Source organism: Blastococcus capsensis, from assembly GCF_030165005.1.
Taxonomy (GTDB): domain Bacteria; phylum Actinomycetota; class Actinomycetes; order Mycobacteriales; family Geodermatophilaceae; genus Blastococcus; species Blastococcus capsensis.
The window spans coordinates 167,431-280,371 of record NZ_JASNNW010000002.1; the positions used below are offsets into that span (position 1 = coordinate 167,431).

A 112,941-nucleotide genomic window follows, 5' to 3' on the forward strand; every position below is an offset into this window, starting at 1 on the left:
GCCTGCCGCTCGGCGCGGCTGCGTCGGACCGGTGCCGAGCTGTCGTCGGCGGGAGCGAGATCCAGGGCGGCGGTCACGTCAGCGAGGATGCACCAGGCCCGTGACGGAGCAGTTCACGGCACGCCGACGTGGTTGCTCTGGGTGACGAGAGGCAGCCGGGAGGGGGGTGGTAGGGGGGAGCGGTGGGATCGCTGTGGCAACCCGTGGTGACGTGTCGGAGCGGCCTTCTGCAGGGTCCGCCGCGAGCTTGCGAGCGGTGGGGGCAGGAGGCCCTTCTTCAGTCGCGGCGGGTGCGGCGCGGGTTGGCCAGCAGCCGGGCGACGGCGCGGACCGCGGCCTCGGCGGTGGGCTCCTCGCGGGACCCGTTGGACGACTCGTCGGTGGCCTGGCGCTGCTTCCCGGTCTCCTCCATGTGCCGCATCGTGCCCGATGGAGCACCCGGGGAAACGGCGCATCGCTCGCCCGGGTGAGAGGCCGATCACCTGTGGCGGCCCGGTGCGGCTCAGACGTCGGGAGCGTCCGCGCCGCCTCCGGCGGCGTCGTCCCGTCCCTCGGCCGGCTCCTCGGGGTGCGGCGTCCGGCCACTGCCGGCCTCATCGCCGGCCGGGTCGCCCTCCGCACGCTCGGCGCTGCGGGGGGTGCGGTGGGCTTCGCTCATGTCGGCTCCTCCTCGGGATGCGGGTCTCAGGCCCTGTGCCCGATCCTCCGGCCGGTGAACCGCAGCTCAGCCCACCGGGGTGGCGGCCGGGACCCGCGGCAGCAGCGCGCGGACGGCGTCGTCGTCCGGCAGTGCCCCGCGCGCCCCGGGCCCGGTGGTGGACAGCGCCGCGGCGGCGACGGCGTACCGGACGGCGTCCGTGAGCGCGGCTCCGGCGGCCAGCGCCTGACCCAGCGCACCGCTGAAGCAGTCACCCGCTCCCGTCGTGTCGACGGCGGCCACCGGCGGCGGCGGCTGCAGCAGGGCCGCGCCCCCGTCCGCCGGGACCACCAGCGCGCCGCGGGCGCCCAGCGTCACGACGACGGCTCCCCGGGTCACCCGGCGGGCCAGGTCGGTGAGCGCGGCGGGGGAGCGGTCGCCGGCGTCGGCCCCCGCCAACTGCACGAGCTCGTGCTCGTTCGGCAGCAGCACGTCCACCCGCTCGAGCAGTGCAGCCGGGAGGTCCTGGGGCGGGGCGGGGGTGAGGACGACGGTGCCGGTGGCGGCCCGTGCGGCCGCCGCCACGGAGTCGAGGGGCACCTCCAGCTGGAGGAGCACCACCTGGGCCTCGCGGACCGACGGCACGTCGACGTCGGCAGCCGTCAGCAGGGCATTGGCGCCCGGTACGACGACGATGAGGTTCTCCCCGCTGCCCTCCTCCACCGGGATCGTCGCGCTGCCCGTGGGCGCGCCTACCGTGCGGAGCACCCGGCCCACGTTCACGCGGGACGCGGCCAACGCGGCCAGCTGGCGGGCCCCCGCCGGATCCTCGCCCACCCGGCCGACCATGTGCACCCCCGGCCCCAGCAGTCCCGCGGCCGCGGCCTGGTTCGCCCCCTTCCCGCCGGGCGTGAGCGTGGCGGCGCGGCCGACGACCGTCTCCCCGCGCCCGGGCAGCCGGTCGACCGCGACCAGCACGTCCTCGTTCAGGCTGCCGACGACGGTGACGGACACGGAGACCTCCGGTGTGTGCGACGGGGCACCAGCAGTACCAGACCTGCGGTTTCCGCCGGCCGGTGCGGCGGTACGGGAGGACGACGACCGAGCGGAGGAACGATGGCGACCGATGACCCCGGCACGATCCGGCAGGAGTTCGGCGAGGCGGTGAACATGACCGCCGGCGAGCTCGAGAAGTGGCTGGAGAGCGAGGAGTCGCAGTCCGTCGGCCAGAAGGACGGGGACGCCGAATCCACCGGGCACGCCTCCGGACGGCGGATCGTCGAGCTGCTGCGCACGAAGAAGGACGACCTGACCGACGACGACCTCGCGCACATGCGCAAGGTCCACGGCTACGTCCAGCGGCACCTGGCCCAGGAGCCGAAGCAGGAGGACGTGGCGACGTCGCGGTGGCGGTACTCGCTGATGAACTGGGGCCACGACCCGTTGAAGAAGGGCTAGCCGCCGTGACCGCGACGTCCCTGGCCCGCAACGACCCGGCGCAGTACGACCAGCTGGCCGACCAGTGGTGGGAGGCGTCCGGAGGCTTCGCCGCCCTGCACTGGCTGGCCGCCTCCCGCGCCGAGCACATCCCGCCCGCGGCCACGTCGGGGGCTCTCCTGGTCGACCTCGCCTGCGGCGGCGGGCTGATGGCCCCGCACGCGGCCGGGCTCGGGTACCGGCACGTCGGCGTCGACCTCGGCATGGAAGGCCTGCGGATGGCGCGCGGGCACGGGCTCCTGCCGGTGCGAGGATCGGTGCTCGCCGTGCCGCTGGCCGACGGCTGCGCCGACGTGGTCGTGGCCGGGGAGATACTCGAGCACGTCGAGGACGACGTCGCCGTGCTCGCCGAGTGCGCCCGGCTGCTGCGGCCGGGCGGCACGCTGGTGATCGACGCGCTGGCCGCGACGCGGATCAGCCGTTTCCTCATGGTGACCGTCGCCGAGAAGCTGCCGGGCGGGCCGCCGCCGGGCATCCACGACCCGGCCCTGTTCGTCGACCGCGAGCGGCTGCTGGCCGCCGCCGACCGGCTGGGGCTGGAGCTGCGGCTGGTCGGCCTGCGGCCTTCGCTGCGGCAGGCGGTCGCCTGGGCCCTGGGGCGGCGCGAGTCGGTCCGGATGAAACCGATCCGCTCCACCGCCGTCGTGTTCGCCGGCTACGGGCGGAAAAGGTGAGCGAGCAACCCCGTCGCGGCCGACGTACCGTCGGAGGATGACCCCGACCAGGCGTTCCGTGGAGCGGCGCAGGTGAGCGCCGCCGTCGTCACCGGTGCCGGATCGGCCCTACCCGCGACGCTGGAGCAGCAGGCCGCCTGGGACGGATTCTTCGCCCGCCACTACGAGGGTGTCCGCGCGGCCGAGCGGATCTTCCTGGGCGCGGGCGTGCGCCGACGGCACGCCGTGGCCAACCCCATGGACGAGGACCTCAGCGGCTGGGGCACCGGCGCGCGGATGGTCCGCTACATCCAGGAGGCCCTGCCGCTGGGCAAGCAGGCGGTGGCCGGCGCGCTCGACGCGGCGGGGCTCGCGCCCGGCGACGTCGGGCTGTTCGCCGTCGCCACCTGCACCGGGTACGCCACCCCGGGGCTGGACATCCGGCTGGCCAGCGACCTGGGCATGCCGCCGGGGCTGCAGCGGCTGCTCGTCGGCCACATGGGCTGCTACGCGGCGATCCCCGGGCTGGCCGCCGTCGGCGACTTCGTCACGGCGCGGTCGCGCCCGGCCGTGCTGCTCTGCTGCGAGCTGACCAGCCTGCACGTGCAACCGGCCCAGTCCGACCTCGAGCAGGTCGTCGCACACGCGCTGTTCTCCGACGCGGCGGCGGCCGTCGTCGTCGAGCCCGGGGCGGCCCGCGGCCACCGGCTGGCCGGGATCGTCGCCCGCACCGACGCCTCCACCGCCGACCACATGACGTGGGACGTCACCGACCTGGGGTTCCGCATGGGGCTGTCCCCCCGGGTGCCCGACGTGCTGTCCCGGCACGTCGGCGAGGTCGTCGACGAGCTGCTCGCCGAGGCAGGGCTGCGCGTGGAGGACGTCGCCGGCTGGGCCGTGCACCCGGGTGGCCCCCGGATCATCGACGTGGTGCGCGACGAGCTCGGCCTGGCCGAGGAGCAGGTGGGCGCCTCGCGCCGGGTGCTGGCCGAGCACGGCAACTGCTCGTCGGCCACCGTGCTGCTCGTACTGCAGGAGCTCGCCGACGTCGACGGTCCGATCGTGGCCATGGCGTTCGGTCCCGGCCTGACGCTGTACGCCGCGCTGCTGCTGCCCGCCTGACTGTCGGGCCACCGCCCGCCGCCCTACGCTGAGTGACGAACGTCACAGTGCGTCAGGAGGTGGGCCCGTGGATCCCGCGCCCGCGCCCGTTCGCGTGTTCCTCGTCGACGACCACGAGGTGGTGCGCCGGGGTGTCGCCGAGGTGCTCGAGGACGATCCGGGCATCACCGTGGTCGGGGAGGCCGGGACGGTCGCCGAGGCGCGGGCGCGCGTTCCCGCCGTGCGCCCCGACGTCGTCGTCCTGGACATGCGGCTGCCGGACGGGGACGGCGCCTCGCTCTGTCGTGACCTGCGTGCGCGAGTGCCCCGACTGCGCTGCCTGGTGCTCACCAGCTACGCCGACCTGGACGCGCGGGAGGCGGCGCTGCGCGCCGGGGCGGCCGGTTTCCTGCTCAAGCAGGTGCGCGGCCCAGCGCTGGTGTCCGCGGTCCGCACCGTGGCGGCGGGGGGCGTGCTGCTGGCCGAGGGCGCACCGCCGGGGCGGGCCGTGGACGACCGGCTCTCGGTCCTCACCGACCAGGAGCGCTCCGTCCTGCGGCTGATCGGGGAAGGGCTGACCAACCGGCAGATCGGGGAGCGCATGGGACTGGCCGAGAAGACGGTCAAGAACTACACCAGCCACCTGCTGGCCAAGCTGGGCTTCGAACGCCGCACCCAGGCCGCGATCCTCGCGACGGAACTGCGCGATTCCCGGCCGCCCGGTCGCTGAGGGTCAGCTGGTTAGCGGGACCACCCATTCGACCTCGGTCCCCGACGGGCCGGCGGCGAGCGTGAGCCGGCCCCCCTGCCGCTCCGCCCGGTCGGCCAGGTTCGTCAGGCCGCTCCGGACGGTCACGGCGGGGAGGCCACGGCCGTCGTCGGTGACGACGGCGCGCAGCACGTCGGTGACGGACACGGCCACCGTCACGCGGGTGGCGCCGGCATGCCGGACCACGTTGGTCACCAGCTCGCGGACGACGGCGACCAGGTCGGCGGCCACGTCGGCGGGCAGCTCGTCGATCTCGCCGCGCACCCGCAGCGCCGGGCTCAGTCCGTGCCCTTCGGTGACCGACCGCACGACCTCGGCCAGCCGGCTGCGGACCGCGGCCGGGGAGGAACCGCCCGCCGCGTGCAGCTCGAAGATCGACGCCCGGATGCGGGCGATCGTGCCGTCCAGCTCGTCGACCCGCCGCGCGATCTGGCCGGCCGCCTCGGGCGACGTCGTCTCCAGCGAGCGGCCGACGCGGTCCAGGGCGAGCGCGGTGGCGAAGATCCGCTGCACCACGTGGTCGTGCAGGTCGCGCGCGATGCGGTCGCGGTCGGTCTGGACCTGCAGGCGCTGCTCCCGCTGCTGGCTGCGCACGAGCTCCATCGCCACCGCCGCCTGCGTGGCGAAGGCCGACGCCGGCTCCAGCACCCCGCGGTCGAAGGGCGGCCGGTCGCGGGCACGCAGCGCGACCAGCGTGCCGAGCCGGTTCGAGCCGCCGAGCGGGACCAGCAGGGTGGGCCCGTAGTCGCCGACGAGCTCGCCGATCACCGCGGCGCCGCTGGCGTTGCTGGGGACCTCGGTGGCGTCGGCCACGACCCGGGGGACGCCGGAGCGGTGCGCGGCGCCGAGGCGGGTGTCGGCCAGCGGGATCCGGACGCCCTCGACGTCGGCGGCCAGCGGTCCGACGGCCGCGGTGATCGTCAGCGTCTCCTCGTCACCGGGGACGGACGCCAGCACGGCCACGGCATCGGCGCCGGAGAGCTCCGCAACCCGTGCGGCGGCGGTGCGCAGCACCTCGTCGGCGGGCGCGCCGGACAGCAGCGCCGTGGCGATCTCGGTACCCGCCTGCGACCAGGAGAGGAGTAGCACGGCGCGCTCGAGCAGGAGGGCGTTCTCGATGGCCAGGCCGGCTCCGGACGCCAGTGCCCGGACGACCTCGGCATCGGCCGCGGTGAACTCCGCGCCGGCGCGCTTGCCGGTCAGGGAGAGGGTGCCGAACGCGGCGTCGCGCACCCGCACCGGCACGGCGATCGACGACTGCGGCGACGGCTGCCCCGTCGTGGTGTCCACCGGGTGCGGCCCGACGGTGACGAACCGGTCCACCCCGCGCCCGTCCGCGGTCAGCACGCTCAGGACGCCGGAGCTCGCGGCCACGTGGCGGACGGCCGCCGTGACCACCTCGTGGAGCGTCGTCTCCAGTGGAGCACCCCGGGCGGCCGCCGACCGCGCAGCGGCGTCGGTCACCCGGGGCGCCGTCGATCGGGCGGGGGCACGGCCTGACCGTAGGAGCGACACCTCCCCGGAGGAAGGGCTGCGCTCATCGTCGTGTGCCCGGTGACGGCGCCCCAGGGGCGAAAGGCCCGGACGCCAGCGAGGCCCCGGTCGGTGGACCGGGGCCTCGCTGGCGGATGTTCGCGTGGAGCGGGTGACGAGAATCGAACTCGCACTGTCAGCTTGGGAAGCTGATGTTCTACCATTGAACTACACCCGCGAACGGCGACGAGACTACCTGGTAGACCCGCGTCCGCGGCAGCCACCCCCGCTCAGCGGTGCATCTCCGCGAGGAGCCGGTGGCCTCCGAGCACAGGGTTCCCGGGCATCTGCGACATCCGGGTCACGCCGCCGGGTCCAGCGTTCAGCGTCGCCGCGTCGCAGGCGGTGGTCAGCTGTCGCACGAACTCGCGGCAGACCGCCGGCCCCTGGGTGTCGGTGCGCCGCCCGGCGTCGCCGCAGGGATCGCCGCGCCATCGCAGCTCTCCTCGCCGTCGATGACGCGGCGTACGTGGCCGCCGTGTTCCCGGCGGGCGCCGGGGCCACGGTGGGCGACACCGCGCCCCGTCCGTATGGGGAAGCCGGACGGGGCGCGGTGGCTCAGGGGATGCGCCAGGGCGGCGCGCTACGGCGTCAGATCGCGACGCCGGTGCAGCTGGCGGAGCAGTTCACCGACCAGATCGAGCCGAGCGGGCGGAACCGGTCGGATCGGACGAGACGCTCGCCGGCCGGGCCGGTCCGCACCACCGGCGCAGCGGCCGGCGGCGTGCCACCGCCGGAGCCGACCTCGTCGGGGGTGGATCCGTCGGGGGTGGATCCGGCCGGCGTCCCCTCCGGACCCGGGCCCACGGCGCCGGCGTGGGTGAGCGCGTTGCTCAGCACCGAGCCGCGGCCGTCGCGTGCGGAGACGGTGACGTCGTAGCTACCCGCGATCCGGGCGGGGACCCGCACGACCAGCTCCTCGGCGCTGCTGCGGACCACGGTGGCCGTCGCACTGCTGCCGATGCGCACCGTCGGATCCGCGGGCAGGGTCCGCCCGGTGATGGTCACCAGCGTGCCACTGCCTGCTGGACACGCCCGGGACCTCGTCCAGCGCCGTCAGCAGGTCGGCGGAGGCGGAGTGGGCGGTGAGCACGTACCGGGTGAGCCCGTCGCCGTCGCCGAAGCCGGTGGCCTCCTCGACGGGGGGCATCCCCCACGCCGACCAGACCGCCGCACCGGAGTACCCGGCCACGACGGCCGAGGTGAGGGCGATTCCCAGAACGCGCTTGCTCGTCATCCGCACGTCCTTCCGGCGCGGCCCGCCCGGCCGGTCCGGGAAGGGCCGGCGACCGGTCGGACCGGACGCCGGCAGGCGCTCTCCCGGCTCCCTTCGGCAGCGCGGCCGGCGCGGTTGAGGCCCGGTGCCCGCATTCACCCGGAGGGATGGCAGGCGCGTTCCCTAGACTCCGCGCCATGCTGCTGAGCGACCGGGACATCACGGCTGCGATCGCGGAGGGCCGCCTCGGCGTCGAGCCCTACGACAAGGCCCTCGTGCAGCCGTCGAGCATCGACGTCCGCCTCGACCGGTACTTCCGGGTGTTCAACAACGCGCGGTACACCCACATCGACCCGGCGGAGCAGCAGGACGACCTCACCACGCTGGTCGAGCCCGAGGGCGACGAGCCGTTCGTGCTGCACCCCGGGGAGTTCGTGCTGGGCTCCACCCTCGAAGTCGTGCGCATCCCCGACGACCTGGCAGCCAGGCTCGAGGGCAAGAGCTCGTTGGGGCGGCTAGGACTGCTCACCCACTCCACCGCCGGCTTCGTCGACCCGGGCTTCTCCGGGCACATCACGCTGGAGCTGTCCAACGTGGCGAACCTGCCGATCACGCTCTGGCCGGGCATGAAGATCGGCCAACTCTGCCTGTTCCAGCTCAGCAGTCCGGCGGAGCACCCGTACGGGTCGGCCATCTACGGCTCCCGGTACCAGGACCAGCGGGGGCCGACGCCGTCGCGGTCGTTCCGCAACTTCACCCGGGCGGAGACCCGCCGTCCCGACCGGCCGGAGAGCTGACCGGCGGCTCCGCGCCGGCGACCTCGAGGACGTCCTCGCGGGGCTGCACCGGTGACCAGCCCGGCACCTCATCGTCGACGTACCGCTGCCGGGTGACCACCCAACCGGTCACGGCCAGCCCGGCGACACTGGCGAGCGCGAGGACGAACATCCCGGTGTAGTCGCCGGTGGCGCCGCGGAGCACCCCGACCAGCAGCGGGCCGGCCGCGGAGAACAGGTACCCCCAGCTCTGGGTCACGGTGGACAGCGCGGCGGTGGTCTCCGGCGTCCGGGCGCGCAGCCCCATCAGGGTGAGCACCATCGCGAAGGTGCCCATGCCGAGGGCCAGCAGGGTCATCCACAGCCACGGCGCGGCCAGCGGGGTGAGCCAGAGCCCGAGCCAGCCGACGACGTAGCACGCCACGAACCCGCAGAGCAGCGGGCGCTGGATCCGGGGCCGGACGGTGAGCGCAGGCACGACGGCACTGAGCGGGATGCCGACGACCGAGTTGAGCCCGAGCAGCAGCCCGGCCGCCGCCGCGGAGAGTCCCGTGTCCCGCAGGTACTGCGCCGACCACCCGATGATCACGTAGGCCTGCATGGACTGGAGCCCGAAGAAGACGGCCATCGCGATGGCGAGCCGGCTGTGCACCAGCTCGCGCATCCGGACGGAGACGTGCGTCTGACGCGAGGTGCCGCCCGTCGCCCGGACCGCCAGCCAGGGCGTCGCGGCTACCAGCGCGAGCACCGCCCAGATGCCGAGGGCCCACCGCCAGCCGTTCGGTCCGGTGGCCGCCGCGATGGGGGCGGTCGACACCGCCGCGACCGCGGCGCCGACCGACATCGCGGTGCTGTAGGCGCCCACCAGCAGACCGGTCCGCCCGGGGAAGTGCCGCTTGACCAGGCTGGGCAGCAGCACGTTGCCCAGCGCTCCACCCACCATCGCCAGCGCGGTGCCGACGAGGAACAGCACGAACGCCCCGGCGGTGCTGCGCAGGACGAGCCCGGCCGACATGGCCAGCAGCGCCCCCGCCAGCACGTGTGAGTCCCGGAAGCGGGCGGACAGGGACGGGCCGGTGAAGCCGATGAGGGCGAAGCAGAGCACCGGCATGGTCGTCACCAGACCCAGCAGGCCGCTGGAGATGCCCAGCCCCTTCTGGATCTCCTCGAGGACAGGGCCGACGCTGGTGACTGCCGTCCGCAGGTTCAGCCCGGTCAGCACGATGGCGACCGCGATGAGACCGACGCCGCGCCGGGACGGTTCGTCGGCCGGCGGTGCGGGGGCGGACCGGGCGGTGCGGCTCACTCGAGAAGCGTCCTCCATGACCCGGCGCACATCCCTCCCGGGTGGGTGCGGGACGCAACCATCGAGATCAGGGCGTCCCGGGAACGGCGACGGCGCGCCTCCCGGAGGGATGCGCGCCGTCGTCGTCGTCGGACCCCGTCCCGAGGAGGGCGGGGTCCTCCTGCTACTTCGGGTCGTGGTCCGTGGCGGCGGAGTCGAGGCCGACGACGTCGTCGCCCTTCGTGCCGACGTCGGCACCCTGCTCGGCGCCCTGCGCGCCGACGGCGACCGGCTGCATCGAGCGCAGCAGGATCTGGCTGACGTCGAGCACCTCGACGTGCTCGCCGGCCTCACCGTTCTGCTTCTTGCTGGTCAGCGCGTCGCTGAGCATCGTGATGCAGAACGGGCAGGCGGTGGAGATGACGTCGGGATCGAGCTCGAGCGCCTCCTCGGTGCGCTCCATGTTGATCCGCTTGCCGATCTTCTCCTCCATCCACATGCGGGCGCCGCCGGCGCCGCAGCAGAAGCCGCGGTCCTTGCAGCGGTGCATCTCCTGCGTGGAGAGGCCCTGGACGGAGTCGAGGATCTCCCGCGGGGGCGTGTAGACCTTGTTGTGCCGGCCCAGGAAGCACGGGTCGTGGTAGGTGACCTTGCGGTCGACCGGCGTCACCGGGGTGAGCCGGCCCTCCTCCACCAGCTTGCCGAGCAACTGGGTGTGGTGCACGACCTCGTACTCCCCGCCGACCTGGGGGTACTCCCGGCCCAGCGAGTTGAAGCAGTGCGGGCAGGTCGCCACGATCTTGCGGGTGCCGGGCACCCGGCCCTCGAAGACGCCGTTGAGGGTCTCGACGTTCTCCATGGCCAGCTGCTGGAACAGGAACTCGTTGCCCATGCGGCGGGCCGGGTCGCCCGAGCAGGTCTCCCCGTTGCCGAGGACGGCGAACTCGACGCCGGCCGTGTGCAGCAGCTCGGCGACGGCCTTGGTGACCTTCTTGGCGCGGTCGTCGACGGCGCCGGCGCAGCCGACCCAGAACAGGTACTCGACCTCGTGCGACAGCGGGCCGTCGGCCACGCGGACGTCGAAGTCCAGCTCCTTGATCCAGTCCTCGCGGACGTTGCCGCCCATGCCCCACGGGTTCCCGCGCTTCTCGAGGTTGGTCATCATGACCCCGGCCTCGGACGGGAAGCTGGACTCGATCAGCACCTGGTACCGGCGCATGTCCTCGATGTGGTCGACGTGCTCGATGTCCACCGGGCACTGCTCGACGCAGGCACCGCAGTTGGTGCAGCTCCACAGGACGTCGGGGTCGATGACCCCGCCCTCCTCGAGGGTGCCGACCAGGGGGCGGTGCGCCTGCGCGTCGTTGGTGCCCTCGATGCGGGCGTAGCCCGACGCCCAGACCTGCTCGTCGCTGGGCTTGAGCACGTCGTAGTCGGGGGCGGTCTCGCTCGCGGTCTTCTCGCCCAGCAGGTACGGAGCCTTCGCGTAGAGGTGGTCGCGGAGGTCCATGATCACCATCTTCGGGCTGAGCGGCTTGCCCGTGTTCCACGCCGGGCACTGGCTCTGGCACCGCCCGCACTCGGTGCAGGTGGTGAAGTCCAGCATCCCCTTCCAGGTGAAGTCCTCGATCTTGCCGCGGCCGAAGACGTCGTCCTCGCCCGGGTCCTCGAAGTCGATGGGCTTGCCGCCGCTGGTCATGGCCAGCAGCGGGCCGAGCGCCTGGCGGCCGTCGGCCTCGCGCTTGAAGTAGATGTTGAAGAAGGCGCTGAACCGGTGCCAGGCCACGCCCATGTTCAGGATCCGGCTGATCACGACCAGCCAGGTCAGCGAGACCACGATCTTGACGAATGCGACGACGGTGAGCAGGTCGGGGCTGTCGGGGAGCACGGTGGCCAGCGCCCCGGAGACCGGGTGCGACCAGGCCGGGGCGTCGGTCAGGTCGGAGGAGACCTTGAGCGACCGGATCAGCAGGATGGCGACCCCGACGGTGAGGACGACGGCCTCGACGAAGTAGCCGCGGCCCTCGTTCGTACCGGCGAAGCGGCTCTTGCGGCCCTGCCGGCGCGGGTGGTCCTTCTGGCGCCGGTAGATCAGGTACAGGATCCCGAGGATCGTGCCGGTGCCGATGATGTCGGCGAACAGGTTCCACAGCGCCCACTCGCCGATCAGCGGCAGGTGGAACGCCGGGTTCCAGACCTCGCCGAAGGCCTCGACCAGCGTCAGGAACAGGCCGTAGAACCCGACGAACACGAACCAGTGGGCGACACCGATGCTCGACCACTTGAGCATCCGGGTGTGGCCGAGCGACTCGACCAGCAGCGTCTTCAGCCGGCTCTTGACCGGGCCGAAGCGGGTGCCGTCGGGCTGTCCGGTGCGGATGATCCGAATCATCGCGCGCACGGCCCGGTAGGCCATCACGCTCGCCACGATCAGGAACAGGATGCTGATCGTCCCCAGGACGATCTGCAGCGGGCCCGTCATCTCTTCCCCTCCCGTACGCCTGGCGGCGTCGGCTGTCCCCGGTCCGCCACGGAGGGGACCGGAGCTGTGTGTGGTGCGCGCGCCGACGGCGCCGGCCCAGGAGCCGGCGCCCGGATCGCGTGCGGGCAGGCTCGCCGCACTGTGTCGCACGATAGCTGGCGCACCAGGAGGCTACTCGTGGGTAACAGGGGCGCCGTGCCTCGATGTCGACCGGTCCGGTCGTGCGCCGCGCCCACCTGCGGATGTGTGCGGTGGCGAGGTCTCTCCTCGGTCCCGTGTGACACCGCTGTCATTTCTCGATCGCGGGGCCGCGGGGCCGAGGTCGGCTCCGGGTTCGGAGACACGCCGGTTCCACCGTCGGACACGCCGGGTAGAGGATCCGGGGCCGATGACGATAGGCGGGCACTCCACGTTGCAGCATCCCGGAGTCGTGGCTCGTCACGGGATCGTCATCCGGTGGATTGCGGACGTGACAGATCGGCGTCCTGCCGAGTTGCACCCCGGTGAGCGGGGCAGACGTCGGGGGACCGACGCTCGACCGGAGCTCGGCACTCGAGAAGAGGATGTCACTCGATGCGCACGAGATACCTGTCCGCCGCCGCACTCGCCGTTCCTTTCGCACTCTTCACGGCCGGCCCCGCCGCCGCGGCCGAGTCCGCCACCGTCCAGCTCGACCCGCTGAACGACAGCGGCGCCTCGGGTACCGCAGAACTCGTCCTCGACGAGGAGGCCAACACGCTCACCGTCAACGTCGACACCATGGGTGTCGTCCCCGGCCTGCCGCACGCCCAGCACATCCACATCGGGGGCCAGAACATCTGCCCGCCCATGTCCGCCGCGGGTGACGACGGCATCGTGAGCACCGTCGACGGTCAGCCGTCCTACGGCGCCATCCAGCTCTCGCTCACCACCGAGGGCGACTTCGGGCCGAGCAGCGCCCTGGCCGTGGACCGCTTCCCGGTCGGCAGCGAGAGTGGTGAGGTCAGCTACGAGCGCACGTTCGACCTCTCCCAGATCGACGGCGACATCAACCTCGATGAGGTCGTCGTGGTGCAGCACGGCATCGACACGATCAGCCCGAACGGCGAGTACGGCCCGATGCCGCCGGCCAGTGAGCTGGACCCGGCCCTCCCGCTCGAGGCAACCGCGCCGGCGCTGTGCGGCGCCACTGACCAGATGGGTCAGATGCCGTCCGGTGGCGTGGACGCCGGTGGCGGTGCCACCGACGGCATCGAGAACGAGGCGCTCTTCGCCCTCGGTGCGGCCGGTCTCGCCGGCGCCGGCGCGCTGGCCTACCGCCGTCGTACCGCCCGCGGGGACGTCTGACCTCCACGCATGGGACGACACGTACGCACTGATGGCCGCCCTCGCCTCGCGAGGGCGGCCATCGCCGCGCTCTCCGTCGGCGGAGCCGGGCTGATCGTCCTCGGGGTGGCCACCCAGGAGTCGATGGCCACCGTGCCGTCGTCGGCCGCCGTGTCCACGCCGTCGACCGCCGTGCCGCCCGCTGCTGCGCCGTCGCCCTCCGCACCGCCGGAAGAGTCCCCCGGGGCTGCGGTGCACGCGCCGGCCGTCGTGGGTCCGGTGCTCCCGGAGGCGGAGCCGGTCTCGGTGACCGTCCCCTCCGTGGGCATGGTGACGCCGCCGTTGGTGTCCCTCGGCCTGAATCCCGACGGTTCCCTGGAGGTGCCCGAGGACTACGACGTGGCGGGCTGGTACCGCGGCGGCCCGACCCCCGGCGAGCTGGGCCCGGCGGTCATCGCCGGACACGTGGACTCGGCGGCCGGCGGACCGGCGGTCTTCTTCCGGCTGGCCGAGCTGCAGCCGGGCGCCGAGATCCTCGTCGAGCGCGCGGACGGCACCACGGCGGTCTTCGCCGTGGACCGCGTCGCGCGGTACCCGAAGGACGCCTTCCCGACCACCGAGGTCTACGGCGACACCGACCACGCGGCGCTGCGGCTGATCACCTGTGGCGGCTCCTTCGACCGCGCCAGCGGCAGCTACCGGGACAACGTCGTCGTCTACGCGCGGCTCGCCGACGTGCGCTGAGCCCGGTGCGTCACCCGCGGCCGCCGCCACCGGCGTGCCGACGCCACCCCGTCGCCGTCGGTACCGCGCTGTGCCGAGGTGCCGACCTCCGTGCGGCGGTGTTCAGCTCGCCTGGACCCGGCCTCGTACCCGTGGGGTGGCGGTGAAGCGGCGGGCGGCCGTTCCCGGGCCGGCGATCAGTCGGCGCAGGTCCGCCTCGGTGCGCTGCCACGTATCGCCCAGGTCGGTGTCGGCGATCCGCACCACGCGGATGTCCAGCGCGCGCAATCGGTCCTCCCGACGCTTCTCCTCCCACAGCACCCGATCGGGGTCTCGCTCCCGCCATGGGTCGGTGTACTTCACCTGTCCGTCGAACTCCACGGCCACCGCGGGGCCGTCGAACCAGGCGTCGACGACGGCGACCAGCCGCCCGCTGCTGCGGATCTCCACCTGCAGCTCGGGCCGGGGCAACCCGGCACCCACGATGCGCAGCCGCCCGCGGGTCTCCAGGGGTGACTCCGCCCGTCCGTCGGCGAGCAGGAGGGCACGGTTCGCACGGCGAGCACCCGGCCAGTCGAGGACCCGCGCGACGGCGTCCCGCAGCTGCTCCGGTGACACCCGGCGAGCCAGGAGGGCCGCATCCATGGCGATCACCGCGTCCTCCAGCGGCCACTCGCGGGCGCAGTCGACCAGGGTCCGCGCCGCGCTCGTGAGGCGGAACGGACCTGAGCGGCGGATCTCCGCGTCGTCCAGCGGTGCGCGGGTCATGCGGAACCCCCGCCCGGTGCGGTTGTGCTGCGGATCGGTCAGCCGCACCGTGGGCGGCGTCGAGCGCGCACGCGGGAAGCCCCACAGCCGCGCGGCGGTCGCGTGGCTCAGGACGGCGGTGGGGCGATCCAGGGCCAGGAGCACCGCGAGGCATTCGAGCTGGTGCCGACGTCCGCGCTCGTCGGCGCGGCCGAGGTCGTCGGCCGTGATGTACACGCCCCGTCGCACACGCTGCCACTGCCCGGAGCTCAGCAGGTGCCGGATCTCCGGGTGCCCGTAGCCGGCGTGACGGGCGTCAGAGGCGGTGAACAACCCCAGCCGGCGTTCGGCCGCGGCCTTCAGCAGTGGATGCACCGCGCGAGTGTCGGGCAACCGGACCGCAGGCGGGGGTGGGCGGTGAAGAACTGTGGACGGGCTCCGCGCCGGTACCGCGGTGTCGTCGCTCTGGCCGGGGTGCAGGACGGTACTCGTGGCTGCGCGGCGGTCCCGGTCGGCCGAGGCCGGACAACCTGCGCACCCCGGGAACACGACCGGCCGGACTGCCGTTAGGGTGGGCAGGAAACTTGAGCGCACCCCGCGCAAGGCGCACGAGCACCCGCGGGTCCTCGACTCCCCACACGGACCAGTACCACCCCAGCACACGGAAGAGAGGCCATCTCCATGGCTCGAGCGGTCGGTATCGACCTCGGCACCACCAACTCCGTCGTCACCGTCCTGGAGGGCGGCGAGCCGACGGTCATCGCCAACTCCGAGGGCTCCCGCACGACTCCCTCGGTCGTCGCGTTCGCCAAGAACGGCGAGGTCCTCGTCGGCCAGTCGGCCAAGAACCAGGCGGTCACGAACGTCGACCGCACCATCCGCTCCGTCAAGCGCGAGATGGGTACGAACTGGAACTCCGACGACATCGACGGCAAGCGGTACACGCCGCAGGAGATCTCCGCCCGCGTCCTGCAGAAGCTGAAGCGGGACGCCGAGACCTACCTGGGCGAGCCGGTCACCGACGCCGTCATCACCGTCCCCGCCTACTTCGAGGACGCGCAGCGCCAGGCCACCAAGGAGGCCGGTGAGATCGCGGGCCTCAACGTCCTCCGCATCGTCAACGAGCCCACCGCGGCCGCGCTGGCCTACGGCTTGGACAAGGGCGAGACCGAGCAGACGATCCTCGTCTTCGACCTGGGTGGCGGCACCTTCGACGTCTCCCTGCTCGAGATCGGGGACGGCGTCATCGAGGTGAAGGCCACCGCCGGCGACAACCACCTCGGTGGTGACGACTGGGACGAGCGCGTGGTCAAGCACCTGGTGCAGACCTTCAACGCCTCCAACGGCATCGACCTGTCCAAGGACAAGCTGGCCATGCAGCGCCTCCGCGAGGCCGCCGAGAAGGCCAAGATCGAGCTGTCGGGCGCGCAGTCGACCAACATCAACCTGCCCTACATCACCGCCGGCGCCGACGGCCCGCTGCACCTCGACGTCACGATCACCCGTGCCGAGTTCCAGCGGCTGACCCAGGACCTGCTCGACCGCGCCCGCGCGCCGTTCAACCAGGCGATCCGGGACGCCGGCATCTCGGTGGGCCAGATCGACCACGTCGTCCTCGTCGGTGGCTCGACCCGCATGCCCGCCGTCTCCGACCTGGTCCGGGAGCTCACCGGCGGCAAGGAGCCCAACAAGGGCGTCAACCCCGACGAGGTCGTCGCCATCGGTGCGGCGCTGCAGGCCGGTGTCCTCCGTGGCGAGGTCAAGGACGTGCTGCTCCTCGACGTCACCCCGCTCTCCCTGGGGATCGAGACCAAGGGCGGGATCATGACCAAGCTGATCGAGCGCAACACCACGATCCCGACCAAGCGCTCGGAGATCTTCACGACGGCCGACGACAACCAGCCGTCCGTGCAGATCCAGGTCTTCCAGGGCGAGCGCGAGATGGCGATGTACAACAAGAAGCTCGGCATGTTCGAGCTGACCGGGCTGCCCCCGGCGCCCCGCGGCGTCCCGCAGATCGAGGTCGCCTTCGACATCGACGCCAACGGCATCGTCCACGTCCACGCCAAGGACCTCGGGACGGGCAAGGAGCAGTCGATGACCATCACCGGCGGCTCGGCCCTCCCGAAGGACGACATCGAGCGGATGATGAAGGACGCCGAGGCGCACGCCGAGGAGGACAAGCGCCGCCGCGACGAGGCCGAGACCCGCAACCTCGCCGAGTCGCTGCAGTACCAGACCGAGAAGTTCCTGGCCGAGAACGGGGACAAGATCCCGGCCGAGAAGAAGGACGAGCTCGGCGAGGCGCTGACCGAGCTCCGCTCGGCCCTCGGCGGCTCCGACATCGAGGCCATCAAGTCCGCGCAGGAGAAGGTCGCCCGCGTGTCGCAAGAGGTCGGCGGGGCGCTCTACGCCCAGCAGGCCGAGGCGGCCGGTGGCGCGCCCGGCGCGGAGACGGCCGGTGACGGCGCGACCCAGGGCGCGACGACGAACGACGACGACGTCGTGGACGCCGAGATCGTCGACGAGGACGACAACCGCCGATGACGTCGACCGACGCTTGCGGAGGACGACCATGACGCAAGCCGGGGACGAGCAGTCGCGGGTCGTCATCCGTGACAAGCGGCGGATCGACCCCATCACTGGTGCAGTACGGACGCCGGCCGGCGAGCAGCCGGCCGGCGTCCGGCCCGGTACCGAACTCCCAGGGGAGCAGATGAGCGAGCACGAGACGCCGGTGGCCGACCAGCCGGCGACGGAACCGTCCGCGGACGGCGCCGCAGAGGGCGACCTCGCCCGCCAGCTGGCCGAGCGCACCGAGGACCTGCAGCGGGTCACCGCCGAGTACGCCAACTACCGGCGGCGCATCGACCGCGACCGGTCGCTGGTCGTCGACCAGGCGGCCGAGCGGTTCGCCACGCAGCTGTTCCCGATCGTCGACGACATCGAGCGGGCGCGGGACCACGGCGACCTGACCGGGGCCTTCAAGCTCGTCGCCGACCGGATCCTGGGCCTGCTCGACGGCCTGGGCGTGGCGGCGTTCGGCGTGGCGGGCGACCCGTTCGACCCGTCGCTGCACGAGGCCGTCATGCACGACACCTCCGCCGACGTGGAGGTGCCGACGGCCACGACGGTGCTGCGCCAGGGCTATCGGCGGGGAGACCGGGTGCTGCGGACGGCGATGGTGGCCGTCACCGAGCCGGAGTCCGCGGCGCCGGCCCAGCCGCCGGCCGAGTCCACCGACCCGGCCGCCGGCTGACCGGACCGAGTGCGAGAGGGGGCGCAATGAACGCACCGAAGGTGTCGAGTTCCCCTGCGGAGCAGCGTTGTCGTGTCGGTGAGACGTCGGAGGCGTCCGGTTCCCCACCGGAGGTGTGTCGTTGAGCACCCGTGACTTCATCGAGAAGGACTACTACGGCGCGCTCGGCGTCCCGCAGGACGCCGACGCCGCGGCGATCAAGAAGGCCTACCGCAAGCTGGCCACCGAGCTGCACCCGGACAAGAACCCGGGCAACTCCGCCGCCGAGGCCCGGTTCAAGGAGGTCTCCGAGGCCTACGACGTGCTCTCCGATCCCAAGCGGCGCGGCGAGTACGACGACGCGCGGCGGCTGTTCGGCTCCGGTGGGGCCGGCGCCCGGGCCGGGTTCCCCGGTGGCTTTCCCGGCGCGGGCCCGGGCGGTCAGCCCTTCGACCTCGGCGATCTGTTCGGGGCGGCCGGGGGTGGAGCGGCCGGCCGCGGGCCCGGCGGTCTGGGGGACATCCTGGGCGGTCTGTTCGGCGGCGCGGCGGGCGGCGGCGCGCGGGCCCGCAGCCAGGCGGCCTCGGGGCCGGCACGCGGCCAGGACGTGGAGACCGAGGCGACGCTCTCCTTCGAGGAGGCGGTCCTCGGGGTGACGGTGCCGCTGCGCATGCAGAGCCCGGGCAGCTGCCCGACGTGCGCCGGTAGCGGCGCCCGCCCGGGCACCTCGCCGCACACCTGCCCGGTGTGCCAGGGGGCCGGGGTCACCAGCCGCAGCCAGGGGGCGTTCGCCTTCTCCGAGCCTTGCCGCAACTGCCGCGGCAGCGGCCAGGTGGTCGACGACCCGTGCCCCACCTGTACCGGCAGTGGCGTCACGACGCAGGCCCGCACGATCACCGTCCGGATCCCGGCCGGGGTCAGGGACGGCCAGCGCATCAGGTTGACCGGCAAGGGCGCGCCCGGACGGCGCGGCGGCCCGGCCGGCGACCTGTTCGTCGTCGTCCACGTCTCCGAGCACCCACTGCTCGGCCGCAAGGGCGACGACCTGACGCTCACCGTGCCGATCACCTTCGTCGAGGCGGCGCTGGGCACCACCCTGACGGTGCCCACGCTGGACGGCACCGTCTCGCTCAAGGTGCCCGCCGGTACCGCGAGCGGGCGCACCCTGCGGGTGCGCGGGCGCGGGGTGCCGGGCAAGGGGCGCTCGGGTGACCTGCTGGTCACCGTCGAGATCGCCGTCCCCGTCCGGCTGACCCCCGGCCAGCGGAAGGTGATCGAGACGCTGGCGGAGGAGATGGACGAGGACCCGCGTCCGCAGATCACCGCTGCTGTGCGCGGCGGAGATGAGGGGTGAACGTGCGAGCAGGAGGGCCCCTCGGTGCCGCGGGGCGGGCGGTGGCGGAGGACGCGCCGGTCTTCGTGATCTCCGTGGCGGCCGAGCTGGCCGGCATGCACGCGCAGACGCTGCGGCAGTACGACCGGCTCGGCCTGGTGAGCCCGGGCCGGACGGCGGGCGGTGGACGGCGGTACAGCCCGCGCGACGTCGCGCTGCTGCGCGAGGTGCAGCGGCTCTCGCAGGAGGACGGCGTCAACCTCGCCGGCATCAAGCGGATCATCGACCTGGAGTCCCAGGTGGAGGCGCTGCAGGCGCGGGTGCACGAGCTGCTCGAGGAGCTACAGCACTCCGAGAACCGGCGGATGGCGGCGGAGGCCGCCGTCCCGGCCGCCTACCGCGCCGATCTGGTGCTGCACCGCCGACCGAGCTCGGCGCTGGTGGTCTGGCGACCCGGGGGTGGCCGGTGACGGACGCGGGCACCGACGCGCACCCGGCCTTCGTCGCGCTCGAGCGGGAGATCGGGCTGCTGCTGCGCAGGTCGCGGGCGATATCCGCCCGGCTGGCCCGTGAGCTGCACCCAGATCTCGACGGCGCTGCGTACGGCCTGCTGGCGCTGCTCGAGGACACCGGCCCCTTGCGGGCCAGCGACCTGGTGCTCCGGCTGGGCCTGGACAAGAGCACGGTCAGCCGGCAGGTCGCCAGCCTGGTCGAGCTCGGGCTGGTCGACCGCGCCGCCGACCCCGACGACGGGCGCGCGCAGGTGCTGACGCCCTCGGCCGAGGGCTCGGCCCGGCTGTCGCGCATCCGCGCGGCCCGCCGCGCCCGGTGGGCGAGCGACCTGGCCGGATGGCCGGCCGACGACGTGGCGACGCTGGCGATCCTGCTCGAGCGGCTCAACCGCATCGGTGAGGCGCGCGAGGCCGAGGTCGGCGGCGCCGTGCCGCCTACCGAGGGCTGACTCACGCCGCTGCAGGCTGACGTGCCGCGCGTTGCGCGTTGCAACTTTTCGCGGGTATGGTTGCGGTCTGCAAGTACGTGATCGCCACAAGGACGTCGTCATGCCCCTCAGCTCCGCGACCCGTGACCGCCTGGCGGCCAGTGCCCCCGGTGCCGGCGGAGAGCTGCTGAGATCGCTCGCCGCCGTCTCGCCGTCCGGTCGTCCGGCGGCTCCCCGGTGAGCGCGGCCCCTCCGCCTGCTCCCGCCGCCGCACGGCGACCGCGCCGGCGTCCCGTGCAGGCATCCGCACCGCCGACGCCCGTCGCGCAGCCGGGGAGGATGACGCACCGCCAGGTTCTGGAGGCCATGTCCGGCCTGATGCTGGCGATGTTCGTGGCGTTCCTGTCCTCCACCGTCGTGTCCAACGCCCTGCCGACGATCATCACCGACCTCCGGGGCAGCCAGAACCAGTACACCTGGGTGGTGACGGCGACGCTGCTGTCGTCGACGGCCTCCACGCCCGTCTGGGGAAAGCTCGCCGATCTGTTCAGCAAGAAGCTGCTGATCCAGCTGTCGATCGTGGTGTTCATCGCCGGGTCGATGCTGGCCGGGCTGGCGCAGTCGGTCGAGACCCTCATCGCCTGGCGGGCGCTGCAGGGCCTGGGCCTGGGTGGCCTGCAGGCGCTGGTGCAGATCGCGATCGCGGCGATGATCAGCCCGCGCGAACGCGGGCGGTACGCCGGCCTCATGGGCTCGGTCTTCGCTGCGGCGACGGTCGGCGGTCCGCTGATCGGCGGGGTGCTCGTGGACACCAGCTGGCTCGGCTGGCGCTGGTGCTTCTACGTGGGTGTGCCCTTCGCCGCCGTCGCGCTGGTGCTGCTGCAGCGCACCCTGCACCTTCCGGTGATCCGGCGGGACGTGACCATCGACTACCTGGGGGCGGGGTTCCTCGCCGCGGGGGTCTCGGCGCTGCTCATCTGGGTCACCCTCGCCGGCCACGGATTCCCGTGGGCCTCGGTGCAGAGCGCCCTCTTCCTCGGCGGCGCCGTCCTCGCGGTCGTGGCGTTCCTCGTCACCGAGTCGCGGGCGGTCGAGCCGATCGTGCCGCTCCGGCTCTTCCGGGACCGCACCACCACCCTCGCGATCATCGCCAGCATCGCGGTGGGCGTAGCGATGTTCGGGTCCACCGTCTTCCTCGGCCAGTACCTGCAGATCTCGCGCGGCTACTCGCCCACGGAGGCCGGGCTGCTGACCATCCCGATGGTGGGTGGCCTGGTCCTGTCCTCGACGGTCTCGGGGCTGCTGATCACCCGCTTCGGCCGGTGGAAGGCTTACCTCACGGCCGGCTCGGCGCTGGTGATGGCCGGCTTCGGGCTGCTGGCCACCATCGACCACGAGACGGACATGGTGCTGCTCTGCACCAACCTGTTCATCCTGGGTGCGGGCATCGGCATGAGCATGCAGAACCTGGTGCTCGCCGTGCAGAACACGGTGGCGGCCGCCGACCTGGGCGCGGCCAGCTCCGCGGTGACCTTCTTCCGCAGCCTCGGCGGCACCGTCGGCGTCGCGGTGCTGGGGGCGGTGCTGAGCAACCACGTGGGCGACCTCATCGAGGACCGCCTGACCGGCATGCCCGGCGCTGCCCAGGCGGCCGGAGGCGGTGGCGCGGTCGGGCTGGCCGACCTGGCCGACGCGCCGGCGCCCGTCGAGGCGCTCATCCGGATGTCCTACGGCGACGCGACCGGGCGGATCTTCCTCGTCTCCGCCGTCGTGTCGGTGGTCGCCGTCCTCGCGGTCCTCTTCATCCGGGAGGTCGCGTTGCGGACCGAGTCCGGGGACGAGCGCCAGTGGGCCGAGCGCTCGGACGCCGTGCGCATCGACACCGATCGCATCGAGGGCCGGGACGCCGCCGGCGAGCGCACCGACGAGGTCGGCCACTCGCTGCAGCAGTCGGTGGTCCGCTGACCGGTGCTGCGAACACGACGGCGACCCGTCTCCCCGGGGATACGGGCCGCCGTCGCATCAGACGAGGCGGCTCCTGCAGGGTCCCGCCGGGAGCCTGTGAGCGGTGGGGGGCAGGAGGGCCCTTCTACTGCTCTAGGGCGGCGTCAAGGGTGATCTCGGTACCCGTGAGGGCCTTGCTGACGGGGCAGCCGGTCTTGGCCGCCTGTGCCGCCTTCTCGAAGCCCGCGGCATCCAGGCCGTCGACCTCGCCGCGGACCGTCAGCGCGATCCCGGTGATCGCCGGGGCGCCGTCCTGCTGGCCGAGCGTGACGTCGGCGGAGACCTCCAGCGACTGCGGCGTGCCGCCGGCCTTGCCGATCTCGTTCGAGAGGGCCATCGCGAAGCACGCCGAGTGGGCGGCGGCGATGAGCTCTTCGGGGCTGGTCGTCCCTCCGGCCTCCTCAGCGGCGCGCTTGGGGAAGGACACCTCGTAGGTGCCGACCTTGGAGCTACTGAGCTCGACCTGGCCGGAGCCCTCCTGCAGGGTGCCGTTCCAGGCGGTACGAGCGGTACGAGTGGGCATGCTGCCCCTTCCGGGCCGTGGCCGCCTCTGGCTCGGGCGGCGCCGTGAGCGCCCCCTACCCGGAGAAGGTTGTGCCCTACCGTCCGGCGGCCGGCCGGTCCCCGGCCTCGGCGGGGCCGTTGACCCGGTCGGTGAGCGTCCGCAGCCGGCTCTTGAGGTCGTCGAACTCGCGGGTGTCGAAGCCGATGGCCCCGATCATCTCCTCGGAGATGGCGGTGGCCTTGTCCTGCAGGGCGCGCCCCGCGTCGGTGAGCGCGATGGACACCGAGCGCTCGTCCTCGACCCGCCGGTTCCGGGTCACCAGGCCGGCGTTGGTCAACCGCTTGAGCAACGGGGAGAGGGTGCCGCTGTCCAGAGCGAGCCGCGAGCCGAGCTGGCCCACCGTCTGGTCGTCCGACTCCCAGAGCAGGAGCATCACCAGGTACTGCGGGTAGGTCAGGCCGATGGCGTCGAGCATGGGCCGGTACCGCGCGGTCACCGCACGCGACGCGGCGTACAGGGCGAAGCACAGCTGGTCGTCGAGCGCCACGCTCGGCGCCGGCAGGGCGGTCATGGCGACAGTCTAGGCCGATGTTGCTGTGACGCCGGGACACCGCGGTCCCTTCTCGTCCGGTCGGGTCAGGTGGCTCGCCCTCGCCACCTGCTGTGCTGCCGGCCACGGTCGTGGCAGAGTTGAGCGGAACAGACTCAACCCGTGGGTCGTTGCAGCCGGCAGATCGCGCCCCTCCACGGAGGGCGCCGGAGACCACGGAGACGAAAGGACGTGCACCCGAGCATGGAGAGCAAGCTCACGACCCGTTCGCAGGAGGCCGTCGCCGGCGCCCAGCGCCTCGCCGTCGGTCGGGGTCAGGCGGCGCTGGAGCCGCTGCACCTGCTCGCCGCCCTGCTGGAGCAGACCGACGGCATCGCCGGTCCGTTGCTGACCGCGGTCGGGGCCGACCCGGTGGACGTCCGGAGCAAGGCCGACGCCGCGCTGCGCCGCCTGCCCAGCGTCAGCGGCGCCACCGTGTCGGCGCCCTCCCCGTCCCGGGAGTTCCTCCGGGTGATCAACGCCGCCGGCGAGCAGGCCGGCGCCCTCGGGGACGAGTACGTCTCCACCGAGCACCTGCTGGTGGGCCTCGCCGGATCCGAGGGCGAGGCCGGCGCCGTCCTGACCAGCGCCGGGGCCACCCGTGACGCGCTGCTCGCCGCCTTCCGCACCGTGCGCGGCAACCGCAAGGTGACGACGGCGGACCCCGAGGGCACCTTCCAGGCGCTGGAGAAGTACGCCGTCGACCTCACCGAGCGCGCCCGCGACGGCAAGATCGACCCGGTCATCGGCCGGGACACCGAGATCCGCCGGGTGGTGCAGGTGCTCTCCCGGCGCACCAAGAACAACCCCGTCCTCATCGGTGAGCCCGGCGTCGGCAAGACGGCGATCGTCGAGGGCCTGGCCCAGCGCATCGTCGCCGGCGACGTCCCGGAGAGCCTCAAGGGCAAGCGCCTCATGGCGCTCGACCTCGGCGCGATGGTGGCCGGGGCCAAGTACCGCGGTGAGTTCGAGGAACGGCTGAAGGCCGTCCTCCAGGAGATCACCGAGGCCGAGGGGCAGGTCGTCACCTTCATCGACGAGCTGCACACCATCGTCGGTGCCGGCGCCACCGGCGACTCCGCGATGGACGCCGGGAACATGATCAAGCCGATGCTCGCCCGCGGCGAGCTGCGGATGGTCGGCGCGACCACGCTGGACGAGTACCGCGAGCACATCGAGAAGGACGCGGCGCTGGAGCGCCGCTTCCAGCAGGTCTTCGTGGGGGAGCCCTCGGTCGAGGACACGATCGGCATCCTGCGCGGGCTCAAGGAGCGCTACGAGGTGCACCACGGTGTCCGGATCACCGACACCGCGATCGTGGCGGCCGCGACGTTGTCCGACCGGTACGTCACGTCCCGGTTCCTGCCGGACAAGGCGATCGACCTGGTCGACGAGGCCGCCAGCCGGCTCCGCATGGAGATCGACAGCCGGCCGGTCGAGGTGGACGAGGTGGAGCGGGCGGTGCGCCGGCTCGAGATCGAGGAGATGGCGCTGGCCAAGGAGGACGACCCGTCGTCCGAAGAGCGACTGGTGGCTGTCCAGAAGAACCTGGCCGAGAAGCGCGAAACCCTCGACGAGCTGACGGCCCGGTGGCAGCAGGACAAGAGTGCCATCGTCCGCATCCAGCAGATCAAGGAGGAGCTGGAGCGGGCGCGCCTGGAGGCCGAGCGGGCCGAGCGGGACGGCCGGCTCGCCCAGGCCGCCGAGCTCCGCTACGGCCGGCTGCCGCAGCTGGAGAAGGCGCTCGCCGAGGCCGAGTCCTCGGTCGAGACCGGCGACTCCATGCTCAAGGAGGAGGTCGGCCCCGACGACATCGCCGAGGTCGTCCAGGCCTGGACCGGCATCCCGGCCGGCCGGCTCCTCGAGGGCGAGACGCAGAAGCTGCTGCGGATGGAGGACGGTCTCGGCGCACGGGTCGTCGGGCAACCGGATGCGGTCCGAGCTGTTTCGGATGCCGTGCGTCGTGCGCGCTCCGGCGTGGCCGACCCCGACCGTCCGACCGGCTCCTTCCTGTTCCTCGGGCCCACGGGTGTCGGCAAGACGGAGCTGGCCAAGGCGCTGGCGGAGTTCCTGTTCGACGACGAGCGCGCCATGGTGCGTATCGACATGAGCGAGTACTCCGAGAAGCACTCGGTGGCCCGGCTGGTCGGTGCTCCTCCGGGCTACGTCGGCTACGAGGCCGGCGGCCAGCTCACCGAGGCGGTCCGGCGGCGCCCGTACACGGTCGTGCTGCTCGACGAGGTGGAGAAGGCGCACCCCGACGTCTTCGACGTCCTGCTCCAGGTGCTCGACGACGGCCGGCTGACCGACGGCCAGGGGCGGACGGTGGACTTCCGGAACACCATCCTCATCCTGACGTCGAACCTGGGCTCGCAGATCATCGCCGACCAGTCGGTGCCGGAGCAGCGGCGGCGCGACGCCGTCCTGGAGGTCGTCCGGACGCACTTCAAGCCGGAGTTCCTCAACCGGCTGGACGACGTCGTGGTCTTCCGGGCGCTGGGCAGCGACGAGCTGACCGGGATCGTCGACATCCAGGTCGGCGTGCTGGCCCGCCGGCTGGCCGCCCGGCGGCTCTCGCTGACGGTGACCGACGCCGCGAAGGAGTGGCTGGCCCTGAACGGGTTCGACCCGGTCTACGGCGCCCGGCCGCTGCGCCGGCTGGTGCAGTCGGCGATCGGGGACCAGCTGGCGAAGGCGCTGCTCTCCGGCGAGATCCGGGACGGCGACGAGGTGCTCGTCGACTGGACGGCCGCCGTCGCCGGCGAGGGCGACGCGGGGCTGAGCGTCACCCGCGGCTGAGGCCGTGGACGCCCGCCGGGTCCGGTGGGCGTCCCGCCTGATCGGGTGGCGCCGCGTGCCGTGCTGGTTCCCGTCGGTGCCGTCGGTCATGATCGCGGCGACGGGGAGCGACGAGCGGAGGCGTGATGACGGCGGGTCAGGACGACCAGCACGGCCAGCAGGGGCAGCCGGACGGACAGGGCGGACAGCATCCGGACCGGCCACCGGCGTCGTCCGCGCAGGGGCAGCCCCAGTACGGGCAGCCGCCGTACGGGCAGCCGCAGTACGGTCAGCCGCCGTACGGGCAGCCGCAGTACGGGCAGCCGCCGCAGGGGCAGCCGCCGCAGGGGCAGCCCCAGTACGGGCAGCCGCAGTACGGGCAGTCCCAGCCGGGCCAGCCGCCCTACGGCCAGCCCCAGCCGGGCCAGCCGCCCTACGGCCAGCCCCAGCCGGGCCAGCCGCCCTACGGCTACGCGCCGGCGCCGAGCGCGCCCAGCGGCTGGGGGCCCGACGCCCCGGCGCCCATGGAGCGGCCGGTCACCGTCCGCGCCGGCATCGGTGCCTTCCTGGCCTCGCTGGTGCTCAGCGCCGTGGGCACGCTCGCGCTGGTGCTCAACTGGGAGCAGTTCCGCGACTGGACGCTGTCCGAGGCCGGTGCGCAGCTCGGCGAGTCGGAGCTCGAGGGGATCGACGCGGAGGCCTTCGCCGAGCTCACCCTCCAGTTGGGCGTGGCGTTCAGCGTCCTGGTCCTGCTCCTGCAGCTGCTCTTCATCTGGTTCGCCTGGAAGGGCCGCAACTGGGCCCGGATCGTCCTGTGGGTGCTCGGCGGGCTCGCTCTCCTGGCCACCCCGTTCGCGGGCACCTCCAGCGGTCCGCTGCCGTTCGTCACGGCCCTGACCTGGTTCCAGATCGCGCTCACCGCGGTCGGCGTCGTGCTCCTGGCACTGAAGCCCTCCAACGACTGGTACCGCTTCCGCAAGTGGCAGCGGGCCACCGGCCAGGGCTGACCCGGGTCCCGCCCGGGCCTCCGGGCGGGGCTCAGCCGCCGCTCGCCGCGGCCAGCCAGTCCCGCGTGGTGCCGGCCAGCAGACTGGCCGCGGCCGCGACCGACAGCACCAGCAGCAGCAGCGAGATGACCGTGACGCCTCCGGCGGTCAGCATCGTGGAGATCACCAGCAGCGCCAGCACGACGCTCCCGGCCACCCCGGTCCAGCGGGCCCACGAGCGGTGGGAGGACAACCCCCAGGCCGAGACGGCGTAGAGCAGGCCGAGGACGAGCGGCGCGGTCGAGTTGACGAGCAGGAACTGCTCGGCCTCCGCCCGGGACAGCCCCGACTCGGTCAGCGCCTCGGTCAGGCCGTCCCGGCCCAGCCACGTGATCGCCACGTAGAGCAGCAACAGCGCGGCGAGGGTTCCCAGCAGGGCGACGGCGACCCGCACCGACGGGGGTGGCTGCGGAGTCGCGCCTTCGCCGGCGTCGGTGGGGAAGGGGGAGGACGGCACCCGCCCAGCCTGGCAGACGTGGCTCGTCCCCCCGCTGCACCGCCGTCCGGGCGGTGCGCAGGAAGTTCCGTCCGGGATGAATCCGGATCGGGCCCCGGTCGCGAACACCCACCGTGACGATGACCGTGCAGGGCTCGCGGCCCACCTCCGGGGCGCCGGCGACGGCCGGGCGCCGGGGCCGCCGCCCGCTGGCCGCACTTGCCGGTCTGCTCGCGGCCGCGGTCGCCCTCGGCGTGGGCGAGCTGGTGGCCGCCACCATCGGCCCGTCCTCCTCGCCGGTGGTCGCGGTCGGCGACTCGGCCATCACGCTCACCCCCGAGGCGGTCAAGAGCTTCGCCATCAGCACCTTCGGCGAGGACGACAAGATCGCACTCGTCGTCGGCATGCTGGTCGTCATCGCCCTCTATGCCCTGGTCATCGGGCTGGTCGGGCTGCGCAGCCGCCGTCTTGGTGCGGCGGGCATCGCCCTGTTCGGCGTCGTGGGCGTGCTCGCGGCGGTGACCCGACCGACGGGCGGGATCGTCGACGGCCTGCCGTCGCTGGTCGGTGTGTTCGCCGGCATCGTCGCCCTGCTCGCGCTCCTCGCCCCGCTGCAGACGACGCCCCCGGCCCCGGCGGCTGCGCCGGCCGCCCGGCCGGCCACGCCGTCCGGCGAGGGCGCCGCCACGCGGTTGCGCGACGCGCTCGCAGCCGGTGACCGCAAGGGCGCCGGTATGGACCGCCGGCGCTTCTTCCTCACCAGCGGCGCAGCCGTCGGCGTGGCCGCAGTGGCCGGTGGCGGAGGCCGGCTGCTCCAGCAGCGCTTCGACGTCGCCGGCGACCGGCAGGACCTGGTGCTGCCCCGGCCGGCGTCACCGGCACCGGTGCTGCCCGCCGGCGCCGACCTCTCCGGCGAGGTCGAGGGTCTGACGCCGCTGTTCACACCCAACCGCGAGTTCTACCGGGTCGACACCGCGATCACCGTCCCGCAGATCCGCCCGACGGACTACCGGCTGGCGCTCACCGGCATGTTCGACTCCCCGCGGTCCTACACGCTGGCCGACCTCTTCGGCCGGGACGACCTGGTCGAGCGGGACATCACGCTCAGCTGCGTCTCCAACGAGGTCGGCGGCCGCCTCGCCGGCACCGCCCGCTGGCTGGGCGTGCCCCTGGGCGCCCTCCTCCGCGAGAACGGCGTGCGCGCCGGCAGCACCCAGCTGGTGTGCCGGTCGAAGGACGGCATGACGATCGGTGCGCCGACGCGCTCCGCGCTCGAGGTCCAGGACGCCATGCTCGCCCTCGGGATGAACGGCGAGCCGCTGCCCGTGGAGCACGGGTTCCCGGTGCGGATGCTCATCCCCGGGCTCTACGGGTACGTCTCGGCCTGCAAGTGGATCACCGGCATCGAGGCCACCACGTTCGAGGCGTTCGATCCCTACTGGGTCGAGCGCGACTGGGCCGCCGAGGCGCCGATCAAGGTCTTCTCCCGCGTCGACACCCCTGCCCCGCTGCGGGCGTTCCCCGCGGGCCGGCGGCCCATCGCCGGGGTCGCGTGGGCGCAGACCCGCGGCATCGCCCGCGTCGAGGTTCGGGTCGACGACGCCGACTGGGTCGACGCCGAGCTCTCGACGCAGGTGGACGCCGACCTGTGGCGGCAGTGGGTGCTGCCCTACGACTTCACGCCCGGTCGGCACGCGGTCACCGTCCGCGCCACCGACGGCGAGGGCCGGACCCAGACCGAGGAGCGGGCCCGCCCCTTCCCCAGCGGCGCCACCGGCTGGCACACCGTCCAGGTGGTCGCCCGGTGACGCCATCGCCCGGTCGCGGTACCGGGCCCCCCAGACCCGTCCCGGCAGCTGCCGACGACGCACCCACCGGCCGCTCCCGCGGCCGGCGCACCACCCCGACCGAACGCGACACCGTCGTCGCGCAGGACTTGACAGGAGCACACCGATCATGAAGCGCACCCTCACCCGCGGCGTCCTCCTCACCGCCGTCTCCACGCTGGCCATCACGCTCAGCGCCTGCGGCTCGGACGACGCCGCCGAGGCCCCCGCCGCCTCGGAGACGAGCACCGGCACCAGCAGCACGTCCGCAGCGCCCGAGAGCTCGGCCGTGCCGGTGTCCGACGAGCCGTTCGGCGAGGGCTGCGCGGCCGTCCCGACCGAGGGCGCCGGCAGCTTCGAGGGGATGAGCGCCGACCCCGTCGCCACCGCCGCCAGCAACAACCCGGCGCTGTCGACGCTGGTCACGGCCGTCCAGGCCGCCGGCCTGGTCGACACCCTCAACACCACCGAGGACATCACCGTGCTGGCCCCGGCCAACCCGGCGTTCGAGGCGGTGCCGGCCGACGCGCTCAACGCCCTGCTGGCCGACACCCCGCAGCTCACCGCGGTGCTCACCCACCACGTCATCCCCGGCCGCCTGGCCCCGGACGAGCTGGCCGGCACGCACACCACGCTGAACAACGACGAGGTGACCATCGAGGGCTCCGGCGAGGACTTCAGCATCGGCGCCGACGCGACCGTCCTGGGTCAGATGGAGGCCTCGGTGATCTGCGGGAACGTGCAGACCGCCAACGCCACCGTCTACATCATCGACCAGGTGCTCGCCCCCGCCGCCTGAGCAAGGATCCTGTCCTCCTCACCTCTCGCGGGTGAGGGGACCGGACGTCGCTACGCAGGGCCGCCGCCGGACACCCGTCCGACGGCGGCCCTGGGTCGGATCTAGGGTCGGGCGCATGGAAAAGGACCCGGTCCCCCCCCACTCCTCGTCCCTCGGGGCGGGCCCCTGGGACGGGGCCTCCCTGCCCGACCGTGACCGGCTGCTCCAGCTGGTCCTCGACCTGGCCGTGGTGCACGGGAAGGTCACGCTCTCCTCCGGGCGGGAGGCCGACTGGTACATCGACCTGCGCCGGCTGACGCTCCACCACGAGGGCGCGCCGCTGGTGGGCCGGGTGATGCGCCAGCTCACCGGCGACCTGCGCTACGACGTCGTCGGGGGGCTCACCCTGGGCGCCGACCCGGTGGCCACGGCCATGCTGCACGCGGCCGCCGCGGGCGAGGGGTTTCTCGACGCCTGCGTGGTCCGCAAGGCGGACAAGGCGCACGGCCTGCAGCGGCGGATCGAGGGTCCGGACGTCGCCGGCCGCGCCGTCCTGGTCGTCGAGGACGTCTCCACGACCGGCGGCAGCCCGCTCACCGCCGCGCAGGCGCTGCAGGAGGCCGGTGCCGAGGTGGTGGCGGTCGCGGTGATCGTCGACCGTGGTGGCCGTCCGGCGGTGGAAGAGGCCGGATTCGAGTACCGGGCCGCCTTCACCCTCGCCGACCTCGGCCTGGCGTGACCGCAGCGATGATCAGACGCACCTGATCGTCGAGCGTCCTCCCTCACCGTGGGACATGAGGGAGGACGCTCCACGGTCAGGGTCCCTGATCGTGGCCGCGGCGGGGTCGTACGGTGTGACGGTGACCACGACGACGGCGACGTGGCTCGCCGAGCTGACCGACGCACTGGGCGCTGACTCCGTCCTCACCGACCCGGACGTCACGGTCGGCTATGCCCGCGACCAGGCGATGCTGGCGCCCGCCGGCACGCCCGCCGCCGTGGTCTTCCCCCGGTACACCGACGACGTCGTCGCCGTGCTGCGGGTCGCGGCCCGGCACGGGCTCCCGGTGGTGCCGCGCGGCGCCGGCTCGGGGCTGGCCGGGGCCAGCAACGCCGTCGACGGCGGGATCACCGTGGTCATGACCCGGATGGACGCCGTCCTGGAGATCTCCCCGGCCGACCGGCTGGCCGTCGTCCAGCCCGGGGTGGTGAACAAGCAGCTGCGGGACGCCGTCGCCGGTGCGGGGCTGTTCTACCCACCGGACCCCTCCAGCTACGACTGGTGCACGATCGGCGGCAACCTCTCCACCAACTCCGGCGGCCTGTGCTGCGTCAAGTACGGGGTGACCACCGACTACGTCCTGGGCCTGGAGGTGGTGCTGGCCGACGGCCGGGTGCTGCGCACCGGGCGCCGCACGGTCAAGGGCGTGGCGGGCTACGACCTGGCCCGGCTGTTCGTCGGCTCGGAGGGGACGCTGGGCATCATCACCGAGGCGACCCTCGCCCTGCGGCCGGCGCCGAAGAAGCCGGTGACGCTGGCCGCCACGTTCGCGACGACCGCGCAGACCGGCCAGGTCGTCGAACGGGTGGTGACCACCGGGCTCGTGCCGAGCCTGCTGGAAGTCATGGACAACACCTGCATCCGCGCGGTCGACGACCTGCTCAAGGCCGACCTGGACCGGGAGGCGCGGGCCCTGCTGGTCGCGCAGTCCGACGCCGGGGGAGAGGCGGCTGCCCGGGAGGTCGCGGCGCTGGAGGAGCTGTGCCGGGAGGCCGGTGCGGAGTTCGTCCACTCCACCGACGACCCGGCCGACGGGGACCTGCTGCTCGCCGCCCGCCGGATGGCGCTGCCGGCGCTGGAGCAGCTGGGCAGCACGCTGATCGACGACGTCGCCGTGCCCCGTTCCCGCATCGCGCAGTTCCTCGACGGCTGCGACGCCATCGCTGCGGCCCGTGCACTCACCATCGGCGTCGTCGGGCACGCCGGCGACGGCAACATGCACCCCACCATCTGCTTCGACCCGACCGACGACGACCAGCGGGTCCGTGCCTTCGCCGCCTTCGACGACATCCTGGAGCTCGGGCTGGCCCTCGGGGGCACCATCACCGGCGAGCACGGGGTGGGGGTGCTCAAGGTGGACTGGCTGGAGCGGGAGATCGGACCGGTGGCGCTGGACGTGCACCGCTCGATCAAGTCCGCGCTCGACCCGGCCGGGCTGCTCAACCCGGGCACGGTGTTCCGCTCCGCCGCCCGGGCTGCCACGCTGGGGAGATGAGCAGGGAGCAGTTGGTCGTCGTCGGTGGTGACGCCGCCGGACTCTCGGCGGCCGCCCAGGCCCGCCGGCTGCGCGGTGCCTCCGAGCTGGAGATCGTCGTGCTCGAGCAGGGCCCGGAGATCTCCTACTCCGCCTGCGGCATCCCGTACTGGATCGGGGACCTGGTCAGCGACCGGGACAGCCTGCTGGCGCGCACCCCGCGCCAGTTCGAGGCCGAGGACATCACCGTCCACACGCACACCCGGGCCGAGGAGATCGACCTCGATGCAGGGGAGGTGCGCACCGGCGACGGACGCCGGCTGGGCTACGACACCCTCGTGGTGGCCACCGGCGGCAGGCCGCTCCGGCCACCGATCCCGGGCCTGGATGCGGTCGGCGTGCACGGGGTCCACCGGCTGGCCGACGGCGCGGATATCCGTTCCGCGATCGCCGCGGGCGCGCGGCGCGCCGTCGTCCTCGGCGGCGGTTACATCGGGCTGGAGATGGCCGAGGTGCTGCAGACCCGAGGGCTGTCGGTGACCGTGGTCCTCGCGGACCCGTTGCCCATGGGGCAACTGGACGCCGACATGGGCGAGCGGGTCTGCAAGGCCATGGGGGACATGGGCATCGACGTGCAGCCCGAGCAGCCGGTGCGTGCGATCGAGACCGATGCCGACGGCGTGGTCCGGGCGGTGCGCACCGACGCCGGCAGCTACGCGTGCGACCTCGTCGTCCTCGGGCTGGGCATGGGCCCGGAGGTGTCGCTGGCCCGGGAGGCCGGGTTGCAGACCGGCGTCACCGGGGCGATCGACGTCACCCGGAACCAGCGCAGCCGGTCGCACCCCGAGGTGTTCGCCGCCGGCGACTGCGCGGAGACCTTCCACCGGATCACCGGCGAACCGATCCACATCGCGCTGGGCACCCACGCGAACAAGCAGGGGCGGGTGGCCGGGTCGGTGATCGGCGGCCGCGCGGCCCGCTTCCCCGGTGTGCTGGGCACGGCGGTGACCAAGGTCGGCGAGCTGGAGATCGGGCGGACCGGGCTGTGCAGCACGCAGGCCGAGCAGGCCGGTTTCGACGCCCGGGTGGAGATGATCGAGGCGACGACGCGGGCCGGCTACTACCCCGGAGCCGATCCGATCGCGGTGAAGCTGGTCAGCGAGCGCGGTTCGGGGCTGCTGCTGGGCGCCCAGGTGGTCGGCGGGCCGGGCAGCGCCAAGCGCATCGACGTGCTGGCCACCGCCATCTGGGCGGGGATGACCGCCGAGGAGCTGGCCGGCACCGACCTGTCGTACGCGCCACCGTTCTCGCCCACCTACGACCCGGTCAGCGTCGTCGCGCGGATCGCGAGCCGGCTCGAGCAGGGCTGAGGCCGGTGGCTGCGCCCGGCGCACCGGCGCCCGACACCTACCTCCGGGACGCGGACTGGTACGGCGAGGACCTCTCCGGTCAGGAGCACACCGACGTGGCGTTCAGCGGGGTGGACCTGACCGAGGCCACCGGCACCGGCGTCGTCTTCACCGGCTGCAGCTTCCACGACTGCCGGTTCAACCTCGCCGGGTTCACCGGCACCGCCTTCGTGAACTGCACGTTCACCGGCTGCTCCTTCTTCTCCGCGAGCCTCGCCGACTGCAAGCTCGTCGGCGCCACGTTCGACCGCTGCTCGTTCGACCAGCTCACCGTCGACGGCGGGGACTGGTCGTTCGCGATCCTGCCCGGCGCGGACCTGGGCCGGGCGGCGTTCCGGGGCACCCGGCTGCGCGAGGCCGACCTCACCCGGGTGCGCGCCGCCGGGGCGACCCTGCGCGACGTCGACCTCTCCGGAGCGGAGTTGCACGAGGCCGACCTCACCGGCGCCGACCTGCGCGGTAGCGACCTCTCCGCGCTCGATCCCCGCGAGGCCCGGCTGGCCGGTGCCCGGATCGACCTCGCGCAGGCGGTGCAGCTCGCCGCAGCGCTGGGACTGCGGGTCGACGGAGGGGCCTAGCGGCCCGGGCGACGGAGGGGACCGGGTGGAGCGACGACGCGCAGGGCTGCTCGCCGTGCTCTGCCGCGGAACGCCGGCTGCCCGGCGGGTCGAGCGAGGGGACGTCGTCGCGGCGTTGCCGCTGCTCGTGGCGGAGCCCGCCGACTGACCGCGCTGTCGCCCGGTCGGGGGCACCGGCAACCCGTGGTGTCGCGGCCGGGGGGCGCGGCGGGATACTGAGCGCCGACGTCAGCCGTACCGCGCCGTACAGCCGTAACCGATGCGAGGAGTGCACGCTCATGCCCATCGCGACCCCTGAGGTCTACGCCGACATGATCAACCGGGCCAAGGAGGGCGGCTTCGCCTACCCGGCGATCAACTGCACCTCCTCGGAGACGGTCAACGCGGCGCTGCGCGGCTTCGCCGACGCCGGCAGCGACGGGATCATCCAGTTCTCCACCGGGGGGGCGGAGTTCGGCTCGGGCACCCGGGTCAAGGACATGGTCACCGGTGCGGTGGCGCTCGCCGAGTTCACCCACGTCGTCGCCGAGAAGTACCCGGTCAACGTCGCCCTGCACACCGACCACTGCCCCAAGGACAAGCTCGACTCCTACGTCCGCCCGCTGATCGCGCTGTCGAAGGACCGGGTCGACGCCGGTCAGGAGCCGCTGTTCCAGTCGCACATGTGGGACGGCTCGGCCATCGAGCTCACGGAGAACCTCGACATCGCCGAGGAGCTCATGGAGAAGTCCGCCGCGGCCAAGATCGTGCTCGAGCTGGAGATCGGCATCGTCGGCGGCGAGGAGGACGGCGTCGTCGCCGAGATCAACGAGAAGCTCTACACCGCCGACGGCGACTTCCTGCGCACCGCCCAGCAGCTGGGGCTGGGGGAGCGGGGGGTCTACCTGCTCGCTGCCACCTTCGGCAACGTGCACGGCGTCTACAAGCCGGGCAACGTGAAGCTCCGCCCCGACGTGCTGCAGCGCGGTCAGGCGCTGGTGGCCGAGGAATTCGACCTGGGCGAGGGCGCCAAGCCGTTCAACCTGGTCTTCCACGGCGGGTCCGGCTCGGCGGAGTCGGAGATCCGCGAGGCGCTGTCCTACGGCGTCGTGAAGATGAACGTCGACACCGACACCCAGTACGCCTTCACCCGGCCGATCGCCGGCCACATGTTGAGCAACTACGACGGCGTGCTGAAGATCGACGGCGAGGTCGGCAACAAGAAGGCCTACGACCCGCGCAGCTACCTCAAGGCCGCCGAGACGAACATGGCCGCCCGCGTCGTCGAGGCCTGCGAACACCTGCTGTCCGCCGGCCAGTCCCAGGGCGCGTGAGCGTGACCGAGCTCGCGAGGTCATCAATGAGCACAGCCCGCTGCGGAGCAGGACCGACGAGCGCCAGCGAGGAGGTCGAGTGACGCACTCCCACGGCAACCTGCTGGGCGAGCCGCCGGCCACCCTGCTGCCCCCGACGCCCGAGGCCGACGCCGAACTCGCCGAGGGCGCCACGCTGGCCGAGGCCGCCGCGCACCACCCGACGGTGAGCGCGGTCTGGGCCGGCCTGGCCGAGGAGGCGCTGAACCGCACCGAGCGGGCCCTCGGCGACACCGTCCAGGCCTACGCCTACGCGCGCACCGGCTACCACCGAGGGCTGGACGCGCTGCGTCGCAACGGCTGGAAGGGCTACGGCCCGGTGCCGTGGTCGCACGAGCCCAACCGGGGGTTCCTGCGCTGCGTCACCGTGCTGGCGACGGCGGCCGAGGCGATCGGTGAGACCGCGGAGGCCGAGCGCTGCCGGCAGCTGCTCCGGGACTGCGACCCGGCACTGGGAGCCTGACCTCACCTACGGTAACCAGGCGTCCGCTCCGAAACCTTCGCTCACCCGTATGAGCGGGGGATCGGCCGAGCAGGTTTGTCATCGGATCGTCATGGTCACCACTCTCCGTACTCGGTGCCGCTGGGCGCCTGGAACAGAGAGGGAGTCACATGGCCACGCTGCTCTGGATCCTCGCCGTCGTCCTGGTGGTCGCCGGCATCGTCGCGCTCGTCCGCAAGCAGATCGTGCCGGGGATCGTGCTGATCGTGCTCGGCCTCCTGGTCGGCCCCGGCGGCGTCAGCCTCTTCACCTGAGGCCCTGCACCCCGAGCTCCGTGACCGCCTCAGCGCTCGCCGAGTTCGGGGTGCAGGGCGGTCAGGGCGTCGGTCAGGGCGTTCAGCCGTTCGCCGCCGGCCATCAGGGCGGTGAGGACGTCGGCGTCGACGTCGTCCCGGGTGAGGTTGCCGGCCACGTGCCCGTGCGCGAGCAGCAGGAACCGGTCACCGATGAGGTGGGCGTAGCGCGGGTTGTTCGTGACGACCACGACCGCCAGCCCCTGCGCCCGTGCGGCGAGGATCGCCTGCCCGAACAGCGTCTGCCGCGCGACCGTGATGGGGGTCTCCGGCTCGTCGATGATCAGCGCCCGCGCGCCGAAGTGCAGTGCGCGGGCCACGGCCAGGCTCTGCCGCTCCCCGGCCTGCAGCGCACTCGCCGGCTGATCGGGGTCCAGCCCGGTGACGCCGACCCGGGCCATCGCGCGCACGGTGGTCTCGCGGGCCGCGTCCATGTCCAGCCGGCGCAGCGGCCACACCCCGCGGGTCGGCTCCGCGCCGAGGAAGAAGTTCCGCCAGACCGAGAGCAGCGGGGCGACCGCCAGGTCCGGCCAGACGGTGGCGATGCCGACGTCCCGCGCCTGCCGGGGCGAGCGGAACCGCACCGGCTGCCCACCGACCAGCAGTTCACCCTCGTCGTGCCGGCGCAGCCCCGAGAGCACCGAGACCACGGTGGACTTCCCCGACCCGTTCTCGCCGAGGATGCAGGTGATCTCACCCGCCATCAGGGTCGCGCTGACCCGCGCCAGGGCGGGCACGTTCCCGTGCCGGACGGTGAGCCCGCGCATCTCCAGCCCCGGGGTGGGGACGGCCGGCTCCGGTGCCGACGAGGCGGTGCTCACGACCGGGGTACCGCCTTCAGCCGGCGGCGCACCACGCCGTTGGCCACCAGTGCGATCAGGAGCAGCGCGCCCAGCAGCGCCTGGAACCACCGCGGATCCCAGCCGGCGAGCGTGATCCCCTGCCGGGCGACGGCGTACAGCAGGGCGCCGACGGCGGCGCCGATCGTCGAGCCGTAGCCACCGGTGAGCAGGCACCCCCCGATCACCGCCACGACGATGAAGTCGATGCCGCTCAGGATGCCCACCGTCCCGCCTGCCTGCACGCTCCCGAACCGCACGAGGGTGATGGTGCCGAGCAGCCAGCCCGCGGAGGCGGTGAGGCAGAACAGCGCGACGGTCGTCCGGCGCACCGGCACGCCCAGCTCGTGCGCGGCCTGACGGGCGCCGCCGCACGCGAACACCGCGTTGCCGAACTTGGTGCGCCACAGCCCCCACGCGGCCAGTGCGGTCAGCGCCAGCCACCACAGGACGGACACGCTGAACCGGCCGTTGCCCACCTGCATCGACCCGTCGAAGAGGGTGACCACCGACGACCAGCCCCGCGCCTGGTCGAGGCCGCCGACCCGGGTGGCGCCCGCGACCGCCTGCGACCCGGCCTGGGAGGTGCCCTGGAGGATCAGGAAGGTCGCCAGGGTGACCAGGAAGCTGGGCAGACCGGTGTTCACCACGAGCACGCCGTTGACCACCCCGACCGAGAGGGCGGCGAGCAGGGAGACGGCCAGCGCCGGGACGGTGCTCCAGCCGGCGACCTCGATGAGCAGCGCGGTGAGCAGCGAGCTGGCGACGGCGATCACCCCGACCGAGAGGTCGAACTGGCCGGCGACGAGCAGCAGCGCGACCGCGACCCCGCCGATCCCGAGCAGCGCGGCGGTGTCCAGCACCGTGGCCAGGCCGAACGGGCTCACCAGGCCCGGCGCGGCGAACGCGAAGAATAGGACGACCACCACCAGGCCGACCACGGCGGGCAGGCTCGGCCGAGCCAGGGCACGGGCCAGGAACGACCGTCGCTGGGGCGCCCGGGCCGGGAGGTGGCCGAACGCGGGCAGGCGGTCGCCGATCACCGGTACGGCGACCCGACGGGATGGCAGGGCGTCGGCAGCTGGTCCTCCTCGGCGGTCGGATGGCCTTCCAGTGTCCACGACGCGCCCGGCCGGCTGCAGGGCCTCACCGGGATCCGCGAGCGGTACCGGTGAGGCCGCTCCGCTCAAGGCTGCAGCCGCCACCGCACCCGGTCGTCGGCGTACCAGGTCCACCGGTGGACCGGCCGCACGTAGGGCACCCCGTCCCGCACGATCCGGGCCGGGTCGGAGGCGACCTGCAGCGCGCGCCCGCTGGTGTGCCGGGTCGGGCGGAGCGGCAGCGTCATCACGGTCACGCCGATCGTGTCGACCGCGGTCCAGTCGGGGCGGACGTCGACCCGGGTGATCTCGCCGTCGGCCACCCTGATGTCGTCGTGGTGCGCCTGGAGGCCCAGCCGCCGCGACAGCGACCGGCGGCCCTGGCCGGCGGCCTCGATGCGGCCGTGGTGCAGCAGGACTCCGCCGTGGTCGTCGCGGACGAGGGTGAGGTCCCGCGGCGCACCGCTGCCGATGCCCAGCTCACGGGCCAGGGTCACCGAGGCCCTGTCCGCGCCCGGCTCCCAGGTCACCGGCACCTCCGCCGTGCGACCGGCCTTGAGCAGGGCCGCGAGCGCCGCGGACAGCCCGGCGACCGGTCCCCGCACCACCAGCGACGCGGCGGTGGGCACCGTCTCCAGCTGGCTCGCGCGGGGCGCCTCCCCTGGCTCCAGACGGCGGAGGTCCAGCTCGACCGACGACATGCCGATACCCTGCCACCTGGCCCACCGGAAACCCCCGGGGTGGCGGGCCAGCGACCCGCGTCACCGGCACGCAACCGACCCACCCCGCAACCGACCCATCCACCACCCCGAGCACGAAGGAGAACCAGGACCCGATGCCCGCTGTCGTGCTGATCGGTGCCCAGTGGGGCGACGAAGGCAAGGGCAAGGCCACCGACCTGCTCGGCGGCCGTGTGCCCTACGTCGTCCGCTACCAGGGCGGCAACAACGCCGGCCACACGGTGATCACTCCGGACGGGGAGAAGTACGCCCTGCACCTGATCCCGTCCGGGATCCTGACCCCCGGGTGCACCCCGGTCATCGGCAACGGCGTCGTCATCGACCCCGAGGTGCTGATCGGCGAGCTGGCCGGGCTGGAGGCGCGGGGAGTGGACACCTCGCGGCTGGTCATCTCCTCCGACGCGCACTTGATCATGCCGCACCACCGGGCCCTCGACAAGGTCACCGAGCGCTTCCTGGGCAAGCGCAAGATCGGCACCACCGGCCGCGGCATCGGGCCCGCCTACGGCGACAAGGTCGCCCGCGCCGGCATCCGGGTGCAGGACCTGCTGGACCTGTCGATCCTCCGCCAGAAGCTCGAGGGGACGCTCCAGGAGAAGAACCAGATCCTGGTCAAGGTCTACAACCGGAAGGCGATCGACGTCGACGAGGTCGTCGAGGAGTACACCGGCTACGCCGAGGCGCTCAAGCACCGCATCGTCGACACCCGGCTGCTGCTGGGCAAGGCCCTCGACGCCGGCGAGTGGGTGCTGCTCGAGGGCTCCCAGGGCACGCTGCTCGACGTCGACCACGGGACCTATCCCTTCGTGACGTCGTCCAACCCGACGGCCGGCGGCGCCGCCGTCGGCGCGGGTGTGGGCCCGACCCGCATCGAGCGCGTGGTCGGGATCCTCAAGGCCTACACCACGCGGGTGGGGTCGGGGCCGTTCCCGACCGAGCTGCACGACGCCCACGGCGAGTACCTGCGCACGCAGGGCGGGGAGGTCGGCGTGACCACCGGCCGCGACCGCCGCTGCGGGTGGTTCGACGCCGTCGTCGCGCGGTACGCCGGCCGGGTCAACGGGATCACCGACTACTTCCTCACCAAGCTCGACGTGCTGTCGGGTCTGGACACGGTGCCGATCTGCGTGGCCTACGAGGTCGACGGCGTCCGGCACGAGGAGATGCCCATGACGCAGACCGACTTCCACCACGCGAAGCCGGTGTACGAGGAGATGCCAGGCTGGTTCGAGGACATCCGGCACTGCCGCACCTTCGACGAGCTGCCGGCCAACGCGCAGGCCTACGTGCGGCGGCTCGAGGAGCTCTCCGGCGCCCGGATCAGCGTCATCGGTGTAGGTCCCGGTCGCGACGAGAACGTGGTGATCCACGATTTGATCGGCTAGGTCTCTGTCGTCCTCCGGACGACACCGCGGCCATGCTGTCTGTCGTCCTGCCGGACGACACCGCGGCCAGGTGCCGTCCTTGTTGAGCTGAGCCGTTGCCGGCCCTCCTCAGGGAGGCCTTCGGCCGCCCTTCGTCAGGACCGCCTCGCGGGGCGGCCTCCGTCACGTCCCGCGACTTGGTGCCGTCCCTGCTGTTCCGCGCGGCTCCTCGCCCCTCCTCTGGAGACCCTGCGGGCCCCCGTCGTCGGGGCGATCAGACCAGCTGGGCGCTGATGGCGGTGCGGGCCCGGACGGCGTGGTCCGGGGAGTCGGTGATCAGGCCGTCGACGCCGAGGTTGAGCAGCTGCAGCGCGTCCCCGACGGCGTCGCCGAGAGCGTTCGGGGCGTCCCCGCGGCGCAGGTGAGCCGGCAGGAAGGCGTTCTCCGCCCGCAGCGTCCAGCAGAACACCGCCAGTTCGGCTGCGTGCGCCTGGTGCACGAGGTGCGGCGTGCCGGTGAGCGCGTGCTCGGCGGCGCTGGCCAGGACCCGGTCCCGGCTCGGGGCGACCGCCTGGGCGTAGGTGGAGATCTCGCGCAGGCCGGAGGGGGACACCAGGGCATCGCTCGCCGGGGCGTCGCCCACGAGCTGGGCCATCTGCGGTCCGCCGTCGCCGAGCCGGGCGCGCAGCTCGCGCAGCACCGACGCGTCGAACGCCTGGATCAGCACCGTGCCGTCGGCGGTGTCGGCGCCGAGGCGCCGCAGGTCGCCGGCGACCAGTTCGCCCATCGGCAGGCCGAGATCGGCCGCCCACTGCGGGTGCTTGAGCTCGGCGAGCACCCGCACCTGCCGCTCGGCGGTGGAGCGGCAGCGGGCCAGCTCGACGACATCGGCGAGGGTGAGGATGCCGAACCTGCCGTCGTACGCGGTGTTCGTGGGGCGCAGCGCCGGCATCCGCTCGACGGCGCGGAGGATGCGCAGCTCGGCGTAGGTGAAGTCCTCGGTGAACCAGCCGGTGCACAGCTCGCCGTCGATGACCTTGGTGGTGCGGCGGTCGGCGAACTCAGGGTGCTCGGCGACGTCCGTGGACAGCGAGAGCTCGTTCTCGTGTCGGACGACGAGCACGCCGTCGCGGCTGACCACCACGTCGGGCTCGATCAGGTCGGCTCCGAGGTCGATGGCCAGCTCGAAGCTGGCCGCGGTGTGCTCCGGCCGGTAGGCCGGGGCTCCGCGGTGTCCGATGACGACGGGCCGGGGAAGGCGTGTCACTGGCTTGCTCGCCAACGACTCGGTCGCGCGCATGACTCCCACAACACAGGAATCGGATGAATCAGGGGCGAACTGGAGGCAACCGGTCGCGCACTTTTCCGGCGGCCCCGGGGCTGACCAGCGAGCATGGGTGCCGGATGTGGTCGAAATCACCTGGTGTGTCTGTGGCTGATGGGGCGGACCGCCGGGACAGCACTTCTCCGGCGGCGGTCGGTAGGGTCGCCGCTCGTGCGCGTGCTGGTGATCGGCTCCGGTGCCCGGGAGCACGCCCTGTGCGTGGCTCTGCAGTCCGACCCTGCGGTGGGTGCGCTCGCCTGCGCGCCCGGGAACGCCGGGACGCGGGGGGTGGCTCCGCCACCGCCCGGCGGGGAGACGCTCGTGGTGGCCGACCCGGTGGCGGTGGCCGACGTCGCCCGCGGCTGGTCCGCCGATCTGGTGGTCATCGGGCCGGAGGTCCCGCTGGTGGCCGGTGCGGCCGACGCGGTCCGGGAGGCGGGCATCGCCTGCTTCGGGCCGTCGGCGCAGGCCGCGCAGCTGGAGGGCAGCAAGTCCTTCGCCAAGCACGTGATGACGGCGGCCGGCGTCCCGACGGCCCGGTCGTGGGCCGTGGGCGGGGCCCCCGAGCTGGAGACCGCTCTCGACGAGGTCGCGGCCCTCACCGGGGGCGCCCCCTACGTCGTCAAGGACGACGGGCTGGCCGCCGGAAAGGGCGTCGTCGTCACCCCCGACCGGGCGGCGGCCGCCGCCCACGGCCGCCGGGTGCTGGACGCCGGCGGCTCGGTGCTGGTGGAGGAGTACCTCGACGGGCCGGAGGTGTCGCTGTTCGCCGTCACCGACGGGACGACGGTGCTGCCGCTGCTCCCGGCCCAGGACCACAAGCGCCGCGACGACGGCGACGCCGGCCCGAACACCGGTGGCATGGGGGCGTACGCGCCCCTGCCATGGGCGCCGGCCGGCCTGGTCGAGGAGGTGTTGGCCACCGTCCTGCAGCCGACCGTCGACGAGATGGCCCGGCGTGGGGAGCCGTTCTCCGGCCTGCTCTACGCCGGGCTGGCGCTGACCTCGCGCGGCGTGCGCGTGGTGGAGTTCAACGCGCGGTTCGGCGACCCGGAGACGCAGGTCGTGCTGCCGCTGCTGGAGAACCCGCTGGCCGGGCTGCTGCACGCCGCCGCGACCGGGGAGCTCGCCGGGCACCCGCCACTGCGCTGGCGGAACGGGGCGGCGGTGACCGTCGTCGTCGCCGCGCCGGGATACCCGGAGGCGCCGCGGACCGGCGACCCGATCACCGGCGCGGACGGCGACGGCGTGCTGCACGCCGGGACCACGGTGAACCCGGAGGGCACGGTGCTCTCCGCCGGCGGCCGCGTCCTGGCGGTCACCGCGGTGGGCGCGGACCTGGCCGCGGCCCGGCAGGCCGCCTACGAACGGGTCGCCGGGGTGCGGCTCGCCGACGCGCACTGGCGCACCGACATCGCGCTGGCCGCCGTCGAGGGCCGGGTCGCCGTCGGCTGACAGCCGCGTGAGCATCGCAGGGAGCGCCAGCGACCGAGGAGCGGAGGGCGGCGCGGAAGCCGACGAATGTCACCCTGCCGACCGACCGCCGTCCCGGGGCTGTCCGGCGCCTCGTCAGCCGGCGCTGACCACCGGGCGGGCGCGTCCGGGACGAGGCTCGGGTGGGCGCGGCCCCTCGTGGCGGCGGCTCAGGTAGGTGCCGGCCACGTTTCCGCAGGCGACCACCGGCACCGCGATGAGGGCACCGAAGATGCCGGCGACCAGCAGCCCCGCAGCGATGGCGAGCACGACCGCCAGCGGGTGCACGTGCACGGCGCGCCCGAGCAGCAGCGGCTGCAGGACGTGCCCCTCCAGCTGCATCACCAGGACGACGACGGCCAGCGCGATGAGCGCCTTGATCGGGCCGACGGCGACCAGCGCCACCAGCACCGCGACCGTGCCGGCGAGGAACGACCCGATGATGGGGATGAACGCGCCGAGGAACACCAGCGCGGACAGCGGGATGACCAGCGGCACCCCGAGCACCGCCAGCCCGATGCCGATGCCGACGGCGTCGACCAGGGCCACCACCGCCGTCGCGCGCACGTAGGAGATCAACGTGCGCCACGAGCGCCGGGCCGCCTCGTCGAGGTAGGCGCGCGACCCGCCGGGGAACAGGCCCACCATCCACAGCCAGATGGTGCGGCCGTCCTTGAGGAAGAAGAAGAGGGTGAACAGCGCCAGGACGATGCCGGTGAAGACCTCGCCGACCGTCGTCGCGGTGGTGATCGCCCCGGTGGCCAGTTCCTCCTCGTTGCTGACGAGGAACTCCTGCGCCTGGCCGACCGCCTCCTCGAGCTGGTTCGCCGTGATCGGGAAGCTGCGGACCACGAAGCTCTCGACCTGCTCGAGCCCCTCGCTGACCTGGTTGGCCAGGTCGGCGAACCCCGCGATGACCCGGTTGACCACCAGCGTGATGATTCCGGCGACGACGCCCAGGCCGACGAGCAGCATCGCGAAGGCGGCCAGCGAGCTCGGCCAGCCGTGCCGCACCAGCGCCGCCGCGCCCGGTTGCAGGAGGGCGGCGAGCAGCAGCGCCACGATCACCGGCACGACGACGACGGCGACGTAGGCCATCGCGTAGAGCAGCGCGTACAGGCCGGCCAGCACGATCAGCACCCGCCACGACCACGCGGCCGCCGTGCGCAGCGCCGTCGGCACGCCGTCCTCGACGTGCCCGCGCCGGTGGGTCGGGACCAGGCCGCGGTCCCGGTCGCCGCGGCGGCGCGGCGGCCCGCCCCCGGGCGGGCCGCTGACCCCGCCGGGGCCCAGCGGGCCGTCCAGATCGGGGGCCCCCGGCTCTGGGCTGCCCAGGCGGATCCGGTCCTCGCCGTCGGCCTCGGAACCGTCGCCGGGCGGGACGTCGGTCGCCGGCCCGTCGTCGTGGTGCGGAAAGGTGTGGTCGTGGGCGAACCGGTCGTACCACGCGTGCGGATCGTGCTCCCGGGCGGCGCGGATGCGTTCCCGCGCCCGCGCGGTCAGGTCGTTGGCGCGGCGCAGCATCGCGCACCTCCGGGGCGGGCAGTAGGGACCTGGACGATCATCGAAGCCCCACAGCGGGGTCCCCGCCAGCCCTGCGGGACAATGCCCCCGTGGTGCGACGAGCTGAGCAGTGGCAGGCGGTACCCGCATGATCGAGCGCTACACGCTCCCGGAGATGGGGCGCGTCTGGAGCGACCAGCACAAGTACGAGCTGTGGTGCCGGGTCGAGACCCTGGTCCTCGAGGCCCACGCGGCAGCCGGACGGGTCCCCGCCGACGTCGTCGAACCGGTGCGCAACGCCCCGCCGCCGGCCCCGGAGCGGGTCGCGGAGATCGAGGAGACGACGCAGCACGACGTCATCGCCTTCCTCACGGCGTGGGCCGACAACACCGAACCGCGCTCGGCGGCCGCGTACGTCCACCACGGCATGACGTCGTCGGACCTGCTGGACACGGCGCTCGCGGTGCAGCTCACCGACGCCACCGACGTGCTGCTGGCCAAGGCCGACCGGCTGGTGGCGGTGCTGCGGGACCACGGGCTGGCGCACCGGGACACGATCAAGGTGGGCCGCACCCACGGCGTGCACGCCGAGCCGGACGTGTGGGGGCACCGGGTCGCCGACCTCGCCTTCGCCGCGGCTCGCTCGCGGGACCGGCTGCGGGCGGCGCGCGAGCGTGTCGGCGTCGTCGCCATCTCCGGCGCCGTCGGCACGTACTCGCTGATCGATCCGTCGGTGGAGGTCGTCGTGGCCGAGGCCCTCGGCCTGCGGCCGGCCGAGGCCTCGACCCAGGTGGTGCTGCGCGACTCGATCAGCGAGTGGGTCTCCGCGCTGGCGATCATCGCGACGGTCTGCGAGGCCGTCGCCCTGGAGGTGCGGCACGGCCAGCGCACCGAGGTGCGCGAGCTGTCGGAGGCGTTCGGGTCGGGCCAGAAGGGCTCGAGCGCGATGCCGCACAAGAAGAACCCGATCCGCTCCGAACGCATCGCCGGGCTGGCCCGCGTGGTGCGGGCGGCGATCGTGCCGGTGATGGAGGGCATCCCGCTGTGGCACGAGCGCGACATCTCGCACTCGTCCACCGAGCGGGTCTTCCTGCCCGACGCCGCGATCACCACCGACTACCTGCTGCACCTGACCACCGGGCTGGTGGAGAACCTGGTGGTGGACGACGAGCGCATGCGCGCCAACCTGGAGTCGACCGGCGGGCTGATCTACACCTCGTCGGTGCTGCTGGAGCTGGTGGAGAGCGGGTCGTCCCGCGAGGACGCCTACGCACTCGTGCAGTCAGCCGCGATGGAGACCTGGAAGAGCGGGACGCCGTTCCGCGAGACGCTGCGGGAGCGCGCCTCGTCGTCCGGCCTGACGCTGGACGAGGCGCGGCTGGACGAGATCTGCCGGCCGGAGCAGTACGTGGCCAACCTCGGTCCGCTGTTCGACCGGCTGGCCGCACTGTCGTGAGCGGTTCTGTGATCGACCGGCTCCGCCGGGCGAGGAGCGAGCCGGTGACCTCGTGATGGACCTGCCCCTCGTCGCCCGCGGCAAGGTGCGGGAGATCTACGACGCCGGATCCGACCGGCTGCTGCTCGTGGCGTCGGACCGGATCTCGGCCTACGACCACGTGCTGCCCACGCAGATCCCCGACAAGGGGCGGGTGCTCACCCAGCTGTCGGTGTGGTGGTTCGAGCAGCTGGCCCCGGTGCTGTCGTCGTTCGGGGCGTCCCACCACCTGGTGTCGGCGGCTCCGGGGGCGGACGACGGGGTGCCGACGTCGGTGGCCGGGCGGGCGATGCTCGTGCGGCGGCTGGAGATGCTGCCCGTGGAATGCGTGACCCGCGGCTACCTGTCGGGGTCGGGGACGGTGGAGTACCAGCGCACCGGATCCATCCGCGACGTGGCGCTGCCGTCCGGTCTGGTCGAGGGCTCCCGGCTGCCGTCGCCGGTGTTCACGCCGTCGACCAAGGCAGAGGTGGGGGAGCACGACGAGGCGATCGACTTCGCGGCCGTGGAGGCCGCCGTCGGCGCGGCCCGGGCCGCCGAGCTGCGCGAGCTGACGCTGGCGCTCTACCGGCGGGGTGCTGAGATCGCGGCCGGCGCGGGCATCGTGCTGGCCGACACCAAGTTCGAGTTCGGGCTGGCCCCGGACTCCGCGGACGGAAGGCAGGGCCTGGTGCTCGGCGACGAGGTGCTCACCCCCGACTCGTCGCGCTTCTGGCCGGCCGGCACGTGGGCTCCGGGCTCGGTGCAGCCCTCGTACGACAAACAGTTCGTGCGCGACTGGCTGACGTCGTCCGGCTGGGACCGCGTCTCGCCGCCGCCGGAGCTCCCCGCCGACGTCGTCGCCGCGACCCGCGAGCGCTACGTGACGGCCTACGAGCAGCTGACCGGCCGCCGCTTCGCTTGACCCGGCCCGCCGGTGCGCACGTCCCCCGCCGAGTGCGACGAACTCGTGGCCGTCAGCCGCTGATCGCCACGACTCCGTCGCACTCGCTGGGCCTGTGGACGAGCCCAGCGGGCGACGGCCGCCGCCCGGCAGGCTGCGCCCGTGCCGACCCCGCCCGTCCCGCCGCGCGTGCTGGTGCCGACCAACCGCGCCGGGGCCCGCTCGGCCGGCATCAGCGACTGGCAGCTGCGGCACGCGGGGATCGTCCGGATGTCGCGGGACACCTACCTGCCGCGAGCTGCCAGCGACGTGCTGCGGCAGCGCATCGACGCCGTCCTCCTGGGCGCACCTCCCGAGGCGGTCCTCAGCCACCTGACGGCTGCAGCGCTGTGGGGCTATGAGGTGCCGCTGGTGGCCGACGACCGGCGAGTGCACCTGTCCGTGCCCGTGGAGCGTCGCGTGCGGTCCCGCGCCGATCGCGTCGTCCACGCCGCCGCTGTGCCGGCTCCGGAGACGCGTCGCCTCAGCGGTCTCCTGGTCACCTCGCCCAGCCGGACCTGGATCGATCTCGCGGCGGTGCTGCCGCCGGGGGCGCTGCTCGCGGTGACCGACCAGATGCTGGCCGGGGGATTCCCAGCGGACGAGTTCCCGAACATCGTCCGACGGTCCCGCGGACGCCGAGGTGCCGCCCGGGCCCGGGCAGTCATGTCCATCGGCGACCCGCTGGCCGGTTCGCCGATGGAGTCGGTCCTCCGGTGGCTGATCCATGAGGCGGGGCTGCCGCGCCCGGTGCTCCAGCACGTCGTCCGGGACGACTCCGGCCGGTTCGTGGCGAGCGTGGACATGGCGTGGCCGGAGCGGCGGGTCCTCGTGGAGTTCGACGGGGACGTCCACCGCGAGCGGCGGGTCTTCGTGAACGATCTCCGCAGGCAGAACGGAATCGTGCTGGCCGGGTGGCGGGTCCTGCGGTTCAGCTCGGCCGACGTCCTCGGTCGTCAGGCCGCGGTGGTCGGGCTGCTCGCCGGCGCCCTGTCCGGCAGCTGACGGACGAGTGCGACGTACTGGTGGTCATCGAGGCCGTGATGGCCACGAGTTCGTCGCAGTCGAAGGGTGGTGCTTCTCCCGGGCCGCGCGTGCCGAGGGCCGGCCACGGCCCGGTACCCTCGTCGGCGTGTCCCGGGTGGTCGTCGACGTGGTCCTCAAGCCGGAGATCTCCGACCCGCAGGGGCAGGCGGTGCTCGGAGCGCTGGGCCGGCTCGGCCACGACAGCATCACGAGCGTCCGCCAGGGCAAGCACTTCGTGCTCGAGGTCGACGGCACCCCTGACGAGGCGGAGCTGAAGCAGATCGCCGAGACACTGCTGGCGAACCCGGTCATCGAGGACGTCGAGCTGCACCTCCCCACCGACTGAGAGAGACCGCTGTGCGCATCGGTGTCATCACCTTCCCGGGTTCCCTGGACGACGTCGACGCCGCGCGCGCGGTGCGCCTGGCCGGCGGTGACCCGATCAGCCTGTGGCATGCCGACCACGACCTGAAGGACGTCGACGCCGTCGTCCTCCCGGGCGGGTTCTCCTACGGCGACTACCTGCGCGCCGGAGCCATCGCGGCGCGCGCGCCCCTGATGCAGGACGTCGTCGACCGCGCGAAGCAGGGCATGCCGGTGCTCGGCATCTGCAACGGCTTCCAGGTGCTGTGCGAGGCGGGCCTGCTGCCGGGGGCGCTCACCCGCAACAGCCACCTGCACTTCCGCAACCGCGACCAGGTGCTGCAGGTGGAGCGGGCCGACACGTCGTGGACGCACGCCTACGAGACCGGCCAGCGCATCGTGATCCCCGTGAAGAACGGCGAGGGCCGCTACGTCGCCGCCGACGCCGACCTCGACCGCCTGGAGGGGGAGGGCCGCGTCGTGTTCCGCTACGTCGGCGGCAACCCCAACGGGTCCAGCCGCGACATCGCCGGCGTCACCGGCGCGGACGGCCGCGTGGTGGGGCTCATGCCGCACCCCGAGCACGCGATCGAGGACCTCACCGGACCGTCGACCGACGGCCTCGGCTTCTTCACCAGCGTCCTGAAGGCGGTCGTGAGCGCGTGAGCGGCGACGGAACGGCGGGTCAGGCCAGCGCCACCGCGGGCCTCTCCGAGCTCGACACCGGCCCGGGCCGGTTGGGCAACCGGCTCGATACCGTCGACCTGGCGGAAAGCACCCCCGACGACGAGCAGCCCTATGCGGAGCTGGGCCTCGAGGCCGACGAGTACGCCCGGATCAAGGAGATCCTCGGCCGCCGGCCCACCACCGCCGAGCTGGCGATGTACAGCGTCATGTGGAGCGAGCACTGCTCCTACAAGTCCAGCAAGGTGCACCTGCGGCAGTTCGGCGACCTCCCGCCCAGCGACGCCCTCCTGGTCGGCATCGGCGAGAACGCCGGCGTCGTCGACGTCGGGGACGGCTACGCGGTCACCTTCAAGGTCGAGTCGCACAACCACCCGAGCTACGTCGAGCCCTACCAGGGCGCGGCGACCGGCGTGGGCGGCATCGTCCGCGACATCCTCACCATGGGCGCGCGCCCGATCGCGGTCATGGACTCGCTGCGGTTCGGCCGGGCCGATGCCCCCGACACCGCCCGGGTGCTGCCCGGCGTCGTCGCCGGCGTGGGCGGCTACGGCAACTGCCTGGGCCTGCCCAACATCGGCGGCGAGCTGCTCTTCGACGACTGCTACGCCGGCAACCCGCTGGTCAACGCGCTGTGCGTCGGCGTCATGAAGCACGAGGACGTGCGGCTGGCCAAGGCCGAGGGCGTGGGCAGCAAGGTCATCCTGTTCGGCGCCCGCACCGGCGGCGACGGCATCGGCGGCGTCTCCGTGTTGGCGAGCGAGACGTTCGACGCCGAGGGCCCGGCCAAGCGCCCGAGCGTGCAGGTGGGCGACCCGTTCACCGAGAAGCTGCTCATCGAGGCGTGCCTGGAGATCTTCGCCGCGGACCTCGTCACGGGCATCCAGGACCTCGGCGGCGCCGGCCTGTCCTGCGCCACGTCCGAGCTGGCCAGCGCGGGCACCGGGGGCATGCACGTCGACCTCGACACCGTGCCGCTGCGGGACAGCACCCTGACGCCCGCCGAGATCCTGATGAGCGAGTCGCAGGAGCGCATGTGCGCGATCGTCGAGCCGGACAAGGTCGGCGCCTTCCTCGCCGTCTGCCGCAAGTGGGAGGTGCTGGCCACCGTCATCGGCGAGGTCACCGCCGGCGACCGGCTCACCGTCGACTGGCACGGCGAGCGGATCGTCGACGTCCCGCCGCGGACGGTCGCGCACGAGGGCCCGGTCTACCAGCGGCCGATGCAGCGCCCGGCCGACCTCGACGCGCTCCGGGCCGACGACCCCGCCCGGCTGCCGCGGCCGCAGACCGGGGCGGAGCTGCAGGCGCACTGGCTGGCCGTCGTCGGCAGCCCGGACGGCGCGGACAAGACGTGGGTGACCGAGCAGTACGACCGCTACGTCCGCGGGAACACCGTGCTCGCCCAGCCCGACGACGCGGGCGTGGTGCGGATCGACGAGCAGAGCCACCGCGGCATCGCGCTCTCCCTCGACGGCAACGGCCGCTACGCCCGTCTCGACCCGTACACCGGGACGCAGCTCAACCTCGCCGAGGCCTACCGCAACGTCGCCGTCTCCGGGGCGAAGCCGCTGGCGGTCACCAACTGCCTGAACTTCGGCTCCCCGGAGAACCCCGAGGTCATGTGGCAGTTCGCGCAGGCAGTCCGCGGTCTCGCCGACGCCTGCCGGGAGCTGGGCCTGCCGGTCACCGGCGGCAACGTCAGCCTCTACAACCAGACCGGCGACGTGGCGATCAACCCGACGCCGGTGATCGGCGTCCTGGGCGTGCACGACGACGTCCGCACCCGCGTGCCGTCCGGCTGGCGCGTGCCGGGGGAGACGGTGCTGCTGCTCGGGACCACGGCGGCCGAGCTCGGCGGATCCGCCTGGGCGAGCGTCGTGCACGGCCATCTCGGCGGGCGGCCACCGGCGGTCGACCTGGCCGCCGAGCGCGCGCTGGGCGACCTGCTGGCCGCACTCGGCCGGGAGGGCCTGGTCAGCTCCGCGCACGACCTCGCCGACGGCGGCCTGGCGCAGGCGCTGGCCGAGTCCGCACTGCGCTACGGCGTCGGCGCCCGGCTGGAGCTGGGTAACCTCCCCGCCGCCCTAGACCCGTTCACCGCCCTGTTCAGCGAGTCCACCGCCCGCGCGGTCATCACGACGTCCGACCCCGGCGGCGTGAAGACCACGGCCCGGTGGGCCGGGGTGCCGGTCACCGAACTGGGGACGACCGGTGGTGGCGCGCTGGCCGTCGGGGATCTGCTCGAGCTGCCCGTCGACGAGCTGCGGGCCGCCTGGACGGCCACGTTGCCGGCCCTGTTCGGCAGGCCGGAGGTCACGGTCGGCTCCGTCCCGGCGGGCACCGTCCCGACCTCCTGATGCCCGCGGCCGGCCCGATCCCCGCCGAGGAGCTGCGCGCCGCGGTCGACCCGGTGCGGGCCTGGCTCGCCGGGGGAGCCGAGCAGCCGCCCCGCGCGGTGGTCGGGGTGGCGGTGAAGACCAGCGCCCGCTGGCTGGCCCAGCAGGTGCCGGGGCGCTCCGTGGAGCTGCGGGTGCCCCCGCACGTCGCCGTCCAGTGCGTCCCGGGGCCGCGGCACACCCGCGGGACGCCGCCCAACGTCGTGGAGACCGACGCGGCGACCTGGCTCCGCCTGGCGACCGGTGCCCTCGACTGGGCCACCGCCGTCGCCGAAGGGAAGCTCACCGCCAGCGGCAACCGTGCCGACCTGTCCGGCCACCTCCCCCTGCGCCCGCTGCGATAGGGACTTCTGTCCAGAAGGTCCCCGGAGAAACCACGACGGCGGGGACCCCCGGAGGGATCCCCGCCGTCGCGGGTGGTCAGGTGGTTCAGCCGGTGAAGAGGGCGCTGGCCGCCTTCACCGTGTTGTAGAGGCCGTAGACCAGCGGAATGCCGACCAGGGTCCAGGCGAAGGCCACCAGGCCCTTGGAGCCCTCCTGGGGCCCGCGGTCGTCGGTGCGTGCAGTGCTCATCGGGTCAGGCTCCGGTCTCCGGTCGTGGACGCCGCCTCAGGGACGTCGGTGGGCTTGGGCTCGAAGTACTTCTCGGCGACCGGCTTGATCAGCAGGTTGGCGACGAAGCCGACGGCCAGGATGCCGACCATGATGAACAGGGCGGGTCGGTAGTCGGAGGCAACCAGATTCCCCGGCTCCCCCTGCATGTCCAGGATGCCGTTGATGATCAGGGGTCCGGCGATGCCCGCAGCCGCCCAGGCGGTCAGCAGCCGGCCGTGGATGGCGCCGACCTGGTAGGTGCCGAACAGGTCGCGCAGGTACGCCGGGACGGTCGCGAACCCACCGCCGTAGAAGCTGATGATGACCGCGGCCAGCGCGACGAACAGCCAGACGGCGCTGCTGCCGATGGTGGCCAGCCCGATGTAGAGGACGATGCCGACGCCCAGGTAGACCATGTAGATCGGCTTGCGGCCGATGTAGTCCGACGTGGAGGACCACACGAAGCGGCCGGCCATGTTGAACAGCGACAGCAACCCGACGAAGCCGGCAGCGGCGGCGGCGGCCACGGCGGACGTCCCGCCCTCGCGGAAGAAGTCCTGGATCATCGGGGCGGCCTGCTCGAGGATGCCGATGCCCGCGGTCACGTTGCAGAACAGCACCGTCCACAGCAGCCAGAACTGCGGCGTCTTGATGGCGTTGTTGGCCGACACGTTCTCGGTGGTGACCAGCGACTTCTGCTTGACGGTCGCCGGGTCGAAGCCGTGCGGCCGCCAGTCGGCGGCCGGCACCCGCACGATGAAGGCGCCGAACAGCATGAACACCAGGTAGACCAGACCGAGGGTGAGGAACAGGAAGCCGACGGAGTTGCCGCTGGCGACCTCACCGGCCGCACCGGTGTAGTCGTCGTCGTACCAGTTCATCAGCTGGCGGGACAGCGGCGAGGCCACCATGGCACCGCCACCGAAGCCCATGATGGCCATGCCGGTGGCCAGGCCCGGCCGGTCCGGGAACCACTTGATCAGCGTGGAGACCGGCGAGATGTAGCCGATACCCAGGCCGATGCCGCCGAGGACGCCGTAGCCGAGGTAGACCAGCCAGAGTTGGTTGGTGAAGATGCCGAGGGAGCCCACGATGAAGCCGGCCGACCAGAAGACGGCGGCGGTGGCCATCGCGGCACGGGGGCCGTTCTTGTCAACCCAGGTGCCGAAGAGTGCGGCCGAGACGCCGAGCATGACGATCGCCAGCGAGAAGATGATGCCGATCTCGGTGAGGCTGGCGTTGAAGTGCTCGACGAGGGCCACCTTGTAGACGCTGGTGGCGTAGGCCTGGCCGATGCTGAGGTGCACGGCGAGAGCCGCTGGTGGGATCAACCACCGGTTGAAGCCTGGCTTGGCGACGATGCGCTCGCGTGCCAGGAAGCTGGGTACTGCCACGGGGAACTACCTCCGAGGACGGGAACGACTCGCCCGGCTGGGCGAAGCCTTGATGCGACTGTGATGAACCTCGCGATCGGTGGCACGGTACGGTGTTCCGCGTTTGATCGTGCGCTCAACACTCCCCCGTGATCGGCCAGTTACCCCCCGTGCTGTAGTCGAGAGCGGACCCGCCACCTGGGAATCGTGCCCCTAGGCTCCTCCCATGGCCTACGAGGTGAAGGGCGTCGTCGCCCGCGGCAAGGGACAGCCGGTCACGGTGGAGACGATCGTGGTCCCCGATCCGGGCCCGGGTGAGGCGGTCGTCGACGTGCAGGCCTGCGGGGTCTGCCACACCGACCTGCACTACCGCGAGGGCGGCATCAACGACGACTTCCCCTTCCTGCTGGGTCACGAGGCGGCCGGCGTGGTCTCGTCCGTCGGTGAGGGCGTCACGAACGTCGCCGTCGGCGACTACGTCGTCCTGAACTGGCGGGCCGTGTGCGGGGAGTGCCGCGCCTGCCGCAAGGGGCAGCTGCAGTACTGCTTCAACACCCACAACGCCGCCCAGAAGATGACCCTCGCCGACGGCACGGAGCTCTCCCCGGCGCTGGGCATCGGCGCCTTCGCGGAGAAGACGCTCGTCCACTCCGGCCAGTGCACCAAGGTCGACCCGGCCGCGCCCCCGACGGCCGCCGGTCTGCTCGGCTGCGGCGTCATGGCCGGCGTCGGCGCGGCGATCAACACCGGTGGCGTGCAGCGCGGTGAGACGGTGGCCGTGTTCGGCTGCGGCGGCGTCGGTGACGCGGCGATCGCCGGGGCGAAGCTCGCCGGGGCGACGACGATCATCGCCGTCGACATCTCCGACCGGAAGCTGCAGTGGGCCAAGGGCTTCGGCGCCACGCACACGGTGAACTCGGAGGAGACCGACCCGGTCGAGGCCATCAAGGCGCTCACCGGCGGCTTCGGTGTCGATGTCGCCATCGATGCCGTCGGGCACCCGAAGGTGTTCGAGCAGGCCTTCTACGCCCGCGATCTCGCCGGCCGCGTCGTCATGGTGGGCGTCCCGACGCCGGGCATGGAGGTCACGCTGCCGGCCATCGAGATCTTCGGCCGCGGCGGGGCCGTCAAGTCCTCCTGGTACGGCGACTGCCTGCCCAGCCGCGACTTCCCGATGCTGGTCGACCTCTACCTGCAGGGCCGCTTCGACCTGGACGCCTTCGTCAGCGAGACGATCGGCCTGGACGACGTCGAGGCGGCGTTCGAGAAGATGCACCACGGCGAGGTGCTGCGCAGCGTGGTGGTGTTCTGATGGCGCCCCGCATCGACAAGCTCGTCGTCCCCGGCGTCTTCAGCCTCGACGGGCAGGACTTCGACGTCGAGAACAACGTGTGGCTCGTCGGGAACGACGACGAGGTGCTGGTCATCGACGCCCCGCACGACGCCGCGCCGATCGTCGAGGCGATCGGTGGCCGGAAGGTCACCGCGATCGTGCTCACCCACGGGCACAACGACCACATCACCGCGGCGCCGGCGCTGCGCGAGGCCACCGGCGCCCCGGTCTGGTTCCACAGCGCCGACCGGATGCTCTGGGACATGACCCACCCGGACGCCGGGCCCGACGAGGAGCTGCGGGCCGGCACCCGGTTCGACGTCGCCGGCACCCGGCTGGTCGCGCTGCACACCCCGGGTCACTCGCCGGGCAGCACCTGCCTGCACGCGGCGGACCTACGGACGGTCTTCACGGGCGACACGCTGTTCTGCGGCGGGCCCGGGGCGACCGGGCGGTCATTCAGCGACCACCCGACGATCGTGAACTCGATCCGGGCCGAGCTGCTGAGCCTGCACGGCGACACGGTCGTGAAGACCGGCCACGGCGAGGACACCACGATCTTCGCCGAGCTGCGCAACGTGCACTGACTCTCCGGCGCGGCCGCCCCCTCAGCATAGGAAGCAATGCCTGTGGATGGGGCCGCGAAACCGTAGGCAAAGCCTCCTGTGCCTGGGTGGGGCCGCCGAGGGCGAGCAGCCACTCCACCTGCTCGGCGGCGGGCGGAGCGGGTGGTCATGGTGGGCACGGCGGACCTCCGGGGACGGCGACGGGCGGTGCCTCGACGCGCGCGGGACCCCTGTGGTTCCTCGCCGGTCGATCTGTGCGGCGCGGAATGCCCGCCTGACCAGCGTCGACGCGCCCGCGAGGTGACGCGGTACACCTGCCGGGCTCTCGACCGGGTCGCGATCCCCGGTAACCTCGACGAGTGCCTCGCGGTGATGGACGGCTGACGCACGACCTCGATCCCCAGTTCCCCGGACCCCAGGACGCCTGTGGCGTCTTCGGTGTCTGGGCGCCGGGCGAAGAGGTCGCGAAGCTGACCTATTTCGGTCTGTACGCGCTCCAGCACCGCGGGCAGGAGGCGGCGGGTATCGCGGTGTCCGACGGCGCCTCGGTCGTCGTCTTCAAGGACCTGGGGCTGGTCAGCCAGGTGTTCGACGAGGCGACCCTCGGCAGCCTGCGCGGCCACCTCGCCGTCGGCCACACCCGGTACTCCACCACCGGCGCCTCCACGTGGGAGAACGCCCAGCCCACCTTCCGCACCACGGAGGCCGGGACCGGGCTGGCGCTCTGTCACAACGGGAACCTGGTCAACACCGCCGAGCTGGCCGGCAAGGCCGCCGACGCCGGCGTCCCGGGCGCCTTCTCCGCCACCACCGACTCCGACCTGGTGACCGCGCTGATCGCCTCCTACCAGGACATCTCGGTGGAGGCCGCAGCCATGGAGGTGCTGCCCCAGCTGCGCGGGGCCTTCTCCATCACGTTCATGGACGAGGACACCCTCTATGCCGCCCGCGACCCGCAGGGTGTCCGCCCGCTGGTGCTGGGCCGGCTGGAGCGGGGCTGGGTCGTGGCCAGCGAGACGGCGGCGCTGGACATCGTCGGCGCCTCCGTGGTGCGCGAGGTCGAGCCCGGCGAGCTGATCGCCATCGACGAGAACGGCCTGCGCAGCCAGCACTTCGCGCCCGCCGAGCCGAAGGGCTGCGTCTTCGAGTACGTCTACCTCGCCCGCCCGGACACCACGATCTCCGGCCGCAGCGTGCACGCGGCCCGCGTCGAGATCGGCCGCCGGCTGGCCAAGGAGCACCCGGCCGACGCCGACCTGGTCATCCCGGTGCCCGAGTCGGGCACGCCGGCCGCCGTCGGCTACGCGGAGGCCAGCGGCATCCCCTACGGGCTGGGGCTGGTGAAGAACTCCTACGTCGGCCGCACCTTCATCCAGCCGTCGCAGACGATCCGGCAGCTGGGCATCCGGCTGAAGCTCAATCCGCTGCGGGACGTCATCCGCGGCAAGCGGCTGGTCGTCGTCGACGACTCGATCGTCCGGGGCAACACGCAGCGCGCGCTGATCCGCATGCTGCGCGAGGCGGGGGCGCTGGAGGTGCACGTGCGCATCTCCTCCCCGCCGGTGAAGTGGCCGTGCTTCTACGGCATCGACTTCGCCAGCCGGGCCGAGCTCATCGCCAACGGGCTGGACATCGACGGCGTGCGCGCCTCGATCAACGCCGACTCCCTGGGCTACGTCTCGGAGCAGGAGCTGATCGCCGCCACCGAGCAGCCGCGGAACCGGCTGTGCACCGCGTGCTTCACCGGCGAGTACCCCATCGACCTGGGGGTGCCCGAGGTGCTGGGCAAGCACGTGCTCGAAGGCATCGAGCAGCGGGCGGTGACCGGCTGGACCGGCCAGCAGGCCGGCAGTGCGGCGGTGCCCGGTGGCGCCGAGGACGCGCTGAGGCGGCCGTGAGCGCCGCGAGGGCGACGCCCGAGCGAGCATCGCAGGGAGCGCCAGCGACCGAGGAGCGGAACGAGGGCGGAGCCGAGCAATGAGCGCCGAGTTCGCCCAGGCGGCCGGAGGCCGCGAGTTCACGTACGCCGCCTCCGGCGTCGACATCGACGCGGGAGAGCGCGCGGTCACCCTGATGCGGGCCGCCGTCGAGCGGACCAACCGGCCCGAGGTGGTGGGCGGGCTGGGCGGCTTCGCCGGGCTGTTCGCACTGGACACCGCGAAGTACCGCAAGCCCCTCCTGGCCTCCTCCACCGACGGCGTGGGCACCAAGATCGCGCTCGCCCGGCAACTGGACCGGCACGACACCGTGGGCATCGATCTCGTGGCGATGGTCGTCGACGACCTGGTCGCCTGCGGCGCCGAGCCGCTGTTCCTCCAGGACTACGTGGCCTGCGGGAAGGTCGTGCCGGAGCGGATCGCGGCGGTCGTCACCGGCATCGCCGCCGGCTGCACCCAGGCCGGTGCGGCCCTGGTGGGCGGGGAGACCGCCGAGCACGGTGACCTGATGGACGCCGACGAGTACGACCTCGCCGCGACCGCGGTGGGCGTCGTGGAGGCCGACGCCGTGCTGGGGCCGGAGCGGGTGCGGCAGGGCGACGCGGTGATCGCGATGGCGTCGTCGGGCTTCCACTCCAACGGCTACTCCCTCGTCCGCCGGGTGGTGGGCGCAGCGGGCCTCGACCTGCACGGGACGCCGGCCGGCCTCGACCGGACCCTCGGCGAGGAGCTGCTCGAGCCGACCCGCATCTACGCGCTCGACTGCCTGGCGCTGGTCGGGGAGCTGGGCGTCGAGGGCGCGCACGCCTACGCGCACATCACCGGCGGCGGGCTGGCTGGCAACACCGCGCGCGTGGTGCCCGAGGGGCTGCAGGCCGTGCTGGACCGCAGCACGTGGGCGCTACCGGCGGTCGTGCGCCTGATGGAGGAGCACGGGGTGCCGCGGGCGGAGAGCGAGCGCGCCTTCAACTGCGGTGTCGGGATGATCGCCGCCGTCGCGCCGGACCGCGCCGACGCCGCCGTCGCGCTGCTGACCGCCCGCGGGGTCCCCGCGTGGATCGCCGGGACAGTGCAGGCGCGGCCCGGCGACGCCGCCCCGGCCGCAAGGCTGGTGGGCTCCTACCGCTGAGGGCTGCCCATGGTGGCGTGGCGTTGCCTCACGCCAGGCCCGCGGTAGCCACCCGAGCGCTACGGCGCTCGGGGGGCGAGGAGGAGCCGCGCGTCACGTGAGCCGGGTAGACGTGAACCCACCGCGCGACGTCGATCCCGGCACGCGACACCACGACACCGCGGCCCCGGGAGGCCGCGGTGTCGTGGTGTCGGACGAACCGGGTGGCGACGCCGCTGGTCAGCGGCTGGCCGCCCAGTCGTCGTCGGAGTCGTCGTCCGCCCAACGATCGGCGTACGCGTCGTCCTCGTCCTCGTCGTCGTCCGCCGCGCCGGGCGGGGTGTACGTCGATGACGAACCGGCCAGCTCGCGCTGCAGCGCGGTGAGGTCGGTGTTGGGTGAGCTGTACTTGAGCTCACGGGCCACGCGTGTCTGCTTGGCCTTCGCTCGGCCGCGCCCCATCGGCTCGACCCCCTCGTTACGGAGTGCGGAAGCTCAGCCAAGCGGCTGATGCGGCCCGCGTGGCGACCCCGACTGAGTGACTATGTCTCGGACAACACTACGACACCGATCGTCGACGGGCACACGCCCTCCCCCTTCCGGTGGTGCGCGGGCCGCCGGATCAGCGCGGCAACCGGATCGTGGCCAACCGGCCGACCGAACGGATCCGCTCCTCGGCCAGCCGATCCGCGGCCACGGCGGGGGAGATGCCCTCGGCGTCGGCGAGCGCGAAGACCCGAAGCGCGACGTCGAAGATGCCAGCGGCCTTGGCCTGCGCGCGCTCGAACGAGAACCCGTGCCGCTCGTCCTCCACCTGGATGACCCCGCCGGCGTTCACCAGGTAGTCGGGCGCGTAGAGGATCCCGCGCCGGCGGAGCTGCTCGGCGACCTCCGGGGTGGCGAGCTGGTTGTTCGCCCCGCCGCAGACGAAGCGCGACGGCAGCACCGCCACGGTCTGCTCGTCCAGGGCGCCGCCGAGGGCATTGGGCGAGTAGACGTCGTGCTCGGTGCGGATCAGCGCGGCGGTGTCGGCCACGGCCCTCACCTGGGGGTGGCGGGCCCGGATGCGCTCGACCGCCGCCGGGTCGACGTCGGTCACCACGACGTCCGCGCCGTCGTCGACCAGATGGCCGATCAGGTGCGAGCCCACCTTGCCGGCGCCGGCGACGGCGGCGGTGCGACCGGCCAGGGATCGCGAGCCCCAGCAGTGCTGCGCGGCCGCCTGCATCCCGAGGAAGACGCCGTAGGCGGTGAGCACCGAGGAGTCCCCGCACCCGCCGTGGGCCTCCGACCGGCCGTGGGCGAAGCGGGTCTCCCGCGCGACCACGTCGAGATCGGCGTTGTGCGTGCCGACGTCGCAGGCGGTCAGGTACCGGCCGCCCAGCGCCTCGACGAACCGGCCGTAGGCGCGCAGCAGCGCCTCGGTCCTGTCGGTGCGCGGGTCGCCGATGATCACCGCCTTGCCGCCACCCAGGTCGAGTCCGGCGAGGCTGTTCTTGTACGACATGGCCGTCGACAACCGCAGTGCGTCGGCGACGGCGGCCCCCTCGCTCGCGTAGGGGTAGAAGCGCGTGCCACCCAGCGCCGGCCCGAGGGCCGTGGAGTGGATCGCGATCACCGCCCGCAGCCCCGACTCGGGGTCGCTGCAGAACACGACCTGCTCATGACCGGATCCCAGGACGTCCACGCCGGTCAGCCTAGATCGATCCGGGCGTGTCGCAGGGGCGGTGGACGCACCGCGCCGGGCCTCCTGCGGCACCCCCGGTCGGCAGGAAGGGCATGATCCTGGGCGAAGCGAATCGTCCGGGCCCCGGCCCGGCAGCACAGGAGGACCTCGATGGCCGCACCGAAGCGACTGCTGGCACTGGTCATGGCCGCGCCCGTCGTCCTCGCCGCCTGCACCACCGACGGTGGTGGCGGCGGCGGGGGCGGCGAGGCCGCCGGGAACGGCGCGGCGGCCGACGGGGAGCTCGCCTTCTCGGTGATCACCCACGGCTCGGCCGGGGACGCCTTCTGGGACGTCGTGCAGAACGGCGCCGAGGCGGCCGGGGAGGACCTGGGCATCGACGTCGACTACCAGAGCGACGGCGACCCCCAGCGCCAGGCGCAGCTGATCGACGCGGCGGTGAACTCCGACGTCGACGGGATCGTGGTCTCGATGGCCAACCCCGACGCGCTGCAGGAGTCGATCGAGGGCGCGGTCGAGGCCGGTATCCCGGTCGTCACCATCAACTCCGGGGGTGAGCGCTCGGCGGAGTTCGGCGCCATCGGCCACGTCGGCCAGGACGAGCGGATCGCCGGCCAGGGCGCCGGCCGCCGCCTCGCCGAGGAGGGCGCCACGAGCGTCCTCTGCGTGATCCACGAGGCCGGCAACGTGGGCCTGGACCAGCGCTGCGGCGGCGCGGAGGAGGGTTTCGGCGGCACGTTCGAGACGCTCCAGGTCGACATCAACGACCTCACCGGGGCGCAGTCGGCGATCACCTCGCAGCTGCAGAGCAACCCCGGCATCGACGGCGTCCTCACCCTGAACTCGGCCGTGGCACCCATCGCGGTCGGGTCGGCCCAGGACGCCGGCTCGGAGGCGCAGATCGCGACGTTCGACCTGAACGAGGACGTCATCAGCGGCATCCAGAGCGGCGACATCGCCTTCGCCGTCGACCAGCAGCAGTACGAGCAGGGCTACCTGCCGGTCGTGATGCTCCAGCTGTACGCCGAGAACCTGAACACCGTCGGCGGCGGCCAGCCGGTGCTGACCGGCCCCGGCTTCGTGGACGCCGGCAACGTCGACGCGATCGCCGACCTGGCCTCGGCCGGCACGCGCTGAGCGCCCGGGGGACCGTCGCGCCGGCGGAGCGCCGGGCCGACGAGCGGCTGGGTGCGGCCGGGCCGCTGCGCCGGCTGCTGGTCAAGCCCGAGCTCGGCGCGCTGATCGGCGCGGTCGCGGTCTTCACGTTCTTCGCCGTCCAGTCGGAGGTCTTCCGGACGCCGCGGGGCATCGCCAACTGGCTGGACCCGGCGTCGACGCTGGGCATCATGGCCGTGGCGGTCGCGCTGCTGATGATCGGCGGTCACTTCGACCTCTCCGCCGGTGTCATGACCGGGACGACGGCGCTGACCGTCGGCATCGTCGCCGTGGAGTTCCGGCAGAACCTGTGGGTCGCGATCGCGGCGGCGCTGGTCCTCGCCCTGGCGATCGGCTTCTGCAACGGCTGGCTGGTCACCCGCACCGGGCTGCCCAGCTTCATCATCACGCTGGGCACCTTCCTGATGCTGCAGGGCCTGAACCTGGGCCTGACCAAGCTGTTCACCGACACGGTCACGGTCGGCGGCATCGACGAGGTGCCCGGGTACGCCGCGGCCGAGTGGGTGTTCGCCTCGCGCGTGGAGGTGCTGGGGGCGGAGCTCCGGGTGGCGGTGCTCTGGTGGCTGCTGTTCACGGCCCTGGGCAGCTGGGTGCTGCTGCGCACCCGGTTCGGCAACTGGGTGTTCGCCACCGGCGGGAACGAGGTCGCCGCCCGGAACGTGGGCGTGCCGGCCCGGCGGACGACGATCGCGCTGTTCATGACGACGGCGGCCGCGGCCTGGTTCGTCGGGACGACGCTCGCCGTGCGCCTGACCTCGGTGCAGGCGAACACCGGCATCGGCCAGGAGCTGATCTACATCGTCGCGGCGGTGATCGGCGGCTGCCTCCTGACCGGCGGTTTCGGATCCGCGGTCGGCGCCTCCCTGGGGGCGCTGATCTTCGGGATGACCCTGCTGGGCATCCCCTACCTGCGCTGGGACGCCGACTGGTTCTACTTCTTCCTGGGCGCGATGCTGCTGCTGGCCGTGCTGGCCAACCGGCTGGTGCGGCGCTCCGCCGAGGCGGCCCGGCGATGAGTGGAGCGGGCGGAAGGCCGGCGGGTGGGGCGCGGCGCGCGACGCCGCTGCTCGAGCTCCGCGACGTCGGCAAGGACTACGGCTCGGTCATCGCCCTCGACGGCGTGCGCGCGACCGTGCGCGCGGGGGAGGTCACCTGCGTCCTGGGGGACAACGGCGCCGGCAAGTCGACCCTGATCAAGATCCTGTCGGGGGTGCACCGGGCCGACCGCGGCGCGGTGCTGCTCGACGGGCGGCCGGCGGAATTCGGCTCCCCGCGGGAGGCGCTGGACGCCGGCGTCGCGACCGTCTACCAGGACCTGGCGATGATCCCGCTGATGTCGATCTGGCGGAACTTCTTCCTCGGGGCGGAGCCCACCCGGGGGTGGGGACCGTTCCGCCGGTTCGACGCCGCGCGCGCCAAGGAGGTCACGCGCCGGGAGCTGGCGGCGATGGGGATCGACCTCCGGGACCCCGACCAGCCGGTGGGCACGCTCTCCGGCGGAGAGCGGCAGTCGGTGGCCATCGCCCGCGCGGTGCACTTCGGTGCGCGCGTGCTGATCCTGGACGAACCGACGTCGGCGCTGGGGGTCAAGCAGGCGGGTGTGGTGCTCCGCTACGTGGCGCAGGCGCGCGATCGCGGGGTCGGCGTCGTCCTCATCACGCACAACCCGCATCACGCACACCCCGTGGGGGACCGTTTCCTGGTGCTGAACCGGGGACGCAGCATGGGGGAGTTCGCCAAGGCCGACATCAGCCGCGAGGAGCTGACCCGGCTGATGGCCGGCGGCGCCGAGCTCGATGCGCTGAGCCACGAGCTGGAGCGGCCGGGAAGCTGACCGGCGGGGACGGCCGATGCGCCTCAACGCGCCGATGTCGACATACCGACGGCGATGGGGCGGTCACCGACCGTTCTTCTATCGGCGCGTCTTGAGTGCGGCGTGTTGCCAATGTGACTACCGGTGACGGTGGGACCGTTCGCAGGCCCTACCCCGCACACCCTCTTCCCCAGGGAGCGCACCCATGTCCCAGCGCTGTCCGTCCGGACCGGCGACTCCGCGGGTCGGCCGTCGCCGGCCCGGCGCGGGCCGTCGCGGCCGTCCGCTGCGCACCGCCGTCCTCGGCATGGTCGCCGGAGCGACGCTGCTGGTGACGGCCGCCCCGGCCGTCGCCGTCCCGCCCCCGCCGGTGAACCCGAGCGACAGCCAGCTCGGCGATGCGGCGAGCAGGCAGCAGGCCGCCGCGGCCGAGGTCGGCCGGATCGCCGCGCTGCTCGCCGCCGCGGAGTCCGAGCTCGAGCGGGTCGGCGTCGAGGCGGAGGCCGCGGGCACCGCGTACCTCATCGCCGAGGAGGAGCTGATGCTCGCCCAGGAGGCCGCGGACCGGGCGGCCGTCGAGCTGCGCGCCGCCGCCGACGCGGTCGCCGTTGCCGAGACCCGCATCGCGGCGTTCTCGCGGGACAGCTACATGAACGGGTCCTCCCTGACCAGCTCGGCCGCCCTCCTGGACTCCGCGGGACCGGGTGAGCTGATCCAGCGCGCCGCGATGCTCGACTACGTGGCCGAGACCCAGCTCGACGTCCTCGGCGGTCTCGAGGTCGCGCGCGTCCGCCAGGCGAACGCCGACTCGACCGCCCGCGCCGCCCGCGACGACCGTGCCGCCGCCGAGGACGCGGCGCAGGCGGCCAAGGAGGCGGCCGACGCCCAGCTGGCCGTGCACCAGGCCGCCTACGCCGAGGTGGCGACCCAGAAGACGCAGTACGAGCAGCAGCTGCAGGCCGCCCAGATCCACCTGCTGGAGTTGCAGGGCGCCCGCAACGCCTACCAGCAGTGGGAGGAGCAGAAGCGCGCCGAGGAGGCCGCGGCCGCGGCCGCGGCCGAGCGCGCCGCCCGGGAGGCGGCCGCCGCCGCCGAGGCCGCCCGGCGGGCCGCAGAGGAGGAGGCCGCGAACGGCGGGGCCGGGAACGGTGGGGACGACGACGGGAGCGGCGGTGGCGGCGGCGCGCACGCCGGCTACGTGAAGCCCTTCTCCGGACGGGTCACCAGCTGCTTCGGCCCGCGATGGGGCGTGTTCCACAACGGCATCGACGTCGCTTCGGCCGTCGGCACCCCGCTCTACGCACCGATCGCGGGAAGGGTGGTGCGGACGGGGCCGGCAACCGGCTTCGGGTTGGCGGTCTACCTGCGCGGTGACGACGGCGCTGTGTACGTCTACGGCCACATCAACGACTACTTCGTCCGCACCGGTGACCGCGTGGTGGCCGGCGAGCACATCGCCGAGGTCGGCAACCGAGGGAACTCGACCGGCCCGCACGTCCACTTCGAGGTGCACCCGAACGGGAGGATGTACAGCGGCGCGGTCGACCCCGCGTCCTGGCTGAACGCCCGCGGGATCAGTGTGGGTGGCTGCGGCGGTTGAGGAAGGACCCCCTGCCCCCCACCACTCGCAAGCTCGCGCCGGGCCCCTGCAGGGGGCCTTGCAGCTGCGGCCCGCCACCTCGGGGATCGGTGGCGGGCCGCAGCTGTGCGCATGGCGGGTCGAGCTCAGCTCGACGGCGCGCTCTCCTCGGCCGACCCGCCCACGCCGCACTCCTCGGCCAGGTAGTCCTGCACGCTCGTCGACGCCGCGTCCAGCTCCTGCTCGAGCGGGGCCAGCCGCTCCTGGAGGGTGGTGAGCGCCTGGGGATCGGTGAGGTCCACGTCCCCGATGGTCGTGGCGAACTGCTCGGCACCGTCGGCCAGGGCCGCCCAGTCCTGGGCGATCTCCTCGGGCGGGTCGATCGCGCGGATCTCCTCGGCGGCCGCGCGGAAGATCTGCGGCAGCTGGCCGGGGTCCCCGCCGGCGGCGCTGCCGCTGATCCGCTCCTGGATGCTGACCGCCTCCGTGCAGAACGCAGAGTCGGCCGGCTCCTCGGTGGGGGTGGCGGTGGTGGTCTCGGCGGCGGACGTCTCCTCCGACGCGGCGGTGGGTTCCTCGTCCCCGGAATCGCTGCAGCCGGCGAGCAGGACGACGGCGGCGGCCGCGGGGAGGACGGCGCGGCGGAGCACGGATCGGCGCATGCGGCTGACGGTAGCCGCCGGATGCGCATCGTGGGGAGGTCGCGGCTAGCGTGCCGGTCGTGGCCCTCCCTCTCGATCCCCGCGGCTCGTGGGCTCTGCCTGCGCCCGGCGCGCTGCCCCGCACGGCCGACCTCGAGCCACTGGTCACCCGGGTGCTGGCGCCCAATCCGTCACCGATGACCCTCGACGGCACGAACACCTACGTCGTCGGTGCACCGGGCAGCGGCCAGGCGGTGGTCGTCGATCCGGGCCCCGACGAGCCCGACCACCTGGCGGCCGTCGAGGCGGCGCTGGCCGCCCGCGACGCAGGGTGCGTCGCGGTCCTGGTCACCCACCACCACGGCGACCACGCCGACGCCGCACTCCCGTGGGGGCACCGGTTCGGGGTGCCCGTCGCCGCCGCCGCGCCGGACGTCGCCGGCTCGGGTGGGCGCCTCCTGGCGGCCGGTGAGCGGCTGCAGCTGGCCGGCACGCCGATCGACGTCGTCCCGACCCCGGGGCACACCGCCGACCACCTGGCCTTCCGGCTCGAGTCGGGGGCCGTGCTCGTGGGCGACCACGTGCTGGGCCGCGGCACCTCGGTGGTCACCCACCCCGAGGGCGACGTCGTCGCGTACCTGGAGTCGCTGCGGCGCGTGCACGCGCTGGGCCCCAGCGCCCTCTACTGCGGCCACGGGCCCGAGCTGACCGAGGACCCGGGCGCGGTGCTCGACTACTACCTCGCCCACCGGGCTGCCCGCGAGCAGGAGCTGCTCGACGCGCTGGTCGCCGGTGCGGGAACCGTCGACGAGCTGGTCGCCGTCGTCTACGCGGCGGTGCCGCGCGCCGTCTGGCCGGCGGCGGCGCAGTCGACCCGCGCCACGCTGACCAAGCTGGCCGCCGAGGGGCGGGTCGAGCTCCTCGACGACAGCCGGGTGCGACCGGTGTGACCGCCGTGCCGCTCATCACCGCCGCCGACAGCGAACGCGACCAGCGGCGCGCCGCCGCCGCGCTGGCCGCCGCGGGCCTGCGGCCCGGGAACCGCCTGCTGGTCTCCGCGGCCGCGTCGCCCGCAATGCTGGCCGTCGTCCTGGGTGCGCTGCGCACCGGGATCGTGCCGGTGGTGCTGGACCCGGCGCTCCCGGCCGGCGAGCGCGCGGAGCTGGCCGCCGACGCCGACGCCGCTCTCGACATCGGTGGGGAACCGGCCCGGTTGCTGGGCGGGGCCGAGGCGGAGCTCGCATCGGTGCCCCTGGCCCGGCCCATGCACTACACGTCGGGCACGACCGGCCGGCGCAAGGGCGTGTGGTCCGGCGTGCTCGCCGAGGGGGACGCCCTCGCCCTGGCCGGCGAGGAGATCGAGCTGTGGGGCTTCGGGCCGGAGGACCGGCACCTGGTCCTCTCTCCGCTGCACCACAGCGCGCCGCTGCGGTTCGCGGTGCACACGCTGCTCGCCGGTGGTGCGGTGTTGCTGCCGGGGCCGTTCGACGTCGCCCGAGCCGCGCAGGTCATCGCCACGCAGCGGCCGACGACGACGTTCTGCGTGCCCACGCACCTGCAGCGGCTGCTCGCGCGCGACGACGTCGACTGGTCGTCGTTCCGCCGGCTCGTGCACGCGGGCGCCCCCTGTCCCGAGCCGCTCAAGCGCGCCGTGCTGGCGGCGCTGCCGGAGGGCAGCGTCTGGGAGTTCTACGGCTCCACCGAGGCCCAGTTCACCGTCTGTTCGCCCGGGGACTGGCTGGCGCACCCCGGCAGCGTCGGCAGAGCGCGGCCGGGCCGCCGGCTGGAGACCGACGAACGCGGGCAGCTGTGGTGCGCGGTGCCCCGCTGGGCGCGGTTCGAGTACTGGCGGGCGCCGGAGAAGACGGCCGCGGCGTGGCGCGGGGACCTGGTCACCGTGGGCGACCTGGGCCGGGTCGACGACGACGGCGTGGTCTGGCTGGACGGCCGTCGGGAGGACCTGATCATCTCCGGCGGGGTCAACGTCTACCCCGCGGAGGTGGAGGCGGTCCTCGACGCCCACCCCGGGGTGGTCGAGAGCGCGGTGTTCGGCGTGCCCGACGCCGACTGGGGGCAGCGGGTGGTCGGCGCCTACGTCGGGGACGCCGACACCCAGGAGCTCGCCGCCTGGGCCCGGGACCGGCTGGCGCCGGCGAAGCGGCCGAAGTCGCTGCACCCGGTGGCGGAGCTGCCGCGCACCTCGACCGGCAAGGTGCGCCGGCTCGACCTGCCGGGGGTGCTCGGGCTCAGCGGTGGCTGAGCACTGGGACGTCGTCGTCGTCGGGGCGGGCACCGCGGGCTGCCCGCTGGCGGCACGGCTGGCCGACGCCGGCCGGCGGGTGCTGCTGCTGGAGGCCGGGGCCGCGCACCCGGCCGGTGAACTGCGGGACGCGAACAGCCTGCGGGCGGCGGTGCCCGGGCACCCCGCCAACTGGGACCTGCGCGGGCTGCTGCCCGGCGGGCGGGAGATCCGCGTGCCGCGCGGCCGGGTGGTGGGCGGCTCCAGCGCGGTGAACGCCGGCTACTTCGTCCGGCCCAGCCCCGCGGACGCCGGCGGCTGGGCCGCGGCGGGCAACGACCTGTGGTCCTACGACCGGCTGCTCCCGGCGATGCGGCGGCTGGAGAGCGACCGGGAGTTCGGCGACCGTCCCGAGCACGGGGCCGACGGGCCGATGCCGGTGCAGCGGCTCGCGGACGGGCCGCCGCTGGCCGAGGCGTTCGGCCGGGCGACGGCGGAGCTCGGGCTGCCCGCCGAACCGGACAAGAACGCCGGAGCGGCGCCGGGCTACGGTGCGTTGCCGCGCAACGTCGTCGACGGCCGGCGGATCAGCGCCGCGGACGCCTACCTCGCCCCGCGCCGCGGGCATCCCGGGCTGGCGGTGCGCGGGGGCGTGCGAGCCCTGCGCGTCCTGCTCGAATGGGGGCGTGCGGTCGGGGTGGTCACGACCGGGGGAGACGTCCGGGCCGACGAGGTGGTGCTCAGCGCCGGGGCGGTCGGCTCGGCCCACCTGCTGATGCTGTCGGGGATCGGACCCGCGGACGTGCTGCGGGCGGCCGGCATCCCGGTGCGCGTCGATGCGCCGGGGGTGGGGACGAGCGCGTCGGACCACCCCGTGGTCTACCTGCCGTTCCGCCCGGCCGGGAACGTGACGGCGGCGCCCGGGCAGGCGCCGCTGCACGGCGTCCTGCACGCGACGTTGGCCGGCGCGGAGACGCCCGGTGACCTGGAGGTGCTGCCGTGGCTGGCGCCCTTCTCCCAGGTGATGACCGGCCGGGCCGCGCCGCCCGGGGACGTCGTCGAGTTCGGGGTGGCGCTGCTGCGCACCGTGGGCCGGGGGCGTCTGGTCCTGACCGGCGGCGATCCCGCCCGGCCGCCGGTGATCGAGTACGGGCACCTGGTCGAGACCGTCGACCGGCGGCGGATGCGGGAGGGGGTCCGGCTCGCCGCCGAGCTGCTGCGCACCCGGGCGCTGGCCGCTGTGGGAGAGCCCGCGGACGACCTCTCCACGGCCGGCGGCAGAGCATTGGACGGCTGGATCCGGGAGCGGCTGACGACCGCGGTCCACCTCTCCGGCACCGCGCCGATGGGCCCCGACGGCGATCCCCTCTCGGTGGTGGACCAGCGGCTGCGGGTCCGCGGGATCGAGGGGTTACGGGTGGCGGACACCTCGGTGCTCCCGCGCGTGCCGAGCCGGGGGCCGGCCGCCACCGCGGTGCTCGTCGGCGAACGCGCCGCCGAGCTGATGACCGGCTCCGACCGCCCTCGGGTTCAGGCGCCCGGGCGGCCGCCGCTCTCGTAGTCGTCCGGCCGCAGGTCACGCATGGCCAGGTCACGCACCTGGCGACGTCGGCGTCCCGGCCGATCGGCCTCCCTCCGTGGACGGGCCGAGGGTGGAGTCGTGCACGTGCATCGCGACCAGCCCGGCCTGCAGCAGGCCCACACCGCGGGTCGTGGAGAGCTGGATCCCGGTGAGCTGGGCGATCCGGTCCAGCCGCTTGTCCAGCGTGTTCGGGTGGACGTGCAGCGTCTCGGCCGTCTCCCGCCGGCCACGGTCGTGCGCCAGCCAGGATCGGGCGGTCTCCAGCAGGTCCGGATGCGCGCGCAGCGGCTGCACCAGGGCGGCGAGCCGCTCCCGAGCCGGGCCGGGCGCCGCCAGCTGGTGCTCGAGCACCAGGTCGTCCGGCGTGTGGACGCCGGACGGGCGGCCGAGCAGGCGCACGAGATCGAGCAGGCCCCGCGCCTGCGCCGCCGCGTTCGGCAGGGCCTCCGGCGACGGAGCCGACACCATCACCGCCGTCGGCTCGGCGTCGGCCGCCCGGGCGAGCAGTTCGACCGCCCGGGTCGTCTCCGCGGACGCCGGTAGCCGGCCCTGGCAGCCGGGGAGCAGGACCAGGCCGCCGGCCGGGATCAGGGAGGCCAGGGTGGTCGCGCGCCCGGGCAGGCGGTCGATCGCCGCCTGGACCCGGCGCACCTTCCGGCGTCCGGCGACGTCCGGGTCCACGTCCGCGTCCTGCTCGTCGCCGGTCGGTCCGAGGTGCAGCGCCACGACCGTGTAGCAGTCGGCGAGCTGGGCGCCCAGACGTTCCGCCAGCTCCACCTGCGGCGTCCCCTCGAGCACGCTGCGGACGAGGTCCCGCCACGCCGAGCCGTCGTACCGCTCGATCGAGCGGCGCTCCTCCACGTAGGCGTCCGTGACCGCATGGAGCATTGCCTGCAGGTATCGCTGGAGGAACGGTGTGAACGAGACCACCTCAGACTCCTGTCCCGGCGGCATCTGCTCCCGCAGCATCTGCCACGTGACCTGGTTGCCTATCACGTAGGCCATGAGGACGGCGTCCAGCGGAACGCCCTCCTCGGCCCGGCGCGCGGCTCCGGCGCTGGCTGCGGTCAGCTCGCCGTGGGCGGGCAGCCGGTGCTCTCGGCAGCAGCGCACGAACGCCAGCACGTTGTCCCGGCAGACCTGTGCGATCTCCCCGTGGAGCTGCTCGTCCGGCAGCCGCCGGTAGAGCGGGATCTCTCGGACGAACTCGGCGACCATGCGGCGCGCCGACTCGCCCAGCCGCCGGTAGAGCCCCTCCACCAGATGCGGTGCCGGCGGCACGGGGGAGCCGGTGAGAAGGGGTGAGGGGCTGGTCATCGGTCTCCTCCAGGAGCAGGGCGGCGCGCCCGCGGTCACAGCACCGGTGTGATCTGTCACACAGATCGGCCGCCAACTGTAGGACAACGCCCTCTGCCACCCGGAGGGGGTGCTGGACAGACTTCTGCCACCGGTGGCCGCTCGTGCCCCGTCGAGGAGGAAACGTGCCCCGATCCCCACGGTCCCGTCTCGCGGCGGTGTCGGCAGCCGCGTGCCTGTCGCTCGTCGCCGCCTGCGGTGGGACCGACAGCGAGGCTGCCAGCAGTGGCGGTCCGGTCGACGACGAGCTGGTCAGCGAGGCGCAGGCCGCCGTCGAGGCGAACCGGCAGGGCACCGACCGTGCCCTCCCCGACAGTGCTCCTGCGCCGCTGCCCGACCAGAACATCTGGGTCATCTCCTGCACGGAGGCCGGGGAGGGCTGCTCCGCCCCGGCGGCCGGTGCCAAGGCCGCCGGCGAGGCGATCGGCTGGGACGTCACCGTCTTCGACGGCAAGGGCACGCCCGACGTCTTCGCCCAGGGCATCCGCACCGCCATCGCCGACCAGGCCGACGGGATCATCCTCGACGTCGTCGACTGCGTCGCCGCGAAGGCCCCGTTGGAGGAAGCCAAGGCCGCCGGGATCAAGATCTTCGCGTTCTACTCGCTCGACTGCGACGACCCGCTGCTGGGCGGCGGAGACCCGCTGTTCGACGCGGAGGTCCTCTACGAGGAGGGCCGTACCTACGCCGAGCAGGTGGAGGACGTGTACTCCAAGAGCGTCGCCGACTACGTCATCGCCGAGACCGGGGGCAACGCCAAGATCATCCAGTTCATCGAGGACGACATCCTCGTCGGCCAGCACCTCTACAAGGGCTTCCAGAAGCACATCGAGCCCTGCACCGGCTGCGAGATCGTCAAGCAGGTCCCCTTCACGCTGACCGACCTCGTCACCGGTCAGCTGCAGGGCAAGGCCACCGCGGCGCTCACCCAGCACCCCGACGCAAACGTCGTCTACGTCCCCTACGACGCGGCGCTGACGCTCGGCATCGCGCAGGCGGTGACGGCCTCCGGCCGGGACGCCGACGTGCTCGTCACCGGCGGCGAAGGGCTCTCGCCGAACATCGGCTTCGTCCAGGAGGGCAAGGGTCAGGACATGATCGCCGGCGCCCCCGCCCGGTGGGTGGGCTGGGCGGCCATCGACGGCATGAACCGGCTGCTGCAGGGCGAGGAGCAGGTCGACCCGGGCATCGGGATGCAGACCCTCGACTCCGACTCGGCCCTGCCGACGGAGACGACCTTCTACGACGGCAACGTGGACGAGCAGGGCAAGCCCAAGCAGGACTACGAGGCCAACTACCGCACGATCTGGGGCCTGTCCTGAGGAAAGCCACCGGGGGCGCGCGGGACGTCGTCCTGCGCGCCTCCGGGCTGAGCAAGACCTTCGGTCCCACCACCGTGCTGCGGCAGGCGGGGCTGACGGTCGGGCGAGGTGAGGTGCACGCGCTCCTCGGTGGCAACGGATCGGGCAAGTCGACCCTCGTGAAGCTGCTCGCCGGGGTCTACCGCGCCGACCCCGGGGGCTCGATCGCGATCGGGGACCTCGAGACGCCCGCTGATTCCTGGTCGTCGGAGGTGGCCAAGAAGCAGGGGCTGCACTTCGTGCACCAGGACCCGGCCGTCTTCCCGGCCCTCACCGTCGCGGAGAACATCGCGATCGGCCGGGGGTTCGTCACCGGGCGGTCCGGCCGGATCGACTGGCGGGCGACCCGGCGCCGAACCGCCGAGGTGCTCGACCGGTTCGCCATCCCGGCCACCCCGGACATGCCCGTCGCCGCCCTGCGCCCGGCCGACCGCGTGATGATCGCCATCGCACGGGCGCTGCAGGACCAGGAGGGCGCCCGGGACGGCGTGCTGGTGCTCGACGAGCCGACGGCGTCCCTGCCGGTCACCGAGGTGGAGGTGCTGCTCTCGGCGCTGCGCCGGTACGCGGCTGCCGGTCAGACCATCGTGTACGTCAGCCACCGGCTGGGCGAGGTGCTGGACTTCGCGGATCAGGTCACCGTCCTGCGTGACGGCGACGTCGTCGGCACCCGGCCCGTGCAGGGCATGACCGAGGACGGACTCGTCGAGCTGATCGTCGGGCGCCCGTTGGACCGGGTGTTCCCGGAACCTCGTACGGCCGAGCGGCGGAACGTGGTGCTGTCGGTGCGCGGCCTGACGACCGGTCCGCTGCGGGGGGTGGACCTCGACCTGCACCGCGGGGAGGTGCTGGGAGTCGCCGGCCTCCTCGGCTCGGGGCGCACGGAGTTGCTGCGCGCCCTGTTCGGCGACCTGCGGGTCACGGCCGGGGAGGTGGTGCTGGAGGGGAAGCCGTTGCGCCCCCGTGGACCGCGGCAGGCGATGAAGGCCGGTCTGGCGATGGTGCCGGAGGACCGCGGCTCGGAAGGACTGTTCCCCGGCATGTCGGTCCGGGAGAACCTCTCGGCCGCGGTCGTCCCGACGTACTGGCGCGGTGGGCGGCTCCGGCACCGCAGCGAGCGGGACGACGCCCAGCGGCTCGTGCAGCAGTACGCGGTGAAACCGGCCACCGATCTCCCGCCGGCGGGCACGCTCTCCGGCGGCAACCAGCAGAAGGTCGTCCTCGGGCGCTGGCTGCGGCGGGAGCCCACGGTCCTGCTCCTCGACGAACCGACCCAGGGCGTCGACGTGAACGCCCGCGTCGACATCTACGCCCACGTCCGCGCCGCGGTCGAGCGCGGCACGGCGGTCCTGCTGGTGACCTCGGACTTCGAGGAGATGGCCCACGCCGCCGACCGGGTGGTGGTGCTGCGCGACGGTGTGGTGGCCGCCGAGCTCCACGCCCCGGACATCACCGAGCAGCGCCTGACCGAACTCTCCTACCTGACCGCGGAGGTCCCCGCATGACGACCACCCCCGCCCGGACGACGACGGACCAGAGCACGCCCGATCCGGCCGGGCCGGTCCGGAACGAGACCCCGGTACAGGGGCCGGCGGCGCCCTGGACTGCCCGGTGCACGCCGTTCCTCGAGCGCTACGCCCTGCTGATCCTGTTCGTGCTGCTGTGCGTCTTCTTCAGCACCTACGGACCCACCAGCGGGACGTTCCCGAGCCTGGCCAACGTGCGCAACATCCTCGGCAACGAGGCCGTCATCGCCGTCACCGCGCTGGCGTCCATCATTCCGTTGACCTGCGGGCAGTTCGACCTGTCGGTCGGGTCGATCGTCGGCCTGTCGTCCATCGTCACAGCCAGCGCGGCCGCCGAGCACGACCTGCCCGTGGCCGCCGCGATCGGCCTCGGCGTCCTCTCCGGAAGCCTGGTCGGGCTGTTCAACGGCGTGCTGGTGGCTCGGATCGGCGTCAACCCGCTGATCGCCACGCTCGGAACGGCCACGCTGGTGGCGGGGCTGATCTCGCTCTACACCGCCAACCAGGTGATCAGCATCGGCATCCCGGAGAGCATCACCGCCATCGGGTCGGGCACCTGGCTCGGGCTGCCGCGCACGGTCTTCTGGCTGGCGCTGGTGGCCGTGGCGGTCTACTACCTGCTGACCCACACGCCGTACGGCCGCTACCTGGCGTCGGTCGGGGTGAGCCCGGGATCGGCCCGGCTGGTCGGCCTGAGGGTGGACCGGTACGTCCTGTCCAGCTTCGTGCTGTCCGGCGGCCTGGCCGGCATCGCCGGTGTCCTGCTCCTGGCCCGGGCCGGCACGGCGAACCCGGCCGTGGGCCCCGGTTTCACCCTGGCCGCCCTGTCCGCCGCGTTCCTCGGCGCAACGGCGATCAAGCCGGGCACGTTCAACGTGGTCGGCACGCTGCTCGGAGTGCTGTTCGTCGCGGTCAGCGTCAACGGCCTGGTCCTGGCCGGAGCGGCCGACTGGGTCCAGCCTACGTTCAACGGCGCGGCGCTGATCATCGCCGTCGCGCTGTCCACCGCCATCGCCCGGCGACGCGCCGGCACCTGACCCCGAGGAGAACCGCATGCCGCAGGTCCAGACAGTGAAGGGTCCCGTCGACACCGCCGAGCTCGGCCAGACGCTGATGCACGAGCACGTCTTCGTGCTCAACGCCGACGTCCAGCAGAACTACCCCGAGGAGTGGGGCAGCGAGGACGACCGCGTCGCCGACGCGGTCCAGAAGCTGAACGAGCTGGCCGCCGTCGGCGTCCGCACCATCGCCGACCCGACCGTGATCGGGCTGGGGCGCTACATCCCGCGCATCCAGCGGATCGCCGAGCAGGTCGACCTCAACATCGTCGTGGCGACCGGCTGCTACACCTACGACGACGTCCCCTTCTTCTTCCACTACCGCGGCCCGGCGCTGAACGCGGCAGTCGGCGCCGAGGTGCCCGACCCGATGGTCGACATGTTCGTGGGCGACATCGAGAACGGCATCGCCGGTACCGGCGTGCGGGCGGGCTTCCTGAAGTGCGCCATCGACCACCAGGGCATGACCCCGGGCGTCGAGCGGGTGATGCGCGCCGTCGCCAAGGCCCACCGCGCGACGGGCGCGCCGATCACGGTGCACACGCACCCGACCAGCCAGCAGGGGCTGGCGGTGCAGAAGGTGCTCGGAGACGAGGGCGTCGACCCGCGGCGGGTCGTGCTCGGGCACAGCGGTGACACCACGGACGTCGACCACCTCAGCGAGCTCGCCGACGCCGGGTTCATCCTCGGGATGGACCGGTTCGGCATCAACCTCGAGACCACGTTCGAGGCCCGCGCCGACACCGTGGTCGAGATGTGCCGCCGTGGCTACGCCGAGCAGATGGTGCTCTCGCAGGACGCCTCCTGCTACATCGACTGGCTCGCCCCGGGCGTCATGGACCTGCTGCCGCAGTGGCACTACACGCACATCCACGAGGAGGTGCTGCCCTACCTGCGCGAGCACGGGGTCACCGACGAGCAGATCGAGACGATGCTGGTGGGCAACCCGCGACGGTACTTCGAGAACGTCGGGACCTACTGATGGTGCTGCGGCCCTTCGACGAGTCCGGCGTCGAGCGCGACGCGGACGGCATCAAGCGCTACGTCGACCTCCCGGACTCCGTGGTGGCCATGCTGCGGGCCTCGGTGGACCGGGACCCCGGTGGCGAGGCCGTCGTGGAGGTCGACGGGCCGCGGCTGACCTACCAGGAGCTCTGGGCGGCGTCGGCCCGCGTGGCCGGCGGGCTGCGCGAGGCCGGCGTCGGCCGCGGTGACCGGGTGGCGATCCGGCTGGGCAACGGCGTCGACTGGGTGCTCGGCTTCCTCGGCACCCTGATGGCCGGCGGGGTCGCCGTCCCGGTGAACACCCGCTTCACCGACGACGAGGCCCGGTACGTCGTCGAGGACAGCGGATCCCGGCTGGTGCTGGCCCCGGGAGAGCCGCTGCCCCAGGGGGAGCCGTTCACGGTCGACGGCCTGCGGCGCCACGACCTCGCGGCGATCTTCTACACCTCGGGGACGACCGGGTTCCCCAAGGGGGCGATGACCAGCCACGAGAACTTCCTGACCAACATCGAGAACGCCCGCCGGGTGGTGGGACTGCCGCGAGAAGATCCCACCCTGCGCAACCTGATCTCGGTGCCGCTGTTCCACGTGACCGGTTGCAACAGCCAGTTGCTGCCCACCCTGCAGTGCGGTGCGGCGGCGGTGATCATGCCGGCGTTCGAGGTGGGCAGGTTCCTGCGGGTCATCCCCGAGGAACGGATCGCCGTCGTCACGACCGTGCCGGCGATCTTCTGGCTGGCCATCAGCCAGGAGGAGTTCGCCCGGGTCGACGTCAGCGGTGTCCGGTACGCGACCTACGGCGGCGCACCCATCGCGCCGGACCTGGTGCAGGCGATCAAGCGCAGCTTCCCGTCGGCCCGGGTGGGCAACGGCTTCGGGTTGTCGGAGACGTCGTCGATCTCCACCTTCCTGCCGCACGAGTACGCGGACACGCACGCCGACTCCGTCGGCTTTCCTGCGCCGGTGGTCGATCTCGAGCTGGCCGACATCGACCCGGAGACGGGTGTCGGGGAGCTGCTGATCCGTGGCGCCCAGGTCGTGCAGGGCTACTGGAACAAGCCAGAGGCGACGGCGGACGCCTTCACCGACGGCTGGCTGCACAGCGGCGACCTGGCCCGCATCGACGACGACGGCTTCACCTACATCGTCGACCGGGCCAAGGACATGATCAACCGTGGCGGTGAGAACGTCTACAGCGTCGAGGTGGAGAACGCACTGGCCGCGGCGCCCGGGGTCTTCGAGGTGGCAGTCGTCGGGGTGCCGGACCAGATGATGGGGGAGAAGGTCGGCGCCGTGGTGGTACCCCAGCCCGGGGTCGAGTTCGACGTCGACGAATTCCTCGCCTTCGTGCGCACGCGGCTGGCCGACTTCAAGGTGCCCCAGTACGTCGCGGTGCGGCCCGCCGCGCTGCCTCGCAACCCGGGGGGCAAGGTGCTCAAGCCGGTCCTGCGCAGGGAGACCGAGTGGGGTTCCCCGCTGCGTTGACGCCGATGTCCGGTCAGCCCCCGCCGGCGCCCGTTGTGCGCTGACGGCCGGAAGGTCCCGGCGGCGCGCCCTCGCAGCCGCCGGGACCCCGGGTCCTGGGGGTCAGCGGATCGCGGGGATCTCGCTGGTGGTGGTGGAGCTGAGCGGCGACCACGCGTCGGGGTGCGGGCGGCCGGCGTCGGCGACCCAGCCGGGAGTGCGCGCAGCTCCCTGGGCGCCGCGGCTCGTCGTCGCCGGGCGGGCACTGAGGCTCACGATCACGGCCAGGAGCACGAGAAGGCCGACCAGCACACCACCGATGACCAGGAGCGTCGAGAGCATGTGCTCACGGTAGGTGCGGGACTGCTCCGTGTCACCCGGCAGAAGTATCCGAACATCCGGCGCGACATGGACAGAGTTAGCCGCGCCACGCACCTTCCCGCCCGAACTTCCCAGCAGCTCTCGCCGGTACACGTGGCTGACGGCGGGCCACCGGCCGGCATAGCCGAGGGGCGCCCGGGTAGGGCGACGGTTCGTGAGGACGGGAGGACGCCGTGACGGAGCTCGCGCAGCTGGCGGGGCGGCTGGTGGCGGTGCCGCTCGGCGCGGTGGCGCGGTGGCGGGGTGGCAAGCCCATGCACCCGCGGGGTGTGGTGCTCGACGCGGTGCTGGAACGGCACGGGGGACGCCCGCCCTTCGGCGTCCCGTGGCTCGATGCGGTCGCCACCGGTGAGGTGGTGGTCCGGATGTCACGGGGTGCCGGCCTTCCGGCGCCCCTGCCCGACGTGCTCGGCGTGGCCATCCGGATGATCGGCGACGACGGCGCCCCGGTCGACCTCCTGCTGTCGACCACCGGGCGCGGGCCGATCACCCGCCTGATCCCGGTGCCGCGCAGCGATGCGGCGGCGACCTACAGCTCGATCATGGCCTACCGGTCGGCGGCCGGGCCGGTGCGCATCGCGGCTCTCCCGGACGCACCATCCCTGCCGTCGGACCCCGAGCCGGTCGCCCGGGAAGCGGCCGCGGGCGGGGTCGCCTTCCGTCTCGCGGCGGCCGTGGGCGCGGGGGAGTGGCGGCCGTTCGCCCGGCTGCGCGCCACGGGGGCCCGACGGCCCTTGGAGCCGGCGTTCCGCTTCGACGCCGTCCGCAACGCGCCGCCGGGTCTGACGGCGTCCGGCCCCATGGCGCGCTTCCGCGAGCCCGCCTACGCCACGGCCCGGGAGGTCGGCCGACCGACCGGGGTGTGACGCGGTGAGCTCGCCGGCTCACCCGATGGAGTCGATGACAGGTTGGTGCGGTGGTGGTTGGGTAGGGCAGTTCGTCTGATCGGCTCGGATCGTGGGCCCGGTCCTGACGCGAGCCGCACGGTGATGCCGTGGATGCGCTCGACCGTACGAGGAGCTGCACCGCCGCGTGACGCATTCAGAACCGCCGCAGCCTGGGCTGCTCCCGGCCTCGGGGGACGGCATCCGGGTGGCGTCGATCCCGTATGCCGATCCCTACGTGGACGCGGTCCTGCCGCGTGGATCGGTCCGAGTCGGGACGGCGGCCGACCCGAGCCCGTGGCTGGACGTCGGGCACCTGGCGGCGCACGTGGACCAGGTCGACGTCGTGCATCTCCACGCCGGCTACGGCCACCCGGACGCCGCGGCGCTGGAGGCGTGGGCCGAGGAGCTGCAGCGGCTGGGTGTGCCGCTGGTCGTCACCGTCCACCAGATGTGGAACCCGGCCCAGCCCTCCCCAGGTCGTCACGACGCCTCCCTGGCCGCCGTGCTCGCCACGGCGGAGGTGGTGCTCACGCTCACGCCGGGTGCGGCGGACGAGATCGCCGAGCGGTACGGGCGGACGGCGATCGTGGTGGCGCATCCGTCGATCACCGTCGCCGATCCCGAGCTGGGTGCCGAACGGGGACTCGTCGGCGTGCGCGTGGGCCCGGCGTCCGGCGCGGTGCCCGATCCGCCGGCCCTGGTACGGGCTGCTCTCTCGGGCGCCGTGTCGGGCGGGGGACGGCTGCGGATCCTCGTCGAGGACGTGGCGGCGCCGGGGCTGGATCCCGCGATCATCGCGCTCGCCGGCGAGGGGACGGTGGAGCTGCTGCCGTACCGGGCCGGCGAGTGGGCGGCTGCGCTGCAGCAGCTGCACGTGGCCGTGCTGCCCGAGCGGTACGGCACCCACTCGCGGGACGTGGAGATCTGCCGCGACGTGGGGACCCGGGTCGTGGCGCCCAGCTGGGGGTGGTTCGCCGACCAGTGGTCCGAGGTCGTCCCCTACGCCGACGACGAGCACGGTGGCGTGGACCCGGTGTCCCTCGCCGCCGCGATCGGGGCGGCACTGACCCGCCCCATGCCGCGGCCGGCGGACCAGGCCTGGCGCGAGGGGCAACGGGCGGCCGTGCAGGACGTGCACGCCGAGATCTACGCGCAGGTGGCGGCCGACCGCAGCTGGGCGTGATCCGGTCGGCTCAGGAGTTCCGGCGACGACGGCGTCATGCACGCCCACCGACGTCCTTCCCCGTCACCACCGGCCGCGACGTGCACGGCGTCGCGGTCCCACGGCCCGCGGCTCATCCGGTGATGCCCACCCGCGCCTGCACCGCCGCGGAGTTCCGGCTCGCCAGCGCGAGCGCGCTCGCCCGCAGGGTCGTGCCGGTCGTCTCGGCGTCGGTCGCCACCGTGTCCACGAGGCGGCGCATGACCGTGTCGATCTTGGCGTAGGAGGACTCGGCGGTCGGGGCGATGTCGCCGAAGACGACCCACCACCACCAGGCGTTGGTCATCACGTTGGCGAGGAAGTCCGGCAGGACCGGGATTCCCCGGGCGAGGAGGGCTGCCTCGGCGTCCGGCAGCGTCGGCATGTTCGCGCCCTCGACGACGACCCTGGCGTCGATGCGGCCGGCGTCCGCCGCCGCGATCACGTAGGACATGGCGGCCGGCACGAGCAGGTCGCACGGCACGTCGAGCCACTGCTCGGTGGGGGCGGTCGAGTCGGTGGGCCGCAGGGCGGACCGGTCGATGATGCCCAGGCCGTTGCGCGCGGCGAGCAGCGCCTCGACGTCGAGGCCCGCGTCGTTGCGGATCAGTCCTGCGCGGTCCGCGATCGCGATCACCGTCACCCCGGCCGCGGCGAGGTAGCGCGCCGCAGCGCCGCCGATGGAGCCGAAGCCCTGCACGACGGCGGTCATCTCACCGGGGGCGAGCCCGAGCCGTTCGACGTAGGTGATGCCGGCCCGCGCCACGCCGTACCCGCCGACGAGATCGCCGAGGGAGATCCCGTCGACGTCGACGGCGAACGCCGTGGCCAGCCGGTCGCGTGCCGCCGGGGCGTCGGGCAGCGTGGCGAAGACCGCCTCGACGGTGGAGGCGAGGCCGAGCTCTGCGGCGACCTTGTCCAGGGTCTCCTGACGCAGCCCGAAGTCCTCTCCGGTGTTCCACTGCTCTTTCACCACCGGCAGGACCGCGGCGAGGAAGCGTCGCAGGACGTCGACCGCCTGCGGGTCCGCGGGGTCGATGTCGATGCCGCCCTTGCCCCCGCCGAGCGGGAGGTAGTTGTCCGCCGGGTCGTAGACCAGCGACTCCTTGCGGGTCATGCCCTGGGCCAGGCCGCGGACCTCGTCGAGGGTGCAGCCCTCCCGCAGCCGCAGGCCGCCGCTGGCCAGGCCCCGGACCAGGGTGTCCAGGACGACGTAGCCCTTCCGGCCGGTGACCGGGTCGGTCCAGGTGGTCTCGAGGAAGGACGGGTTCACGGCTGGGCTCCTTGCTGGAGAGAGGTGGCGGGGTCGGAGTGGCGCAGGTGGATCACGGTCGCCCGGTCGGCGGCGAACGCCTTCCCGACCGCGGACGCGAGGTCGGCCGGGTCGTCGAGGGTGACGCCGTGGCAGCCGACGGCCCGGCCGAGGGCCGCGAAGTCGGGTGAGGAGAAGGTCACCGCGTGCACCGGGTCGTCGCGGTCGATCATCTCGTTGCGGATCTCGCCGTAGCCGGAGTTGTCGACGACGACGATCGGCAGCGGCATCCGGAGGTCGGCGGCGGTGGCCAGCTCGGCGATGGTGAACATCGCCCCGCCGTCCCCGATCAGTGCCAGGACCGGCGCTCCGGGGTTGCCGACCTTGGCGCCGACGGCGGCCGGCAGCCCGTACCCGAGGGTGCCGAAGCCCGTCGGGTAGAGGAACGAGCCTGGGCGGTGGGTGGGCAGGTTGGTCAGCGCGCCGAAGTAGCAGACCATCGCGCTGTCCCCGGCGACGACGGCGTCGCGGGGCAGGGCCTCGGTGAGGGCCGCGACGACGGGCAGCCACTCGGCGCCCTCCTTCTCGGCGTCGGCGCGCTTGCGGTCCCGCCACTGCGCCGCCCGCCGGGCCGACGACTCCACCGCCGGAGCGCCGTGGGGCACACCCGGGAGTTGGTCCAGCAGCGCCTCCAGGGTGGCTGCGGCGTCACCGACCAGGGCGACCTCGGCCACCGCGTTGGTGAGCACGCCGACCGGGTCGACGTCGATGCGGACCAGGCGGCCGTCGAGCGGCAGGGGGCCGTACCAGAGGTCCGACGGTGCCAGCTCGGTGCCGATGGCGAGGACGACGTCGGCGTCGGCCACGGCGTCCCGGACGGCGGGCAGGTGCACGCCGGCGCCGAGGGCCAGGGGGTGGTCCTCGGCGAGCACGCCCTTGCCGTTGGCCGTGGTGACGACGGGGGCGCCGAGCCGCTCGGCGACGCGGCGCACCTGCACTGCGGCGCCTCGCGCGCCGCCGCCGACCACGAGGACCGGCCGGCCGGCGTGCGCCAGCCGGGCTGCGGCCGTCGCCACCTCGTCGGCCGGAGCGGCCGCGGTGGGGACCGACGCCCGCGACGACACGCGGACCTCGTCGGTCTCCCCGAGGACGTCGAGCGGCACCTCGAGGTGGACCGGCCGGGGCCGGCCGCTGGTCATGATGGCGAACGCCTGCGCGACCGCGACCGGGATCTCCGCGACGCTCGCGGCACGGATGCTGGCCGCGGCGATCGCGGCGAGGGCGGCGCCCTGGTTCCGAGCCTCGTGGAGCAGCCCGTTGCCCAACCCCGGGTGGCGCAACGGCAGCCCGGGGGACACCACGAGCACCGGCACGGAGTCGGACCAGGCCTGGCCCACCGACGCCGCGGCGTTCAGCAGGGCCGGGCCGCTGGTGACCACCGCGACGCCGGGCCGGCCGGTCGTGCGGGCGTAGCCGTCGGCGGCGTACCCGGCACCCTGCTCGTGGCGCGGGCTGATGTGCCGCACCCCCTGCCGGGCGAGGTGCCGGTAGATCTCCAGGTTGTGCGTGCCGGGGATGCCGAACACCGTGTCGACGCCGTGCGCCGCGAGGGCGGTGACCAGGGCCTGCCCGCCGGTCATCCGGGTCACGACCGGCCTGCCTCGGCAGCGGTGTAGACGACCTTGCCCAGCCACTGGCCGCCGTCGACCGACAGGACGTCGCCGGTGACGTAGCCGGCGCGGCGGTCATCGAGCAGGAACGCCGCGGACTCGGCGACCTCCTCCGGGGTCGTGAACCGGTTCGCGGGCACGCTGCCGAGCACCCGGGCGCGGGCCTCGTCGGTGGGCCACAGTGCCGCACCGGCGCCCTCGGTCTCGGTGGGGCCGGGAGAGATGCAGTTCACCCGCACGCCGCGGCTGCCCCACTCCGCGGCCAGGGTGCGCGTCATCGCGAGGACGCCGCCCTTGGCCGCGGCGCTGTGCACGGTGCCGGGGTGGCCGTGCCAGGCGTAGCTGGCGATGACGTTGAGGATCGACCCACGACCGGCGGCCAGCATGTGCGGGGCGGTGGCACGGGTGCAGTGGAAGGTGCCGTTGAGCACGATGTCGATGACGGCCCGCCAGCCGTTGGGCGACAGCTCCTCTGCTCTGCTGATGAAGTTGCCGGCGGCGTTGTTGACCAGCGCGTCCAGCCGGCCCAGGCCGGCCACCACGCCGTCGACCGCGGCGGTCACGGCCGCCGGATCCCGGACGTCGCAGGGAACGACCAGGGTGCGCACGCCGAACTCCTCGGCCATCCGGGCGGTCTCCTCCAGCGGCTCCGGCCGCCGACCGAGGACCGCCACGTCACCGCCGCCGGCGGCGTAGCGGAGGGCGATGGCCCGGCCGATGCCGGAGCCGCCGCCGGTCACCAGCGCCACCTGGCCGCTGAACTCGGCGAGGGGAGACCTGTCGATCATCGGGATGCTCCTGTCGGCCCGGAGGCGTCGTCGTCCTGGTCCTGGTCGGTACCGCCGTCGTGGTGCGAGGACGCGATCACCAGGGCGTCGACCGCCACCGCCCCGTCGGGCCCCACCCGCAGCGGGTTCACCTCGCACTCGGCGACCTCGGGCCGCTCGGCGAGCAACCGCGAGATCGCGGCCACCACCGCGGCGGCGTCGTCCACGTCGACCGCCGGGCGGCCGCGCCAGCCGGTCAGGAGGCGGGAGGCGCGCAGCGACTCCAGCATCCGGCGCGCCTGCTCCTGGCTCACCGGCGCGAGCGCGAGTTGTACGTCCCCGAACACCTCGGCCTGCACCCCTCCGGTGCCGACCAGCACCAGCGGCCCGAAGCACGGGTCGCGACGGGCGCCCACGATGAGCTCGACGGTGTCGCCCCGGGCGTCCATCTCCTCGAGGACGTACTCCCCGTCACCGAGCCGGCCAGCCATGTTCGTGAAGGCCGCGACGGCGGCGTCCGCATCCGGCACGTCGACCACGACGCCGCCCACCTCGGTCTTGTGCGCCAGCCAGCCGGCCTTGAGCACGTACGGCGCGGTCAGCCGGCCGGCTGCCTTCCGTACCTCCGCGGCGCTCCGGACGCCTTCTGCCACGGGGTAGCGCACGCCGTGACCCGCGATGAGACGGCGGCCGGCCAGGTAGGGCAGTGAGCGTCCCGTTCCGCCCGGAGCTGCGGTCACGTGGGCCGGCTCGTCCCCGTCCTGCTCGACCAGGTCGGCGGCGTGGCCCAGCGAGCGGGCGACGGCATCGATGGTGTGCAGCGTCGGGACGGCGTTTGCTCGCATCAGCTGCACCGCGTCGGAGTCGTGGCTCATCGAGTGCACGACCACCGGACGGTCGTGCACCCGGACGGCATCGGCCAGCGTCTTGACGACCTCCAGCTCGCGCTCCACCAGCTCGGGGGTGTCGTCGCCGTAGCAGCCCAGGTATCCGGAGAGGACGACGGTGTCGATCTCCCCGCTCACCAGCAGTGTCTCCACGACCCGGGCGTAGGTGGTGAGGTCCTGCTCGCCTGCGCCGGCGAGGTCGATCGGGTTGGCGACCCCTGCGGCGGCCGGCAGCAGCACGGCCAGCTGCTGGGAGGTCGCCTGCGCCAGCCGCGGGACCTGCAGGCCTTCACGGGCGAGTGCGTCGGCAGCGATCGCACCCTGGCCGCCGCTGTCGCTCACGACGGCTACCCGGCGCCCGGACGGCAGCGGGCTGCCGAGCAGGAGGTGGGCCAGGTCGATGGCCTGGACGGGTGTCTCGACGAGGACCGCGCCGGCGGCCCGGCACGCTGCCGCGACGACGTCGATGGCCGCGGTGAGCGCTCCGGTGTGCGACCGGGCCGCCGCCCGGCTGGCCTCGCTGGCGCCCACGGTGAGCACCACGACCGGCTTGCCGGCCGCGCGGAGTCGCGCCATCGCACCGAGCAGCTCGCGGCCGCCGTCGAAGCTCTCCAGGTAGAGCACGACCGCCTTGGTCGTCTCGTGGTCGACCAGGTCGTCCAGGACGTCGGCCGCGGTGACGTCGACCTGGTTGCCGATGGACACGAACCGGGAGATCCCCAGCCCGGCGTGTGCGGCCAGGCCGGCCAGCTCCAGACCCAGCTGCCCGGACTGGGAGACGACCGCCATGCTCCCGGGGTGGAAGGCGCCCCAGGCCAGCTCGAGCTGGTGCGCGCAGTCGTAGATGCCCAGGCAGTTGGGGCCGATGATGCGCGCACCGGCGGCCCGGATCTCGGCGGAGAGCCGTCGCTCGAGCCCGGGCTCGCCGTGCGCTGCGTCGATGCCGGCGGTGATGCCGAGGAAGCCCTTGGCACCCAGGTCGAGCGCCTCCCGGACGACGGCCGGCACGCTGGCGGCGGGCGCGCACAGCACCACGAGCTCGGGCGGCTCGGGCAGGTCGCGCAGCGACGGCAGCGACCCGACCCCGTCGATGACGGCGGACTTGGCGTTGACCAGGTAGACCGACCGGCGGTGGGAGCCGCGGAGGGCGCCGCGCGCCAGCCAGTAGCCCCACTTGGCAGGGTTCGGCGAGGCGCCGACGACCGCTACCGACCGCGGATCGGTGAACGTGCTGAGGTCCGAGCTCATCCCCGTGCGGCCTGCTTCCTCGTCAGGGAGCGGGAGATGATCAGCCGCTGGATGTCCGAGGTGCCTTCCTCGAGCTCCTCCAGCTTGGCGTCGCGCAGCCACTTCTCCGGGAAGTACTCGCGCGAGTAGCCCCAGCCGCCGTGGGTCTGCAGTGCGGCGTTGGTGACCCAGGTGGTGTTCTCGCTCGCGGTGAGCTTGGCGACGGCCGACTCGGCCGCGCACGGGAGGCCGGCGTCGAACAGCCGGGCGGCGCGCATCGTCACGAGGTGGGAGACGTCCGTGCGGGCTGCCATGTCGGCGAGCCGGAAGGCGACCGCCTGGTGCTCGATGATCGGCTTGCCGAACTGGGTGCGCTCGGAGGCGTACTTCACCGTCGCGTCGAGCGCGGCGCGGGACAGCCCGGTGGCGCCTGCGCCGATGAGGATCCGGGAGCCGTCGAAGGTGCGCATCAGTCCGTAGAAACCCATGCCCTCGTCGCCGAGCCGGTTCCCCACGGGGATCCGCACGTCCTCGAGGAAGACCTCGGCGTTGACGATCGCACGCTGGCCGAGCTTCTTCATCGGCTCGCCGATGGTGACGCCCGGCATGTCGCGCTCGACGAGGAAGGCGGTGACCCCGCGCGAGCGCTTGGCGGGGTCGACGGTCGCGAAGACGACGATCCACTGCGCGTAGGGCGCGTTCGAGATCCAGGTCTTCTGCCCGTTGAGGACGTAGGCGTCGCCGTCGCGGACGGCGCGGGTCTGCAGGCTGGCGGAGTCCGACCCGACCCCGGGCTCGGTCACCGCCACCGCGGTGACCGGTGGCGCGTTCCCGGTGAGCGGGGTGATCCAGCGCTTCTTCTGCTCCTCGTTGCCCAGGGCCAGCACCGGCTCGGCGAAGAACGCGCTCGAGGTGAGGAAGTTGCCGATGCCGATGTCGCCGTAGCACAGCTCCTGCTGCACCAGGCACTGGGTGATCAGGTCGGTGACGCCGCCGCCGCCGTACTCGGCCGGCAGCATGTACGAGGCGAGCCCCACCTCGGCGGCCTTGGCCCACAGGTCCAGGGGGGACTCGGTGTCGGCCTCGTCGACCGCGCGGGCACGGGGACGGATCTCCCGTTCGGCGAAGTCCCTGGCCAGCGCGATGAAACCACGCTGCTCGTCGGTGAGCTCGATGCCGTCTCGGATGGTTCGCGACATGGGGTTCTCCTTGCAGGGTCGGGCAGGCGGCCGTCGGCGGGGACGGTCGCTGGGGAGGGGAGTCTGGGGGGCTGGGAGTCGTGTGGAGGACGGTCAGGTGGCGGGCGCCGGCCGGCGGATCAGGACGCTGAGGCAGGTGACGCAGCCCTCGAGCTTCTCGAACTCGCCGATGTCGACCACGCGGGGCGTGAAGCCCAGGTCGGCGAGCCGGTCCGCGGTCCGCGGTGCTGCACTGCTGATGAGCACCTGGTCGCCGCCCAGGGGGACGACGTGGCAGCCCGGTTCCTCGGACACGGGCCGGGCGCTCGGGAAGGCTCCGGGTTCGAGGAGATCGGGCAGCGTCAGGAAAGTGCCGTCGGGCAGGGCGGTCACCGCCGACTTGAGGTGCAGGACCGCCTGGAGCCGGACCGGGACCACGGTGCGGCCGAGCGGGGTGAGGTGGCCGCGCAGCTGCCGGATCCCGTCGGCGTTGGTGCGCCCACCACGGCCCACGTAGACGGTGTCGTCGACCTGCAGGACGTCGCCGCCGTCCAGCGTCCCGTCGCCGGTGATCCGCACGACGTCCAGACCGAGGTCGCGGACGACCTGCTCGGTGCCGGGCACCTCGGCACGGCGGGATGCCGCGCCGCTGCGGGTGAGCACCGCCGTGCCGTCCACCACCACGACCGTGTCCTCGACGAAGGTGGCGTCCGGGCAGCCGGGCGCCGGATCGACCTCTCGGACGTCCCAGCCGGCAGCCGCCAGGGCGGCTCGGTAGCCGGCGTGCTGCTCGGCGGCGAGCGCCGCGTCGACGGGCACGCGTTCCACGTGGGTGACGATGCCGGCGGCCATGTCCTCGGTGGGACGTCGGACCAACGCGATGCCTGGTGACTGCACGTCACAACCTCCCTGCGACGAGGACCCGGCTGAGGAACTGGCGGGTGCGGTCCTCCTGCGGGTCCTCGAAGATCTGCGCCGGAGTGCCGCGCTCGAGGATCCGGCCCTGGTGCAGGAAACAGACCTGTGAGGCGACCTCCCGGGCGAAGCCCATCTCGTGCGTCGCCAGCAGCATCGTCAGCCCGTCCTGGGCCAGCTCACGCACGATCGCCAGGACGTCACCGACCAGCTCGGGGTCGAGTGCGGCGGTTATCTCGTCGAGGAGCAGCACCTGCGGGCTGGACGCCAGCGCCCGGACGATGGCGACGCGCTGCTGCTGGCCGCCGGAGAGTGCGTCGGGGTAGGCCTCCGCCTTGTCCTTCATGCCCACCCGGTCCAGCAGTGCGAGGGCCAGCTCGTCAGCCTCGGCACGGGGCTTCCCGCCCACCTTGACCGGGGCGAGGGTGATGTTGCGCAGCACGCTCATGTGCGGGAACAGGTTGTAGGACTGGAAGACCATGCCGACGTTGCGACGCAGCCGGTTGACGTCGACCCCCTGGCCGCTGACCACGTCGCCGTCGACGCTGATCTCGCCGGAGTGGATGGGCTCGAGGGCGTTGATGCAGCGGAGCAGGGTGGACTTGCCGGAGCCGGACGCGCCGATCAGGCAGACCACCTCGTGCTTGGCCACATCCAGGCTCACCCCGCGCAGGACGTCGTGCTGGCCGTAGCGCTTGTGCACGTCGTTGATCTCGAGAAAGGTCATGCGGCTCGTCCCGTCCGACGCTGCTGCTTGGCGAGGAGCCGGTCGACGTAGCGCGCCTGCGGGATCGTGATGAGCACGAACAGGACGGCGACCACGATCACCGGCGTGAGGTTGAAGACGTTGGAGGCGGCGAGCCGGGACCGCGCGAACGCGTCCACCACGCCCATGACGCCGATCAGCGCGGTGTCCTTCTGCAGGCCGATGAAGTCGTTGAGCAGCGGAGGGACGATGCGCCGGACCGCCTGCGGGACGATGACCGTGCGCAGCGTCATGCCGTAGGACAGGCCGAGCGACCGCGATGCTGCCCACTGGCTGGGGTGGATCGACTCGATGCCGGCGCGGTAGACCTCGGCGACGTAGGCGGAGTACGTCAGCGTCAGCGCGATGATCGCCAGCCAGATCGGCGAGAGGTCCTCGACCAACGGCACCTCGGCCAGCTTCAGGCCGAAGCCCACCAGGTAGAGCACGATGATGCTCGGGATGGCGCGGAAGGTGTCCACGTAGCCGATCGCCATCCAGCGCAGGGGGCGCCCGGCCCGTCCGGGCAGCAGCCGCATCACGGCGACGAGCAGCCCGACGACGAGCACCAGCACCTGCGCACCGACGGCGACCTTGACGTTGACCCAGAATGCCCCCAGCACGTCGAGAAAGCTGCTCTGCAGGAACTGCCAGCGCAGGAACGTCGTGGTGATGGCGCCGTCGTTGGCCGTGGTCAACGAGATGAGCATGGCCAGGATGAGGACCGCGACCGCGTAGCCCATCGCGGTGTGCGCGTGCTCCCGCCCCGCGGCCGCCTCGTGGCGCGCGGCGGCGAGCCGGCCCTCGGCCAGCAGCCGCGCCCGGCTGCGGGCGTTGCCGAAGGCGCGGACGGCCGGGACCAGCGGGAGCAGCGCCCCGGCGCCGACGGCGACCAGCGCGGCGCCCACCGCCGCCGGGGGGCCGTCCAGCATGCGATCCACCGACCACAGCGCCAGCACCGCCGCCAGTGCGCAGAGCGCCGCGATCAGGAGAGCGACGATCGCCGTCGGCAGTACCCGCTGCGGAGGTGTCGGCGTGCCCGGCGCCTCCGCAGCGATCCGTGGATCGCTGGTCAAGGCCGGGCTCACGACAGGGACCACACCGGCACCTCTGCCGGATCGCCGCCGAGCTCGGGACCGAGCCAGCTGGCCGACAGCTTGTCCAGCGTGCCGTCCTCGCGCATCGCTTCGATGGCCTCGTTGATCGCGTCGGCATCCCCGGAGTCCGTGGGGTAGATCGCCGCGTAGTTCTCCCCGGACTGGAACTGGCCGACGACCTCGAGGGCGCCACCGGAGTTCTTGGCGAAGCCGAGCATGATCGCGGTGTCCTGGATGGCCACGTCGACGACTCCGGCGCTCACCGCGGTGACCATCGCGGTGGTGTCCGGGAACACCTGCACCTCGGTGTTCGGCTGCAGTTCCTGCTCCACCCAGTCCACCGCGGTGGTGCCCAGCTGCACCCCGATCGTCTGGTCGCGGATGTTGTCCTCGGTCACCTCGGTGTCGGCCGGGGCGAGAACCCCCAGGTTCGAGTCGAAGTAGGGCGCAGAGAAGGTGACGACCTCCTCGCGTTCCGGGGTCACCGAGATCTGCGCCATGGCCATGTCGAAGTCCTGCGTCTGCCCTGCGACCAGCGCGTCGAAGGAGACGTTGTCCACCTGCGCGGTGTCCAGACCGGCCCGGTGGGCGATGTTGGCCGCGAGGCAGTACTCGTAACCGCCGTCGATGTCCTCCGGGGTCTCGCCCTTCCACCATCCCGGCGAGGGGAGGGTGGTCTGCACGGTGAGGACGCCGTCGGTCACGGGGTCCAGCGAGATGGACCCGGCCTCTCCGTACACCTCGCACGCGCCGTAACCCGCACCGTCAGCGCTGGCCTCGCTGCCGGGATCGCCGGAGCACCCGGCCACCAGGGCGACGGTCAGAGTGGTCACGGACGCCAGGAGCGCTCTGTTGGGAGTCGGCACGGTGTCTCCTCAGTTTGACGGACGCGTCAGTTAACGACTGAACGGCAGCGTGCCGGGGATCACTATTCACTGTCAAGGGGTCATCGCCGGCGCGCTCGGCCAGCTGTCAGAGGGCCTGTGCATGCCGCTCGGCGTGCGGTAAGTTGACTGACTGATCAAGCAAAGCGCCGGGTGTGCCGACGCAGTGAGGGGATCGCATGCCCAGGCCCAGTGTGGAGGCGGCGCGGCGGGAGCAGATCCTCTCGGCGGCCTGTGACGTGGTGTCGGAGATCGGCTTCAAGTCGCTGCGGATCGCCGACGTCGCTCGCCGGGCCGGGACCAGCACCGGCACGGTGCACTACTACTTCGACACCAAGGCCGATCTCATGCGGGCCGCCTTCGAATGGAACTTCACCCGCTCGCTCGATCGCCGGCGGCCATTGCTGGAGGAGCAGTCCGACCCCCGGCGGCGGCTGCGCGCATTCGTGGAGTCGTACCTGCCCATCGACGACGTCACCGTCCGGGCCTGGCGCGTCTGGGCGGAACTGTGGGTGGAGGCGTTGCACGACCGGGATCTGCAGGAACTCAACGACCAGGTCTACGGAGAATGGCGACGCATAGTCGCCGGTGTGCTTCGTGACGGCCAGGACAGGGGCTTGTTCCGCGACGAGGACCCGGTCCTGGTCGCCAACGGACTGATCGGCATGATCGACGGACTGGCACTGCAGGCGCTGTTGGGCTCGCGGAGCATGACCGTCGAGCGGATGCGCGAGGTGTGCGAACGCGCCATCCGCGACCTGGAGCTCGCCGCCGTGTGATCCCGACGGTGTCGGGAGAGGGCCCGTGGTCCACGATTTCGAGTCGAAGCTGGACGGCCACCGCGACCGTAGCGTCTGGGTCGGGGTGTGATCGGTCCGACTCGTCTTCGCCTCGGCCGATCAGCCGCATGTCCCGACCCGTGGGCCGGAGCTCATCGGGGGTCTCTTCGCTCGTGCGGGTGGTGCGCTGTGGGCAGGGGCGGGGTCGAACCGCCGACCTCTCGCTTTTCAGGCGAGCGCTCGTACCGACTGAGCTACCTGCCCCTCCCGGCGTATCCACCGGAGAGCGACCCTGACGGGACTCGAACCCGCGACCTCCGCCGTGACAGGGCGGCGCGCTAACCAACTGCGCTACAGGGCCTTGCTGATCGTGCGTGCCCCCAACGGGGTTCGAACCCGTGCTACCGCCTTGAAAGGGCGGCGTCCTGGACCGCTAGACGATGGGGGCTCGTGTTCGCCGGGGGCAGCGAGAACAATACATGGCTGTCGTGGCTCCCCGTCACCGGGGTGTCCGGATGCGACGCTGTGCCGTGTGCGCGCCAGCTCCCGAGTCGTCCCCGTCCTCGTGATCCCGTTGATCGCCCTGTCGGGCTGTGCCCAGAGCAGCAACGTCGATCCTGCATCGGCGGGCGCGGACGGCGGCACGAGCAGCCGGCCGCCAGCGCTGTCCTCCGTGGAACCCGAACCGGACGGGGCGGTGGCCGGGACGCCGTTCGAGGCCGACACCGAGCCCGATGTCGCCCAGCCGTCCGCCGACGCCCGGCTGACCGTCAGCGACGTCCGGGTCGCGGCCCAGGACGGCTACGACCGGGTCGTATTCGAGCTGGGGGGCGACGGGACGCCCGGTTGGGACGTCCGGTACGTCGACCAGGCGTACGTGCCCGGCAGCGGCCAGGCGGTCGAGGTGGTGGGAGGCGGCGTCCTCGAGTTCCGGCTGAACGGCGCCGGTTACCCCTTCGAAACCGGGGTCGACGAGTACCCGGGCCGCGAGCCGCTCCGTGCCCCGGACACCTCGGCGGTGACCGAGGTGATCTTCCAAGCCACGTACGAAGGCACGACGACGGCCTTCATCGGTACCCGGGACCGGACGCCGTTCCGCGTCTCATTCCTGGAGAACCCGGCCCGGGTGGTGGTGGATGTCGCCCCCGCCGGCTGACGCCGGCTGTCCCTAGCCGAGGCTGGCCGTCAGCTCGACCGAGTCCTCGGTGACGCCCGAGCAGGACAGCTGCAGCGGCCCGGCGGCCACGCTCTCCCCCTCGCCGCACGAGACGCCGGCCCCGCCGACGCTCAGGGAGGCGCGCCCGTCCTGCACGCCGTCGAAGGAGAGGGTCGTGCCGAGGATCTCCGCCTCCGCCGAGTCGCCGGACAGGGTCACCGTGCAGGTGCCGGAGGAGCAGGAGACGTTCTGGGAGGAAAAGGAGCACCCGGTGAGGGTCGCGAAGGAGAGCCCGCCGGCGAGCAGGGCTCCGGCGAACCGGGGGACGCGGGTCGTCGACGACATCCCGCCAGCCTAGGCCCGGCGGCTCACCCCGGCGGCGCCACCGGGGCCTGCTCGCCCGCGTCGCCTCCGGCCGGAGCGATGGCGCCGGCTCCGGCCGGGCCGTCGGGGACGGCCGGGGAATCTGCGGCACCGCCCGGCTCGTCGGCCGACACCAGGACGCGCTGCACGGTCACCTCGGTGGCCCCGAGCCCGCCGAGGGTGATCTGGTCGTAGGCCTGCAGCGCCCCCGTCGTGGGGTCGAGGTACAGCACCGTGCAGGTCAGCGGCTCGGGATACTCGCCCTGCAGCCCGCGCAGCCCGGCGCCGCCGGTGGAGCCCTGCACCATGAGGAGGGTCTCCTCGGAGAGCTCCTCGACCGCCCGCTCGTGGGTGTGGCCCGCCAGCACCAGTGGGACGAGGCCGTCCAGCGGAGGCGCCTGCTTCGGGTCGTGCACCAGGGCGATCGCCGGCTGGTCGGCCAGCGTCTCGACGACGTCGGCCAGCTCCTCGCCGGACTCCTCGAGGACGTCGGCTCCCGCGTCGTCGTCGCCGGTGCTCTTGTCCGGGGTGAACCGCGGATCGGGGGTGCCCACGATCCGGATGCCGGCGACGGTCACGGCCGAGTCGTCCAGCACGGTGACGTTGGACTGGGCGGCGAGGATGCCGGCGGTCGTGGCGGAGTCGTGGTTGCCGCGGATGTAGACGTAGGGGACGCCGAGGTCGCCCACGGCGGTGATCAGCCGGTTCTCCGGCTCGCTGCCCCAGTCGGTGATGTCCCCGGTGTCGAGGATGCCGTCCACCCGGAACTTGTCGGCGACCTGCCGGACCAGGTCGAACCCGGCCGGGTTGAGGTGGATGTCGGAGACGTGCAGCAGCGCGACCGACTCGGTCGTGCCGCCCGGGGCGGGCAGGGTCGAGAGGGTCGCGTAGAGCGTGCCGACGTTGGCCACCAGGTCCTCCAGCGACGCCCGGTAGGCGTCGAAGCGGGCGACGATGTCCTCGGCGCTGCCGATCAGGCTGTTGGCGTTCACCAGCAGCCCGGTGTACGTGGGCTGGGACAGCGCCTCCGGGCGCCAGGTGGCGGCACCGAGCGCGCCGGTGGTGGCCAGGACCGCGGTGGTCAGGCCGAGGGCGATCAACGGTTCCCGGCGGCGGCGCAGGACGGCCCAGGAGGTGAGGGCGGCGCCGGCCAATGCGACCAGCGCGGTCACCCACACCAGCCGGACGACGGCGGACTGCAGGTTCTCCGTCACCCGGTCGACCACCCCGGCGAGCCGCACCGGGTCGGTGGCCAGCGCCCGGGCGCGCTCCTGGTCGACGCTCTCGAGCGAGATGTCCAGTCGGAGGGGACCGTCGTAGACGTCGACGGCCAGCGAACCCAGTGGTGGCAGCTCGACCTGGGCGCCGCCGGCGGCGGGCTGGAAGGCGAGCGTGGCGTCGAACGGGCCGAGCGGCGCGGAGACCCGCGCGAACAGCAGCACCGCGACGAGCGCGCCGCCGAGCGCGAGGCCGAGGCGCGCGGTCCAGCGGCCGACGACCCGGGCCCGTCCCGGCCAGGGGGACGTCGTCGGGCTCGGTCCGCTCATCTCGACGAGGCTAGCCAGGACCGGACCGTCCCCGGCGGAGGCTCGGCCGGGAACCGGTCCGCGGGCTCAGGCCGGGACGGGGCGGAAGATCCAGCGCAGGGCCAGGAACCGCATGAGCCCGATGACTGCTGTGACGGTGGCGACCGTCGCGATCTGGAGTCCGGGATGGGTCCCGCCGGTGACTGCGTCGAGCCAGCCGAGCGCGGTGCTGGTGGCCAGCAGGCCCAGGACGGTGACGCCCCCGGCCTCCCACTGGGCGGTGAACCAGTGCACCCGTTCGTCGGCGCGGAAGGTGAGCCGGCGGTGCAGCTCGTTGGCGAGCACCGTGGAGACCGCGGTGGCGACGAGGTGCGCCGGCAGGTACCCGGACGGGCGGAGCGAGACGAACAGCAGCGCGTAGACGACGGTGGTGACCGCACCGACCAGGACGAACCGGAGGAACTGGGCCGTGGTGTCGTCGGTGCGCATCCGCGTGGTCACCCGGCCGGTCGACGTGCGCGCCCACTGCGCCGTCGTCCGCGACAGATCGCCGACGGTCTCGGCGGGGCGGAGCAGCAGGGGCGGGCAGGTCACGGTGGTCCTTCGGACAGGTACGGCGGTCGTCGTCGGGGGAGCATGGTCCAGGCTCCTCTCCGCCAGAACCCTTGTCACGCCTGAACATGCCGGACGACGTCGTACGTCACCCGTGTCCTTGCTCACGGTCGCCTGGGGATCACCCGCGCACGATGTCCGGAGTGGTCGGCGGACCGGTGCGTCACCCGGTGGTCGGCCGGGTAGGGGTGCCGGCATGAGTCTCATGGGCTTCCTGGACCGGTTCGCGGACGTGTCGGCTTTCGACAAGGCGATCGAGCCCGCCCGGCGCGCCGTACAGGGCCTGCCGAGCGGGCTCAAGGACGTGCTCCACGGCACCTGGCTGGGCCATCCCCTGCACCCGGTGCTGGTGCAGGTGCCGGTGGGCAGCTGGGTCTCCGCCGGGCTGCTGGACGCGGTGCCTCCGCTGCGACCGGCCGCGACGGTGCTCATCGGCACCGGGGTGGCCACCGCCGTGCCGGCGGCGATGTCCGGCGCCGCCGACTGGTCGGAGCAGGGGGCCGGTGTGCGCCGGCTGGGCGCGGTGCACGCGGTGCTGAACACCGCGGCCCTCGGCCTGTACGTGGGGTCCCTGGTCGCCCGGTCGAAGGGCCGCGGCACGCTCGGCCGGGTGCTGGCCTACAGCGGGCTGGGCATCGCAGGGGGAGCGGCGGCGATCGGCGGGCACATGTCCTACGCGCAGTCCTCCGGCGCCTCACACGCGGCGACCGCGGTGCGGGCGCTGTCCTCCGACTGGATCGACCTCGGGCCGCTCGACGACCTGCCGGAGGGCCGGCCGACGATGCGCAGCGGGAAGGGCGGCAGCATGGCGGTGCCGCTGGCCGTCGTCCGCCGCGGGGCGCGGGTCGACGTCTTCGTGGGGGCGTGCTCGCACCTGTCCGGCCCGCTCGACGAGGGCGTCGTGGAGACGGTGCGGGGCAGCGAGTGCCTGGTCTGCCCGTGGCACGGATCGGCATTCGACCTGGACAGCGGCGAGCCGCGGCGCGGCCCGGCGGCCAACCCGCAGGAGAAGCTCGAGGTGCGCATGGAGGCCGGGCGGGTCATGGCCCGCGTGCCCAGCCGGCACCGCTGAACTGCCAGGTCAGGACCTCGGCCGGTCCGCCAGGAGAGAAGCCGGCCCGGCCGCCCCGGGGGGAACGGGTCAGCCGGGCCGGGGTCGTACCCGCCGGGCACCGGAGCGCAGGGCGGACGAGTAGGCGGACAGGAACGCGGTGACGCGCCCCCGACCGGAACGACGATGACGGTACGTAGTCGCCGTGGTGACCCGCGATCCCCTGAACGGGTGGTCCGCTGGGCGGGCGGGTGAGCCCGGGCACACCAGGTGTAGCGGAACGGCGGCTGCGGGCACCCGGTAGAGGTGCTCTTCCTCTTCTCCAGCCGTCTGGGCTGCCTCGGCTCGCTCCTGCTGTCAGCGCTCCTGACGCTGATCCTGCTGCTGGCGCTGGGCGTGCTGTGACGACGCCCGGGCGCCCGGTCCTCGGAGGGATCGAGGCCCCGGGCGTCGTCGTCAGTGCCGCGGGTCCGCACCAGCGGGCCGCGGATCCGGCCTCAGCCGTTGAGCTCCAGGGTCTGCATCGTGTCCTCCCGCACCTGCGCGAGCAGGGCCGGGTCGCCGTTCAGCGGGTGCCCGTAGGAGGGGATCGCCTCCTGCAGCAGCGGACGCCAGGCGTCGATGCGCTGCGGGAAGCACCGCTCCAGCAGGGTGAGCATCGCCGAGACGGCGGTGGAGGCACCGGGGGAAGCGCCCAGCAGGCCGGCGATGCTGCCGTCCTCGCCGACGATCAGTTCGGTGCCGAACTGCAGGACACCCTTTCCGCTCGTCGGGTCCTGCTTGATCACCTGCACCCGCTGGCCGGCGGTCACCATGTCCCAGTCGCGCTGTTCGGCCGTGGGCACGAACCCCTGCAGGGTGCGGTGCCGGGCGGAGCGTGACTGCAGCACCTCGCCCACGAGGTACTTGGTCAGCGCCAGCTCGGTGCGGGCGACGCCGAGCATGGACCCCAGATTGTTGGGCTTGACGCTCTTGGGCAGGTCGAACATCGAGCCGGCCTTGAGGAACTTGGGCGAGAAGCCCGCGTAGGGGCCGAACAGCAGCGCGTACTCGCCGTCGATGAGGCGCAGGTCCAGGTGCGGCACCGACATCGGCGGCGCCCCGACGGCGGCCTGCCCGTACACCTTGGCCTGGTGGCGGGCGACCAGTTCCGGCGATCGCGAGCGGAGGAACATCCCGCTGACCGGGAAACCGCCGAAACCACGGATCTCGGGAATGTCGGCCTTCTGCAGCAGCGGAAGGGCGCCACCGCCGGCGCCCACGAAGACGAAGCGGGTGCGCACGGTGACCCGCTCACCCGAGACGGTGTCGCGGACGGTGACCTTCCAGCGGCCGTCGGTCTCCTTCTCCAGGCTGTCCACCCGCTGGTCGAGGTACACGTTCACGCCGCGGGTCGAGACGTCGTCGAGCATCAGCCGGGTGAGGGCGCCGAAGTTGACGTCGGTACCGGCGTCGGAGCGCGTGGCGGCGACGATCTGCTCGGGCTCGCGGCCCGCCATCACCAGCGGCAGCCACTCGGCCATCCGGTCGTGGCTCTCGGTGTACTGGAGGCCCTCGAACAGCGGCTGGGCGGCGAGCGCGGCGTGCCGGTTGCGCATGTAGGCGCGCCCGTCCTCGCCCGTGACGAAGCTCAGGTGCGGCACCGGGGTGATGAAGTCCTTGGGCGAACCGGTCATCCCGCGGCGCACCAGGTGCGACCAGAACTGGCGGGAGATCTGGAACTGCTCGTTGATGGTGACGGCCTTGGCCGGGTCGACCCGACCGTCGGGGCCCGCTGGGGTGTAGTTGAGCTCGCAGAGGGCGGCGTGCCCGGTTCCGGCGTTGTTCCAGGGACCCGAGCTCTCGCCGGCGACGACGCTGCCGGACTCGAAGACGGCGACGCTCCAGTCGGGCGCGACGATCTGCAGCAGCTCGGCCAGGGTCGCGCTCATGATGCCGCCGCCGACGAGTACGACGTCGGGGTTCGCGCTGTCGGGAACGCTGCGCTCGGAAGTCACGTCTGCCTCTCTGGCGGTGCTGGTCGAGGCGCCGCGGCGCCCTTGCATCGATCGTCGGCCGAACGTGGCCGCTACATGCGGTCTCTCGGTTATGAGGTACGTCACCGCGATCGGTGTGTCACTGCCCTCAAGGTTATGACCGGCGGCGCCGGAGCGGGTCTCCGGGCGGGTGTGACCCTCCCCCCGCCCCGGTATGGCTGACGCCCAGGTCAACTCTTCGGCGGCTGCGACCAGTGCTCGTTCATCACGGCGAGGGCGTGGACCAGCGACATGGTCGCCACCTCGGCCTCGGGGACGCCGACCACGTGGATCAGCTGGTAGACGAGGCCGGCCGGCAGTGCGTTCGCCGGCGTCTCGCCGGCGGCCGATCCTCGGTCGGGCAGCTTGCGCTCGTCGACGCAGGCCCAGAACTCGGCCTCGGTCACATCGAGCTGATCGCGGAGGATGTGCGACCAGGTCCGCGCGCCGTAGGCGTCGTTGTTCACCGGGTGCGAGATCCGGGTCCGCAGGATGCGGCCATCGGGCAGCTTCAGCTCGTAGGTGTGGTGGCGACCGGTTCTGCCGCGCGCATTGCGGACCTAATCCCAGCCCTCGGTTTGGCAGAAGCGGTCGTGGTCGCGTCGGCCGGCCGCCCCGCCGCTCACGAGACGAGCGCGCGGGCAGCGTCCTTGACGGCGTCGGTGCCTCCAACCAGCCACTCGCACAGCTGGTCGTCGTCGGAGAGCTCGACGAGTTCGACGAGGCTGTGGTGGACGGCGTGGTTGGCTGCGGCCCCACCTGGGGGCACCTTCTCTGGGCGCGTTCATCGGCCGGCGGCGGAGGCAGTTGCCTACCCTCGGCTGGTGCCTGGCTGCCGGAAGATCTACTGAGATGTGGCTCCGTGAGACCGCCATTCACTGGATGGACGGTTCACCGGGCGATGACCGGCCGCGGTTTCGACGGTTGGCCAACCTGGCCACAAGCTGCTTCGACTCGTGCTTCGAGGGCCTGGAGACCGAGTACGTCGGCAAGGTCAACACGGCGCTGTGGTCCCGGCCGAGGAATCAGGCCTACACGGTCGTCCCCGAGCAGAACGACCGGGACGACACGATTGTCACGGTCGGACGGGCTCTCGACCCGACCGAACTTCTGGACCGGGGTGACGATGAGGTACTGGCGGCCCTACTGGACATCCATCTGGACGCCCTTCGACAACTCGCCCAGCAACGGGGTTGGAGCTCGGAACCGTTCTCGCGTGCCGCGGACTGCGTACGTCGCGGAGGCTGGGAGGCGCAGGCGTCGATACCTGAAAAGGTGAACCGCTTTTCCAAGGACCTGGTGGCCTGGGCCGGCGGTCTCATCGATGCCAGTGGCGGCCGCATCTACCTCGCTGTCCGCGATCAGTCGTCCGGCGTCGAGCTGCAGCGCGTCGAGCAGGACGTGCCGGCCGACTGGCATGGCCTTCGCGCCGCACTTCACAAGGTCGCCTGGATCGATGCAAGAACGGTCGAGCTGCAGCCGCGTCAGCGCGCAGGTGTCGACCTCGGGCCGCGACTCCAGATCAACCTGTTTGCCTGAACCCGCCCGCCTGGGTGTCACATTGGCCGCCTCCAGGGACACGCGCGTAAGTCGTCCGGGCGTCCATCGTCAGCGAGCTACCTGCCGCGGCGGTTGCCGGGCCGTCCCCCGCAGACCCGCTTTCAACGGATCGTGCGCAGCGCTCGGCGGTACCCTCGCACCGGGGTCGCGAGGCGGCCGGAAGTCTCACGCGTTGTCTCGTGGGTTTTCTGGAGGGCTTTCCGCACCCACCGGGCCTCTAGCTCAACTGGCAGAGCAGCGGACTTTTAATCCGCGGGTTGTGGGTTCGATCCCCACGGGGCCCACCGTGCCGACCTGCGCGTTCGCCGCGCCGGTTGGACGCAGGGACGTCATCGGCGGCCGATGTGGTCGCGGTGTGGTCTCCCGCCGCCGCGGCAGTGTCGAAGGCCTGTTCGAGGGCGGCCGCCATCGCGTCCGACGCGGTCCGGGCGGTGTCCTCCGACAGGTGGCCATAGGTCTCGACGGTGATCCCGATCGAGGAGTGCCGGAGCATCTTCGACACGATCGCCATAGGCACGCCAGCGGCCAGCATCAACGACGCGGCGCCGCCACCGACCGCGCGCCCGTCCGGTCTGCCGTCCCCCTGGGGGTGACCTCTTGGAGCCGGTGAACCTCTCGGAGGGTCAGTCGGTCTCGTCGTTCTGCACCGCGAAGTCCAAGCGGTCAGGACTGAGGTGTCGCCGAGTGGTCCGCGGCGGCGGCGTCTGCGTCATGCATGGCGGGCATGCACCGCAGGTGGCCCAGCAGCGGGAGGCGCGCGTGGTCGTGGCCGCGGCTCAGCGCATGTACTCGGAGGACTTCGCGATGCGAGAGCCGGGTGAGGTGCTGCTCGCGGCGGTGCAGGACGTCGACGCGATCGTGCAGAAGGTCAAGCAGCAGGTGGAGTGCCGCGAGGAGCTCAGCGGCACCTACCTGTTGGTGCTGGGCGACTGGCTGGATCGGGCGGCCAAGCTGTCGAAGACCGCGCTGGACGCCGGCGTGCAGGAGCGTCAGGGCGAGATGGTGGCCGGCCTACTGCGGACGATCTTCGCCGACCCGCTGCTCGCTCTCTCGCCGGCTCAGGCCGCCGCAGCCCCTGGAATCGCTGCCCGGCACCTGCGGCAGATGGCCAGCGGCGAGCACCCGGCGCTCACGGTGGGTCGCGATGAGGCTCGCGCGCGCGATGGGAGGACTCCGGAACGCCCGAAACGCCACGCCGCTGCGGGTGGTCGCCTGCGGATTAGCTCTCCGCAGGTGCAGGGTCTGACCTGCACGGATGGCCCTGGTGGTCGCGATGTGGTCGCAGCGTCCGGGGGCTGTCGGCGTAATACGCCCGGGCGCCCATCAGCTCTTGCGCCGTCGGAGCCAGTACGAGCGGTCGGTGCCGGTCAGGTCGGTGCTGACCGGGTGCCGGCCCTCCCCGCCGAGACGGTTCAGCTACTGGACAACCAGGTCCGGGGTCCACTTCCCCAGCTCCTGGCGACCGCCCTGCGGTGGGACTGCCACCAGCTGGTTCCGGGTGCTCCCCAGCCCCTCGATGGTCAGCAGCATGTGCTCCCGACTCTCCATGCCGCGGAGGGTAGCAGCGAACTAGTTCTGCCGATCGCCGCCAGAAGCGTGGGTGCTTCGCGAGATGGCCTTTACCACTTCGAGCCTGTCAACTGTGTATTAGAAGCATTAGGATGCTTCATGGGCTAGGCTGTCCTCACGGAGGTGGTCAGGATGCCGTTCGAGGTGTTCAACAAGCGCTTCGCCCCCCTGGCGAAGACTCCTAGCGTGACGATTCAGAAGCGAGGCCTCATCTCGCTCAATCGCGCGGCGTTCGCGCTGATGGGCGAGCCCGAGGCGGTGGAGCTGCTCTACGACCGCGATGAGAAGATCGTTGGCCTGCGTCCCGTCGGCGAGGTCAGCGCCCACTCGTACCCTCTGCGCCCTCAGTCCAACAAGCAAGACTCGGGACCTCTCATGGTCGCTGGTACCGCATTCACTCAGTACTACGGGATTGACACCACGGTTTCGCGCCGTTGGGTTCCTACCCTCGTCGACGGAGTGCTCTGCGTTGACCTCAAGGTGGAGGGCGCGGTCGCTACCAGCAATCGATCAAGCGATAAGAGGCGCAGCGCAGACGTCTGACGCGCGCCGAGCAACCGTTGACACGCCAGGGGGAAGCGGTGACGTTCACAGCATGGGGAGACGAGTCGGGGTCAAATCCCGCCGTTGACCCGGGCGCGTACCTCATCGCGGCTGCTGTGAGTGAGCAGATCGACTCCGAGACCCTGCGCGAAGCGATGGAGGATCTGCGGCTACCTAGCTCCGGCCCGAAGCTGCATTGGTCTGCCGAGTCGACGTCTCGTCGTATGGAGATCATTGAGACGGTAGCGGCCCTACCTCTTGAGGGCTTAATCGTTGTTCGGCAAGGGCCTACCGACGACCGCGATGAGCGGCGTCGTCGGAAGTGTTTGGAGCACTTGCTGTGCGAATTGGACGCCTGGGGCTGCGCGACCCTCACACTCGAGTCGCGCGGCCGCGCTGATGACCATCGCGACATGCAGGTACTTCAGTTCCTCAGACAGGCTCATCGGTTGCCGTCAGGGGTTCGCCTAGACCACAAGCCGGGACCAGCTGACGCGGCACTGTGGATCGCTGACGCGCTCTGTGGTGCCGTCACGCAAGAACGACAAGGCGACGGGCGGTTCCTCAAGGTGGTCGAGAAGCGAGTCTCGGTTCAACTACTCGAGGCGTAGCAGCCGGACCCAGAAAAGGCGCGAGCCCCGGGCCCTGTCATCCGGCAGGATCTCCCGAGGCTCACTTCCAGACCACACCGCAGTGGGTCTAGCGATAGCCCAAAGGTAGCCAGCTGTGCTACTTCCGTCAACTCAAGCGCGCCCTGATCGGGTGATCTCTGTTGCCTAACCTAGGCGCTTTCGGCTCGCCGGTCCCGCGCAACCTAGCAGTCGGAGGGGTTCGCGAAGCGCAACGCTTCGCGCCCCCTCCCACAGCTCGCTCCACCTCAGCCAGGGGTCAGGGAACCAGCCTGGCCCGCGGCCTGCCGCTCCAGTGCGGCGGCGAGGGCAGCGCCCGCGGCGGCGATGACCTCTTCCCTGGTCGGCCGGGGTCGGTCGTAGTACGCGGGGTGATCGGTCATGGCCGGCAACCTCCCTCACGGGGCGACAGGACGGCTCCTGTGGTCGCCGTGTGGTCGCGCACTGCTCGTCATCCGGGGATAGCTGACGGCACCGCGCAGCACCCTGCGCGGCCCTGACCAGCGCACACGGCATCATGCGGCACCGCCCGGCACGCCCTGGTCGGGATTCTTAATCCGCGGGTTGTGGGTTCGATCCCCACGGGCCCACTGGCACGCGCCAGCGGTGTGGCTGGACCGGGGCTTTCGTCCTCCGAGGGAGGCGGGCCGGAGGCGACCTGCGGCTCGACGGGCGATGTCACACGAGCCGGCGGGAACGCCGGGCCGCACCCGGTGCGTTGTCGAGGGCGTCGGTCTTCAGCGCCGGTCCCGCGCTGCCGATGTGTTCGATGACGCCCGGGCCCGGCCGAAGAACTGCTGGGTGGCCGGAGTATCGACAGTCGGTGCCCTCGCCGAGTCGCTTGCAGGACCGCACGATCGAGGAGAGACGATGGACTACCTGCGTCAGTTGCAGATGGAGCGCCCCGTGCTCTTCTGGGTGGTGCTGCTGGTGGCTTTCTTGCTCGGTTTCCAGCTCCTGCTGTTCGTCGCCGGCGTCCTCCTGGGGCCGTTCAGCCTGCCGTCGTGGGCCCCGGTCGTCCTCGTGCTGGGCGTCCTCGTGCTCATCGCCCGCCGGCAGCAGCGATAGCGGTCGACGGCCCGGTCGTTCCGTCCGGCCGGCCGGATGTGCGCAGAACGGTCCCCGGCGCCCCGGCATGCGCACGAACCGCGGTGCGGCGCCGATGAGGGGACCCCGTTGCGACGGCCCCCCGGCGATCACGGTCGTGCTCAGCTGCCGACGTAGGCCGCGAGGTGCTCGCCGGTGAGGGTCGAGCGGGCGGCGACGAGGGCGGCGGGGGTGCCCTCGAAGACGACCCGGCCGCCGTCGTGACCGGCACCGGGGCCGAGGTCGATGATCCAGTCGGCGTGCGCCATGACCGCCTGGTGGTGCTCGATGACGAGCACCGACTTGCCGGCGTCGACCAGCCGGTCGAGCAGGCCCAGCAGCTTCTCGACGTCGGCGAGGTGCAGGCCGGTGGTCGGCTCGTCGAGGACGTAGACGTCGCCGCTCTCGGCCATCTGCGTGGCCAGCTTCAGCCGCTGCCGCTCGCCCCCGGACAGGGTGGTGAGCGGCTGGCCGAGGGGGAGGTAGCCCAGCCCGACGTCAGCGAGCCGGGACAGGATCTCGTGGGCCGCGGGGATGCGCGCCTCGCCGTCGCCGAAGAACGCCTGGGCTTGCGTCACCGGCATTGCGAGCACCTCGCTGATGTCCCGGCCGCCGAGCTGGTACTCCAGCACCGACGCCGGAAACCGCTTGCCCCCGCACTCCTCGCAGGGTGACTCGACGGTCGCCATGACCCCCAGGTCGGTGAAGATGACCCCGGCGCCGTTGCAGGTGGGGCAGCCGCCCTCGGAGTTGGAGCTGAACAGCGCCGGCTTGACGCCGTTGGCCTTGGCGAACGCCTTGCGGATCGGGTCGAGCAGGCCGGTGTAGGTCGCCGGGTTGCTCCGTCGTGACCCGCGGATGGCCCCCTGGTCGATCACCACCACCCCGTCGCGGCCGGCGACCGAGCCGTTGCTGATTCTTCCCTTCGCTCCGCAAGCGTCGCGAACGAGGGAGCTCTTGCCGGAGCCGGCGACACCCGTGAGCACGCAGAGCACGCCGAGCGGGATGTCGACGTCGACGTCCTGGAGGTTGTGCGTCGACGCGCCACGGACCTCGAGCGCACCGGACGACGAACGCACCGAGTCCTTGAGGGCCACCCGGTCGTCGAGATGGCGGCCGGTGGTGGTGTCGCTGGCCCGCAGCTCCTCCACGGGGCCCTCGAACACCACCTCGCCACCGCCCGTGCCGGCGCCGGGGCCGAGATCGACGACGTGGTCGGCGATCGCGATCATCTCGGGCTTGTGCTCCACGACGAGCACCGTGTTGCCCTTGTCCCGGAGCTGGAGCAGCAGGCCGTTCATCCGCTCAAGGTCGTGCGGGTGCAGCCCGATCGACGGCTCGTCGAAGACATAGGTGACGTCGGTGAGCGACGAGCCGAGGTGGCGGATCATCTTGGTGCGCTGCGCCTCGCCGCCCGACAGGGTGCCCGCCGGCCGGTCGAGCGAGAGATAGCCCAGCCCGATTTCCGTGAAGGAGCCGAGCAGGTGCCGCAGACCGGTGAGGAGCGGGGCGACGGTCCCCCGCGCGTGGCTGACGCCACGGTACGCGCGGGTGGTGCCCCCAGGCTCGTCGAGCTCCCGCACCCAGTCGGCGAGGTCGCTGATCTGCATCGCGCAGACGTCGGCGATGTTCTTGCCCCCGATCCTCGACGACCTGGCCTCCGGGCTGAGCCGCGTGCCGTCGCACTCGGGGCAGGGCTGGAACGTGATCGCGCGCTCCACGAAGGCACGGATGTGCGGCTGCATCGCGTCGACGTCCTTGGCGAGCATCGACTTCTGGATCTTCGGGATGACGCCCTCGTAGGTGAGGTTGACGCCCTCGACCTTGATCTTGGTCGGCTCCTTGTAGAGGAGGTCGTGCATCTCCTTCTCGGTGAACGCCGCGATCGGCTTGTCCATGTCGAAGCCGGCGCCGCTGAAGATCCGGCCGTACCAGCCGTCCATGCTGTAGCCGGGGATCGTCAGCGCTCCCTCGGCCAGCGACTTGTTCTCGTCGTACAACGCCGTGAGGTCGAAGTCGGAGACCGAGCCCGTGCCCTCGCAGCGCGGGCACATGCCACCCATGTAGACCACGTCGCGCACCACGTTCTTCTCGACCCGGCCGCCGGCCTTCTCCGTGCTCATCACCCCGCTCGCCTTCCGCGTCGGGACGTTGAACGAGAACGCCGTGGGGGGACCGATGCGCGGCGTGCCCAGCCGGCTGAAGAGGATGCGGAGCATGGCGTTGGCGTCGGTGGCCGTGCCGACGGTGGAGCGCGGGTTGGCGCCCATGCGCTCCTGGTCGACGATGATCGCCGTCGTCAGGCCTTCCAGCAGGTCGACCTCGGGCCGGGCCGGCGTCGGCATGAAGCCCTGCACGAAGGCGCTGTACGTCTCGTTGATCAGCCGCTGCGACTCCGCCGCGATCGTGCCGAACACCAGCGAGCTCTTGCCAGAGCCGGAGACCCCGGTGAACACCGTCAGCCGGCGCTTCGGCAGTTCGATGCTGACGTCCTTCAGGTTGTTCTCCCGCGCGCCGTGCACCCGGATCAGGTCGTGGCTGTCGGCGACGTGCTGCGCGGGCGATCGTCCCTCCGTGCTGGTCCCGGTCACGGCCGGGACCGTAGCGGTCGGGGCCGACAGGCGGGGACCTCGCAGCGACGCTGCCCCGCCGTGCGCGACGGACGAGCCGCGGAGACCCGGCCTCCACCGCGCAGCGCCGATTCGTGTCGTCCCCGGCGGCTAGCCTGCCGCCATGGCCGAGCTGGTGCTGTTCCACCACGCGCAGGGGCTGACGGCGGGATGCCGAGCCTTCGCCGACGACCTGCGCGCGGGTGGGCACGTCGTCCACACGCCGGACCTGTACGAAGGTCGCACGTTCGCGACCCTCGACGACGGCGTGGCACACGCGGAGGCGATCGGATTCGGCACCGTCCTGCAGCGCGGCCGCGCCGCCGTCGACAACCTGCCGGAGCGGCTGGTCTACGCAGGGTTCTCCCTGGGTGTCCTGCCGGCGCAGCTGCTGGCCCAGACCCGGCCGGGTGCGGCCGGCGCCGTGCTGATGCACGCCGCCGTCCCGCTCGGGGAGCTGGGCGACGACTGGCCCGCCGGGGTGCCGGTGCAGTTCCACACGATGGACGCCGACGAGCAGGGTGACGCCGACGTCGCGCGCACCCTCGCCGGCACGATCGACGGCGCCGAGTTCTTCTCCTATCCGGGCGACCGGCACCTGTTCACCGACCGCAGCCTGCCGGACCACGTCCCGGCCGCAGCGGCTCTGCTGATGCAGCGGGTGCTCGGCTTCCTCGCCGCCGTCGGATAGCGACACGCCGGAGCGCCGGCGCCGCTCAGGCATGACCGACGCCCGGACGGCGGGCGCGCACGCTCAGGAACGGGCGCCTTGTCGACAGGTCGCCGCTGGTTGGCGCGGGTCGCCGTACGCCCCGGCGGAGCTCTGCAACGAAAGGGAAACGGGGCCGGTCCGGAAGCCGTCGCAGCGGCCGGCGCCGGCGCCGTCCGGACCTAGCCTTCGAGTCGTCCGCGGCGCTTTCCCAGCCGCGGAGCACGACCTGCGAGGAGTTCCTGTGCACGCCACCGCCGAACCGTCCGCCTCCCTCCGGGACGTCCCCGACAGCGAGGCCCTGGCCCTGCTGCTGGACCTGATGGCCGACGAGCCGGCGCAGACGCCGAGGTCCGCAGGCCTGCCGCGCCACCGGTGGGCGACCCGGGTTCTGGACCTGTCGCGCCGGGCGTCGTCCTGGGGTGCCGGGCCGCTGGGGGCCTGGCGTGCCTGGTGAGCTGCTGGCGGTCGCCGGACCGCTGCTGGGCTGCGTCGGCCTGATCGCGCTCGTCGTGGTCCTGGCCGCCGGTTCCACCGCCCGCTACGAGTTCGAGCGCAACGGCGTCCGGGCGCTGCAGGCGGCGCCCGTGCACGGCGAGGTGCGGGTGCGAGCGGGGACCGCCGCCGGCGGCGAAGCGCCCCGTGGAGCGGGGCTGCCGGCGCCGGAACGGTCCGCGGTCGGCCTGGCCACGCATCCGGCCGCGCGGCACATCGCCGAGGCACCCACCGCCACCGCGTGGTGGCTGGTCGACCAGGCGGGTGGCACGGCGGCGGCCGGTCCGTTCGCGGACCGGCTGGAGGCCGACTGGGCCCTCTGGTCGGCCGGCCTGGCCGAGACCGCCTCCGCCGTCCACGGCGTCCGGCGCGCCGACGGCGGCGTCGCCCGGAGGCAGACGCCGCAGGACCGGGAGTGGCTGGCCGAGCTCGCTCGTCAGCTCGACCGGCTCCCGGAGGACTGGGAGCCGAACATGGCCGACGACGAGGACGCGGTCACGACCGTGGCGGTCGAGTTGACCGCAGCGCTGCTGGAGGCGGGCCTGCCGCTGCACGGGTGCGAGGGGAACGCCGCGGGCGGGGTCTGCCTCACGCCGCATCCGGCGGGGCTCGGCGTGCTCGTGACCTGGCGCCAGCACGACCGGATGAGCGTGCAGCAGGTGCGGGGCGCAGCCATGGACGCGGCGGTGCAGCGGACCATGAACGCCGCCGTCGCCACCGTCCTGCGTCAGATGGGCTTTTCCGTCGAGGAGTTCGGCTCCGCCGGGGCGCACCTGGTGACTGCACACACCGGCTGAACCACCTCCTCGTCGAGCGCGGCGGGCTCCGGCCCGGGAGCAGGCCACGGGGTGCCCCGCCGGCCGATCGGGGCCGCGCAGCCCCGGACCAGCGAAGGTCCCCGCCGCCGGGAGCCGGTGGCACGACGACGCTCCGGCGGCGACGCAGCCGGGCGGGCAGGCGTGGTGCGGCCGGGGACGGGCAGGCCGTGCGCAGGGGCTCGGGACGGGCGGGCATGGAATTCACGGCGCTCCTCGGTGCTGTGGCCGGGGCCGAGCATCGCGGACGGGTCCGACAGTTCCGCCGGACGAATGCTCCTGTGCCGGGGCGAGCCGGCCGGGCAGGTCTGACCCCAGTGGACCGGCCGGTGGACACGCCCGCCGCCCGTCGGGGGGAGGACGGCTGCTCCCGACGGCCCGGCTCCGGCAGACTCGCCGGCGTGAATCCCCGTCCCGGCCTCCAGCCGTGCCCGCGATCGTCGCCCGGCCGGTGGCGCCCGGCGCCCCGCGGAACGGTGGCGGCGGATGCCTGACGGCGCGCCGGCGCAGCCGAGCGGCGCCGGACCTGCCGTGGCAGGCGCCGACGGCGACGCCGTCCTGGTGCCGGGCGAGACCTGCTGGCGGATCGAGCGGGCCGACCGGCATGCGGTGTTCGTCGACGCCGCCGACTACTTCGCCGTCCTGAAGCAGGCGGTGCTGACCGCGCAACGGAGGGTGCTGTTCATCGGCTGGGACTTCGAACCCCGGATCCGGCTCGATCCGCGCAGCCCCGGCCGGGCGCGGGACGACCGGCTCGGGCGCGTCCTCGAGGCGGCGGTCCGGAGCAATCCCCAGCTGGAGATCGGCGTCCTGCAGTGGGGCATGGGGATGCTCGAGTCGCTGCGGCGCGGGGTGCTGCCGGTGCCGCTGCTCCGCCGCCGGACGCACGAGCGCCTTCGGTTCGCAGTCGACCACCACCACCCGCTGGGTGCCGCGCACCACCAGAAGATCGTCGTGGTCGACGACTGCCTCGCCTTCGCCGGGGGCATCGACGTCACGGCCGACCGGTGGGACACCCCCGATCACCTGGACTGGCACCGGCACCGGCACCGGCCGACCTCACGGCGGCCGACCGGCCCCTGGCACGACGTCACCAGCCTGGTCTCCGGTCCCGCGGCCCGCGCTCTCGGCGACCTGGCCCGGGAACGGTGGGAGAGCGGTACCGGCATACGGCTGGAGCCGGTCGACGGCGTCGAGCCCTGCTGGCCGGAGGGGGTGGAGCCGCTGCTCACCGACGTCGACGTCGCGGTCTCGCGCACCCGTCCGGCTCACGGCGGAGAAGAGCTGGTGCACGAGGTCGAGCTGCTGTGGCTGGCCGCCATCGCGGCCGCCCGGGACACCGTCTACATCGAGAGCCAGTACTTCGCCAACCGCCGGGTCGCCGAGGCGATCGCCGAGCGGCTGGGCGAGGTGGACGGCCCGGAGTTCGTCCTCGTGAACCCGGAGTCCGCGGTGGGCTGGCTGGAGGAGAAGGCCATGGGGACCGCGCGCGCCCGGTTGCTGGGGATCGTCCGGCAGGCCGACGTCCACGGCCGGTTCCGCATCTACGTGCCGGTGACCGAGGAGGGCCGGCCGGTCTACGTGCACGCCAAGGTGCTGGTGGTCGACGACCGGCTGATGCGGATCGGCAGTTCCAACCTCAACAACCGGTCCATGGGCCTGGACACGGAGTGCGACCTCACCGTCGAAGCCCGGTCCGACGACCCGCGCCGGGCCGAGGTGGCCGGCACCCTCCTCGCGACCCGGGACCGGTTGCTCGGCGAGCACCTCGGGGTCGAGCCCGCCACGGTGGCCGCCGCGGTCGAGGCCTCCGGTGGGTCGCTCGTGCGCGCGGTCGACAGCCTGCGCACCACGACCGGCCGGTCGCTGCGGCCGTTCGAGCCGCCGCCGCAGCACGTGGTCGACCGTGTCCTGGCCGCGACCGAGCTGCTGGACGCCGAGCGCACCCCGAACCGCTGGCGCCGTGTCCAGCGGATGTTCACCCCGCGCCGGGGCGGTCGCCGGCTCCGAACTCGATCCGATCGGCTGTCGCCCTGCCGCACGCCGCCAGGTGTGTCACGATCCGGCCGGTGTCGGGACAACGGAGTCGTGGGCAGAGCTCACCGCGGTCAACAGGGTGGGTGAGCTGAGATGAGCTATCTGGCGACTCGATCGGCCGGGTCCGGGGCCGGACCGCGGCGCCGGGTCCTCTACGGGGCGATGCTCGGCGTCCTGGCCGTGGCGCTCTGGGCGATGGTGAGCCCGACGTCCGCCGCGGAGACGATCGGCTCGCTGGTGGGCTGGACCTCCGAGTGGTTCGGCTGGTTCTACATCGCCTTCGCCACCGCCGTGCTCGTGTTCGTCCTGGCCATCGCGTTCTCCCGGTACGGGCGGGTCAAGCTCGGGCCGGAGCACTCCGAACCACAGTTCGGCACCTTCGCCTGGGCGTCGATGCTCTTCGCCGCCGGGATCGGCACCGACCTGATGTTCTTCGCGGTCGCCGAGCCGGTGACCCAGTACCTCGCCCCGCCGGTCGGGGAAGGCGAGACGGTCGAGGCGGCCCGCGAGGCGACGGTGTGGACGCTGTTCCACTACGGCATCAACGGCTGGGGCATGTACGCGCTGATGGGGATGGCGCTGGCCTACTTCGCCTACCGCAGGAACATGCCGCTGGCCATCCGCTCGGCGCTCTACCCGATCTTCGGCCGGCGCGTGAACGGCGCGCTGGGCGACGGGGTGGACATCGCAGCCATCCTGGGCACGATCTTCGGCGTCGCCACGTCACTGGGCATCGGCGTCGTGCAGCTGAACTACGGGCTGTACGTGCTCTTCGGCATCCCCGAGGGCCGGGCCGCGCAGCTCGGCCTCATCCTGGTGGCCGTGGCCGTGGCGACGGTCTCCGCCGTGAGCGGTATCGACCGGGGCATCAAGCGGCTCTCCCAGCTGAACGTCATCCTGGCCCTGGGCCTGGCCGGCTTCATCCTGGTCACCGGCAACACCGCGTTCCTGCTCAACGGGCTGGTCCTCAACCTCGGGGACTTCGTGAGCAGCTTTCCCGGGCTGGCGCTGCAGACCTTCGCCTACGACCGGCCGGACGCGTGGCTGAACGGCTGGACGCTCTTCTTCTGGGCGTGGTGGATCGCCTGGGCGTCCTTCGTCGGGCTGTTCCTCGCCCGGATCTCGCGGGGGCGCACGATCCGCCAGTTCGTCGCCGGAACGTTGCTCCTGCCGTTCAGCTACATCCTCATGTGGGTGTCGATCTTCGGTAACAGCGCCATCGACCGCATCCGGCAGGGGGATGCGGCGTTCGGCGAGACGGCGATGAACATCCCGGAGCGGGGCTTCTACACGCTGCTCATGGACTACCCGGCCTTTCCGTTCATCGCCGCGATCGCGACGTTCGTCGGTCTGCTCTTCTACGTGACGTCGGCCGACTCCGGTGCCCTGGTGATGGCCAACCTCTCCTCACGGTTGCGGCGACCGCAGGACGACGCGGCAGCCACGACCCGGATCGTCTGGGCGGTCGCCACCGGTGTCCTCACGGCCGCGATGCTGGTGGTCGGCGGCGTGCCCGCGCTCCAGAACGCGACCATCATCATGGGGCTGCCGTTCGGGTTCGTGATGGTGCTGGTGATGGTCGGACTGCACCGGGCGCTGCGCCAGGAGGCCGACCGGGCCACCAGCCGGCACCGGGTCGGCCCCTCACGCCGGCCCGCCGCCCGGCGCCGCGCCCGGCTCCGGCGGCGACGCCGCGAGCCGGTCCCGACGGGGCACGAGGGAGCGGACCAGTACCTCCGCGAGACGGTCCGGCCGGCGCTGACCGAGGTGGCGGCCGAGCTCCGGGCGCGGGGGCTGCGGTCGGAGGCGCGCTGGATCAGCGATGACCTCGGTGGCACCGCCGTCGAGCTCATGGCGGAGGGGGACGGGATGGCGCCGTTCCGCTACCGCATCCAGTCCCGGGACGTGGCCCGCCAGAGCACGGGCGTCCGCGAGCCGGTGGACGCCGGGTACCCCCGGTTGGACGTGCACCTGCGGGGAACGGGGGGCCGGGGCAGTGACGTGGCCACCTACGACGTCATGAACTACACGCACGTACAGCTGATCGACGACGTCCTCGAGCAGTACGAGCGCCACGTCGGGGCATGACCGGGCCCGGAGCGGTCAACCGTCCAGGAACCCGTCGATCACCGGGGCCAGCTCGTCTGCCTCGGTGATCAGCGCGATGTGACCGCCGCGGTAGACGTGCAGCCGGGCGCGGGGGATGAGCCTGGCCATCACGCGTGCGTTCACCACCGGGATGATCGGGTCGTCGTCCCCGGCGATCACCAGGGTCGGCTGCCGGATCAGCCGGAGGAAGGGCAGGCTGCTCCAGCCGGTGCTCGCCGCCAGCTGGTAGTAGTAGCCGCGCCTGGGCCCCATCCGGGTGTGCGTGTGCAGCGCGTTCGCGGCCCGCTCGGGGTCGGCGCGCATCGTCCCGCCGTAGAGGAGGCCGGCGATCTCCCGCGCGTACTCCGGGTCGCGGTGCCGGCGCGGGGTGAGCATCCGCGCCAGCACCCGCGGGCTGGCCGGCACCATGAGCGTCCCGGTCCCCGTCGCGGCCAGCACCAGCCGCCGGCAGCGCCGCCGGTGCTGCACGGCGAACTGCTGGGCCAGCCCGCCGCCCCACGACAGGCCCAGCACGTCCACCTGCCCGGTGTGCCCGAGCCGGTCGAGCAGCCCGGCCACCACCGGCGTCAGCGTCGAGAGCACGTACGGGACGACGGGGCGGGGCGACCCACCCACGCCCGGCACGTCGAAGCGGATGACGGTCCGCCGCGGGTCGAGCGCGTCGACGAGGGGCTGCAGCACCTCCAGGCTCGCCCCGATGCCGTTCATCAGCAGCAGCGGCGGCACCTCGTCGTCGGTGCCTGCCCGGACGGCGACCCGCAGCGTCCGCCCGCCCACGGTCAGGCTGCGGACGACCCCCGCCCTACTTGTCGAAGACATACGTCCCCGGGGCCTCGGCCAGGACGGTGAGCCCGTTGCCGCCCAGCTCGCGCGGCGCGGGGATCTCCTCCCCGGAGCGGTCGCCGAGCCAGCTCATGAAGTCCGGCCACCACGAGCCCTTGACGGTCTGGGCCTGCGCCAGCCACCGGTCG

Annotated in this window: 106 protein-coding genes, 5 tRNA genes and 1 pseudogene (2 of these 112 cut by a window edge); 65 read left to right on the forward strand and 47 right to left on the reverse strand. The window is 73.0% G+C overall.

Translation table 11 applies throughout. The features are described from left to right. The 4 genes from QOZ86_RS03165 to QOZ86_RS03180 form a co-directional block, all read right to left on the reverse strand. Positions 1-77 carry the 5' end (the start) of a TetR/AcrR family transcriptional regulator gene (locus tag QOZ86_RS03165; protein WP_284490499.1) on the reverse strand. 550 nt of this gene lie to the left of the window's left edge, so the window shows 77 of its 627 coding nt (coding positions 1-77); it begins with the start codon at positions 75-77; its stop codon lies beyond the left edge, outside the window. 200 nt (positions 78-277) lie between these two features. Continuing rightward, positions 278-412 carry a hypothetical protein gene (locus tag QOZ86_RS03170; protein WP_284490500.1) on the reverse strand — a complete coding sequence of 45 codons (135 nt, stop codon included), beginning with the start codon at positions 410-412 and terminating at the stop codon, positions 278-280. A 90-nt stretch (positions 413-502) separates the two neighbouring features. After that, positions 503-658 carry a hypothetical protein gene (locus QOZ86_RS03175; RefSeq protein ID WP_284490501.1) on the reverse strand — a complete coding sequence of 52 codons (156 nt, stop codon included), beginning with the start codon at positions 656-658 and terminating at the stop codon, positions 503-505. A gap of 66 nt (positions 659-724) precedes the next feature. After that, a complete protein-coding gene (locus QOZ86_RS03180) occupies positions 725-1,651 on the reverse strand; it encodes a ribokinase (protein ID WP_284490502.1) in 927 nt (308 codons plus the stop codon). 102 nt (positions 1,652-1,753) lie between these two features. On the opposite strand from QOZ86_RS03180, the gene QOZ86_RS03185 reads away from it, so the two are divergent. From QOZ86_RS03185 to QOZ86_RS03200, 4 genes are all read left to right on the forward strand, one after another. Beyond that, a complete protein-coding gene (locus tag QOZ86_RS03185) occupies positions 1,754-2,095 on the forward strand; it encodes a DUF3140 domain-containing protein (protein WP_284490503.1) in 342 nt (113 codons plus the stop codon). A 5-nt stretch (positions 2,096-2,100) separates the two neighbouring features. Next, positions 2,101-2,808 carry a methyltransferase domain-containing protein gene (locus QOZ86_RS03190; protein ID WP_284490504.1) on the forward strand — a complete coding sequence of 236 codons (708 nt, stop codon included), beginning with the start codon at positions 2,101-2,103 and terminating at the stop codon, positions 2,806-2,808. 72 nt (positions 2,809-2,880) lie between these two features. After that, entirely contained in the window at positions 2,881-3,909 is a 1,029-nt protein-coding gene (locus tag QOZ86_RS03195) for a type III polyketide synthase (protein ID WP_284490505.1), read from the forward strand. Positions 3,910-3,976: 67 nt separating this feature from the next. Further along, on the forward strand, positions 3,977-4,618 hold the full coding sequence (locus QOZ86_RS03200) for a response regulator (protein ID WP_284490506.1): 642 nt from the start codon (positions 3,977-3,979) through the stop codon (positions 4,616-4,618). 3 nt (positions 4,619-4,621) lie between these two features. Here QOZ86_RS03200 and QOZ86_RS03205 read toward each other — a convergent pair whose 3' ends face one another. The 3 genes and pseudogenes from QOZ86_RS03205 to QOZ86_RS03215 form a co-directional block, all read right to left on the reverse strand. Continuing rightward, positions 4,622-6,121, reverse strand: coding sequence for a sensor histidine kinase (locus QOZ86_RS03205; protein WP_284490507.1), 1,500 nt, complete (start codon positions 6,119-6,121; stop codon positions 4,622-4,624). Between the two features lie 173 nt (positions 6,122-6,294). Then, positions 6,295-6,368, reverse strand: a tRNA-Gly gene (locus tag QOZ86_RS03210). A 413-nt stretch (positions 6,369-6,781) separates the two neighbouring features. Continuing rightward, positions 6,782-7,210 (reverse strand): annotated as a pseudogene (locus QOZ86_RS03215) (IPT/TIG domain-containing protein); the annotation flags it as partial. 393 nt (positions 7,211-7,603) lie between these two features. Here QOZ86_RS03215 and dcd point away from each other — a divergent pair. Continuing rightward, positions 7,604-8,203, forward strand: a complete 600-nt coding sequence (gene dcd / locus QOZ86_RS03220) for a dCTP deaminase (RefSeq protein ID WP_284490508.1) — start codon at positions 7,604-7,606, stop codon at positions 8,201-8,203. Here the strand turns inward: dcd and QOZ86_RS03225 are convergent. Together QOZ86_RS03225 and QOZ86_RS03230 are read right to left on the reverse strand one after the other, a co-directional pair. Beyond that, the gene (locus tag QOZ86_RS03225) at positions 8,160-9,488 is read right to left on the reverse strand and encodes a CynX/NimT family MFS transporter (protein ID WP_284490509.1); all 1,329 of its coding nucleotides are present in this window, start codon (positions 9,486-9,488) and stop codon (positions 8,160-8,162) included. The two genes, dcd and QOZ86_RS03225, sit on opposite strands and share 44 nt — an antisense overlap. Before the next feature lie 163 nt (positions 9,489-9,651). Beyond that, entirely contained in the window at positions 9,652-11,949 is a 2,298-nt protein-coding gene (locus tag QOZ86_RS03230) for a (Fe-S)-binding protein (protein ID WP_284490510.1), read from the reverse strand. 573 nt (positions 11,950-12,522) lie between these two features. Here QOZ86_RS03230 and QOZ86_RS03235 point away from each other — a divergent pair. Then, positions 12,523-13,275 carry a CHRD domain-containing protein gene (locus QOZ86_RS03235; RefSeq protein ID WP_284490511.1) on the forward strand — a complete coding sequence of 251 codons (753 nt, stop codon included), beginning with the start codon at positions 12,523-12,525 and terminating at the stop codon, positions 13,273-13,275. A gap of 9 nt (positions 13,276-13,284) precedes the next feature. Continuing rightward, complete coding sequence (locus QOZ86_RS03240; protein ID WP_284490512.1) at positions 13,285-13,998, forward strand: class F sortase; 714 nt, start codon at positions 13,285-13,287, stop codon at positions 13,996-13,998. Positions 13,999-14,100: 102 nt separating this feature from the next. Here QOZ86_RS03240 and QOZ86_RS03245 read toward each other — a convergent pair whose 3' ends face one another. Next, on the reverse strand, positions 14,101-15,099 hold the full coding sequence (locus QOZ86_RS03245; protein ID WP_284490513.1) for a type IV toxin-antitoxin system AbiEi family antitoxin domain-containing protein: 999 nt from the start codon (positions 15,097-15,099) through the stop codon (positions 14,101-14,103). Between the two features lie 306 nt (positions 15,100-15,405). Here QOZ86_RS03245 and dnaK point away from each other — a divergent pair, with 306 nt between their 5' ends. The 6 genes from dnaK (at position 15,406) to QOZ86_RS03275 (ending at position 22,200) form a co-directional block, all read left to right on the forward strand. Then, positions 15,406-17,271 (forward strand): molecular chaperone DnaK, encoded by a 1,866-nt coding sequence (gene dnaK / locus QOZ86_RS03250; protein ID WP_284490514.1) that lies wholly within the window; start codon positions 15,406-15,408, stop codon positions 17,269-17,271. A 28-nt stretch (positions 17,272-17,299) separates the two neighbouring features. Next, a complete protein-coding gene (gene grpE / locus QOZ86_RS03255; RefSeq protein WP_284490515.1) occupies positions 17,300-17,983 on the forward strand; it encodes a nucleotide exchange factor GrpE in 684 nt (227 codons plus the stop codon). 115 nt (positions 17,984-18,098) lie between these two features. Beyond that, positions 18,099-19,316, forward strand: a complete 1,218-nt coding sequence (gene dnaJ / locus QOZ86_RS03260; protein ID WP_284490516.1) for a molecular chaperone DnaJ — start codon at positions 18,099-18,101, stop codon at positions 19,314-19,316. Further along, the gene (locus QOZ86_RS03265; protein WP_284490517.1) at positions 19,313-19,765 is read left to right on the forward strand and encodes a heat shock protein transcriptional repressor HspR; all 453 of its coding nucleotides are present in this window, start codon (positions 19,313-19,315) and stop codon (positions 19,763-19,765) included. The genes dnaJ and QOZ86_RS03265 overlap by 4 nt, the downstream gene beginning before the upstream one ends. Then, entirely contained in the window at positions 19,762-20,256 is a 495-nt protein-coding gene (locus QOZ86_RS03270; protein ID WP_284490518.1) for a MarR family winged helix-turn-helix transcriptional regulator, read from the forward strand. Before QOZ86_RS03265 ends, QOZ86_RS03270 begins: the two co-directional genes overlap by 4 nt. 345 nt (positions 20,257-20,601) lie before the next feature. After that, on the forward strand, positions 20,602-22,200 hold the full coding sequence (locus QOZ86_RS03275; protein WP_284490519.1) for an MDR family MFS transporter: 1,599 nt from the start codon (positions 20,602-20,604) through the stop codon (positions 22,198-22,200). Between the two features lie 124 nt (positions 22,201-22,324). Here QOZ86_RS03275 and QOZ86_RS03280 read toward each other — a convergent pair whose 3' ends face one another. Together QOZ86_RS03280 and QOZ86_RS03285 are read right to left on the reverse strand one after the other, a co-directional pair. After that, positions 22,325-22,762 (reverse strand): OsmC family protein, encoded by a 438-nt coding sequence (locus tag QOZ86_RS03280; protein ID WP_284490520.1) that lies wholly within the window; start codon positions 22,760-22,762, stop codon positions 22,325-22,327. A 76-nt stretch (positions 22,763-22,838) separates the two neighbouring features. Then, positions 22,839-23,315 carry a MarR family winged helix-turn-helix transcriptional regulator gene (locus tag QOZ86_RS03285; RefSeq protein WP_284490521.1) on the reverse strand — a complete coding sequence of 159 codons (477 nt, stop codon included), beginning with the start codon at positions 23,313-23,315 and terminating at the stop codon, positions 22,839-22,841. A 222-nt stretch (positions 23,316-23,537) separates the two neighbouring features. On the opposite strand from QOZ86_RS03285, the gene clpB reads away from it, so the two are divergent. Both clpB and QOZ86_RS03295 read left to right on the forward strand, forming a co-directional pair. Further along, complete coding sequence (gene clpB, locus QOZ86_RS03290) at positions 23,538-26,132, forward strand: ATP-dependent chaperone ClpB (RefSeq protein ID WP_284490522.1); 2,595 nt, start codon at positions 23,538-23,540, stop codon at positions 26,130-26,132. A 125-nt stretch (positions 26,133-26,257) separates the two neighbouring features. Next, entirely contained in the window at positions 26,258-27,118 is an 861-nt protein-coding gene (locus QOZ86_RS03295; RefSeq protein WP_284490523.1) for a hypothetical protein, read from the forward strand. Positions 27,119-27,149: 31 nt separating this feature from the next. Here the strand turns inward: QOZ86_RS03295 and QOZ86_RS03300 are convergent, their stop codons facing one another. Continuing rightward, entirely contained in the window at positions 27,150-27,614 is a 465-nt protein-coding gene (locus tag QOZ86_RS03300) for a hypothetical protein (protein ID WP_284490524.1), read from the reverse strand. A 119-nt stretch (positions 27,615-27,733) separates the two neighbouring features. Between QOZ86_RS03300 and QOZ86_RS03305 the strand changes: the two genes are divergently transcribed. The 10 genes from QOZ86_RS03305 to QOZ86_RS03350 all read left to right on the forward strand — a co-directional run bounded on the left by QOZ86_RS03305 (position 27,734) and on the right by QOZ86_RS03350 (position 36,547). After that, positions 27,734-29,401: a molybdopterin-dependent oxidoreductase gene (locus tag QOZ86_RS03305; protein WP_284490525.1), complete on the forward strand. Its 1,668-nt coding sequence runs from the start codon at positions 27,734-27,736 to the stop codon at positions 29,399-29,401. A gap of 148 nt (positions 29,402-29,549) precedes the next feature. Then, the gene (locus tag QOZ86_RS03310) at positions 29,550-30,218 is read left to right on the forward strand and encodes a fasciclin domain-containing protein (RefSeq protein WP_284490526.1); all 669 of its coding nucleotides are present in this window, start codon (positions 29,550-29,552) and stop codon (positions 30,216-30,218) included. 115 nt (positions 30,219-30,333) lie between these two features. Then, positions 30,334-30,936, forward strand: a complete 603-nt coding sequence (pyrE, locus tag QOZ86_RS03315; RefSeq protein WP_284490527.1) for an orotate phosphoribosyltransferase — start codon at positions 30,334-30,336, stop codon at positions 30,934-30,936. 121 nt (positions 30,937-31,057) lie between these two features. After that, on the forward strand, positions 31,058-32,473 hold the full coding sequence (locus QOZ86_RS03320; protein ID WP_284490528.1) for an FAD-binding oxidoreductase: 1,416 nt from the start codon (positions 31,058-31,060) through the stop codon (positions 32,471-32,473). Then, the gene (locus tag QOZ86_RS03325) at positions 32,470-33,822 is read left to right on the forward strand and encodes an FAD-dependent oxidoreductase (protein ID WP_284490529.1); all 1,353 of its coding nucleotides are present in this window, start codon (positions 32,470-32,472) and stop codon (positions 33,820-33,822) included. The genes QOZ86_RS03320 and QOZ86_RS03325 overlap by 4 nt, the downstream gene beginning before the upstream one ends. Positions 33,823-33,827: 5 nt before the next feature. Then, a complete protein-coding gene (locus QOZ86_RS03330; RefSeq protein WP_284490530.1) occupies positions 33,828-34,439 on the forward strand; it encodes a pentapeptide repeat-containing protein in 612 nt (203 codons plus the stop codon). Positions 34,440-34,464: 25 nt separating this feature from the next. Further along, positions 34,465-34,587: a hypothetical protein gene (locus tag QOZ86_RS03335; protein ID WP_284490531.1), complete on the forward strand. Its 123-nt coding sequence runs from the start codon at positions 34,465-34,467 to the stop codon at positions 34,585-34,587. A gap of 130 nt (positions 34,588-34,717) precedes the next feature. After that, the gene (gene fbaA / locus QOZ86_RS03340; protein WP_284490532.1) at positions 34,718-35,752 is read left to right on the forward strand and encodes a class II fructose-bisphosphate aldolase; all 1,035 of its coding nucleotides are present in this window, start codon (positions 34,718-34,720) and stop codon (positions 35,750-35,752) included. A 79-nt stretch (positions 35,753-35,831) separates the two neighbouring features. Beyond that, the gene (locus QOZ86_RS03345; RefSeq protein ID WP_284490533.1) at positions 35,832-36,254 is read left to right on the forward strand and encodes a DUF3151 domain-containing protein; all 423 of its coding nucleotides are present in this window, start codon (positions 35,832-35,834) and stop codon (positions 36,252-36,254) included. Positions 36,255-36,403: 149 nt separating this feature from the next. Then, positions 36,404-36,547 (forward strand): GPGG-motif small membrane protein, encoded by a 144-nt coding sequence (locus QOZ86_RS03350; RefSeq protein ID WP_284490534.1) that lies wholly within the window; start codon positions 36,404-36,406, stop codon positions 36,545-36,547. Between the two features lie 29 nt (positions 36,548-36,576). Here QOZ86_RS03350 and QOZ86_RS03355 read toward each other — a convergent pair whose 3' ends face one another. The 3 genes from QOZ86_RS03355 to QOZ86_RS03365 all read right to left on the reverse strand — a co-directional run bounded on the left by QOZ86_RS03355 (position 36,577) and on the right by QOZ86_RS03365 (position 39,226). Then, positions 36,577-37,407, reverse strand: a complete 831-nt coding sequence (locus tag QOZ86_RS03355; protein ID WP_284490535.1) for an ATP-binding cassette domain-containing protein — start codon at positions 37,405-37,407, stop codon at positions 36,577-36,579. Then, complete coding sequence (locus QOZ86_RS03360; protein ID WP_284490536.1) at positions 37,404-38,468, reverse strand: ABC transporter permease; 1,065 nt, start codon at positions 38,466-38,468, stop codon at positions 37,404-37,406. Before QOZ86_RS03360 ends, QOZ86_RS03355 begins: the two co-directional genes overlap by 4 nt. A 143-nt stretch (positions 38,469-38,611) precedes the next feature. Continuing rightward, positions 38,612-39,226, reverse strand: coding sequence for a hypothetical protein (locus QOZ86_RS03365; RefSeq protein ID WP_284490537.1), 615 nt, complete (start codon positions 39,224-39,226; stop codon positions 38,612-38,614). Between the two features lie 134 nt (positions 39,227-39,360). On the opposite strand from QOZ86_RS03365, the gene QOZ86_RS03370 reads away from it, so the two are divergent. Further along, complete coding sequence (locus QOZ86_RS03370; protein WP_284490538.1) at positions 39,361-40,650, forward strand: adenylosuccinate synthase; 1,290 nt, start codon at positions 39,361-39,363, stop codon at positions 40,648-40,650. Between the two features lie 253 nt (positions 40,651-40,903). On the opposite strand, the gene QOZ86_RS03375 is transcribed toward QOZ86_RS03370, so the two are convergent. Next, entirely contained in the window at positions 40,904-41,896 is a 993-nt protein-coding gene (locus tag QOZ86_RS03375) for a glycerophosphodiester phosphodiesterase family protein (RefSeq protein ID WP_284490539.1), read from the reverse strand. Between the two features lie 228 nt (positions 41,897-42,124). Between QOZ86_RS03375 and purD the strand changes: the two genes are divergently transcribed. Next, positions 42,125-43,408 carry a phosphoribosylamine--glycine ligase gene (gene purD / locus QOZ86_RS03380; RefSeq protein WP_284490540.1) on the forward strand — a complete coding sequence of 428 codons (1,284 nt, stop codon included), beginning with the start codon at positions 42,125-42,127 and terminating at the stop codon, positions 43,406-43,408. A 114-nt stretch (positions 43,409-43,522) separates the two neighbouring features. On the opposite strand, the gene QOZ86_RS03385 is transcribed toward purD, so the two are convergent. Further along, complete coding sequence (locus tag QOZ86_RS03385; RefSeq protein ID WP_284490541.1) at positions 43,523-44,950, reverse strand: AI-2E family transporter; 1,428 nt, start codon at positions 44,948-44,950, stop codon at positions 43,523-43,525. A gap of 127 nt (positions 44,951-45,077) precedes the next feature. Here QOZ86_RS03385 and purB point away from each other — a divergent pair, with 127 nt between their 5' ends. The 7 genes from purB (at position 45,078) to QOZ86_RS03420 (ending at position 52,162) form a co-directional block, all read left to right on the forward strand. Further along, on the forward strand, positions 45,078-46,385 hold the full coding sequence (gene purB, locus QOZ86_RS03390) for an adenylosuccinate lyase (RefSeq protein ID WP_284490542.1): 1,308 nt from the start codon (positions 45,078-45,080) through the stop codon (positions 46,383-46,385). Positions 46,386-46,440: 55 nt separating this feature from the next. Beyond that, positions 46,441-47,328, forward strand: coding sequence for a phosphoribosylaminoimidazolesuccinocarboxamide synthase (locus QOZ86_RS03395; protein ID WP_284490543.1), 888 nt, complete (start codon positions 46,441-46,443; stop codon positions 47,326-47,328). A 141-nt stretch (positions 47,329-47,469) separates the two neighbouring features. Next, on the forward strand, positions 47,470-48,351 hold the full coding sequence (locus tag QOZ86_RS03400; protein ID WP_284490544.1) for an endonuclease domain-containing protein: 882 nt from the start codon (positions 47,470-47,472) through the stop codon (positions 48,349-48,351). A 127-nt stretch (positions 48,352-48,478) separates the two neighbouring features. After that, positions 48,479-48,718 carry a phosphoribosylformylglycinamidine synthase subunit PurS gene (gene purS / locus QOZ86_RS03405; protein WP_284490545.1) on the forward strand — a complete coding sequence of 80 codons (240 nt, stop codon included), beginning with the start codon at positions 48,479-48,481 and terminating at the stop codon, positions 48,716-48,718. Between the two features lie 11 nt (positions 48,719-48,729). Then, positions 48,730-49,401 (forward strand): phosphoribosylformylglycinamidine synthase subunit PurQ, encoded by a 672-nt coding sequence (purQ, locus tag QOZ86_RS03410; protein WP_284490546.1) that lies wholly within the window; start codon positions 48,730-48,732, stop codon positions 49,399-49,401. Next, positions 49,398-51,779 carry a phosphoribosylformylglycinamidine synthase subunit PurL gene (gene purL, locus QOZ86_RS03415; protein WP_284490547.1) on the forward strand — a complete coding sequence of 794 codons (2,382 nt, stop codon included), beginning with the start codon at positions 49,398-49,400 and terminating at the stop codon, positions 51,777-51,779. The genes purQ and purL overlap by 4 nt, the downstream gene beginning before the upstream one ends. Further along, a complete protein-coding gene (locus tag QOZ86_RS03420) occupies positions 51,779-52,162 on the forward strand; it encodes a sterol carrier family protein (protein ID WP_284490548.1) in 384 nt (127 codons plus the stop codon). Before purL ends, QOZ86_RS03420 begins: the two co-directional genes overlap by 1 nt. Before the next feature lie 85 nt (positions 52,163-52,247). On the opposite strand, the gene QOZ86_RS03425 is transcribed toward QOZ86_RS03420, so the two are convergent. Together QOZ86_RS03425 and QOZ86_RS03430 are read right to left on the reverse strand one after the other, a co-directional pair. Continuing rightward, positions 52,248-52,391, reverse strand: a complete 144-nt coding sequence (locus QOZ86_RS03425; RefSeq protein WP_284490549.1) for an MFS transporter small subunit — start codon at positions 52,389-52,391, stop codon at positions 52,248-52,250. Beyond that, a complete protein-coding gene (locus QOZ86_RS03430; RefSeq protein WP_284490550.1) occupies positions 52,388-53,806 on the reverse strand; it encodes an OFA family MFS transporter in 1,419 nt (472 codons plus the stop codon). Before QOZ86_RS03430 ends, QOZ86_RS03425 begins: the two co-directional genes overlap by 4 nt. Before the next feature lie 205 nt (positions 53,807-54,011). Between QOZ86_RS03430 and QOZ86_RS03435 the strand changes: the two genes are divergently transcribed. From QOZ86_RS03435 to purM, 4 genes are all read left to right on the forward strand, one after another. Continuing rightward, complete coding sequence (locus QOZ86_RS03435) at positions 54,012-55,097, forward strand: S-(hydroxymethyl)mycothiol dehydrogenase (protein WP_284490551.1); 1,086 nt, start codon at positions 54,012-54,014, stop codon at positions 55,095-55,097. Further along, positions 55,097-55,705 (forward strand): MBL fold metallo-hydrolase, encoded by a 609-nt coding sequence (locus tag QOZ86_RS03440; protein WP_284490552.1) that lies wholly within the window; start codon positions 55,097-55,099, stop codon positions 55,703-55,705. The genes QOZ86_RS03435 and QOZ86_RS03440 overlap by 1 nt, the downstream gene beginning before the upstream one ends. A 338-nt stretch (positions 55,706-56,043) precedes the next feature. Continuing rightward, positions 56,044-57,582 carry an amidophosphoribosyltransferase gene (gene purF, locus QOZ86_RS03445; protein WP_284490553.1) on the forward strand — a complete coding sequence of 513 codons (1,539 nt, stop codon included), beginning with the start codon at positions 56,044-56,046 and terminating at the stop codon, positions 57,580-57,582. Positions 57,583-57,661: 79 nt separating this feature from the next. Continuing rightward, positions 57,662-58,750 carry a phosphoribosylformylglycinamidine cyclo-ligase gene (gene purM / locus QOZ86_RS03450; protein WP_284490554.1) on the forward strand — a complete coding sequence of 363 codons (1,089 nt, stop codon included), beginning with the start codon at positions 57,662-57,664 and terminating at the stop codon, positions 58,748-58,750. Between the two features lie 219 nt (positions 58,751-58,969). Here purM and QOZ86_RS03455 read toward each other — a convergent pair whose 3' ends face one another. Together QOZ86_RS03455 and QOZ86_RS03460 are read right to left on the reverse strand one after the other, a co-directional pair. Next, on the reverse strand, positions 58,970-59,191 hold the full coding sequence (locus QOZ86_RS03455; protein WP_284490555.1) for a DUF3073 domain-containing protein: 222 nt from the start codon (positions 59,189-59,191) through the stop codon (positions 58,970-58,972). A gap of 160 nt (positions 59,192-59,351) precedes the next feature. After that, positions 59,352-60,416: a Glu/Leu/Phe/Val family dehydrogenase gene (locus tag QOZ86_RS03460; RefSeq protein WP_284490556.1), complete on the reverse strand. Its 1,065-nt coding sequence runs from the start codon at positions 60,414-60,416 to the stop codon at positions 59,352-59,354. A gap of 150 nt (positions 60,417-60,566) precedes the next feature. Between QOZ86_RS03460 and QOZ86_RS03465 the strand changes: the two genes are divergently transcribed. The 4 genes from QOZ86_RS03465 to QOZ86_RS03480 all read left to right on the forward strand — a co-directional run bounded on the left by QOZ86_RS03465 (position 60,567) and on the right by QOZ86_RS03480 (position 65,005). Next, positions 60,567-61,553 carry a sugar ABC transporter substrate-binding protein gene (locus tag QOZ86_RS03465; protein ID WP_284490557.1) on the forward strand — a complete coding sequence of 329 codons (987 nt, stop codon included), beginning with the start codon at positions 60,567-60,569 and terminating at the stop codon, positions 61,551-61,553. Positions 61,554-61,723: 170 nt separating this feature from the next. Continuing rightward, on the forward strand, positions 61,724-62,608 hold the full coding sequence (locus QOZ86_RS03470) for an ABC transporter permease (RefSeq protein ID WP_284490757.1): 885 nt from the start codon (positions 61,724-61,726) through the stop codon (positions 62,606-62,608). Continuing rightward, complete coding sequence (locus QOZ86_RS03475; RefSeq protein ID WP_284490558.1) at positions 62,605-63,426, forward strand: ATP-binding cassette domain-containing protein; 822 nt, start codon at positions 62,605-62,607, stop codon at positions 63,424-63,426. The genes QOZ86_RS03470 and QOZ86_RS03475 overlap by 4 nt, the downstream gene beginning before the upstream one ends. A 184-nt stretch (positions 63,427-63,610) precedes the next feature. Continuing rightward, positions 63,611-65,005 (forward strand): M23 family metallopeptidase, encoded by a 1,395-nt coding sequence (locus QOZ86_RS03480; protein ID WP_284490559.1) that lies wholly within the window; start codon positions 63,611-63,613, stop codon positions 65,003-65,005. Positions 65,006-65,130: 125 nt separating this feature from the next. Here QOZ86_RS03480 and QOZ86_RS03485 read toward each other — a convergent pair whose 3' ends face one another. Next, on the reverse strand, positions 65,131-65,646 hold the full coding sequence (locus tag QOZ86_RS03485) for a hypothetical protein (protein ID WP_284490560.1): 516 nt from the start codon (positions 65,644-65,646) through the stop codon (positions 65,131-65,133). A 59-nt stretch (positions 65,647-65,705) separates the two neighbouring features. Here QOZ86_RS03485 and QOZ86_RS03490 point away from each other — a divergent pair, with 59 nt between their 5' ends. Genes QOZ86_RS03490 through mftG form a run of 3 tightly spaced genes read left to right on the forward strand, consistent with a single transcriptional unit; the run spans position 65,706 to position 69,425 of the window. Continuing rightward, entirely contained in the window at positions 65,706-66,575 is an 870-nt protein-coding gene (locus QOZ86_RS03490) for an MBL fold metallo-hydrolase (protein ID WP_284490561.1), read from the forward strand. Further along, positions 66,572-67,885: a class I adenylate-forming enzyme family protein gene (locus QOZ86_RS03495; RefSeq protein ID WP_284490562.1), complete on the forward strand. Its 1,314-nt coding sequence runs from the start codon at positions 66,572-66,574 to the stop codon at positions 67,883-67,885. The genes QOZ86_RS03490 and QOZ86_RS03495 overlap by 4 nt, the downstream gene beginning before the upstream one ends. Beyond that, a complete protein-coding gene (gene mftG, locus QOZ86_RS03500; protein WP_284490563.1) occupies positions 67,878-69,425 on the forward strand; it encodes a mycofactocin dehydrogenase MftG in 1,548 nt (515 codons plus the stop codon). Before QOZ86_RS03495 ends, mftG begins: the two co-directional genes overlap by 8 nt. A 30-nt stretch (positions 69,426-69,455) precedes the next feature. Here mftG and QOZ86_RS03505 read toward each other — a convergent pair whose 3' ends face one another. Further along, positions 69,456-70,763 carry a PucR family transcriptional regulator gene (locus QOZ86_RS03505; RefSeq protein WP_284490564.1) on the reverse strand — a complete coding sequence of 436 codons (1,308 nt, stop codon included), beginning with the start codon at positions 70,761-70,763 and terminating at the stop codon, positions 69,456-69,458. Between the two features lie 164 nt (positions 70,764-70,927). Here QOZ86_RS03505 and QOZ86_RS03510 point away from each other — a divergent pair, with 164 nt between their 5' ends. The 5 genes from QOZ86_RS03510 to QOZ86_RS03530 all read left to right on the forward strand — a co-directional run bounded on the left by QOZ86_RS03510 (position 70,928) and on the right by QOZ86_RS03530 (position 77,237). Continuing rightward, positions 70,928-72,124 (forward strand): sugar ABC transporter substrate-binding protein, encoded by a 1,197-nt coding sequence (locus QOZ86_RS03510; protein ID WP_284490565.1) that lies wholly within the window; start codon positions 70,928-70,930, stop codon positions 72,122-72,124. Positions 72,125-72,198: 74 nt separating this feature from the next. Further along, positions 72,199-73,668: a sugar ABC transporter ATP-binding protein gene (locus QOZ86_RS03515; RefSeq protein ID WP_284490566.1), complete on the forward strand. Its 1,470-nt coding sequence runs from the start codon at positions 72,199-72,201 to the stop codon at positions 73,666-73,668. Further along, positions 73,665-74,726, forward strand: coding sequence for an ABC transporter permease (locus tag QOZ86_RS03520; RefSeq protein WP_284490567.1), 1,062 nt, complete (start codon positions 73,665-73,667; stop codon positions 74,724-74,726). Before QOZ86_RS03515 ends, QOZ86_RS03520 begins: the two co-directional genes overlap by 4 nt. Before the next feature lie 16 nt (positions 74,727-74,742). Beyond that, positions 74,743-75,729: a phosphotriesterase family protein gene (locus QOZ86_RS03525; protein WP_284490568.1), complete on the forward strand. Its 987-nt coding sequence runs from the start codon at positions 74,743-74,745 to the stop codon at positions 75,727-75,729. After that, complete coding sequence (locus QOZ86_RS03530) at positions 75,729-77,237, forward strand: class I adenylate-forming enzyme family protein (protein WP_284490569.1); 1,509 nt, start codon at positions 75,729-75,731, stop codon at positions 77,235-77,237. The genes QOZ86_RS03525 and QOZ86_RS03530 overlap by 1 nt, the downstream gene beginning before the upstream one ends. Positions 77,238-77,339: 102 nt before the next feature. On the opposite strand, the gene QOZ86_RS03535 is transcribed toward QOZ86_RS03530, so the two are convergent. After that, positions 77,340-77,558, reverse strand: a complete 219-nt coding sequence (locus QOZ86_RS03535) for a hypothetical protein (protein WP_284490570.1) — start codon at positions 77,556-77,558, stop codon at positions 77,340-77,342. Positions 77,559-77,770: 212 nt separating this feature from the next. On the opposite strand from QOZ86_RS03535, the gene QOZ86_RS03540 reads away from it, so the two are divergent. Further along, complete coding sequence (locus tag QOZ86_RS03540) at positions 77,771-78,463, forward strand: phosphodiesterase (protein WP_284490571.1); 693 nt, start codon at positions 77,771-77,773, stop codon at positions 78,461-78,463. Between the two features lie 166 nt (positions 78,464-78,629). Then, positions 78,630-79,667: a glycosyltransferase gene (locus tag QOZ86_RS03545; RefSeq protein ID WP_284490572.1), complete on the forward strand. Its 1,038-nt coding sequence runs from the start codon at positions 78,630-78,632 to the stop codon at positions 79,665-79,667. A 112-nt stretch (positions 79,668-79,779) separates the two neighbouring features. Here QOZ86_RS03545 and QOZ86_RS03550 read toward each other — a convergent pair whose 3' ends face one another. The 9 genes from QOZ86_RS03550 to QOZ86_RS03590 form a co-directional block, all read right to left on the reverse strand. Then, complete coding sequence (locus tag QOZ86_RS03550) at positions 79,780-80,958, reverse strand: Glu/Leu/Phe/Val dehydrogenase dimerization domain-containing protein (protein WP_284490573.1); 1,179 nt, start codon at positions 80,956-80,958, stop codon at positions 79,780-79,782. Further along, a complete protein-coding gene (locus QOZ86_RS03555) occupies positions 80,955-82,577 on the reverse strand; it encodes a 5-guanidino-2-oxopentanoate decarboxylase (RefSeq protein WP_284490758.1) in 1,623 nt (540 codons plus the stop codon). The genes QOZ86_RS03550 and QOZ86_RS03555 overlap by 4 nt, the downstream gene beginning before the upstream one ends. A 5-nt stretch (positions 82,578-82,582) precedes the next feature. Then, complete coding sequence (locus QOZ86_RS03560; protein ID WP_284490574.1) at positions 82,583-83,395, reverse strand: SDR family oxidoreductase; 813 nt, start codon at positions 83,393-83,395, stop codon at positions 82,583-82,585. Then, positions 83,392-85,509 carry an acetate--CoA ligase family protein gene (locus QOZ86_RS03565; protein ID WP_284490575.1) on the reverse strand — a complete coding sequence of 706 codons (2,118 nt, stop codon included), beginning with the start codon at positions 85,507-85,509 and terminating at the stop codon, positions 83,392-83,394. Before QOZ86_RS03565 ends, QOZ86_RS03560 begins: the two co-directional genes overlap by 4 nt. Continuing rightward, complete coding sequence (locus QOZ86_RS03570) at positions 85,506-86,687, reverse strand: acyl-CoA dehydrogenase family protein (protein WP_284490576.1); 1,182 nt, start codon at positions 86,685-86,687, stop codon at positions 85,506-85,508. Before QOZ86_RS03570 ends, QOZ86_RS03565 begins: the two co-directional genes overlap by 4 nt. 93 nt (positions 86,688-86,780) lie before the next feature. Next, positions 86,781-87,563, reverse strand: a complete 783-nt coding sequence (gene ddaH, locus QOZ86_RS03575; RefSeq protein WP_284490577.1) for a dimethylargininase — start codon at positions 87,561-87,563, stop codon at positions 86,781-86,783. 1 nt (position 87,564) lies between these two features. Next, a complete protein-coding gene (locus QOZ86_RS03580) occupies positions 87,565-88,308 on the reverse strand; it encodes an amino acid ABC transporter ATP-binding protein (RefSeq protein WP_284490578.1) in 744 nt (247 codons plus the stop codon). Next, positions 88,305-89,414, reverse strand: a complete 1,110-nt coding sequence (locus QOZ86_RS03585; protein WP_284490579.1) for an amino acid ABC transporter permease — start codon at positions 89,412-89,414, stop codon at positions 88,305-88,307. Before QOZ86_RS03585 ends, QOZ86_RS03580 begins: the two co-directional genes overlap by 4 nt. Then, entirely contained in the window at positions 89,411-90,256 is an 846-nt protein-coding gene (locus QOZ86_RS03590) for an ABC transporter substrate-binding protein (RefSeq protein WP_284490580.1), read from the reverse strand. The genes QOZ86_RS03585 and QOZ86_RS03590 overlap by 4 nt, the downstream gene beginning before the upstream one ends. A 230-nt stretch (positions 90,257-90,486) precedes the next feature. On the opposite strand from QOZ86_RS03590, the gene QOZ86_RS03595 reads away from it, so the two are divergent. Then, the gene (locus QOZ86_RS03595; protein ID WP_284490581.1) at positions 90,487-91,086 is read left to right on the forward strand and encodes a TetR/AcrR family transcriptional regulator; all 600 of its coding nucleotides are present in this window, start codon (positions 90,487-90,489) and stop codon (positions 91,084-91,086) included. A 190-nt stretch (positions 91,087-91,276) separates the two neighbouring features. On the opposite strand, the gene QOZ86_RS03600 is transcribed toward QOZ86_RS03595, so the two are convergent. The 3 genes from QOZ86_RS03600 to QOZ86_RS03610 form a co-directional block, all read right to left on the reverse strand. Continuing rightward, positions 91,277-91,350 (reverse strand) — tRNA-Phe (locus tag QOZ86_RS03600). 23 nt (positions 91,351-91,373) lie between these two features. Further along, positions 91,374-91,447 (reverse strand) — tRNA-Asp (locus QOZ86_RS03605). Between the two features lie 14 nt (positions 91,448-91,461). Beyond that, a tRNA-Glu gene (locus QOZ86_RS03610) sits at positions 91,462-91,534 on the reverse strand. Between the two features lie 84 nt (positions 91,535-91,618). Between QOZ86_RS03610 and QOZ86_RS03615 the strand changes: the two genes are divergently transcribed. Then, a complete protein-coding gene (locus QOZ86_RS03615; RefSeq protein WP_284490582.1) occupies positions 91,619-92,242 on the forward strand; it encodes an AMIN-like domain-containing (lipo)protein in 624 nt (207 codons plus the stop codon). Between the two features lie 12 nt (positions 92,243-92,254). On the opposite strand, the gene QOZ86_RS03620 is transcribed toward QOZ86_RS03615, so the two are convergent. The 3 genes from QOZ86_RS03620 to QOZ86_RS03630 form a co-directional block, all read right to left on the reverse strand. Further along, positions 92,255-92,587 (reverse strand): hypothetical protein, encoded by a 333-nt coding sequence (locus tag QOZ86_RS03620; RefSeq protein ID WP_284490583.1) that lies wholly within the window; start codon positions 92,585-92,587, stop codon positions 92,255-92,257. A 23-nt stretch (positions 92,588-92,610) separates the two neighbouring features. Beyond that, positions 92,611-94,152: a metallophosphoesterase gene (locus QOZ86_RS03625; RefSeq protein ID WP_284490584.1), complete on the reverse strand. Its 1,542-nt coding sequence runs from the start codon at positions 94,150-94,152 to the stop codon at positions 92,611-92,613. 66 nt (positions 94,153-94,218) lie between these two features. After that, entirely contained in the window at positions 94,219-94,725 is a 507-nt protein-coding gene (locus QOZ86_RS03630) for a GtrA family protein (protein WP_284490585.1), read from the reverse strand. A 214-nt stretch (positions 94,726-94,939) separates the two neighbouring features. On the opposite strand from QOZ86_RS03630, the gene QOZ86_RS03635 reads away from it, so the two are divergent. Beyond that, positions 94,940-95,815: a Rieske (2Fe-2S) protein gene (locus QOZ86_RS03635; protein ID WP_284490586.1), complete on the forward strand. Its 876-nt coding sequence runs from the start codon at positions 94,940-94,942 to the stop codon at positions 95,813-95,815. 476 nt (positions 95,816-96,291) lie between these two features. Here the strand turns inward: QOZ86_RS03635 and mqo are convergent, their stop codons facing one another. The 3 genes from mqo to QOZ86_RS03650 form a co-directional block, all read right to left on the reverse strand. After that, positions 96,292-97,791, reverse strand: a complete 1,500-nt coding sequence (mqo, locus tag QOZ86_RS03640) for a malate dehydrogenase (quinone) (protein ID WP_284490587.1) — start codon at positions 97,789-97,791, stop codon at positions 96,292-96,294. Between the two features lie 209 nt (positions 97,792-98,000). Then, complete coding sequence (locus QOZ86_RS03645; protein WP_284490588.1) at positions 98,001-98,276, reverse strand: hypothetical protein; 276 nt, start codon at positions 98,274-98,276, stop codon at positions 98,001-98,003. 155 nt (positions 98,277-98,431) lie between these two features. After that, positions 98,432-98,578 carry a hypothetical protein gene (locus QOZ86_RS03650; protein WP_284490589.1) on the reverse strand — a complete coding sequence of 49 codons (147 nt, stop codon included), beginning with the start codon at positions 98,576-98,578 and terminating at the stop codon, positions 98,432-98,434. Between the two features lie 113 nt (positions 98,579-98,691). On the opposite strand from QOZ86_RS03650, the gene QOZ86_RS03655 reads away from it, so the two are divergent. The 4 genes from QOZ86_RS03655 (at position 98,692) to QOZ86_RS03670 (ending at position 101,481) form a co-directional block, all read left to right on the forward strand. Continuing rightward, positions 98,692-99,348: a hypothetical protein gene (locus tag QOZ86_RS03655; protein ID WP_284490590.1), complete on the forward strand. Its 657-nt coding sequence runs from the start codon at positions 98,692-98,694 to the stop codon at positions 99,346-99,348. Positions 99,349-99,580: 232 nt separating this feature from the next. Further along, a tRNA-Lys gene (locus QOZ86_RS03660) sits at positions 99,581-99,653 on the forward strand. A gap of 400 nt (positions 99,654-100,053) precedes the next feature. Continuing rightward, on the forward strand, positions 100,054-101,046 hold the full coding sequence (locus QOZ86_RS03665; protein WP_284490591.1) for a hypothetical protein: 993 nt from the start codon (positions 100,054-100,056) through the stop codon (positions 101,044-101,046). Between the two features lie 24 nt (positions 101,047-101,070). Continuing rightward, a complete protein-coding gene (locus QOZ86_RS03670; RefSeq protein WP_284490592.1) occupies positions 101,071-101,481 on the forward strand; it encodes a hypothetical protein in 411 nt (136 codons plus the stop codon). Positions 101,482-102,358: 877 nt separating this feature from the next. Here QOZ86_RS03670 and QOZ86_RS03675 read toward each other — a convergent pair. Then, entirely contained in the window at positions 102,359-102,493 is a 135-nt protein-coding gene (locus QOZ86_RS03675) for a hypothetical protein (RefSeq protein WP_284490593.1), read from the reverse strand. Between the two features lie 487 nt (positions 102,494-102,980). Between QOZ86_RS03675 and QOZ86_RS03680 the strand changes: the two genes are divergently transcribed. Then, a complete protein-coding gene (locus QOZ86_RS03680) occupies positions 102,981-103,178 on the forward strand; it encodes a hypothetical protein (RefSeq protein ID WP_284490594.1) in 198 nt (65 codons plus the stop codon). Between the two features lie 140 nt (positions 103,179-103,318). On the opposite strand, the gene QOZ86_RS03685 is transcribed toward QOZ86_RS03680, so the two are convergent. Further along, on the reverse strand, positions 103,319-105,787 hold the full coding sequence (locus QOZ86_RS03685; protein WP_284490595.1) for an excinuclease ABC subunit UvrA: 2,469 nt from the start codon (positions 105,785-105,787) through the stop codon (positions 103,319-103,321). A gap of 142 nt (positions 105,788-105,929) precedes the next feature. Between QOZ86_RS03685 and QOZ86_RS03690 the strand changes: the two genes are divergently transcribed. The 5 genes from QOZ86_RS03690 (at position 105,930) to betT (ending at position 111,949) form a co-directional block, all read left to right on the forward strand. Then, a complete protein-coding gene (locus tag QOZ86_RS03690; RefSeq protein WP_284490596.1) occupies positions 105,930-106,496 on the forward strand; it encodes a dienelactone hydrolase family protein in 567 nt (188 codons plus the stop codon). 262 nt (positions 106,497-106,758) lie between these two features. Continuing rightward, positions 106,759-106,971: a hypothetical protein gene (locus QOZ86_RS03695; RefSeq protein ID WP_284490597.1), complete on the forward strand. Its 213-nt coding sequence runs from the start codon at positions 106,759-106,761 to the stop codon at positions 106,969-106,971. Further along, on the forward strand, positions 106,961-107,806 hold the full coding sequence (locus tag QOZ86_RS03700; RefSeq protein ID WP_284490598.1) for a hypothetical protein: 846 nt from the start codon (positions 106,961-106,963) through the stop codon (positions 107,804-107,806). The genes QOZ86_RS03695 and QOZ86_RS03700 overlap by 11 nt, the downstream gene beginning before the upstream one ends. Before the next feature lie 549 nt (positions 107,807-108,355). After that, entirely contained in the window at positions 108,356-109,948 is a 1,593-nt protein-coding gene (locus tag QOZ86_RS03705; protein ID WP_284490599.1) for a phospholipase D-like domain-containing protein, read from the forward strand. Positions 109,949-109,954: 6 nt separating this feature from the next. Continuing rightward, the gene (gene betT, locus QOZ86_RS03710) at positions 109,955-111,949 is read left to right on the forward strand and encodes a choline BCCT transporter BetT (RefSeq protein WP_284490600.1); all 1,995 of its coding nucleotides are present in this window, start codon (positions 109,955-109,957) and stop codon (positions 111,947-111,949) included. A gap of 15 nt (positions 111,950-111,964) precedes the next feature. On the opposite strand, the gene phaZ is transcribed toward betT, so the two are convergent. Further along, positions 111,965-112,789 carry a poly(3-hydroxyalkanoate) depolymerase gene (gene phaZ, locus QOZ86_RS03715; RefSeq protein ID WP_284490601.1) on the reverse strand — a complete coding sequence of 275 codons (825 nt, stop codon included), beginning with the start codon at positions 112,787-112,789 and terminating at the stop codon, positions 111,965-111,967. After that, a protein-coding gene (locus tag QOZ86_RS03720; RefSeq protein ID WP_284490602.1) for a PHA/PHB synthase family protein crosses the window boundary here: on the reverse strand, positions 112,773-112,941 show its 3' portion. It continues 1,595 nt past the right edge of the window; only the last 169 of its 1,764 coding nucleotides appear in the window; its start codon lies off the right edge, out of view; it ends in the stop codon at positions 112,773-112,775. The genes phaZ and QOZ86_RS03720 overlap by 17 nt, the downstream gene beginning before the upstream one ends.

What these genes read in the sequence shown, in the direction of transcription:
- QOZ86_RS03170 (WP_284490500.1), bottom strand. Translation starts at nt 412, where the DNA reads ATGGAGGAGACCGGGAAGCAGCGCCAGGCCACCGACGAGTCGTCCAAC.
- QOZ86_RS03175 (WP_284490501.1), bottom strand. Translation starts at nt 658, where the DNA reads ATGAGCGAAGCCCACCGCACCCCCCGCAGCGCCGAGCGTGCGGAGGGC.
- QOZ86_RS03185 (WP_284490503.1), top strand. Translation starts at nt 1,754, where the DNA reads ATGGCGACCGATGACCCCGGCACGATCCGGCAGGAGTTCGGCGAGGCG.
- dcd (WP_284490508.1), top strand. Translation starts at nt 7,604, where the DNA reads ATGCTGCTGAGCGACCGGGACATCACGGCTGCGATCGCGGAGGGCCGC.
- QOZ86_RS03230 (WP_284490510.1), bottom strand. Translation starts at nt 11,949, where the DNA reads ATGACGGGCCCGCTGCAGATCGTCCTGGGGACGATCAGCATCCTGTTC.
- QOZ86_RS03235 (WP_284490511.1), top strand. Translation starts at nt 12,523, where the DNA reads ATGCGCACGAGATACCTGTCCGCCGCCGCACTCGCCGTTCCTTTCGCA.
- QOZ86_RS03240 (WP_284490512.1), top strand. Translation starts at nt 13,285, where the DNA reads ATGGGACGACACGTACGCACTGATGGCCGCCCTCGCCTCGCGAGGGCG.
- dnaK (WP_284490514.1), top strand. Translation starts at nt 15,406, where the DNA reads ATGGCTCGAGCGGTCGGTATCGACCTCGGCACCACCAACTCCGTCGTC.
- grpE (WP_284490515.1), top strand. Translation starts at nt 17,300, where the DNA reads ATGACGCAAGCCGGGGACGAGCAGTCGCGGGTCGTCATCCGTGACAAG.
- QOZ86_RS03275 (WP_284490519.1), top strand. Translation starts at nt 20,602, where the DNA reads ATGTCCGGCCTGATGCTGGCGATGTTCGTGGCGTTCCTGTCCTCCACC.
- QOZ86_RS03280 (WP_284490520.1), bottom strand. Translation starts at nt 22,762, where the DNA reads ATGCCCACTCGTACCGCTCGTACCGCCTGGAACGGCACCCTGCAGGAG.
- QOZ86_RS03285 (WP_284490521.1), bottom strand. Translation starts at nt 23,315, where the DNA reads ATGACCGCCCTGCCGGCGCCGAGCGTGGCGCTCGACGACCAGCTGTGC.
- clpB (WP_284490522.1), top strand. Translation starts at nt 23,538, where the DNA reads ATGGAGAGCAAGCTCACGACCCGTTCGCAGGAGGCCGTCGCCGGCGCC.
- QOZ86_RS03295 (WP_284490523.1), top strand. Translation starts at nt 26,258, where the DNA reads ATGACGGCGGGTCAGGACGACCAGCACGGCCAGCAGGGGCAGCCGGAC.
- QOZ86_RS03305 (WP_284490525.1), top strand. Translation starts at nt 27,734, where the DNA reads ATGACCGTGCAGGGCTCGCGGCCCACCTCCGGGGCGCCGGCGACGGCC.
- QOZ86_RS03310 (WP_284490526.1), top strand. Translation starts at nt 29,550, where the DNA reads ATGAAGCGCACCCTCACCCGCGGCGTCCTCCTCACCGCCGTCTCCACG.
- pyrE (WP_284490527.1), top strand. Translation starts at nt 30,334, where the DNA reads ATGGAAAAGGACCCGGTCCCCCCCCACTCCTCGTCCCTCGGGGCGGGC.
- QOZ86_RS03325 (WP_284490529.1), top strand. Translation starts at nt 32,470, where the DNA reads ATGAGCAGGGAGCAGTTGGTCGTCGTCGGTGGTGACGCCGCCGGACTC.
- fbaA (WP_284490532.1), top strand. Translation starts at nt 34,718, where the DNA reads ATGCCCATCGCGACCCCTGAGGTCTACGCCGACATGATCAACCGGGCC.
- QOZ86_RS03350 (WP_284490534.1), top strand. Translation starts at nt 36,404, where the DNA reads ATGGCCACGCTGCTCTGGATCCTCGCCGTCGTCCTGGTGGTCGCCGGC.
- QOZ86_RS03365 (WP_284490537.1), bottom strand. Translation starts at nt 39,226, where the DNA reads ATGTCGTCGGTCGAGCTGGACCTCCGCCGTCTGGAGCCAGGGGAGGCG.
- QOZ86_RS03370 (WP_284490538.1), top strand. Translation starts at nt 39,361, where the DNA reads ATGCCCGCTGTCGTGCTGATCGGTGCCCAGTGGGGCGACGAAGGCAAG.
- QOZ86_RS03385 (WP_284490541.1), bottom strand. Translation starts at nt 44,950, where the DNA reads ATGCTGCGCCGCGCCAACGACCTGACCGCGCGGGCGCGGGAACGCATC.
- purB (WP_284490542.1), top strand. Translation starts at nt 45,078, where the DNA reads ATGATCGAGCGCTACACGCTCCCGGAGATGGGGCGCGTCTGGAGCGAC.
- QOZ86_RS03395 (WP_284490543.1), top strand. Translation starts at nt 46,441, where the DNA reads ATGGACCTGCCCCTCGTCGCCCGCGGCAAGGTGCGGGAGATCTACGAC.
- QOZ86_RS03420 (WP_284490548.1), top strand. Translation starts at nt 51,779, where the DNA reads ATGCCCGCGGCCGGCCCGATCCCCGCCGAGGAGCTGCGCGCCGCGGTC.
- QOZ86_RS03425 (WP_284490549.1), bottom strand. Translation starts at nt 52,391, where the DNA reads ATGAGCACTGCACGCACCGACGACCGCGGGCCCCAGGAGGGCTCCAAG.
- QOZ86_RS03435 (WP_284490551.1), top strand. Translation starts at nt 54,012, where the DNA reads ATGGCCTACGAGGTGAAGGGCGTCGTCGCCCGCGGCAAGGGACAGCCG.
- QOZ86_RS03440 (WP_284490552.1), top strand. Translation starts at nt 55,097, where the DNA reads ATGGCGCCCCGCATCGACAAGCTCGTCGTCCCCGGCGTCTTCAGCCTC.
- purM (WP_284490554.1), top strand. Translation starts at nt 57,662, where the DNA reads ATGAGCGCCGAGTTCGCCCAGGCGGCCGGAGGCCGCGAGTTCACGTAC.
- QOZ86_RS03455 (WP_284490555.1), bottom strand. Translation starts at nt 59,191, where the DNA reads ATGGGGCGCGGCCGAGCGAAGGCCAAGCAGACACGCGTGGCCCGTGAG.
- QOZ86_RS03465 (WP_284490557.1), top strand. Translation starts at nt 60,567, where the DNA reads ATGGCCGCACCGAAGCGACTGCTGGCACTGGTCATGGCCGCGCCCGTC.
- QOZ86_RS03475 (WP_284490558.1), top strand. Translation starts at nt 62,605, where the DNA reads ATGAGTGGAGCGGGCGGAAGGCCGGCGGGTGGGGCGCGGCGCGCGACG.
- QOZ86_RS03480 (WP_284490559.1), top strand. Translation starts at nt 63,611, where the DNA reads ATGTCCCAGCGCTGTCCGTCCGGACCGGCGACTCCGCGGGTCGGCCGT.
- QOZ86_RS03485 (WP_284490560.1), bottom strand. Translation starts at nt 65,646, where the DNA reads ATGCGCCGATCCGTGCTCCGCCGCGCCGTCCTCCCCGCGGCCGCCGCC.
- QOZ86_RS03505 (WP_284490564.1), bottom strand. Translation starts at nt 70,763, where the DNA reads ATGACCAGCCCCTCACCCCTTCTCACCGGCTCCCCCGTGCCGCCGGCA.
- QOZ86_RS03520 (WP_284490567.1), top strand. Translation starts at nt 73,665, where the DNA reads ATGACGACCACCCCCGCCCGGACGACGACGGACCAGAGCACGCCCGAT.
- QOZ86_RS03525 (WP_284490568.1), top strand. Translation starts at nt 74,743, where the DNA reads ATGCCGCAGGTCCAGACAGTGAAGGGTCCCGTCGACACCGCCGAGCTC.
- QOZ86_RS03530 (WP_284490569.1), top strand. Translation starts at nt 75,729, where the DNA reads ATGGTGCTGCGGCCCTTCGACGAGTCCGGCGTCGAGCGCGACGCGGAC.
- QOZ86_RS03535 (WP_284490570.1), bottom strand. Translation starts at nt 77,558, where the DNA reads ATGCTCTCGACGCTCCTGGTCATCGGTGGTGTGCTGGTCGGCCTTCTC.
- QOZ86_RS03555 (WP_284490758.1), bottom strand. Translation starts at nt 82,577, where the DNA reads ATGACCGGCGGGCAGGCCCTGGTCACCGCCCTCGCGGCGCACGGCGTC.
- QOZ86_RS03560 (WP_284490574.1), bottom strand. Translation starts at nt 83,395, where the DNA reads ATGATCGACAGGTCTCCCCTCGCCGAGTTCAGCGGCCAGGTGGCGCTG.
- QOZ86_RS03565 (WP_284490575.1), bottom strand. Translation starts at nt 85,509, where the DNA reads ATGAGCTCGGACCTCAGCACGTTCACCGATCCGCGGTCGGTAGCGGTC.
- QOZ86_RS03570 (WP_284490576.1), bottom strand. Translation starts at nt 86,687, where the DNA reads ATGTCGCGAACCATCCGAGACGGCATCGAGCTCACCGACGAGCAGCGT.
- QOZ86_RS03580 (WP_284490578.1), bottom strand. Translation starts at nt 88,308, where the DNA reads ATGACCTTTCTCGAGATCAACGACGTGCACAAGCGCTACGGCCAGCAC.
- QOZ86_RS03595 (WP_284490581.1), top strand. Translation starts at nt 90,487, where the DNA reads ATGCCCAGGCCCAGTGTGGAGGCGGCGCGGCGGGAGCAGATCCTCTCG.
- QOZ86_RS03620 (WP_284490583.1), bottom strand. Translation starts at nt 92,587, where the DNA reads ATGTCGTCGACGACCCGCGTCCCCCGGTTCGCCGGAGCCCTGCTCGCC.
- QOZ86_RS03625 (WP_284490584.1), bottom strand. Translation starts at nt 94,152, where the DNA reads ATGAGCGGACCGAGCCCGACGACGTCCCCCTGGCCGGGACGGGCCCGG.
- QOZ86_RS03635 (WP_284490586.1), top strand. Translation starts at nt 94,940, where the DNA reads ATGAGTCTCATGGGCTTCCTGGACCGGTTCGCGGACGTGTCGGCTTTC.
- QOZ86_RS03655 (WP_284490590.1), top strand. Translation starts at nt 98,692, where the DNA reads ATGGACGGTTCACCGGGCGATGACCGGCCGCGGTTTCGACGGTTGGCC.
- QOZ86_RS03670 (WP_284490592.1), top strand. Translation starts at nt 101,071, where the DNA reads ATGCCGTTCGAGGTGTTCAACAAGCGCTTCGCCCCCCTGGCGAAGACT.
- QOZ86_RS03675 (WP_284490593.1), bottom strand. Translation starts at nt 102,493, where the DNA reads ATGACCGATCACCCCGCGTACTACGACCGACCCCGGCCGACCAGGGAA.
- QOZ86_RS03680 (WP_284490594.1), top strand. Translation starts at nt 102,981, where the DNA reads ATGGACTACCTGCGTCAGTTGCAGATGGAGCGCCCCGTGCTCTTCTGG.
- QOZ86_RS03690 (WP_284490596.1), top strand. Translation starts at nt 105,930, where the DNA reads ATGGCCGAGCTGGTGCTGTTCCACCACGCGCAGGGGCTGACGGCGGGA.
- betT (WP_284490600.1), top strand. Translation starts at nt 109,955, where the DNA reads ATGAGCTATCTGGCGACTCGATCGGCCGGGTCCGGGGCCGGACCGCGG.
- phaZ (WP_284490601.1), bottom strand. Translation starts at nt 112,789, where the DNA reads ATGTCTTCGACAAGTAGGGCGGGGGTCGTCCGCAGCCTGACCGTGGGC.